This is a genomic window from Stappia sp., assembly GCF_040110915.1.
GTDB lineage: Bacteria > Pseudomonadota > Alphaproteobacteria > Rhizobiales > Stappiaceae > Stappia.
In genome coordinates this window covers 2,332,687-2,442,111 of record NZ_CP157793.1, presented here as the reverse complement: position 1 = coordinate 2,442,111, position 109,425 = coordinate 2,332,687, and the positions used below count along the sequence as shown (strand labels likewise).

Genomic DNA, 109,425 nt, shown 5'->3' with positions numbered 1-109,425 from the left:
GTCCCGGGCGATGGTCCACGCGGCGCTCAGGTCCGCCGATCCGGCTCACCGCCCAGGTCTGCCGATCTGGCCTGCCGCTCAGGGGAGCGGGGCAATCGCCTTCAGATAGGCCGCGACGGCCCGTCGATCCTCGTCTGGAACCTTCGCCCAGTTTTCCTGAACCGAGGCCATGCTGCCGCCGACCGAATCGAAGTCCGGCGTGAAGCCGCTTTCGAGGTAATAGGCGATGTCGGCCGCCGACCAGCCGCCGATGCCCGCCTGCGAGGGCGTGATGTTGGGGATCGCCCCGTCGCCGCCTTCCGGATCGGGACCGCCGGCGAGCCATCGCGCCGAGTCGAGCCCGCCAAAGGCGTCGCGCGGCGTGTGGCACTCCGCGCAATGACCGGCGCCCGTGACCAGATAGGCCCCGCGCGCCACCAGCGGATCGTCGCTGTCGGGAACGGGCGGCGCCGGCTGGCCGAGATAGAGCAGCTTCCACGCGCCCAGCCCGGCGCGGATGGAGTAGGGAAAGGCGAGATCGTGATCGCCGTTGCGCGCGTCCGACGGCGGCAGCGTGTCGAGAAACGCCTTCAGGTCGATGAGATCCTCAAGGCGCATGTGCCGGTAGGACGCATAGGGGAAGGACGGATAATAGTGCCGCCCGTCCGGCGAGGTGCCCTTGACCATGGCGGTGACGAAATCCGCGTCGCTCCAGCCGCCGATGCCGGCCTGCGGATCGCTCGACAGATTGGGGACCGTGAAGCTGCCGAAGGGCGTCTTCAACTCCAGCCCGCCGGCAAGCAGCAGCTTGTCCTCCCCCTTCGCGCCGGGGGCCGCATGGCAGGAGGCGCAGCCGCCGGCCCAGAACAGGCGCTCGCCGTTGGCGAGATCCGCCTCATGCGCGGGAAGCTGTGCCGCATCGATCCGCTCGGGCCAGGTGAGGTAGACGGCCGCGGCGACCGCGAGCAGAACGAGCGCGAGTGGCCAGACGAGCAGGCGCAGGGACATGCGTCTCTCCATGATGGGCGAGGGATCGGCGAAAGGCCGGTGTGCCCGGCCGGGGCGGGCCGGCGGACGGGGATGCCGGTGCAGGCGGGGTCGCCTCCGGCGACGTTCCGCCCGTGTGCCCCGCCCGCCTGTACCCCCCCGCCGGTGTACTGAAGGGCGCCGTCAGTTCTTCGAGACGCGGTAGTCCTCGTGGCAGGCCTTGCAGTTCTGCGCGACCGATCCGAAGGCGCCCTTCAGGGCGTCGAGGCTTTCGCCGGCGGCCGGGATCGCGGCGCCGGCCGCCATCTGCATGTCGGCCGCGACCTTCTCGAAGCCGGCCCGGTCCTCCCAGATGGCGGGCGCGGCCTCGGTGTCGCCGCCGGTCTGCGTGCCGTCCGGGAACATGGTCACGAAGCCGGCCGGCGCGGCGAAGAGCACGCGCATGGCCATGCTGGCGAGTGCCGCGTCATACTCCGTCTCGCCCTTGATCATCTTGCCGAGCGTGCCGGTTGCCGCGCCGACGGATTTCATCAGCTGCTGGCGGGTGTCGATGGGGTCCGCCGCAGCCGGACCGGCGGCCAGGGCAAGCGGCATGGCGACGGCGAGGCCGCGAATGCACATCTTCAGCATGTGTTGTCTCCCTTCAGGATCGGCGGGCGCTTCCGCCGCGATTATCCTCGGGGGCCGGGCCGTCGCTCTCAAGCGCCGCGCGATCACGAAACCGTGAGATGGCGGGCGCCGAAACGCCGTCGATCCCGGGAGCGGGATGCGCCGGATCAGACGGCAAATTCGGAGATCCCGCCGTGCGCGCCGGACCAGCCGAGCGGGTCGGCGAGGAAGGCTTCGACGGCGTCGAGCGTGGCTTGCGGAAAATGCGCCCCGGCGCGGGCCTCGGCGAGCACGTCGCGCCAGGTCGCCAGATAGTGCAGCGTCAGCCCCTCGCGGGCCATGGCGTCATGCGTTTCGGGGAAAATATCGTAGAAGAACAGCACGATGGTGTGATCGACCCGGGCCCCGGCGGCGCGCAGCGCCTTGGCGAATTTCACCTTGCTGCCGCCGTCGGTGGTGAGATCCTCGACCAGCAGCACCCGGTCGCCCTCGTTGAGCACGCCCTCGATCTGCGCGTCGCGGCCAAACCCCTTGGGCTTCTTGCGCACATACTGCATGGGCAGGCCCATGCGCTCGGCGATCCAGGCCGAGAAGGGGATGCCGGCGGTCTCGCCGCCCGCGACCGCGTCAAGCGATTCGAAGCCGACCTCGGCGAGAATGCGCGCGGTGGCGAAATCCATCAGCGTGGCCCGCAGGCGCGGGTAGGAAATCAGCTTGCGGCAGTCGATATAGACCGGGCTCGCGAGACCGGACGTCAGCTTGTAGGGCTCGTCGGCGCGAAAATGCACGGCCTGGACCTCGAGCAGCATCTTCGCGGTCTGGCGCGCGACAAGGGCGGGATCGGGGAAACCGGTCGGGAGCATGGGCTCTCTTTCCTCCAGTCGGGCGCGGGCCTCAAGTCGGGCGCGGGCCTCAGGTCGGGCGCGGGGGCGCGCCGGTCGGGTCGGGTGCCGCGCCCCTGTGTGCCGTTGTGAGGCACCGGTTTCGGGCGGTGTCCTTCCGGGCGGCGGGGGGCTCGGACGTCGGAACGCACGACTTGCGGGCAACACCGCGGTCCCATGGAAGGCGGGAAAGCCCGATGGAGCGGGGAATATGGTGCCGGCAGCAGGATTCGAACCCGCGACCCTCTGATTACAAATCAGATGCTCTACCAGCTGAGCTATACCGGCGACGCCTTGGGCTTTAGCACAGGTTTTCGGGCCGCGCATCCCCGTCCTGCGCGGTTTTCGACGGGTTGTTGGCGACCGGTTTCAGGACCCGGTCGCGGTGCCGCGGAAAAGCGCCTGGCGCACGATGTAGAGCGACAGGACGGCGGCGTTGGACACGTTGAGCGAGGCGATCTCGCCCGGCATGTCGAGGCGGGCCAGCGCGTCGCAGGCCTCGCGCACGCCTTGGCGCACGCCCTTGCCTTCCGAGCCGAGCACCAGAAGCACCCGGTCGCCGAGCTCCGTGTCCTCCAGACGCGCCGGTCCGGCGCTGTCGAGCGCCACCGCGCGAAAGCCGGCCGCGCGCATCTCGCCGACGAAACGGGCCATGTTCTTCACCCGCACGTGGCGGATCATGTCGAGCGCGCCGGAGGCGGATTTGGCGAGCACCGGGCCCTCCTCGGGCGCATGGCGCTCGGTGGTGACGACCGCATCGGCGCCGAGCGCCACGGCGGAGCGCAGGATCGCGCCGACATTGTGCGGATCGGTGACCTGATCGAGCGCCAGCACCATGCGCGCGCGGGACAGATCCTCCGCGCCGTAGGCGGGCAGGGGATCGGCTTCCAGCACCACGCCCTGATGCACCGCGTCGCGGCCGACCATCTGGTCGAGCTTGCGCGGCGGCAGGATTTCGACCGGCACGTCGGGCGCGATGTCGCGTTCGGTGAGCCGGCGCAGGGCGTTTTCCGTCGCATAGAGGCGATGGCGCCGGCGCGCGGGATTGCGGAAGGCGGCCTCCACCGTGTGCAGGCCGTAGAGCCGCAAGGGACCTGCGTCGGCCGGGTCGGCAAAGCGGCCCGCCGGCTTACGGCCCCTGTGGGGGCCGCGCGGCAGTCTGGCAGATGGCGGTTTGGCGGATCGGGTCATGCGGCATGCGCTTACTCTTCCTCGTCACGGCCGGCAAGCCAAAAGCCGGGCGGGGCTTCGGGACGGGTCGATGAAGCCCCCGGGCGAATTTGTGTCCACAGGCGGCGAAATGGGCGTTGACACCCTCAGGCGGTATCTGCATAACACCGGCCACGGGAGCGGCCTCGCGATTGTTTCGCGGGGCGTTTTCGTGAAGCCATCCAGGACGCTTCGGCGACGGGGACGGTGACTCGGAGGAGTGCCCGAGTGGTTAAAGGGGACGGACTGTAAATCCGTTGGCTTTGCCTACGTTGGTTCGAATCCAACCTCCTCCACCATCCCCCGGCCGGCGGCGGGTGTAGCTCAATGGTAGAGCAGCAGCCTTCCAAGCTGACGACGAGGGTTCGATTCCCTTCACCCGCTCCAATCATGAGCTTTGCACATCGTCCGGTCCGGAGGTGAAGCGGAAACGGCTTTCCGAGCCACCAGTATCCGCCGCCTCGAGGCGGTCGGGTCTTCATCGAGTTTGATAGACTTAACCGCAAGTTGGACAGAGAGCGACGCCGATGGCGAAAGCAAAGTTTGAGCGGACGAAGCCGCACGTGAACATTGGCACGATCGGCCACGTCGACCATGGCAAGACGACGCTGACGGCGGCGATCACGAAGTCGTTCGGCGACTTCAAGGCCTACGACGAGATCGACGGCGCGCCGGAAGAGCGGGCGCGCGGCATCACGATCTCGACGGCGCACGTGGAGTACGAGACGGAGAACCGTCACTACGCGCACGTCGACTGCCCGGGTCACGCCGACTACGTGAAGAACATGATCACCGGTGCGGCGCAGATGGACGGCGCGATCCTGGTGTGCTCGGCCGCTGACGGCCCGATGCCGCAGACGCGCGAGCACATCCTGCTCGCTCGCCAGGTCGGCGTTCCGGCGCTGGTGGTATTCCTGAACAAGGTCGACCAGGTGGACGACGAGGAGCTGCTGGAGCTCGTCGAGATGGAAGTGCGCGAGCTTCTGTCGTCCTACGAGTTCCCGGGCGACGACATTCCGATCGTGGCCGGCTCGGCGCTTGCCGCGCTCGAGGGCCGCGACGCCAACATCGGCGAAGAGAAGATCAAGGAGCTGATGGCGGCCGTGGATGACTACATCCCGACCCCGGAGCGTCCGAAGGATCTTCCGTTCCTGATGCCGATCGAGGACGTGTTCTCGATCTCCGGCCGTGGCACGGTGGTGACCGGCCGCGTGGAGCGCGGCGTCGTGAAGGTGGGCGAGGAAGTCGAGATCGTCGGCATCCGCGACACCAAGAAGACGACGGTGACGGGCGTTGAGATGTTCCGCAAGCTGCTCGATCAGGGCGAGGCGGGCGACAACATCGGCGCGCTGATCCGCGGCATCGGCCGCGAGGACGTGGAGCGCGGCCAGGTGCTGTGCAAGCCGGGTTCGGTGACGCCGCACACGAAGTTCAAGGCCGAGGCCTACATCCTGACGAAGGAAGAGGGCGGCCGTCATACGCCGTTCTTCACCAACTACCGTCCGCAGTTCTACTTCCGCACGACGGATGTGACGGGCGTGGTGACGCTTCCCGAGGGCACGGAAATGGTGATGCCGGGCGACAATGTGTCGGTCGACGTCGAGCTGATCGTGCCGATCGCGATGGAAGAAGGCCTGCGCTTCGCGATCCGCGAGGGCGGCCGCACCGTGGGTGCCGGCGTCGTCGCGAAAATCGTCGAGTAATCTGCGTGTCAACGCGCGGCGCCACACGGCGCCGGCGGCGACACAGGCATGTTTCACGGGGCGCGTCCTGAGAGGGGCGCGCCCCGTTGCATGTGCGGACCGACCGCGCCGGGCGACGGCGAGCGGGTCCCGGACCGGCGCAGGGCGGTAAGGTGCAAGTGGGGGCGACGCCCGGCCGCCGGTACCGTCTGGCGGGCCCAGGGAGCCTTCAGCGAGCCTTCAGCGGAGCGGTAAGGGAGCGCGCCGGGGCGTCGCGCGGCCGCCCGTGCGGCGGGGGCAGGTCCGGCCGGGGCGGGTCGGCCTCGGGCCGCGAGACGCGATTGCGTTGCCGTCCTCGTTTCGGGCTTGATCGCGGCGCGCGGCGCGGGGATTTCGCGACCCTTTCGTCGAGAGGACGGGTCGGCCGGACGAGAGGAAACGCGGCAAGCTTGTGAATTAATTCACGTCATGCGCATTTCTCGCTTGAAGCGACGGCAAAATTTATTTACCTCCTGCACTCGAAAGGTCTAGGGGTGTAGCTCAGCTGGTAGAGCATCGGTCTCCAAAACCGAGGGCCGGGGGTTCGAGTCCCTCCGCCCCTGCCACCTTTGCTCTTGATCGCAAGGCCGTTAGGTCTTAATTAGGGCTTTCGACCAAGGCGCGTGGATCGTTCCGCGCGCCTGCGTGTCGTGACAAGACCGGCAGTTGAATGGCGAAGACAAATCCTTTCACGTTCATCCAGCAGGTGCGTTCGGAAACGTCCAAGGTGACCTGGCCGACGCGTCGGGAAACCGCGGTGACCACCGTCATGGTGTTCGTCATGGTGTTTCTTGCCGCCATCTTCTTTCTGCTCGCCGACTGGCTGATGGGCCAGGGAATCGGCTTGCTTCTGGGTCTTGCCGGCTAGGTGCGGCCCTGCTCACAATCGGCTTGAGGGATTATGGCCAAGCGTTGGTACATCGTGCACGCCTACTCGAATTTCGAGAAGAAGGTGGCGGAAGCGATTCGGGAAAAAGCGGCGCAGCAGGGACTTGAGGAGCTCTTCGAGGAGATTCTCGTCCCGACCGAGAAGGTCGTCGAAGTGCGTCGTGGCCGTAAGGTCGATGCGGAGCGCAAGTTCTTCCCCGGCTACGTGCTGGTGAAGATGGAGATGACCAACGAGGCGTTTCATCTCATCAAGAACACGCCGAAGGTGACCGGCTTCCTCGGCTCCGACCAGAAGCCGATGCCGATCCCGGACGCCGAGGCGATGCGCATCCTGCACCAGGTGCAGGAGGGCGTGGAGCGCCCGAAGCCGTCCGTCAGCTTCGAGATCGGCGAACAGGTGCGCGTGTCCGACGGTCCGTTCGCCTCCTTCTCCGGCCATGTGGAAGAGGTCGACGACGTGCGGGCCCGTCTGAAGGTCGCGGTGTCGATCTTCGGCCGCGCGACGCCGGTCGAGCTGGAATACGGGCAGGTCGAGAAGCTCTGAGACTTCGAACATCCGGTGCCGTCTCTCGTCGAGGGCGGCGCCGTTGGCATGTCGGGCCCCGCGCCCGGCGGGTCGCTCCGGCGGCCGTCCCGGGAGACCTGACGGTTTCCCCTCCCTGGTGGGAGACAGGATGCGCAAGGTTCGCCAGGCGTATCGGTCGCACCACCTGATCTGAAGATGTCGCACATGCGGCAGCGCCAGTTGGAGACTACGAATGGCGAAGAAAATTGAAGGCTACATCAAGCTGCAGGTGCCGGCCGGCTCCGCGACTCCGTCGCCGCCGATCGGTCCGGCGCTTGGTCAGCGCGGCCTCAACATCATGGAGTTCTGCAAGGCGTTCAACGCGCAGACCCAGGATGTCGAGAAGGGCGCTCCGTGCCCGACCGTGATCACCTACTACTCGGACCGCTCCTTCACCTTCGTGGTGAAGACGGCCCCTGTCAGCTTCTTCCTGAAGAAGGCCTCCGGCCTGAAGTCGGGGCACAAGACGCCGGGCAAGGGCGGGTTCGTCGGCAAGGTCACCCGTGACCAGGTCCGCGAGATCGCGGAAGCCAAGATGAAGGACCTGAATGCCGTCGACGTCGACGCCGCGATGCGGATGGTCGAGGGTTCGGCGCGGTCCATGGGTCTCGAGGTCACGGAGTAAGACGATGGCGAAGGTTGGAAAGCGCATCCGCGCCGCGCGCGAGGGCATCGACCGCAACAAGCTCTATCCGCTCGACGAGGCGCTCGCGCTCGTCAAGGACCGGGCGACCACGAAGTTCGACGAGAGCGTCGAGATCGCGATCAATCTGGGCGTCGACCCGCGTCATGCCGACCAGATGGTCCGCGGCGTCTGCGTGCTGCCGAACGGGACGGGCAAGACCGTCCGCGTCGCGGTGTTCGCGCGTGGCGACAAGGCGGATGAGGCCAAGGCCGCCGGGGCCGACATCGTCGGCGCCGAGGAGCTGGTCGCCGAAGTGCAGTCGGGCAAGATCGACTTCGATCGCTGCATCGCGACGCCGGACATGATGCCGCTGGTCGGCCGTCTCGGCAAGGTGCTGGGCCCGCGCGGCCTGATGCCGAACCCGAAGGTCGGCACGGTGACGCCGGACGTCACCTCGGCGATCAACGACGCCAAGGGCGGCGCCGTCCAGTTCCGCGTCGAGAAGGCGGGCATCGTGCATGCCGGCGTCGGCAAGACGTCCTTCGAGGCGGACAAGCTGGGCGAGAACATCAAGGCGATCGTCGACGCCATCATCAAGGCGAAGCCGACGGGCGCCAAGGGCACCTACCTCAAGCGGGTGGCGATTTCCTCGACCATGGGCCCGGGCCTGAAGGTCGATCCGTCGTCGATCACCGCCTGAGGCGGCGTTGCCGGGCGCATGCCCGGCCCGGGATGTGCCTCGGCGCATCCCTTTCAAGAATTCCGGCCGGGGCGACCCGGTCGGATCGTTCGCCGGAAACGGCGGACGTCCTGTCCGAGACTGCAGGTGGGGTCGCGCTCGCGCGGCCGCTTAAGCCACACGGGCCTGCATAGACGGGTACGAACCGAATTCGCGGCTTAAGGTCGCCGGTTCGAACCGTTTGTCCTTGCCGCGCCGCTTCGGTGGCTCAAGCGAGGGGACAGGATCCTCGGTGTTGTCCGCCGGCGGTCCATTCCGGGCATGCCTGCGGGCGGCAGAGACAAACCGGCGGCCCTGGCCGCCAAACGGAGATGGCAAGTGGAAAGAGCGGAGAAGCGCGAGTTCGTGGCGTCGTTCAACGAGGTGTTGCAGAACACCGGCGTTGTCGTCGTTGCGCACTATGCCGGTCTTTCGGTTGCGGACATGACGGCCTATCGGGCCCAGGTTCGCGCAGCCGGCGGATCGGTCAAAGTCGCCAAGAACCGTCTTGTGAAGCTTGCCCTTCAAGGCACCGAGCTCGAGCATATGGCGGACCTGTTCCGCGGACCGACCGTGATCGCCTATTCGGACGATCCGATCGCCGCGGCCAAGGCCACCATGGCTTTCGCCAAGACCCAGGAAAAGCTGGTGGTTCTTGGCGGTGCGCTCGGCGCGACGCATCTGGACGCGAACGGGGTGAAGGCGCTTGCCGACATGCCGTCGCTGGATGAGCTGCGGGCGAAGCTGGTGGGCATGATCTCCACCCCCGCGACGCGCATCGCTCAGGTCGTCAACGCACCGGCCGGGCAGGTTGCCCGCGTGCTCGGCGCGTATGCCGCGAAGGACGAAGCCGCATAAGGCGGATTGCTTACACTGTCTGGACCGAAACGGTTCGAACCATAGGAACTTGAGAAAATGGCTGATCTCGAAAAGATCGTTGAAGAACTCTCCTCGCTCACCGTCATGGAAGCGGCCGAGCTGTCCAAGATGCTCGAGGAGAAGTGGGGCGTGTCCGCCGCCGCTCCGGTCGCCGTCGCGGCTGCCGCCGGTGGTGGTGACGCGGGTGCCGCCGCGGCCGAGGAAAAGGATGAGTTCGACGTCATCCTGGCCGATGCGGGCGCCAAGAAGATCAACGTCATCAAGGAAGTGCGTGCCATCACCGGTCTTGGCCTGAAGGAAGCCAAGGACCTGGTCGAGGGCGCGCCGAAGCCGGTGAAGGAAGGCGTGGCCAAGGACGAGGCGGAAGAGCTGAAGAAGAAGCTCGAGGAAGCCGGCGCCAAGGTCGAGCTGAAGTAATCAGGCCGCGTGCCTGTGCGGTCCCGGTTTCGGCCGGGACCGCGTTTTCGACCCCGGCGGGAGATCCTGACCGGGGCTTTGGTCCCTAAGACGGGACGGTTCTCCGAAGGGCCGCCACCACGGTCCGCGGTGCCGGGATGTGGTCCGGTACGGCTTTTCGGAGAGCCGTGTTAGATCGAAACGAGGAGCGACAATGGCGCACACGTTCAACGGTCGCAAGCGGATCCGGAAAATCTACGGATCGATCCGCGAAGTCGCCGCGATGCCCAATCTCATCGAGGTCCAGAAGGCGTCCTACGACCAGTTCCTGCAGGTGGACAAGCCTGAGGCGGGGCGTGCCGAGGACGGGCTTGAGGCGGTGTTCAGGTCCGTCTTTCCGATCTCGGATTTCGCCGGGACCGCGCTTCTCGAGTTCGTGTCCTACGAGTTCGAACAGCCGAAGTACGATGTCGAGGAGTGCCGCCAGCGCGGCATGACCTTCGCCGCGCCGCTCAAGGTGACGCTGCGCCTCATCGTGTTCGACGTCGACGAGGACACGGGCGCCAAGTCGGTCAAGGACATCAAGGAGCAGGACGTCTACATGGGCGACATGCCCTTCATGACGGACAATGGCACCTTCATCGTCAACGGCACCGAGCGCGTGATCGTGTCGCAGATGCACCGCTCGCCGGGCGTGTTCTTCGACCACGACAAGGGCAAGACCCATTCGTCGGGCAAGCTGCTGTTCGCCGCGCGCATCATCCCCTATCGCGGGTCGTGGCTCGACATCGAGTTCGACGCGAAGGACATCGTGCACGCGCGCATCGACCGCCGCCGCAAGATCCCGGTGACGTCGCTCCTCAAGGCGCTCGGTCTCGACGGCGAGGAAATCCTCAACACCTTCTACAAGCGCATCGACTACACCCGCGCCGGCGAGAACGCCTGGCGCGTGGCCTTCGACGGCAACCGTCTGAAGGGCACCAAGGCCGGCTTCGACCTGATCGACGCCGACAGCGGCGAAGTGGTCGTCGAGGCCGGCCGCAAGATCACCGCGCGGACGGTGCGTCAGCTCACCGAGAAGGGCGTGACCGCGCTCAAGGTGGTCGACGAGGACCTGCACGGGCAGTATCTCGCGGAAGACATGGTCGATCCGTCCACGGGCGAGATCTACGCCGAGGCCGGCGACGAATTGAACGAGAAGGTGCTCGGCGCGCTTCTCGAGCGCGGCTACGACGAGATCGCCGTGCTCGACATCGATCACGTGACGACGGGTGCCTACATTCGCAACACGCTGGCCGTCGACAAGAACGAGAGCCGCGAGGACGCGCTGTTCGACATCTACCGGGTGATGCGCCCGGGCGAGCCGCCCACGCTCGACACGGCGGAGGCGATGTTCGCGTCGCTGTTCTTCGACGCCGAGCGCTACGACCTGTCGGCGGTCGGCCGCGTGAAGATGAACATGCGTCTCGACCTGCAGTGCGAGGACACCGTGCGCACGCTGCGCAAGGAGGACATCCTTGCCGTGATCACGCTGCTGCTCGATCTGCGCGACGGGCGCGGCGAGATCGACGACATCGACAACCTGGGCAACCGCCGGGTGCGCTCGGTCGGCGAGCTGATGGAAAATCAGTACCGCGTCGGTCTGCTGCGCATGGAGCGCGCCATCAAGGAGCGCATGTCCTCGGTCGAGATCGACACGGTGATGCCGCAGGATCTGATCAACGCGAAGCCGGCGGCCGCCGCCGTGCGCGAGTTCTTCGGATCCTCGCAGCTGTCGCAGTTCATGGACCAGACCAACCCGCTGTCGGAAGTGACCCACAAGCGGCGCCTGTCGGCGCTTGGCCCGGGCGGCCTGACGCGCGAGCGCGCCGGCTTCGAGGTGCGCGACGTGCACCCGACGCACTACGGCCGCATCTGCCCGATCGAGACGCCGGAAGGCCCGAACATCGGTCTGATCAACTCGCTGGCGACCTTCGCGCGGATCAACAAGTACGGCTTCATCGAAAGCCCGTACCGCAAGGTGAAGAACGGTCAGGTGACGGCCGAGACCGTCTATCTGTCGGCGATGGAAGAGGCGAAGTATCACATCGCCCAGGCCAACGCGGAGATCGACGACGAGGGCCGTTTCGTCAACGAGCTGATCACCTGCCGCCACGCGGGCGAGAACATGCTGCTGCCGCCCGAGCGGGTGGAGTTCATGGACGTGTCGCCGAAGCAGCTGGTGTCGGTCGCCGCCTCGCTCATTCCGTTCCTGGAGAACGATGACGCGAACCGCGCGCTGATGGGCTCGAACATGATGCGTCAGGCCGTGCCGCTGGTGCGTGCCGAGGCGCCGTTCGTCGGCACCGGCATGGAGCCGGTGGTGGCGCGCGATTCCGGCGCGGCCATCGCGGCGCGGCGCACGGGTGTGGTCGACCAGGTGGACGCGACGCGTATCGTCATCCGCGCGACCGAGGAACTCGATCCGTCGAAGTCCGGCGTCGACATCTACCAGCTGATGAAGTTCCAGCGCTCCAACCAGAACACCTGCATCAACCAGCGTCCGCTGGTGCGGGTGGGCGACGAGGTGCGCAAGGGCGACATCATCGCCGACGGCCCGTCGACGGATCTCGGCGATCTGGCGCTCGGCCGCAATGTGCGCGTCGCCTTCATGCCGTGGAACGGCTACAACTTCGAGGACTCCATCCTGCTGTCGGAGCGCATCGTGCGCGACGACGTGTTCACCTCCATCCACATCGAGGAATTCGAGGTGATGGCGCGTGACACGAAGCTCGGGCCGGAGGAAATCACGCGCGACATTCCCAACGTGTCGGAAGAAGCGCTGAAGAACCTCGACGAGGCCGGCATCGTCTACATCGGTGCCGAGCTGAAGCCGGGCGACATTCTCGTCGGCAAGATCACGCCGAAGGGCGAGAGCCCGATGACGCCGGAGGAAAAGCTCCTGCGCGCGATCTTCGGCGAGAAGGCCTCCGACGTGCGCGACACGTCGCTGCGGCTGCCGCCGGGCGTGACCGGCACGGTCGTCGAGGTGCGCGTCTTCAACCGCCACGGCGTGGAGAAGGACGAGCGCGCGATGGCGATCGAGCGCGAGGAAATCGAGCGTCTCGCCAAGGACCGCGACGACGAACAGGCGATCCTCGACCGCAACGTCTACGGCCGTCTGGCCGAGATGCTGCTGGGCAAGGTCGCCGTGGCCGGACCGAAGCAGTTCAAGAAGAACACCGAGGTCACCGGCGACGTCCTCAACGAGTTCCCGCGCTCGCAGTGGTGGCAGATCGCCGTCGAGGACGAGAAGCTGATGAGCGAAGTGGAAGCGCTTCGCGGTCAGTACGACGAGAGCCGCAAGCGTCTGGAACAGCGCTTCATCGACAAGGTGGAGAAGCTGCAGCGCGGCGACGAGCTGCCGCCGGGCGTGATGAAGATGGTCAAGGTCTTCGTCGCGGTGAAGCGCAAGATCCAGCCGGGCGACAAGATGGCCGGCCGCCACGGCAACAAGGGCGTGGTGTCCAAGATCAAGCCGATCGAGGACATGCCGTTCCTGGAAGACGGCGAGCACGTCGACATCGTGCTGAACCCGCTTGGCGTGCCGAGCCGCATGAACGTGGGGCAGATTCTCGAGACGCATCTCGGCTGGGCCTGCGCCGGCATGGGGCAGCGCATCGGGGCGCTCTACGAGGAGTACAAGCGGTCGGGTCAGCTGGACGCGCTGCGGAAGGAAATCGTGGAGGTCTTCGCCGATACGACGAAGAGCGAGCCGGTGGCCGACTATGACGACGAGTCGCTGCTGCGCCTCGCCGATCAGCTCAAGACCGGTGTCCCGATCGCGACCCCGGTCTTCGACGGCGCGCGCGAGCCGGACATCGTCCGGATGCTGGAGCAGGGCGGCTACAAGGGCTCCGGCCAGTCGACGCTGTTCGACGGGCGGACCGGCGAGGAATTCGACCGCCAGGTCACCGTGGGCTATATTTACATGCTCAAGCTGCACCATCTGGTCGACGACAAGATCCACGCCCGTTCGATCGGCCCCTACTCGCTGGTCACCCAGCAGCCGCTCGGCGGCAAGGCGCAGTTCGGCGGCCAGCGCTTCGGCGAGATGGAGGTCTGGGCGCTGGAAGCTTACGGCGCCGCCTACACCTTGCAGGAGATGCTGACGGTGAAGTCGGACGACGTGGCCGGCCGGACCAAGGTCTATGAAGCGATCGTGCGTGGCGACGACACGTTCGAGGCGGGCATTCCCGAAAGCTTCAACGTGCTCGTGAAGGAAATGCGCTCCCTCGGTCTCAATGTCGAGCTGAAGGACGAACAAGTGCCCCTGACGGACGAGACGGGGGTCCCGGCGGTCGACGCGGCGGAGTGACCTTCGCCTGATGCCGACCGCCGCCACAAGATGCCGCATTGCCGGAGAGGGGAGCGGGGCCGCGAGCCCGCTCCCCGTCCGCGCATTCGAGGAGAGAGCCCATGAATCATGAGGTCATGAACCTGTTCAATCAACAGGCTCCCGTGCAGACCTTCGACCACATCAAGATCTCGATCGCCAGCCCCGAGAAGATCCTTTCGTGGTCCTACGGCGAGATCAAGAAGCCGGAGACGATCAACTACCGCACCTTCAAGCCGGAGCGGGACGGTCTGTTCTGCGCTCGGGTGTTCGGGCCGATCAAGGACTATGAGTGTCTTTGCGGCAAGTACAAGCGGATGAAGTACAAGGGCGTCATCTGCGAAAAGTGCTCCGTGGAGGTCACTCTGTCGCGCGTGCGCCGCGAGCGCATGGGCCATATCGAGCTCGCCGCGCCGGTCGCCCACATCTGGTTCCTGAAGTCGCTGCCGAGCCGCATCGGTCTGCTGCTCGACATGACGCTGAAGGATCTGGAGCGCGTTCTCTATTTCGAGAACTACGTGGTGCTCGAGCCGGGCCTGACGCCGCTGAAGCCGAACCAGCTTCTTTCGGAAGAAGACTACGTGCGCGCCCAGGACGAATACGGCGAGGACGCCTTCACCGCCATGATCGGCGCGGAAGCGATCCGCGAGATGCTGATGTCGCTCGACCTGGAGAAGGAGCGCGACCAGATCCGCAAGGAGATCGCCGAGGCGACGACGGAGCTGAAGCCGAAGAAGCTCGCCAAGCGGCTCAAGGTGGTCGAGGCCTTCATCGAGTCCGGCAACCGCCCGGAGTGGATGATCCTGACCGTCGTGCCGGTGATCCCGCCGGACCTGCGCCCGCTGGTGCCGCTCGATGGCGGCCGCTTCGCGACGTCGGACCTCAACGACCTATACCGCCGCGTGATCAACCGGAACAACCGTCTGCGCCGGCTGATGGAGCTGCGCGCGCCCGACATCATCATCCGCAACGAGAAGCGGATGCTGCAGGAGTCGGTCGACGCGCTGTTCGACAACGGCCGTCGCGGCCGGGTCATCACCGGCGCCAACAAGCGTCCGCTGAAGTCGCTGAGCGACATGCTCAAGGGCAAGCAGGGCCGCTTCCGCCAGAACCTGCTCGGCAAGCGTGTCGACTATTCCGGCCGTTCGGTGATCACCGTGGGTCCGGAGCTCAAGCTGCATCAGTGCGGCCTGCCGAAGAAGATGGCGCTGGAGCTGTTCAAGCCCTTCATCTACTCGCGGCTCGACGCCAAGGGCTATTCCTCGACCGTGAAGCAGGCGAAGAAGCTCGTCGAGAAGGAGCGTCCCGAGGTCTGGGACATCCTCGACGAGGTGATCCGCGAGCACCCGGTGCTGCTCAACCGCGCGCCGACGCTGCACCGTCTGGGCATCCAGGCCTTCGAGCCGACGCTCATCGAGGGCAAGGCGATCCAGCTGCATCCGCTCGTCTGCGCGGCGTTCAACGCCGACTTCGACGGCGACCAGATGGCCGTGCACGTTCCGCTGTCGCTGGAAGCGCAGCTTGAGGCGCGCACGCTGATGATGTCCACCAACAACATCCTGCATCCGGCGAACGGCTCGCCGATCATCGTGCCGTCGCAGGACATCGTTCTCGGTCTCTATTATCTGTCGATCATGGCGGAAGGCGAGCCGGGCGAGGGCATGGTGTTCGGCAACACCGGCGAGCTGCACCACGCGCTCGAGACCGGCGCCGTGACGCTGCACACGAAGATCAAGGGCCGGGTCCACTCGATGAACGCGGAGGGCAACCTCGTCAGCCAGATCGTGGAGACCACGCCGGGCCGCATGCTCATCGGCGAGCTGCTGCCCAAGCACCACGAAGTGCCCTTCGACGTGTGCAACAAGCTGATGACCAAGAAGGACATCAGCCGCATGATCGATTCCGTCTACCGTGCCTGCGGGCAGAAGGAGACGGTGATCTTCTGCGACCGGATCATGGGTCTCGGGTTCAACCACGCCTGCCGCGCCGGCATCTCCTTCGGCAAGGACGACATGGTGATCCCGGACACCAAGGCGGACCTGGTGGAGCAGACGGCCGAGCTCGTGAAGGAATACGAGCAGCAGTACAACGACGGCCTGATCACCCAGGGCGAGAAGTACAACAAGGTCGTCGATGCCTGGGCCAAGTGCACCGATCGCGTCGCCGACGAGATGATGAAGCGCATTCAGGCGGTCGAGTTCGACGAGGAAACCGGGCGGCAGAAGCAGATCAACTCGATCTACATGATGTCGCACTCCGGTGCCCGCGGCAGCCCCGCCCAGATGAAGCAGCTTGCCGGCATGCGCGGCCTGATGGCCAAGCCGTCGGGCGAGATCATCGAGGCGCCGATCATCTCGAACTTCAAGGAAGGCCTGTCCGTGCTGGAGTACTTCAACTCCACCCACGGCGCGCGTAAGGGTCTGGCCGACACGGCGCTCAAGACGGCGAACTCGGGGTATCTCACCCGCCGTCTGGTCGACGTCGCCCAGGACTCCATCATCCTGGAGGTGGACTGCGGCTCGGAGAACGGCATCACCGTTCAGGCGATCGTCGATGCCGGTCAGGTCATCGCCTCGCTCGGCCAGCGCGTGCTCGGCCGGACGGCGGCGGAGGACGTGATCAACTCGGCGACCGGCGAGGTCATCGTTCCGCGCGGCACCCTGATCGAGGAGAAGGACGTCGAGCAGATCGAGGCGGCCAACGTCCAGATGATCAAGATCCGCTCGGTGCTGACCTGCGAGACCAAGCGCGGCGTCTGCGCGACCTGCTACGGTCGCGACCTGGCCCGCGGCACGCCGGTCAACATGGGCGAGGCGGTCGGCGTCATCGCGGCGCAGTCGATCGGCGAGCCGGGCACCCAGCTCACCATGCGCACGTTCCACATCGGCGGCACGGCGCAGGTTGTGGATCAGTCGTTCATCGAGTCCAACTTCGAGGGCACGGTGACGATCCGCAACCGAAATGCGGTGCGCGATTCCGACGGCAACCTCGTCGCCATGGCGCGCAACATGGCCATTGTCATCACCGATGGCGATGGCAACGAGCGCGCGGTGCACCGCATCGCCTACGGGTCGAAGATGCATGTCGACGAGGGCGACACGGTCAAGCGCGGCCAGCGTCTGGCCGAGTGGGATCCCTACACCCGTCCGATCCTCACCGAGGTCGACGGTGTGGTCGATTCCGAGGATCTCGTGGAAGGCGTCTCCGTGCAGGAGACGGCGGACGAGGCGACCGGCATCACCAAGCGCGTGGTCACCGACTGGCGCACGTCGCAGCGCGGCAGCGACCTGAAGCCGGCGCTCGTCGTCAAGGACGCGGACGGCTCGATCAAGAAGCTGCCGCGTGGTGGCGACGCCCGTTCGCTGCTGTCGGTCGACGCGATCCTGTCGGTCCAGATCGGCGCCGAGGTCAAGGCGGGCGACGTGCTTGCGCGTATCCCGATGGAAAGCGCCAAGACCAAGGACATCACCGGCGGTCTGCCGCGGGTGGCGGAACTGTTCGAGGCGCGGCGTCCCAAGGATCACGCGATCATCGCGGAGATTGACGGCACGATCCGCTTCGGCCGCGACTACAAGAACAAGCGCCGGATCATCATCCAGCCGCATGAGGAAGACGCGGAGCCGGTCGAGTACCTGATCCCGAAGGGCAAGCACTTCCATCTCCAGGAAGGCGATGCCATTGAGAAGGGCGAATATCTGCTCGACGGCAACCCGGCGCCGCACGACATCCTCGCCATTCGCGGCGTGGAGGCGCTGGCCGCCTATCTCGTCAACGAGATCCAGGAGGTCTACCGGCTGCAGGGCGTGGTGATCAACGACAAGCACATCGAGGTGATCGTTCGCCAGATGCTGCAGAAGGTCGAGATCACCGACGCGGGCGACACCGACCTGCTCAGCGGCGAACAGATCGACCGGCTCGATCTCGACGAGATCAACGAGCGTGCCATCGACGATGCGCGCGCGCCGGCCTCCGGCGTTCCGGTTCTGCTCGGCATCACCAAGGCGAGCCTGCAGACCCGCTCGTTCATCTCGGCGGCGTCGTTCCAGGAGACCACCCGCGTGCTCACCGAAGCGGCGGTCAACGGCAAGCGGGACACGCTCGAGGGCCTCAAGGAGAACGTCATCGTCGGCCGCCTGATCCCGGCGGGCACCGGCGGCATGATGGCCCGCATCCGCCAGGTGGCGCAGCATCGCGACGATCTCATCCTGGAGGCGCGCAAGGCGGCCTCCACGGCGGAGGAGAGCGACCCGATGCTCGAGGACATGACCGGCCCGGCGGAGTAACCGCCGTCGCCATCGCGACCCGGTCGCGACCGATCGGGAAAGGGCCGCCATCGCGCGGCCCTTTTTCGTGGTCAACCCGCGACGGGGCACTTTCCCGCGCGCGGAGAGGGACGGAACGATTGACGAAGCGGGGCCGGGCGGCGACGGTTCCGGCCGCGGATCAAGGACGCCCGGAAAGGACAGGCGAGATGACACGGTTTTCCGACGATGACGGCGGTGCGAATGTCTTCATCATTCTTGGCACGGCGCGCGAACCGGGCGAGGGCGATGCGCTGGCGGACGTTCCGGTGAACATTCTGCTTCAGGCGCCGGACGAGGACAGCGCGGTGCGGGCCGCGCTCGAGGCGCTCGGCGGGCAGGGCTTCGTGGAGGTCGATCTGGACCAGATCGGCGTGATCCTGGAAGAGCCGGACGATCCGACGTTCGAGGCGGCCTATGAGGATGCGCTCGCCGGGGAAGTCGCCGTCATTACCTATCGCGAGTGAACTGCCGCGATTGCAGACGCGCGAATCCCGCGCCGGAATCGCAGGCCTCGGCCCGGGCGGACCCCGCCCGCCGGACCCGAATCCCGCCCCGCGGGAACCGGAAATGGTTTGGAATTCCTTTAAGAATCCCCATGGGCGACGCGCCGCCCGCCGGACGGTCTCTGAGGTGATGGGACGTTGCCGGCACGGCGCGAAAGAAAAATGCGCGAAAGGGGTCTTGAGAAACATTATCGGTCGCGCGACGCCGGTCGCGCGATGCAAGACGCAAGGGAAAGGTGTCGCAGGCCGTCGACGGCAGAATCTTGCGCGTTTCACTTGACGGGGGAGGGGGGTGTCTGTAGGTTCCGCCCATCCCGAAGGCAGGCGGTAAGCACTTGTTCGCTCCGATGCGACGCGCGTTGGACTAAGGAGCGCTTAGACGCTGCCGGGATTACGAGGCGAAAAACATCGTATGCATGACCGCTCGGCAACGGGTGGTCCTCTCGATTGGCGGCGCCTTTCCCGTGAGTTTCACGGGAAGTGGCGCGATTCCGCGTGCGTCGTGGAATCGACCGGTGGACGATCACCGCCGCAACGCCGCTCCGGTTCACGCCGGGGACTAGGAGTTTTGCGTCCCTTCGGGGCGCCCGTCACGTCTCGGGGGTCCTGGATGGGGTCGCCGGGCAGCGCAAAAAGGCCAGCCCCGGGTTGGTACTTTGAGAAGTCAAGGTCTGAGGATCTGCCATGTCACGCCGTCACAGGGCTGAAAAGCGCGAAATCATCCCCGATCCGAAGTTCGGGGACGTGGTCGTCACCAAGTTCATGAATTCCATCATGTACCATGGGAAGAAGTCGGCCGCGGAGCGTATCGTTTACGGTGCGTTCGACATCATCGAAGGCAAGCTGCGCGAGAACCCGGTCGAGGTGTTCCACGCCGCGCTGGACAACGTCATGCCGCAGGTCGAGGTTCGCTCCCGCCGTGTCGGTGGTGCCACCTATCAGGTGCCGGTCGAGGTCCGCACGGACCGTCGTCAGGCGCTGGCCATTCGCTGGCTGATCTCCGCCGCGCGCAACCGCAACGAGACCACGATGGTGGATCGTCTGTCGGGCGAGCTGCTGGATGCCGCGAACAACCGGGGCTCCGCCGTCAAGAAGCGTGAAGACACGCACCGGATGGCGGAAGCCAACCGCGCGTTCTCGCACTACCGCTGGTAATCGCACCGCAAGAGGCTGGCACCATGTCGCGCACGCATAAGATCGAAGACTATCGCAACTTCGGGATCATGGCCCACATCGACGCGGGCAAGACCACGACGACCGAGCGGATCCTGTTCTACACCGGCAAGAGCCACAAGATCGGTGAAGTCCACGATGGCGCCGCCACCATGGACTGGATGGAGCAGGAGCAGGAGCGTGGCATCACGATCACCTCTGCTGCGACCACGGCGTTCTGGAACGAGAAGCGCCTGAACATCATCGACACGCCGGGCCACGTCGACTTCACCATTGAAGTCGAGCGGTCGCTGCGCGTGCTCGACGGTGCCGTCGCCCTGCTGGACGCCAATGCCGGCGTCGAGCCGCAGACCGAGACGGTCTGGCGCCAGGCCGACAAGTATCATGTCCCGCGCATGATCTTCGTGAACAAGATGGACAAGCTCGGTGCGGACTTCTACCGCTGCGTCGAGATGATCAAGAAGCGTCTGGGCGCCACGCCGCTGGTTCTCCAGCTGCCGGTCGGTGCCGAAAACGAGTTCGCTGGTCTCGTCGATCTGATGAAGATGAAGGCCCTCATCTGGCGCGACGAGTCGCTCGGCGCGCAGTGGGATGAGGTCGATATTCCCGCCGATCTCGTCGAGAAGGCACAGGAATACCGCGAGGCCATGATCGAGACCGCCGTGGAGGCCGACGAGGCCGCCATGGAAGCCTATCTCGAAGGCAAGGAGCCGAGCATCGAAGAGCTCAAGGCGCTGGTCCGCAAGGGCACCATCGCCGGCGACTTCGTTCCGGTCCTGTGCGGCTCGGCCTTCAAGAACAAGGGCGTTCAGCCGCTCCTCGATGCCGTTGTCGACTTCCTGCCGAGCCCGGTGGATGTGGCCGACATCCGTGGCATCGACCCGAAGACCGAAGAAGAAATCACCCGCAAGTCCGGCGACGAGCAGCCGCTCGGCATGCTGGCCTTCAAGATCGCGAACGACCCCTTCGTCGGCTCGCTGACCTTCTGCCGGATCTACTCGGGCGTCCTGACCAAGGGCGTGTCGCTGCTGAACACGGTGAAGGGCAAGCGCGAGCGCATCGGCCGCATGATGCAGATGCACTCCAACTCGCGTGAGGACATCGAGGTGGCCTACGCGGGCGACATCGTGGCCGTCGCGGGTCTGAAGGAGACGACCACGGGCGACACGCTCTGCGATCCCAACAAGCCGGTGATCCTGGAGCGCATGGAGTTCCCGGATCCGGTCATCGAGATCGCGGTCGAGCCGAAGACCAAGAGCGACCAGGAGAAGATGGGCATCGCGCTCAACCGTCTGGCGGCCGAGGACCCCTCGTTCCGCGTGAAGACGGACGAGGAAAGCGGCCAGACCATCATCGCCGGCATGGGCGAGCTTCATCTCGACATCATCGTCGACCGCATGAAGCGCGAGTTCAAGGTCGAGGCCAACATCGGCGCGCCGCAGGTGGCCTATCGCGAGACGATCACCCGTCAGGCCGAGGTGGATTACACCCACAAGAAGCAGACCGGTGGTTCGGGTCAGTTCGCCCGCATCAAGATCGTGATCGAGCCGGCGGAAGCCGGTGAGGGCTTCTCCTTCGAGAGCACCATCGTCGGCGGCTCGGTGCCCAAGGAGTACATCCCGGGCGTCCAGAAGGGTATCGAGAGCGTCATGACCTCCGGTCCGCTGGCCGGCTTCCCGATGGTCGACATCAAGGCGAAGCTGATCGACGGTGCCTACCACGACGTCGACTCCAGCGTTCTCGCCTTCGAGATCGCCGCGCGCGCCGGCTTCCGCGAAGCCATCGCCAAGGGCGCTCCGAAGCTCCTCGAGCCGATCATGAAGGTCGAGGTGGTGACGCCGGAAGATTACATGGGCGATGTCATCGGCGACCTCAACTCGCGGCGCGGTCAGATCACCGGCACCGAGAACCGGGGAGTCGTCACCGTGGTGAATGCCATGGTGCCGCTGGCCAACATGTTCGGCTACGTCAACAACCTGCGCTCCATGTCGCAGGGACGTGCCCAGTACTCGATGGTGTTCGACCACTACGAACAGGTTCCGCAGGCCGTCGCGCAGGAAGTTCAGGCGAAGTTCGCCTGATTGCTGCCAACGCCACTTAGGTTAAAGAACGAAGGTACGGAGAAATCCGATGGCGAAAGCAAAGTTTGAGCGGACGAAGCCGCACGTGAACATTGGCACGATCGGCCACGTCGACCATGGCAAGACGACGCTGACGGCGGCGATCACGAAGTCGTTCGGCGACTTCAAGGCCTACGACGAGATCGACGGCGCGCCGGAAGAGCGGGCGCGCGGCATCACGATCTCGACGGCGCACGTGGAGTACGAGACGGAGAACCGTCACTACGCGCACGTCGACTGCCCGGGTCACGCCGACTACGTGAAGAACATGATCACCGGTGCGGCGCAGATGGACGGCGCGATCCTGGTGTGCTCGGCCGCTGACGGCCCGATGCCGCAGACGCGCGAGCACATCCTGCTCGCTCGCCAGGTCGGCGTTCCGGCGCTGGTGGTATTCCTGAACAAGGTCGACCAGGTGGACGACGAGGAGCTGCTGGAGCTCGTCGAGATGGAAGTGCGCGAGCTTCTGTCGTCCTACGAGTTCCCGGGCGACGACATTCCGATCGTGGCCGGCTCGGCGCTTGCCGCGCTCGAGGGCCGCGACGCCAACATCGGCGAAGAGAAGATCAAGGAGCTGATGGCGGCCGTGGATGACTACATCCCGACCCCGGAGCGTCCGAAGGATCTTCCGTTCCTGATGCCGATCGAGGACGTGTTCTCGATCTCCGGCCGTGGCACGGTGGTGACCGGCCGCGTGGAGCGCGGCGTCGTGAAGGTGGGCGAGGAAGTCGAGATCGTCGGCATCCGCGACACCAAGAAGACGACGGTGACGGGCGTTGAGATGTTCCGCAAGCTGCTCGATCAGGGCGAGGCGGGCGACAACATCGGCGCGCTGATCCGCGGCATCGGCCGCGAGGACGTGGAGCGCGGCCAGGTGCTGTGCAAGCCGGGTTCGGTGACGCCGCACACGAAGTTCAAGGCCGAGGCCTACATCCTGACGAAGGAAGAGGGCGGCCGTCATACGCCGTTCTTCACCAACTACCGTCCGCAGTTCTACTTCCGCACGACGGATGTGACGGGCGTGGTGACGCTTCCCGAGGGCACGGAAATGGTGATGCCGGGCGACAATGTGTCGGTCGACGTCGAGCTGATCGTGCCGATCGCGATGGAAGAAGGCCTGCGCTTCGCGATCCGCGAGGGCGGCCGCACCGTGGGTGCCGGCGTCGTCGCGAAAATCGTCGAGTAATCTGCGTTCGCCGCGCGGCGCCAAAAGGCGCCGGCGGCCCGCATGGGGATTGAGACATGAACGGTCAAAACATTCGGATCCGTCTCAAGGCGTTCGACCATCGGGTTCTCGATGCGTCGACCCGCGAGATCGTCAGCACGGCGAAGCGGACCGGTGCACAAGTGCGCGGCCCCGTGCCGCTGCCCACGCGGATCGAGAAGTACACCGTGCTTCGCGGCCCGCATATCGACAAGAAGAGCCGTGATCAGTTCGAGATGCGCACCCACAAGCGCCTCCTCGACATCGTTGATCCGACGCCGCAGACCGTGGACGCGCTGATGAAGCTCGACCTCGCCGCCGGTGTCGACGTCGAGATCAAGCTGTAAGGCGCTCACAAGGGGACACGCCATGCGTTCTGGAGTGATCGCACAGAAGGTGGGAATGACCCGCATCTACAACGATGCAGGCGAGCATGTGCCGGTGACGGTGCTGAAGCTCGAAAACTGTCAGGTCGTCGCCCACCGGACGGAAGAGAAGAACGGCTACACCGCGCTGCAGGTCGGCGCCGGTCTGGCCAAGGTCAAGAACACGCCGCGCGCCGCGCGCGGTCACTTCGCTGTCGCGAAGGTGGAGCCGAAGCGCAAGCTCGCCGAGTTCCGCGTCTCTCAGGACAACCTGATCGACGTGGGCGCGGAGATCACCGCCGACCACTTCGTCGAGGGCCAGTTCGTGGACGTCACGGGCACCTCGATCGGTAAGGGGTTCGCGGGTGCGATGAAGCGCCACAACTTCGGCGGGCTGCGGGCCTCGCACGGTGTGTCGATTTCGCACCGTTCGCACGGTTCCACCGGTCAGTGCCAGGACCCCGGCAAGGTGTTCAAGGGCAAGAAGATGGCCGGTCACATGGGCGCCGAACAGGTGACCACGCAGAACCTGAAGATCGTGCGCACGGATGTGGAGCGCGGCCTCATCATGATCCAGGGCGCGGTCCCGGGGTCGAAGGGCGGCTGGATCCTCATTCGCGACGCGGTGAAGAAGGCCCTTCCGGACGGTGTTCCGATGCCGGGTGCGTTCCGCACCGGCGACGCGCCGGCGGCTGTGGTCGAGAAGGAGAGTGAGTGATGGAACTTGAGGTGAAGACCCTCGACGGGGCCGCCGCCGGTTCGATCACGGTGTCGGATGAGATCTTCGGTCTCGAGCCGCGCACCGACCTGATCCATCGGGTCGTTCGCTGGCAGCTTGCCAAGCGGCAGGCGGGCACCCACAAGGCCAAGCAGCGGGCCGAGATCAACGGGTCGACGAAGAAGTTCGTGCGCCAGAAGGGCACGGGCGGCGCGCGTCACGGCAACAAGAAGGCTCCGCAGTTTCGCGGCGGCGGCAAGGCCCATGGGCCGGTCGTGCGCAGCCACGAGCACGATCTTCCCAAGAAGATCCGTGCCCTCGGCCTTCGCCACGCCCTGTCGGCCAAGATCAAGGCCGATGGCGTGATCGTGCTGGACGCGGCGAGCGTCGACGGGCCGAAAACCAAGGCGCTGAACGAGAAGCTGAAGCAACTCGGTCTGTCGAATGCGCTCGTGGTCGATGGCACCGAGGTCGATGTGAACTTCCGTCTGGCGTCGCGCAACATTCCGGCGATCGACGTGCTGCCGGTCGAGGGCATCAATGTCTACGACCTGCTGCGGCGCGAGAAGCTGGTTCTGACGAAGGCGGCCGTGTCGGCCCTGGAGGAGCGGTTCAAATGAGCACTCTGAAGCACTACGACACGATCGTCTCGCCGGTGATCACCGAGAAGTCGACCTACGCCTCCGAGCAGAACAAGGTCGTTTTCAACGTGTCTCCGACCGCGACCAAGCCCGAGATCAAGGCCGCCGTCGAGAAGCTCTTCGGCGTCAAGGTCACGGCCGTGAACACGCTGGTCCGCAAGGGCAAGCAGAAGCGGTTCCGCGGGCGCCTGGGTCAGCAGTCGGACGTCAAGAAGGCGGTCGTCACGCTGGCCGAGGGTCAGTCCATCGACGTGACTACGGGTCTGTAAGGGCGGAGAAGGAAAAATGGCACTCAAGACCTTTAATCCGACATCGCCCGGCCGCCGTCAGCTGGTTCAGGTCGACCGGTCCGCGCTCTACAAGGGCAAGCCGGTCAAGACGCTGACGGAAGGCCTGTCGAAGACGGGCGGGCGCAACAACCACGGCCGGACCACCGCGCCGAACCGCGGTGGCGGGCACAAGCGCCGCTACCGTCTGGTCGACTTCAAGCGCACCAAGGCCGACGTCCCGGCGACCGTCGAGCGGATCGAATACGATCCGAACCGCACGGCGTTCATCGCGCTGGTGAAGTATGCCGATGGCGAGCTGTCCTACATCCTGGCGCCGCAGCGCCTCGGCGTCGGTGACACCGTGGTGTCTGGCAAGTCGGTCGACGTGAAGCCGGGCAACGCGATGCCGCTGGCCTCCATTCCGGTCGGCACCATCGTCCACAATGTGGAGATGAAGCCGGGCAAGGGCGGTCAGATCGCGCGCTCCGCGGGCGCCTATGCCCAGGTGGTCGGTCGCGATCAGGGCTACACGACGATCCGCCTGCAGTCGGGCGAGCAGCGTCGCGTGCTCGGCACCTGCATGGCCTCGATCGGCGCGGTGTCGAACCCGGATCATTCGAACATCAACCACGGCAAGGCCGGTCGCAGCCGCTGGCTCGGGCGTCGTCCGAACGTGCGCGGTGTCGCGATGAACCCGATCGACCACCCGCATGGTGGCGGTGAGGGCCGGACCTCCGGCGGTCGTCATCCGGTGACCCCGTGGGGCAAGCCGACCAAGGGCAAGCGCACGCGTTCGAACAAGGCGACGGACAAGTACATCGTCCGCAGCCGGCATCAGCGCAAGAAGTAAAGGGGGCCGACCATGGCACGTTCAGTTTGGAAGGGCCCGTTCGTCGACGGCTTTCTGCTCAAGAAGGCAGATAAGGTGCGCGAATCCGGCCGCAACGAAGTCATCAAGATCTGGAGCCGGCGCTCGACCATCCTGCCTCAGTTCGTGGGGCTGACCTTCGGCGTCTACAACGGCCAGAAGCACGTTCCGGTGTTGGTGTCGGAAGACATGATCGGTCACAAGTTCGGCGAGTTCTCGCCGACCCGGACCTATTATGGCCACGGCGCCGACAAGAAGGCGAAGAGGAAGTAACCATGGGCAAGCCGAAGGGCGGGCGTGCGCTCGCCGATAACGAGGCGAAGGCGGTCGCCCGGATGCTGCGGGTTTCTCCGCGCAAGCTGAACATGGTCGCGGCCACGATCCGCGGCAAGAAGGTCGAGAGCGCCATTTCCGATCTCACCTTCTCGCGCAAGCGTATCGCCGGCGACGTCAAGAAGGCGCTCATGTCGGCCATCGCCAACGCGGAGAACAACCACGATCTCGACGTCGACAATCTGGTCGTCGCCGAGGCGCATGTGGGCAAGGCGTTCGTGATCAAGCGGTTCCAGGCCCGCGCCCGTGGCCGGGTGGGTCGGATCGAGAAGCCGTTCTCGAACCTCACCATCGTTGTCCGGGAAGTCGAGGAGACCGCCTGATGGGACAGAAAATCAATCCGATCGGCCTGCGGCTTGGCATCAATCGCACCTGGGATTCGCGCTGGTACGCGGACAAGGGTGAGTACGGCCAGCTGCTGCACGAGGATTTCCGCATCCGCGAGTACATCCTCAAGGCCCTGAAGCAGGCGGCCGTGTCCAAGGTCGTCGTCGAGCGTCCGCACCGCAAGTGCCGCGTCTCCATCCACTCGGGTCGTCCGGGCGTGGTGATCGGTAAGAAGGGCGCGGACATCGAGAAGCTGCGCAAGGCGCTGGCGAAGATCACGAACTCCGACGTGCACATCAACATCGTCGAGGTTCGCAAGCCGGAAGTCGACGCCCAGCTCGTCGCCGACAGCATCGCCCAGCAGCTGGAGCGCCGCGTCGCGTTCCGCCGCGCCATGAAGCGCTCGGTCCAGTCGGCCATGCGCATGGGCGCCCAGGGCATCCGGATCAACTGCGGCGGCCGTCTCGGCGGTGCCGAGATCGCCCGTACCGAGTGGTATCGCGAAGGCCGTGTGCCGCTGCACACGCTGCGCGCCGATATCGACTACGGCGTCGCCACGGCGCATACCGCCTATGGCACCTGCGGCGTGAAGGTCTGGATCTTCAAGGGTGAGATCCTCGAGCACGACCCGATGGCGTCTGAGCGCCGGGCCGTGGAGGGCGACGGTTCGAACCAGGGCGGCGGTCGCCGCGAGCGGGGCCGCGCCGCCTGAGAGCGGTGAGCGGGTCTCGGACAGACAAGAAGCGAGAGAGAGAAGATGCTGCAACCGAAGCGAACGAAGTTCCGCAAGCAGCACAAGGGCCGGATCCACGGCGCAGCCAAGGGGGGCACCGATCTCAACTTCGGCGCCTTCGGTCTGAAGGCTGTCGAGCCTGAGCGGGTGACCGCGCGCCAGATCGAGGCTGCCCGTCGTGCGATGACCCGTCACATGAAGCGTGCGGGCCGTGTGTGGATCCGGATCTTCCCGGACGTGCCGGTGTCCTCGAAGCCGACCGAAGTGCGTATGGGTAAGGGCAAGGGCTCGCCGGACTATTGGGCGTGCAAGGTCAAGCCCGGGCGGATCATGTTCGAGATCGACGGCGTGCCGGAGGATACGGCGCGTGAGGCGATGCGTCTTGCGGCGGCGAAGCTGCCGATCAAGTGCCGCTTCGTCCAGCGTATCGCGGACTAAGGCGGACCAGGAGAATTAGAGCCATGAAGGCGACAGACGTTCGGGCAAAGACCCTGGACGAGCTCGGCACGGAACTCGAAGGCCTGAAGAAGGAGCAGTTCAACCTGCGCTTCCAGAAGGCGACCGGCCAGCTCGAGAACACGGCGCGGGTGCGCCAGGTGCGGCGCGACATCGCGCGCATTCAGACGATCATGCGCGAAAAGCGCGTGGCCACCGGCGCGTAAGGAGACGATCATGCCGAAACGCGTGCTGCAGGGCGTCGTGGTGAGCGATGCCAACGAAAAGACGGTGACGGTCCGCGTTGAGCGCCGGTTCACCCATCCGCTGTTCAAGAAGACCGTGCGCCGGACCAAGAAGTACCGGGCGCACGACGAGGCCAACGCGTGCAAGGTGGGCGACACCGTCCTCATCCAGGAATGCGCGCCGATCTCGAAGAACAAAACCTGGACCGTCGTCGAAGGTTCGACGGCGGACTGACATGACTTCCGGGCTCGAAGCGCGGGCACGGTGATAGACAAACAAGGCGGCCAGTCATGATTCAGATGCAAACAAACCTCGACGTGGCGGATAATTCCGGCGCCCGTCGTGTCATGTGCATCAAGGTGCTCGGCGGCTCGAAGCGGAAGTATGCCAGCGTCGGCGACATCATCGTCGTCAGCGTCAAGGAGGCCAGTCCGCGCGGCCGTGTGAAAAAGGGCGACGTGATGAAAGCGGTCGTCGTGCGTACGGCGAAGGATATCCGCCGGCCCGACGGCTCGGTGATCCGGTTCGACCGCAATGCGGCCGTTCTGGTCAACAACAACAAGGAACCGGTGGGAACCCGTATTTTCGGCCCGGTTCCGCGTGAGCTGCGTGCGAAGAACCACATGAAGGTGATTTCGCTCGCTCCGGAGGTGCTGTAATGGCCGCCAAGATCAAGAAGGGCGACACGGTGGTCGTGCTGACCGGCCGTGACAAGGGCAAGACCGGCGAAGTGGTCGAGCTGCTGCCGAAGGACAATCGCGCGGTGGTGCGCGGCGTGAACGTGGTGCGGCGCCATCAGCGCCAGACCGCGCAGGCCGAGGGCGGCATCGTGTCCAAGGAGCTGCCGATCCACCTGTCCAATCTGGCAGTCGCCGATCCGAAGGACGGAAAGCCGACGCGTGTCGGTTTCCAGGTGAAGGACGACGGCACCAAGGTGCGCGTGGCCAAGCGCTCGGGGGATCTGATCGATGGCTGAAGCAAAGACCCTGCCGCGGCTGAAGACGCAGTATCTCGAGCAGATCCGTCCGCAGCTGCAGGAAAAGTTCAATTACAAGAACCCGATGCAGATCCCTGCGCTCGAGAAGATCGTTCTCAACATGGGCGTGGGCGAGGCGGTCGCCGACAGCAAGAAGGCGAAGATCGCCGCCGAGGACCTGGCCCAGATCGCCGGCCAGCGGCCGGTGATCACCAAGGCGCGCAAGTCGATCGCCACCTTCAAGGTGCGCGAGGGCATGCCGCTCGGTGCGAAGGTGACGCTGCGCGGCGAGCGCATGTATGAGTTTCTGGACCGGCTGATCACGATCGCGCTGCCGCGCGTTCGCGACTTCCGCGGACTGAACGCCAAGAGCTTCGACGGTCGCGGCAATTACGCGATGGGCATCAAGGAGCACATCGTGTTCCCGGAGATCAATTACGACAAGGTCGACCAGATTTGGGGCCTTGACGTGATCGTGTGCACGACCGCGGACAACGATGACGAGGCGCGCGAGCTTCTGCGCGCGTTCAACTTCCCGTTCCGCAAGTAAGCGGCGGGAAAGGAACGAGGACAGACGATGGCGAAGAAGAGCGCGATCGAAAAGAACAAGCGGCGCGAGCGGCTCGTTAAGAAGTATGCGGCCAAGCGCGAGGCGCTGAAGGCGGCGGCCAACGACGAGAGCCTCTCCCTGGAGGAGCGGTTCGCGGCGCGGCTGAAGCTTGCGGAGCTCCCGCGCAACTCCGCCGCGGTGCGTCTGCGCAACCGCTGCGAGGTCACGGGGCGTCCGCGCGGGTATTACCGCAAGCTGAAGATGTCGCGTGTCGCGTTGCGTGAACTTGGCTCGAAGGGCTTGGTCCCGGGCCTGGTCAAGTCGAGCTGGTAAGGAGAGTCCGATGGCGATGTCAGATCCCTTGGGCGACATGCTCACCCGCATCCGCAATGCGCAGATGCGGCGCAAGAACAAGGTTTCCTCTCCCGCGTCCAAGCTGCGCGAGCATGTGCTCGACGTGCTGGCCGCGGAGGGGTATATCCGGGGCTATTCGACGGTGGAATACGACGGCGGCAAGTCGGAGCTCGAGATCGAGCTCAAGTATTTCGACGGCGAGCCGGCGATCCGCTCCATCGAGCGGGTGTCCAAGCCGGGACGGCGGGTGTATTCCTCCGTCAAGAACATCCCGCGGGTCGCCAACGGCCTGGGCGTGTCGATCCTGTCGACGCCGCGTGGCGTCATGGCGGACCACGATGCGCGGGAACACAATGTGGGTGGCGAGGTTCTCTGCCGCATCTTCTGATGCGGCGGCGGTCTCGCCGTGAATGAACTGGACAGGTTGGTCATATGTCTCGAATTGGCAAGAAGCCAGTCCCCGTGCCGAGCGGGGTAACGGCAACGATCAACGGCCAGACGGTTGAGGTGAAGGGGCCGAAGGGACAGATGTCCTTCGTGCTCAACAGCCTCGTTCTGGCCGAAATGACGGAAGACGGGATCAAGGTGGATCCGCGGGTCGACAGCAAGCCGGCGCGCGCGATGTGGGGCATGTCCCGCACCATGATCGAAAATCTCGTCACCGGCGTGAGCAAGGGCTTCGAGAAGAAGCTGGAGATCACCGGTGTCGGCTATCGCGCGCAGGTGCAGGGCCGCAATCTGCAGCTGGCGCTCGGACTGTCGCACGACGTGGTGCATGTGATGCCGGACGACATCACCGTCGCCTGCCCCAAGCCGACCGAGATCGTGATCTCCGGCATGGACAAGCAGCGCGTCGGGCAGGTGGCGGCCGAGATCCGCGCCTACCGTCCGCCCGAGCCCTACAAGGGCAAGGGCATTCGATACGCGGGCGAATACATCGTTCGCAAGGAAGGCAAGAAGAAGTAACGGACGCAATCATGGCGAAGACCCAATCCGGCTTCGAACGCCGTCGCGACCGCGTCCGTCGTTCGATCAAGAAGGTGCTCAACGGGCGTCCCCGCCTGTCGGTGTACCGTTCTTCCAACCAGATCTATGCCCAGGTCATCGACGATGCGAAGGGTCACACGCTGGCCGCCGCCTCGACGGTCGAGAAGGACCTGCGCGGCACGCTGAAGAGCGGCGGCAACGCCGAGGCGGCTGCGATCGTCGGCAAGGCGATCGCCGAGCGCGCGAAGGCGGCCGGCGTCACCAAGGTCGTGTTCGATCGCGGTGGCTACATGTACCACGGGCGCGTCAAGGCTCTGGCCGAGGCAGCGCGCGAGGGCGGTCTGGAATTCTGATCGTCGTTGGAAGACGCTCACAGACAAACGGAAGCGAAAATTATGGCGAGACAGGATACACGGGACCGCGGAGGCGAGCGCGACAGCGAGTTTGTCGACAAGCTCGTGCACATCAACCGCGTCGCCAAGGTCGTGAAGGGCGGCCGTCGGTTCGGCTTTGCCGCGCTGGTGGTGGTCGGCGACCAGAAGGGCCGCGTGGGCTTCGGTCACGGCAAGGCGCGTGAGGTGCCGGAGGCGATCCGCAAGGCGACGGAAGCGGCCAAGCGGTCGATGATCCGGGTGCCGCTGCGCGAGGGCCGGACGCTGCATCACGACGTCAACGGCCGTCATGGCGCGGGCAAGGTTCTGCTGCGGGCTGCTCCGGCCGGTACCGGCATCATCGCCGGCGGTCCGATGCGTGCGGTGTTCGAGACGCTCGGCGTCCAGGACGTCGTGGCCAAGTCGCTCGGCTCGGCGAACCCCTACAACATGGTGCGGGCGACCTTCGAGGCGTTGAAGCAGGAAGACAGCCCGCGTTCGGTCGCGGCGCGTCGCGGCCTCAAGGTGTCGCAGATCCAGGCCCGGCGCCGGGACATCGACGACAGCGTCCAGGCCGCCGAGGCTTGACCTCGGCGCCTTCCGTTCCCAGCTTGAATGAGGCTTGGTTCCATGGCGAACAGCGAAAAGACCATTACGGTCGAGCAGGTGGGTAGCCCGCTTCGGCGTCCGAAGGATCAGCGTGCCACGCTGGTCGGCCTCGGCCTGAACAAGATGCACCGCCGTTCGACGCTCAAGGATACCCCGGAAGTGCGCGGCATGATCCGGAAGGTTCAGCACCTCGTTCGCGTCGTCGACGGCGCGTAAGAGGGGCGAGGAGAGACAGATGAAACTCAACGATCTCCGGGACAACCCGGGTGCGGTCAAGGAGCGGACGCGCGTTGGTCGCGGCATCGGCTCCGGCAAGGGCAAGACTGGCGGACGTGGCGTCAAGGGCCAGAAGTCGCGCTCGGGCGTGGCCATTAAAGGCTTCGAGGGCGGCCAGATGCCGCTGCATCGCCGCCTGCCGAAGCGCGGCTTCACCAACATCTTCGCCAAGTCCTTCAGCGTCGTGTCGCTCGGTCGCGTCCAGACGGCCATCGATGCGGGCAAGCTGGACGCCGGTCAGACGGTGACGGCCGAGGCGCTCAAGGCGGCCGGCGTGATCCGCCGGGTCAAGGACGGCGTGCGCCTCCTGTCCGACGGCGAACTCAAGACCGCCGTGTCGTTCGAACTCGCCGGGGCCTCCAAAGCCGCCGTCGAGGCGGTCGAGAAGGCCGGCGGCAAGGTGACGATTATCGGAGCCCAGGCTGAATAAGCCTGGGTTTCCCAGTTCCTGCATTCGAATTTGACCGGAGCCTGGAATGGCATCTGCTGCCGAACAGCTAGCGGCTAACCTGAATTTTTCAGCCTTCGCCAAAGCCGAGGAATTGAAGAAGCGTATCTGGTTCACACTGGGTGCGCTTCTTGTGTATCGGTTCGGCACCTACGTGCCGCTGCCGGGGATCAACCCCGAAGCCTTCGCCCAGGCCTTTGGCCAGGCGCAGCAGGGGATCGTCGGCCTGTTCAACATGTTCACCGGCGGTGCCGTGGAACGCATGGCGATCCTGGCGCTCGGGATCATGCCCTACATCTCGGCCTCCATCATCATTCAGCTGCTGACCTCCGTCGTGCCGACGCTGGAGCAGCTGAAGAAGGAGGGCGAGCAGGGCCGCAAGGTCATCAACCAGTACACCCGCTACGGCACGGTGGTGCTGGCGACGTTCCAGGCCTACGGGATCGCGGTGGGGCTGGAAAGCGCCACCAATGTGGTGACCGATCCGGGCTGGTTCTTCCGCATCTCGGCGGTGATCACGCTGGTCGGCGGCACGATGTTCCTGATGTGGCTCGGCGAGCAGATCACGTCGCGCGGTATCGGCAACGGTATTTCGCTGATCATCTTCGCGGGCATCGTGGCGGGTCTTCCCTCGGCCATCGCGGCGACGCTGGAACTCGGGCGTCAGGGCGCGCTGGCGACGCCGATCATCATCGGCGTGATCCTGCTGTCGATCGTCGTGATCGCGCTGATCGTGTTCATGGAGCGCGCGCAGCGCCGGCTGCTGATCCAGTATCCGAAGCGGCAGATGGGCAACCGGATGTTCGAGGGCAACACCTCGTTCCTGCCGCTGAAGCTCAACACCGCGGGCGTCATTCCGCCGATCTTCGCCTCCTCGCTGCTCCTGGTGCCGGCGACAATCTCGGGTCTCGGCGCGACGGGCGGAGAGGACGGCTGGCTGACCACGATCACGGCGCTGCTCGGCCACGGGCAACCCCTTTACATGCTGCTCTACGCGGTTCTGATCGTGTTCTTCTGCTTCTTCTACACCGCGATCGTGTTCAATCCGTCGGACACGGCCGACAATCTGAAGAAGCACGGCGGCTTCATCCCCGGCATCCGGCCGGGCGAGCGGACGGCGCAATATATCGACTATGTGCTGACACGCGTGACGGTTGTGGGTGCGATCTACATCGTTCTGGTCTGTCTATTACCCGAATTCCTCATTTCCGCGACCGGCGTTCCGTTCTACTTCGGTGGCACGTCCCTGCTGATCGTCGTCAGCGTGACCATGGATACGGTGTCCCAGATCCAGGGCCATTTGCTCGCGCATCAGTACGAGGGACTTGTGAAGAAGTCGAAACTGAGGGGGAAGCGTCGATGAGGTTGATTTTTCTCGGTCCGCCGGGGGCCGGCAAGGGGACGCAGGCCGCGCGCCTCGTCCAGAAGCACGGCATCCCGCAGCTTTCGACCGGCGACATGCTGCGCGCCGCGGTTGCGGCCGGAACGCCGGTCGGGCTGAAGGCGAAGGCGGTGATGGATGCCGGCGGGCTCGTGTCCGACGACATCGTCATCGGGATCGTGGCCGACCGGATCGAGGAAGACGACGCGAAGACGGGCTTCATTCTCGACGGCTTTCCGCGCACCGTCGCGCAGGCCGAGGCGCTCGACGCGATGCTGGCCGACAAGGGGCTGAAGCTCGACGTCGTGCTCGAGCTCGACGTCGACCAGTCGAAGCTGGTCGACCGCATCGTGAAACGGGCGGAAGAGGCCAAGGCCAACGGCCAGCCGGTGCGCAAGGACGACGACCCGGAGGTCTTCAAGCAGCGGCTCGAGGCCTACAACCGCGATACTGCGGTCGTGGCGCCGTTTTACCGCGAGCGCGGTCAGTTGAAGGTGGTCGACGGCATGAAATCCATCGACGAGGTCTCGGCCGACATCGATTCCGCTCTTGACGCCATCGAGGTTGCGGGCTAAGGCTCGCCCCCTGCCGCAAAGTCGATGCATGATCCCGCGCGAGGAGCGCGGGATTTGTGCGTCTTGGCGGCGCATAGAGATCTCCCCGCAGGGGCCGGCCTCCACCGGACGCGGGGCAACCCGCGCGCCTTGTGGCGCGCCTTAACATGGAGACGGCAGTGGCCCGTATCGCAGGTGTAAACATCCCGACGAACAAGCGCGTCGTCATCGCGCTTCAGTACATTCACGGCATCGGCCCGAAGTTCGCGCAGGAAATCATCGAGAAGGTGAATATCGCGCCGGAGCGTCGGGTGAACGAGCTGTCGGACGCCGAGGTTCTGGCGATGCGCGAGACCATCGACCGCGACTATCTGGTCGAGGGCGATCTGCGCCGCGAGACGGCGATGAACATCAAGCGTCTGATGGACCTTGGCTGCTACCGCGGCCTGCGTCATCGTCGCGGTCTGCCCGTGCGCGGTCAGCGCACGCACACGAATGCCCGCACCCGCAAGGGTCCGGCCAAGCCGATCGCCGGCAAGAAGAAGTAGTCTTTCGGCGATACGGCCCGGTGGAGCCGCCGGTTGTGACGGCGGTGACGAGATCGATCAAAGGAAACAGAAATGGCAAAAGACACCACGCGCGTGCGTCGCCGCGAACGGAAGAACATTTCTTCCGGCGTTGCGCATGTGAATTCGACCTTCAACAACACGATGATCACGATCACGGATGCCCAAGGCAACGCGATCTCCTGGTCGTCCGCCGGCGCGATGGGCTTCAAGGGCTCGCGCAAGTCGACGCCCTACGCCGCCCAGGTCGCGGCCGAGGACGCCGGCAAGAAGGCGGCCGAGCACGGCATGCGCACCCTCGAGGTCGAGGTTCGCGGCCCCGGTTCGGGTCGTGAGTCCGCCCTGCGCGCGCTCCAGGCCGCCGGCTTCGTGGTGACCTCGATCCGCGACGTGACGCCGATCCCGCACAACGGGTGTCGTCCGCGCAAGCGCCGCCGCGTCTGATCCCAGACGTTCCCTCCCGACTCATGGCACAGCATGGCCGTTCCGGAACCGGGGCGGCGGGACAGCCGGAGGAAAGAGATTTGAGCATTCACAAGAACTGGCAGGACCTCATCAAGCCGAACAAGCTCGAGGTGAAGCCGGGATACGATGCGCGGCTGACGGGCTCGGTGGTCGCCGAGCCGCTGGAGCGGGGCTTCGGCCTGACGCTCGGCAACGCGCTGCGTCGCGTGCTGCTGTCGTCGCTTCAGGGCGCGGCCGTGACCGCGGTGCAGATCGACGGCGTGCTGCATGAGTTTTCGTCGATCCCCGGTGTGCGGGAAGATGTCACCGACATCGTTCTGAACATCAAGGAGATCGCGCTGCGCATGCAGGGCGAGGGTCCCAAGCGCATGGTCGTGCGCAAGCAGGGTCCGGGCATTGTGACGGCCGGCGATATCCAGACGGTGGGCGATGTCGAGGTTCTCAACCCCGATCTCGTGCTCTGCACCCTCGACGAGGGCGCGGAGATCCGCATGGAGTTCACGGTCAACACCGGCAAGGGCTATGTTCCGGCCGAGCGCAACCGTCCCGAGGACGCGCCGATCGGTCTCATTCCGGTCGACAGCCTCTACTCGCCGGTCAAGAAGGTCTCCTATAAGGTCGAGAACACCCGTGAGGGCCAGGTTCTGGACTACGACAAGCTCACGCTGACGGTTGAGACGGACGGATCGGTGTCGCCGGAAGACGCGGTCGCTTTCGCGGCGCGCATTCTTCAGGACCAGCTCTCGATCTTCGTCAACTTCGAGGAGCCGCGTCGCGAGGTCCAGGAAGAGTCCGTTCCGGAGCTGGCGTTCAACCCGGCGCTTCTCAAGAAGGTGGACGAGCTCGAGCTGTCGGTGCGCTCGGCCAACTGTCTGAAGAACGACAATATCGTGTATATTGGCGATCTCATTCAGAAGACCGAGGCGGAGATGCTGCGCACGCCGAATTTCGGCCGCAAGTCGCTCAACGAGATCAAGGAAGTTCTCGCGCAGATGGGTCTGCATCTGGGCATGGAAGTGGCCAACTGGCCGCCGGAGAACATCGACGAGCTCGCCAAGCGCTACGAAGACCATCAGTACTGATCGCGCCCCCAGGCGCGGTCAAGGGATACGGGCATCAGGCGGCCGGGCCGCCGTGACAGGTACAGCAGGCGGCCGGGCCGCCGTTACAGGAAAAGGAGAGAGCCATGCGCCACGGCAATCGCGGCCGCAAGCTCAACCGCACTTCGAGCCATCGCAAGGCGATGTTCGCGAACATGGCGGCATCTTTGATTGAGCATGAGCAGATCGTGACGACGCTTCCCAAGGCCAAGGAACTGCGGCCGGTGGTGGAGAAGCTCATCACCCTTGGCAAGCGCGGCGACCTGCATGCGCGCCGTCAGGCGATTTCGCAGATCCGCGACGTCGCCATGGTGCGCAAGCTGTTCGACACGCTCGCCGATCGCTACAAGGAGCGCAACGGCGGCTACACCCGCGTGCTCAAGGCGGGCTTCCGCTATGGCGACAACGCGCCGATGGCCGTGATCGAGTTCGTCGATCGCGACGTCGAGGCGCGCGGCGCGGCCGACCGGGCGCGTGCCGAGGCCGAGGAAGCGGCGGAAGCCGCGGCCTGATCCGTCTCCACGGATCGAGAGAAACAGGAAGGCGGCCTTCGGGTCGCCTTTTTTGTTACCTTGGCTGGGCCGAACCATCGGCCAACCTGAGTCGCGCCGCCCGAGGGCGGGTGCGCATCGTTCTGTCCGGGATGTTTTGCCATGACCGTATTCGCAAGCGGCGCCGTTCGGGGTGCCGCCCTCGTCGGGATCGCGACGCTCGCGCTGGCGCTCGGCGCGCCGACCTCCGGCGGCGAGGCGATGGCGCAGGAGCGCGTGGTGCCGCGCTCGGCCGCCGAATTGCGCCTGTCCTTCGCGCCGATCGTGCGCGAGGCGACGCCTGCGGTGGTCAATGTCTATGCCAGTCGCACGGTGCGCCAGCGGCAGGTGTCGCCCTTCTTCGACGATCCCTTCTTCCGCCGCTTCTTCGGCGGTCCGGGCCCGGGGGCCGGACGGCAGCGGGAGCGGGTGGAATCGTCGCTCGGCTCGGGCGTGATCATTTCCGCCGACGGGGTGATCGTGACCAACCATCACGTGATCAAGGGGGCGGACGAGGTGCGGGTCGCGCTCTCCGACCGGCGCGAATTCGACGCCGAGATCATCGTGCGCGACGAAAAGACGGATCTCGCGATCCTCAAGGCGCGTGGTTTCGACGGGGAGCTTCCGCATCTGGAGTTCGCCGATTCCGACGGGCTCGAGGTCGGCGACGTGGTGCTGGCGATCGGCAACCCCTTCGGCGTCGGGCAGACGGTGACGCAGGGCATCGTCTCGGCGCTCGCCCGCACGCGGGTGGGCGTCACCGACTATCAGTTCTTCATCCAGACGGATGCGGCGATCAACCCGGGCAACTCCGGCGGCGCGCTGGTCGACATGCAGGGCCGACTGGTCGGCATCAACACGGCGATCTTCTCCCGCTCCGGCGGCTCGAACGGCATCGGCTTCGCCATTCCCTCCAACATGGTCCGCTTCGTGGCGAGTGCCGCGCAGGGCGACGGCACGGTCCGCCGGCCCTGGCTCGGGGCCGCGCTGCAGACGGTGAATGCCGAGATCGCGGAGGCCATGGGTCTTGACCGGCCGCGCGGCGTGCTGGTCACGGCCATCGCGCCGGAGAGCCCGGCGGCGCGGGCCGGCCTGCGGGTCGGCGATCTGATCACGCAGGTGGCCGGCGCCGATGTCACCGATCCCAACAGCTTCGGCTATCGCTTCGCGACGCAGGAGATCGGCTCGCGCACGCGGTTCAGCGTGATGCGCGGGGGCGAGGCGCGGGAGCTGACGGTGGCGCTCGAGGCCGCCCCGGAAACCGTGCCGCGCGATCCGCGCCGCATCGGCGGCTATTCGCCGTTTGCTGGCGCGACCGTGCTCAATCTTTCGCCGGCGGTGGCGGAAGAACTGCGCCTCGACACCTTCGAGGAAGGTGTTGTCGTGTCCGACATCGAGCCCGGCTCGACGGCCAACCGGGTGGGGCTGCAGGTTGGCGACATCATCCTGGCCGTGAACGGCGCCGAGGTCGCTTCGACGCGCGGGCTCGACCGCATCGCGCGGGGCGATCCCGGCATCTGGCGGCTGGAGATCAAGCGCGGCGAGCGCGTGATGCGCATCGCGCTGCGCGGCTGAGCGAAGCCCGGTCCGACGGATGACAGCGCGATGAGCGATCTCTTCGAAAGCGCGGGCCTGGAGCGGGCGGCGACGCGTCCGCTGGCCGACCGGCTGCGCCCGACCGCCCTGTCGGAGGTGGTCGGTCAGGATCACCTGATCGGCCCCGACGGCGTGCTGGCGCGCATGCTGGAGACGCGCACGCTCGGCTCGCTCATCCTCTGGGGGCCGCCGGGCACCGGAAAGACCACGGTCGCGCGGCTCCTGGCCGATGCGACCGATCTCCGGTTCGAACAGATCTCGGCGATCTTTTCCGGCGTGGCGGAGCTGAAGAAGGTCTTCGAGGCGGCCCGTGCCGCGCGCCGGATGGGGCAGGGGACGCTGCTCTTCGTCGACGAGATCCACCGCTTCAACCGCGCCCAGCAGGACAGCTTCCTGCCCGTGATGGAGGACGGCACGGTCACGCTGGTCGGCGCGACCACCGAGAACCCCAGTTTCGAACTCAACGCCGCGCTTCTGTCGCGGGCGCATGTGCTCACCTTCAAGACGCTGGACGCGGCGGCCATCGAGCAGCTTCTGGCACGCGCGGAAGCCGAGGAAGGGCGCGCCCTGCCGCTCGACGCGGACGCGCGGGCGGCACTCGTACGCATGGCCGATGGCGACGGGCGCTCCGCGCTGACGCTGGCCGAGGACGTGTGGCGGGCCGCGCGCGCCGACGAGATCTTCGACGCGGAGCGGCTGCAGGCGCTCGTCCAGCGGCGCGCGCCGGTCTACGACAAGTCGCGCGACGGCCATTACAATCTCATCTCGGCGCTGCACAAGTCGGTGCGCGGCTCGGATCCCGACGCCGCGCTCTACTGGTTCTGCCGCATGCTCGACGGCGGCGAGGATCCAATGTTTCTCGCCCGCCGGCTCATCCGCATGGCGGTGGAGGATATCGGGCTCGCCGATCCGCAGGCACTGGCGCAGGCCAATGCCGCGCGCGATGCCTATCAGATGCTGGGCTCGCCCGAAGGCGAACTGGCGCTCGCGCAGTCGGTCGTCTATCTCGCCACCGCGCCGAAGTCGAACGGCGTCTATACCGCCTACAAGGCGGCGATGCGGCTTGCCAGGCAGAACGGCTCGCTGGCGCCGCCCAAGCACATTCTCAACGCGCCGACGAAGCTGATGAAGGCGGAAGGCTACGGCGCCGGCTACGCCTACGACCACGATGCGCCCGACGCCTTTTCCGGGCAGGACTACTTTCCCGAAACGCTCGGCCGGCACACGCTCTACGATCCGCCCGAGCGCGGTTTCGAGCGCGAGATCCGCAAGCGGCTCGACTATTGGGCGCGGCTGCGGCGCGAGCGCGGCGGCGGTTGAGCGCCGCACCGGGACGACCGGCGCGGATGGTCGCTTGCGCAAGGGCGCGAACGGGTCGAGCATGGGTCAAGTGACTCGGATCGGGCCGTCATGAAGCACATCGAACTGCGCCTTGCCCTGGTGCTCTACGGCGGCGTGTCGCTGGCCGTCTACATGCACGGGATCACCCGCGAGTTTCTCAACCTCGTGCGCGCGTCGCGGCGGCGGGAGGCGCGGGGGCTCGGCGGGGCGGGCCTGCGCGCGGAAGACAGCGTCGTCGCCTATGAGGAGTTTCTCGAGCTCTTCGCCCCGACGCTCGATCTGCGCGTCGTCGTCGACGTGATTTCGGGCGCGTCGGCCGGCGGGGTCAACGGGGTGATGCTGGCCCGCGCGCTGGCGCATAATCTGCCGCTCGACAGCCATCGCGACCTGTGGCTGGAAAACGCCGACGTCACCCGGCTCGCCAACGATCCGGTCGGCCTGACGCGCTACCTGAAGGGCTCCATCGCGCCGGTGCTCGACCGGCTCGTTTCCATCGCGCTCAAGGCGGAGCTGGACGACGGCGAGGCGCGGACAAAGCTGCGGCAGTTCATGCAGTCGCGTTGGTTCACGCCGCCCTTTTCCGGCGAGCGTTATGTCGGCTGGATGCTGGACGCCTGCCGGTCGATGACGCGGGCCGGCGCGCGGGAAAGCGAGCCGGCGAGCCTCGTGCCCCAGGGGCAGGCGCTCGATCTCTTCGTCACCATGACCGATTTTTTCGGCGCGCGGCGGCGCTTCGCGATCAGCGCGCCGGGCGAGGTGGAGGAGACCGAGCATCGCCTGATCCTGCGCTACCGCGCCCAGGCGCCCGGCGACGGCACGCTGCGCTCCGACCTCGATGCGGAGCGCATTCCCGACCTCGTCTTCGCCGCCCGCGCGACCTCCGCCTTTCCCGGCGCCTTTCCGCCGATGACGGTCGGCGAGATGGACCGCGTGCTGGCGATGCGCGGGGAGACATGGACGCATCGCGACACCTTCTGCCGGCGCGCCTTCGGCTCCGTGGAGGCGGGCGAGGCCCGCGTTCTGGTGGACGGCAGCGTGGTGATGAACAAGCCGTTCCAGCCGCTGCTCGACGCGATTGCCGGACGCGCGGCGGGGCGCGAGGTGGTGCGCCGCATCGTCTATGTCGACCCGACGCCCGAGGAGGCGGCCCGGGCCGGCCGCGCCCCGGATACAGCACGTGACGGCGTGCCGCCGTCCGCTCACCTCCCGTCCGTCCGGTCCCCCGCCGCTCAACCGGCGCAAGCCGCGCTGCCCGGGTTCTTCCGCGTCATCCTGTCCTCGCTCGCGCATATTCCGCGCAACGAACCGATCGGCGACGCGCTGGAACAGGTCGCCGAGTACAATCGCGAAATCCGGCGCATCGCCGATGTGATCGGCGGGGCCGAGCCCATCGTCGAGCGCGAGGTGCGCGCGATCCTGCGCCCCGACGACGCGCGGCCGATGACCGTGCAGGAGCTGACGCGCTGCCGGGCGATGGCCAACGAGCGGGCGCATGTCTCCGCCGGCTATGCGGCGCGCGGCTATCAGAGCCTGAAACTGTCCGGTCTGGTGGAGCGGCTGGGGCAATTGTGCGCCGCGATTTCGCAACGCGGGTCGACGCCCGCGAGCGCGCAAGCCTTCGCCGCGCGCTTCGAGGCCTGGATCGCCGAGGCCCGGGACGACGCGGGGGCCGCGAGCGGTACGAGCGAACCGCTCCTGCGCCTGCTGCGCGGCCTCGACGTCGATTACCGGGTGCGGCGGTTGCGATTCGTGATCCGCCGTCTCAACCGGCTCTACCGGGCCTCGCCGGAACAGGTCGCGGTGCGTGCCGCCGACATGGACGACCTCAAGTCGACGCTCTACGAGCAGATCGACCGGCTGCTCACCCGCTGGACGCCGGAGGCCTATGGCGCGGAGATCGACCAAGCGCTCGCGGCCCTCCTGTCGTCTCCGCCCGACGACACGCGGGCGACAGGGCGCCTCATCGACGCGTTGTCGCAGGCCATGGGGCTTGCCGAGCTCGACCGGCTCGCCGACGACGTCTTCTCGGTGATGGTGCTCAACTATCTGCCCGAGCCGCTGCGGCTCGCGCTCGTCGGCGGCTACGTCGGCTTCGCCTTCTACGATCTGGTGACGCTGCCCGTCCTGCGCGGTACGGTGATCGCCGAATACAACGAGATCAAGGTGGACCGCATCAGCCCGGCGGACGCCAACACGCTGCGCCCCGGGGGCGTGCGGCTGAAGGGGGCGAGCCTCAACGCCTTCGGCGCCTTCTTCAACCGGCGCTGGCGCGAGCACGACTACCTGTGGGGTCGGCTCACCGCCGCCGACCGGCTGATGAGTCTGTCGCTGGCGGCCGCCGGCGAGGTGGTGCGCCCGGATCGCGCGGCGGTGCGCGCCGCGCGGCGCCGGGTCTTCGAGGCGATCCTGGACGAGGAGCGCGGGCGCCTCGCCGCCGATCCGGAGCTGGTGCCGGCGCTTGCGGCGGAGGTCGAGCGGGTGCTCGGCGCGCAGGCCGAGACTGGTGTCGGGGAGGCTGGCGCGGCGGCTACGCCGCCGCCGGATCGGGCCCGCGCGTCCGGGTGAGTTCGATGCTGACCCGTCCGCTGGCGATCGGCAGCGGCGCGCCGGGCTTGTGCACCCGCACGCGCACCCTGGCGATGCGGGCGTCGACGTCCAGCACGGCCTCGGCGATGGCCCCGCCGAGCCGCTCGATCAGCTGGAAGCGGGCCGTCGTGACCGCTTTCTCGACCGTTTCCACCAGCGTGCCGTAACACACCGTGTCCTGATAGCGATCCGACCGGGACACGGCGGTGAGATCGATCCAGCACGTTAGATCGACATGAAAGCGCTGCCCGAGGCGGGCTTCCTCGGCGTGGACGCCGTGATAGGCGTAGAACGCGAGGTCTTCGAGATGGATGGCATCCATGCGTCGTCGGGTCCGCCGTTGGGGAAGGGGAGAATGAGCCTTGCAGGGCGGTGCTCTAGCAGGCCGCCGGGGGCGTCCGCAACACAATTGCTTTTTTCGCGACCGTGTGCCGAGCCGGTCGCTGTTTAAGCCTGGCCGCGTGCGGAGCCCGCCGGCTTTGATGCCTTGCCGCGTGCACAGCCCGTCGGCTTTGATGCCTTGCCGCGTGCGGAGCCCGTCGGCTTTGATGCTTGCCGCGTGCGGAGCCCGTCGGCTTTGATGCTTGCCGCGTGCGGAGCCCGTCGGCGTTTTTGCGTGGCCGCGTGCATAGCCCCGCCGGCTTTGATGCTTGCCGCGTGCACAGCCCGCCGGCTTTGATGCTTGCCGCGTGCACAGCCCGCCGGTGTTTAAGCCTGGCCGCGTGCACAGCCCGCCGGCTGTGGTGGGAGCGGCTGGCGAGCTCAGCGGCGGGTGCAGACCTGCGTGCCGGAGATGTCGCGCAGGCCCGTCAGGCGGAAGCCGGCATAGCGACCGTCGTCGAACAGCACCTGCATGAAGCGGCCGAAGCGCATCTTCTCCCAGAGCCAGACCGCCTGATCGGCGCAGGTGAGGCAATTCGTGCGGATGAACCCATGCGCGTCGGCGCGCAGCTTGATCATCGACCTGTCGATCACGATGCGCACGAGCTGATCGGCCGGGGCCGGCTTCGCGTCGATGTCGATGTCGATCACGGCTCTGGGCCCGCGCCCCCGATCCTGACACCAGACCGCGAAGGACGCGCCGCGCTTGCTCTCGATCCAGAAGCGCGGCACGCCCGCGCGTTCCTCGTAGCGCCACTCGCTCGCCACGAAGTCGCTTTCGGCGCGCGCGGGAGATGGAGCGACCGGAAAGAGGGAAAGCCCCGCGAAAAGGATCCCCGCGAATAGGAATGTGAGGACGATGGGGGAAAGCCTCCGCGCCGCGCGTGGCATGTTCCGCGGTTTCGCCGCGCATCGCAGACGCATGCCGTCGAGGCCGACCGAATCGCGCACACCGTTTCCTCGATAGATTCCCTTGCGGAAAGATAGCCGCTGGCCGCGCGCCCGTGCAAGGCTGCGCCGGTGGCTGCGTCGGGCCGGGGGCGGGGGACGCCGGGCGGGCCTCAGGTCAGGCTCGGGGCCGCGACCGGAGTGGTCGCGCCGAAGCGCGCCTCGAAAGTGCGCTTGAGCACCAGATCGACGTCGGGAAGCGTCACCGGCAGCCCCAGATCGACAAGGCTTGTCACGCCGTGCTGCGTCACGCCGCAGGGGACGATGCCGGTGAAATGCTCCAGATCCGGGTCGACGTTGAGCGCCAGCCCGTGAAAACTCACCCACTTGCGCATGCGGATGCCGATGGCGGCGATCTTGTCCTCGACCTCCGCCCCCTTGTCCGGCCGGCGTACCCAGACCCCGACGCGATCCTCGCGCCGCTCGCCGCGCACGTGATGCTCCCACAGGGCGGCGATCAGCCAGTCCTCCAGCGCGGCCACGAAGGCGCGCACGTCCGGCGTCCGGCGCTTCAGATCAAGCATGACGTACACCACGCGCTGACCCGGGCCGTGATAGGTGTATTGCCCGCCGCGCCCGGTGCGGTGGACGGGAAAGCGGTCCGGCGCGATCAGGTCGGCGGGGTCGGCGCTGGTGCCGGCGGTGTAGAGCGGCGGATGCTCCAGCAGCCAGACGCGCTCGGCCATGGTGCCGTCGGCGATTCCGGCGACGCGGCGGTCCATTTCGGCCAGCGCCACCTCATAGGGGACGGGCGCGTCGCTCACCGCCCATTCGACCGGCGGGCTGTCGGGCGCGGGCAGGAAGTCGCGGGCGATGTCGGCGCGCTGTGTCATTTTGCAAGTCCGTTAGGGCTTTGTTAACCACAGCCCGGCGATGGTCGTCCTGTCAGCGGGCGCGGATCGCGCCTTGCGGCCGGCGCCGGGTGTCGCGCCGGTATAGACGAAAACGCGCCGGGATTGCCATCCTCGATCGGGACCGTGCACGCAATGGGTATCTTCGACAATATCTCCATCGACATCTCCGTGGTTCTGGGCACGGCGGAAATGCCGATTCACCAGCTGCTGCGCATGGGCCGCGGCGCGGTGATCGAGCTGATGGCGCGCGAGGAGGACGACGTGAAGATCCTCGCCAACAACATCCCCATCGCGCGCGGCCAGGTCGTCCTGCAGGGCGAACGCATCGGCGTGTCGGTGACCGAGGTGCTGGTGCGCCCGCCGGAAATGCGCCCCATGCGCACCGACGGTCCGGTCTAAAGCCGCGCCGGTCGCGTCCTCGCGCGCCCGATGCACAAGCATGTGAATATCCCGCCGCAATTCGCTTGCACCGCAGAATCCGATTTGCTAGACGAAGGCTCCGCAGCGCGCTGGCGCTGTCACCCACGAGCGGTCGTGGCGGAATTGGTAGACGCGCAGCGTTGAGGTCGCTGTGGGGTAAAACCCGTGGAAGTTCGAGTCTTCTCGACCGCACCAAAAACCCGGCCTTCGAGCCGGGTTTTTTGTTGTTTGTCAGATATTCGGGTTTCGAAGAGTGCTGCGCGCGGGGCGGGGTGCGCCCCGCGCGCTGCCTCACAATGCGGCCTGGGGATAGACCGGGCCCTGCGCCACGATAAAACCGCCGTCGACGACCAGGGTTTCGCCGCTGACGAAACTCGCTTCGTCGCTCGCGAGGAAGAGCGCCGCGGCCGCGACCTCCTCCGGCTTGCCGAAGCGGGCGAGCGGTGTGGCGCGCGTCACGCCCTCGACATAGGTCCGGGAAGACATCAGCGGCTGCGTCATGGCGGTCTCGATGGAGCCCGGCAGGACGGCGTTGCAGCGGATGTTGCGGTGCCCGTACTCATAGGCGATCGCGCGCGTCAGGCCGACCACGGCGGCCTTGGCGGCGGTATAGCCGGCGACGGGGCCCGCGCCCGGAGGTCCGCCGCCCATGAGAGCGGCGATGGACGCCTGGGTCACGATGGCGCCGCCGCTCTCCGGCATCAGGGCGACCGCTTCGCGGCAGCACAGCCACGTGCCATCGACATTCACGCGGAACACCCGCTCCCAGTCCTCGCGCGTCTGCGCGGCGATGCCGCCGATTGCGCCCGAGATGCCGGCATTCGTATAGAGAATGTCCAGCCGGCCCTCGCGCTCGCGGATGTCGCGAAACAGGGCCGCGACCTGCGCCTCCTGCGCGACATCGCAGGGAATGGCGCGCACGGCGCCGCCGGCCGCCTCGATCTCCCGACACACGGGCGCAAGGGCCGATGCGTCGAGGTCGGAGGCGATGACATGCGCGCCTTCCCGGGCGAAAAGCCCGGCGCTGGCGCGACCGATCCCGTTCGCCGCGCCGGTGATCAGCGCGACCTTTCCTGTCAGTCTCATGATGGATCCCGTCGTTGGTGGAGAGGGGCGTGTCAGGTGCGCGGCACGTCTTCCAGATGCGCGAAGGCATTGTTTTCGCGCACCTGGTCGATCATCCAGTCGACGTCCACCAGACCGGCGATGGAATCGTCCTCGTTGAGCCCCACGACGGCGCCATACATGAAGCCGAGCAGCGTGCAGCCGTCGGGATGAATCTGCGGCGTATGGGACACGCCGCCCGCCTCGACCATGAACTGCCCGGCGCGGATCGTGCCGTGTTCGTAGGAAAAGCCGCCTTCGAGAATGAAGGCGTTCGCCGCGCCCATGTGCTTGTGCCGCACCGCCGGTGCGTCGGGCGAGATGCGCAGCAGGATGACGCTGTAGGAGCGGTTGCGGTCATAATCGAGCAGCTTGAACTCGGTGCCCGGCAGAGCCCATTCGGTCCAGGGAATGTGCTCCGCCCGCACCAGCGTCGAGCCGTCCTCGAAATATTGATGCTGTGTCGGCGCGGCCGGGATTTCCGTCATTTTCTGCGGCACATAGCTGTTCATGATTTCCTCCGCTTTATTCAAGTCGTTGATGGAGCGTGTTTTTTCATCGCTCACAGCAAAGGCTATTGTCGGACAAAGCGGGACGGAAATACCCTTTGGGTATATCGCCATACCGGGGAGGGGACTGAGCGATGCGTCCGACTGTCGAGCAACTGCGCCAGCTCGTCGCGCTTGACGACTTGCGCAACTTCACCCGTGCGGCGGCGTTCTGCGGCATTTCGCAGCCGCCGTTCTCGCGCAGCATCCGCCGGTTGGAGGAGGTCGCGGGCATCGCTCTGGTGGCCCGCGAACAGGGGCGGGTGGAACTCACCCCGGCCGGGGCGGAACTCGCGGGGCGGGCGCGACATATCCTGGCCGACCTCGATGCCGCGCTGCAGTCCGTGCGCGAGCTGACGAGCGGTCGGCGGCGCATCCGGATCGGCATCCTGGAATATGTCTATGCGTTGATCGAGCCCCTCGGTCTCGACACCTGCGCGCATCTTTTTGCCGGGCGCCTGCTCGAGCCGGTCGACCTGGGCGGCATGCGTCCCGATCGGGCGGTACTGTCCGGCGATCTGGATCTGGCATTTGCCGCCGGGTGCGATGGCGAGGGCCAATGGGCGCATGGCGTGGCCGCGACACCCCTGCACACCGAGCCCATGGCGGCGATGGTGCGGTGCGATCATCCGGTCGCCCGGCTGGACAGCGTCGGGCTCGGTGAGCTGGCGGACAACTCCCTCGTGGCGTTCGACCGCGGACATGCGCCGTTTCTGCATGACCGGCTGGCGGACGCGCTGGCGCGGGCCGGCGGGCGGGCGCAGCTCGATCACCACGTCGCCACGCTGGAAAGCATGGTCAATGCGATCCGGGCAAACGGCGCGGTGGGGCTCGTGCCCGCGTCCGTGCGCAATCGTCCGCTGCGCGACATCGCCGTCGTGCCTTTCGCGGATGCCGGCAGTCCGCGCATCACCCTGATGCTGCTGTGGCGCCAATGTGAAACCCAGGCCTCCTACCGCGCGTTCGGCGCCTGGATGCGCAAGGCGATCGAAGGCCGGCAGGCAAGCCCGTCCGGGACCTTCGAGCCGGCGTGAGCGTGTTCGGCGCCGGAGAGGCTACGGCGTCGACCCGGACCGGTCGCGCGGGTGGCTTGAAAAAGGCGCACCTGGTGCGTATTTTGTGACATCTGCGCCGGTTCGGGGGGTAAGCGCGCGGCCATGCGCGCAGGGATGCGCTGCGCCGGGCCGTGGCATGTCCGGTGCGTGTCCAGCGGCGTGTTTCTCACCGCGCGCCCACAGGAAACCGCCATGAGAGCGTTGGTGGCGTTCCGACTTTGCCCTAAGACTGTCGGAGTGAGCTGTCACCCGTTTCGCAACGTAACCCGACAGGCGCGGGGCGCGTCGCGCAGACCTCGACGTATCGCAGCGCGCACGCCGACGCTGCCCGCAAGGACGCACCGCAGCACGGGAGGGGATCGTGGCCCAGGCCGACCACATCGAGACGTCTGATCCTGTCCTGGAGATGCCGCCGGTGCGCGACGAGGAGGGCCGCATTTCCGGCGACTTCCGCGCGCTGGTCGAGGCGGGCGTGGATGCCGGCGACACGGCGGCGCTGATCGGGCTCGTCGGCGATCTGCACGAGGCTGATGTCGCCGATCTGATCGAATCGCTTGACGCCGACCGGCGCGGACCCTTCGTCGCGCTGCTCGGCGAGGAATTCGACTTCGCCACGCTCACCGAGCTCGACGAGGCGGTGCGCCTCAAGATCCTCGAGGCCCTGCCCGCCGACACGCTGGCGGAGGGCATCGGCGAACTCGATTCCGACGACGCCGTCTATATTCTGGAGGATCTGGACGAGCGCGAGCAGGCGGCGATCCTGGAGCAGCTGTCCCATTCCGACCGGGTCCAGCTGCAGCGCTCGCTCGATTATCCGGAGGAATCCGCCGGCCGTCTGATGCAGACGGATTTCATCGCGGTGCCGCCCTTCTGGAGCGTCGGCCAGACCATCGACTACATGCGCGAGGCGGAGGATCTGCCCGACACCTTCCACGAGATCTTCGTGGTCGATCCCGGGTTTCGCCTGATCGGCACCATTCCGCTCGACAAGCTGTTGCGCACCAAGCGCGGCACCAAGATTTCCGCGATCATGCAGGAGGACGTCTACCCCTTCACCGCGACGGAGGATCGGGAGGAGGTGGCGCGCAGCTTCGAGCGCTACAATCTGGTCTCCGCCGGCGTGGTGGACGACGCCGGCCGGCTGGTCGGCATGATCATGGTCGACGACATCGTCGACGTCATCCAGGAAGAGGCGGAAGAGGATCTGCGCGCGCTGGCCGGTGTCGGCGACGAGGAGATCTCCGACGCCGTGCTCGCCGTGGCGCGCCCGCGCTTCGTCTGGCTCGTCGTCAATCTGGCGACCGCGATCCTCGCCTCGGTGGTCATCTCGCTGTTCGAAAACACCATCGAGGCGATGGTGGCGCTCGCCGTCCTGATGCCCATCGTCGCCTCCATGGGCGGCAACGCCGGCACCCAGACCATGACGGTCGCGGTGCGCGCGCTGGCCACGCAGGAGTTGGACGCGCGCAACATCTGGCGGGTGCTGCGCCGCGAGGTGCTGGTCAGCCTGCTGAACGGCATCGCACTCGCCATCCTCATCGGCATCGCCGCGACGCTGTGGTTTTCCAGCGCGGGGCTCGGGATCGTCATCGCGCTCGCCATCGTCGTCAACATGATCTTCGCCGGCCTGTCCGGCCTGCTCATTCCGGTGGTGCTGGAGAAACTCGACGTCGATCCGGCGATCGCCTCCAGCGTCTTCGTCACCACCGTCACCGACGTGGTCGGCTTCTTCGCGTTCCTGTGGATCGCGGCGCTCTGGTTCGGCCTCCCGCTCTAGAGCAATTTCAGCAAGAGTTGGAGACTATTGCGCTCGCGAAATTGCGTGAAAACAAAGACATGGAGCATTCCGAGTGAGCCTGCACACAGGAGAAATGCTCCAGGAAGCCGCGCCGCGACGGGCGTCAGACACGAAAGGACACGCCATGTCCCCCGCACCGCCGCTGGCCGGTATTCTGGAAACCGCCGTCTATGTCGACGATCTGGCGCGGGCGCATGCCTTCTATCACGGGATCGTCGGGCTTGAGCGCATGGTCGCCGGCGACCGGCTCTTCGCCTATGACGCCGCCCCCGGCGAGACGCTGCTGGTCTTCCTGAGAGGCGCGACGCGCGACGACGTGCCGACCGGGGGCGGCGTGGTGCCGGGCCACCACAGCGAGGGGCCGAGCCATTTTTCCTTCAAGATCGCGCCGGAGCACCTTGAGGCCTGGCGGGCCCATCTCGGCGCGTGCGGCGTGGCGATCACCAGCGAGGTCACCTGGCCCGCCGGGGGGACGAGCCTTTATGTGGAGGACCCGGACGGCAATGTGGTGGAATTCGCCGCCCCGCCGCTCTGGCCCAACTTCCCGGGAGAGGCCGGGGCATGATGCATCTGCTTCTCGTCGCGGCCGGGGGCGCGCTGGGCGCCGCCGCCCGCCATCTGGTCAATCTCGCGGCCCTGCGTGTGGTGGGACCGGGCTTTCCCGCCGGGACGCTCCTCGTCAACATTGCCGGCTCGCTGCTGATGGGCCTCTTGATCGGCTGGCTGGTGGCGCGCACGGCGGATGCCGGCAGCGGGCAGGGGCTGCGGCTGTTCCTCGCCACCGGCGTGCTCGGCGGGTTCACCACCTTCTCCGCCTTCTCGCTCGATGCGGTGCTTCTGTGGGAACGCGGCGCGGCGGCCGTCGCGCTCTTCTATGTGGCGCTCTCCGTGCTGGGGGCGCTGGCCGCGCTCGGCGCCGGGCTTTGGCTGGCGCGCAGCCTCTTTGCCTGAGCGGAGAGCGCGCGGGGATGGCGGCAATGCTTGCTCTTGCGCGTGACGCGGATTACTGAGGGCGCGAATGGTCCGTGCGGCGGGCCGGCCGCGCAGATGGTCGCGTCGATGCGCCCGCGGGGAGCATTTCAGGACACCCTCATTCCAGGATACCCAATGGCCGGGATCGAACACGTCACCGTCACCGCGGACGAGGCCGGCATGCGCCTCGACCGCTGGTTCAAGAGCCGCTATCCGGGCCTCGGCTTCGGCCATCTGCAGAAGCTGCTGCGCACCGGCCAGGTGCGGCTCGACGGCAAGCGCGCCGACACGGCCACGCGCGTCGCCACGGGCCAGGTGGTCCGCGTGCCCCCGATGCAGGTCGATGCGAAGGTGCCGGCGAAGGATGCGGCCAACGCCAAGCCGAAGTCCCGCAAGCTCGTCGACGGGGATCGCGAGGCGGTCGAGGCCATGGTGCTCTACGAGGACCGCGAGGTCATGGTGCTCAACAAGCCGGCGGGGCTCGCGGTGCAGGGCGGCTCCGGCCTGACGCGCCATCTCGACGGCATGCTGGAGGCGTTTCGCGACGCCAAGGGCAACAAGCCGCGCCTGGTGCACCGGCTGGACCGGGAAACCTCCGGCATCCTGCTGCTCGCCAAGACGCGCAAGGCCGCGCAGGAGATGTCCAAGTCGTTCCGCGCCCGCCAGACCCGCAAGATCTACTGGGCGCTGCTTGCCGGCGTGCCGAAGCCCCGGCAGGGCCGCATCTCGACCTATCTCGTCCGCGACGAGGGGCAGGAGCGCATGCGCATCGCCCGCCACGGCGAGGACGAGGCGCAGCATTCCGTCTCGCTCTATTCCGTCGTGGACACGGCGGCCACGAAGGTCTCCTGGGTCTCGCTGCGCCCGATCACCGGGCGCACGCACCAGCTGCGCGCGCATGGCGCCCACATCGGCCATCCGATCGTCGGCGATCCGAAATACTTCAACGTCGAAAACTGGGAACTGCCCGGCGGCGTGCAAAACAAGCTGCATCTCCACGCCCGGCGGATCGTGATCCCGCATCCCTCCGGCAAGGGCCGGATCGACGTCTCCGCGCCGCTGCCGCCGCACATGCAGCAGAGCTGGAACCTGCTCGGCTTCGACGCCGCCCAATACGATCCCGAGACCGACGAACCGGAGGATTGAGCCCTGTATCTGGTCATTTTCGATTGCGACGGGACGCTGGTCGACAGTCAGGACACGATCCTGCACGGCCTTCAGGTGGGGTTCGAGGCGGTCGGGCTGCCGCTCCCCGACCGCAAGACGGCGCTCTCCATCGTCGGGCTGTCGCTCGACATCGCCTTCCAGCGTCTGGTGGCGCCGGTGCATCACGCGCTGGTGCCGCAGATGGCCGACGCCTATCGCCGCTCCAAGGTGGCGCGGCGCGAGGCGGGGCTCGACCACGATCCCCTCTATCCCGGCGCGCGCGCGGCGCTCGATGCGCTGTCGGCGCGCGAGGACGTGCTTCTGGGCGTGGCGACGGGCAAGGCGCTGCGCGGCGTGCGCCATCTGCAGGAGGTGCACGGGCTTCAGGACCGCTTCGTGACGATCCAGACGGCGGACAATGCGCCGTCGAAGCCGCATCCGGGCATGATCCTGCAGGCCATGGCGGAGACCGGCGCGGAGCCTGCGCGCACCGTGATGATCGGCGACACGAGTTTCGACATGGAGATGGCGCGGGCCGCCGGCGTTGCCGCGCTCGGCGTGACCTGGGGCTATCACGACCGCGACCGGCTTCTGGCCGGCGGCGCGCAGCGGCTGATCGACGGCTTCGGCGAGCTTGAGCCCGCGCTGGCCGACATGCTGCACTGGGATGGCGGACGGACGAGGGAGAGTGCGTGATGCGGGATCTGCTGAGCGATCTGGAGGCCGGCGGGCCGCTCGACCCGGTGGAGCGGGCGAAGGTGCTGTCGCGCCGCGAGCTGCCGAAGCGCTTCTACACGCAAGTGACGCAGGCACCGGGCGAGGGCGGGCACGTCGTCCTGCTCGACGGTCGGCCGGTGAAGACGGCGCGCCGCGCGCCGCTGGTGCTGCCGACCCCGACGCTTGGCGAAAAGGTCGCCGCCGAATGGGCGGCGCAAGAGAGCGAGATCGACCCGCTCACCATGCCGCTCACGCGGATCGCCAATGTGGCCATCGACGCGGTGGCGGACAAGCGCGACGAGGTCGCCGACGATGTGGCGGCCTTCGCCGGCAACGACCTGCTCGTCTATCGCGCGGACGGGCCCGAGACCCTTGTCGCCCGCCAGACCGCGCTGTGGGACCCGGTGATCGGCTGGGCGGAAACGCGCTTTCAGGGCCGCTTCCGGCTGGCGGAAGGCATCATGCCGGTGACCCAGGATGCCGGGGTGATCGCAAGGGTTCGCGCCGCGCTCGACGGTCTGCCGGCGTTGCGGCTGGCGGCGCTGCATGTGACGACCACGCTCACCGGTTCCGCGCTGCTGGCGCTGGCGCTGATGGAGGGCGCGCGCGACGCCGATGCCGTGTGGGCGGCCGCGCATGTGGACGAGGACTGGAACATCGAGCAATGGGGTCTCGATGCGGAGGCCGAACGCGTGCGCACCCTGCGCCGGCGGGATCTGGACGCTGCGGCGGTGATCCTCGCCGAGGCGTGAGCCTCGGCGCCGCGTGAGTGCGGCGCAGTCTCTATTGTCGTAATTGTTGTGAGCATCCAGTCCTCGACATATGATTGCATCGCAGTCTGGAGGGGGGCATGGAATGGCAGGTCTTGACGAGGTCGAACGCCGCATTCTTGCGGGGGACGAGATTTCCTACGAAGACTATCAGGTCGTCCGCGCGGAACGGGAGCGGCTGAACGATCTGGAGGAAGTTCTGATCGGGGCGCGAGCCGGCCTCGACGCGGAAAAGGAGATCGTGGCGCGCGCGACGGGCCCGGCGGTGGCCATCGTCGTCGGGCACACGAAAAACAGTCCGGGTGCCTCCGCGGGGGCGCCGATCCACGGCAGCGAGTACCCCTGGAACAAGGACCTGGCCACGATGGTCCATCGGGCCTGCATGGCGCGTGGGGTGCAGAGCAAGATCTTCTATCGCGACGGTATCGGCATCAGCGGCGCCTACAGACAGGTTGCGAAGTGGGGTGCGAGCTGCGTCATGGAGTTGCATTTCAATTCCTTCAACGGCGCCGCGCATGGCACGGAAACGCTCTATGACGCCGACCGCAATGCGGGGTCGAAGGCGTGGGCCCAACGCCTGCAGGATGCGATGCTTGGTGCGCTCAGGCTTCACGATCGCGGACTGAAGGAGCGGGACCGGGGGGATCGCGGCTATGCCAGCGTCTCGGCGCTCGACATTCCCTCCGCTCTCACCGAGCCGTTCTTCGGCGACAATCCCAGCGATGCCCATGTCGGCGAGGCCAACAAGCAGGAACTGGCCGAGGCGCTTGCGGAGGCCGCGGCCGCGCAGGTACGCGGGACGTCCTGAGCGCAGGGTCGGATCGCACGCCGGGCTCAGATCTCGAAGTCGGGGATGTCGGCCACGGCGTCGCGCAGCTTCTCCGACCACATCCGCGACAGGTCCGCGAAATAGCTGTCGTCCTCGGCGATGCGGGCCTGGCGCTTCGCGGTGAAACTGTCGGTGTTGTAGAGCAGCAGGTCGATGGGCATGCCGACCGACAGGTTCGAGCGCAGCGTGGAGTTGAACGACAGCAGCACCAGCTTCGCCGCCTGACCGAGGCGCATGTCGTGCTGGAGCACGCGGTCGAGGATCGGCTTGCCGTATTTGTGCTCGCCGATCTGCAGGAACGGCGTGTCGTCGGAGGCCTCGATGAAGTTGCCGGCGGCGTAGATCTGGAAGAGGCGCGGCGGTTCGCCCTTGATCTGCCCGCCGAGCAGGAAGGTGACGCTGAAGTTCTCCGAATTGGCGGCCAGCGCATCGCCGTCGATGCCGCGCACCTCGCGCACCGCGCCGCCGACCACGCGGGCGGCCTGAAACATCGTCTCGGCGGTGTGCAGGGTCGGCGCCGCGTCAGTGGCCGCATTACCGGCGGCGTCCGCATAGGCGGCGCGCTCGGTGAGCAGGCTCACAACCGACTGCGTGACCGCCAGATTGCCGGCGCTCAACAGGCACAGCACGCGCTCGCCCGGCTTTTCCCAGACATGCAGCTTCTTGAAGGTGGCGATGTTGTCGAGCCCCGCGTTGGTTCGGGTGTCGGCGGCCATCACGAGGCCGCGGTCGAGCTTCAGACCGACGCAATAGGTCATGGGGCACCATCATACGGTAGAGGCATACAGCCGAGGCACAAGGTTGGGCGCACAGCGAAACGCGAAGTGAGACGCACAGTGGGGCACGGGACGGGCACGCCGGCATGTCCGCGCCGCCGCGACTCAGCGACGCTGCGGCCGGACATGGCGTGAGTTTGACCGGGACCGGGTGCGTCGCGCAATCCCGTCGTCGCGCGATCCGGTCATTGCTGGACCTGCTGTGCGTCCTGAAGCACGGACACGTCCACGCGCATTGTCTCGTCCGGGCCGCCGCCGCCACGCACGCCCCGGATCGGCGCGGCGGAGCGCGCGTCGAGCCCTGTGGTCAGGCGAATATAGCGATCGGTCGGGCACATGCCGTTCGACACGTCGAAGCCGACCCAGCCGAGCCCCGGCAGTTTCACCTCCGCCCAGGCGTGATGGGCCTCGGAGTCCTGCGCGTCGGCGAGCAGCATGTAGCCCGACACGTACCGCGCCGGCACGCCGATCGACCGCGCCGCGCCGATGAAGATATGCGCATGGTCCTGACACACGCCCATGCCGGCGGCGAGCGCTTCGGTCGCCGAGGTGTGCACCTCGGTGACGCCGGTCTGGTAGCCGACCTTGTCGCGGATGGCGTGCATCAACTCGTGAAAGCCGGCAATCGGATCGTCCTGCGCGGCGAGCGTTCCAAGGCGACGGATGGCGGCATTCGCCCGGGTGAGCGGCGTCTGGCGCAGGAACACGAGATCCGGAGCCGGGCAGGGCGGATCGCCGAAGATGCCGGAGCGCTCCTCGGTTTCCACGATGCCCTCGACCGCGATCTCGATTGCGTCCAGCGCCTGACGATGGCTGACCAGATCGACCACATTGCCGTAGGCGTCGACGTAATGCGCGGCCGAGCCGTAGCCATCGGCCGCGATCTTCCAGGAGACGACGGTCTGGCCCGGGCCGGACTGCGGCGTCAGGCGCAATTGCTGGACCATATGCGCAATCGGATGCGCATAGGCGTAGCGGGTGACGTGCTTGACGACGAGGCGCATGGCTTCACGATCTCCGGGACGGGCGCGCGCGGCACGGCGGGCGGGGCCCGCGGTCGCTCGCGCGTCAGGCGAAGTGATAGTCGGCCGCGAGCTGAGTCGACAATGCGTTGTTGCGCGCGATCATGTCGGTGAGAAACTCGTGCAGGCCGCCCTTGAAAATGGCGTCCATGGTGCCCTCGGCCACCAGTTGCCGCGTCTTGACGGCCATGTCGCAGCTGAGCGGTCGCTCGCCGTAGCGCTGGGCGAGCGCCTCGGCGCTGTCGGCGATCCAGTCGTAGCAATAGGCCAGCGAGCGGGGCATCTCCTTGCGCAGGATCAGGAACTCGGCGACGTTGAAGGGACGGACCTGCGCGTCGCGATAGGCGTGGCGGTAGCTGCGGTGGGCTGAGACGGAGCGCAGGATCGTGGTCCATTGATAGCGGTCGAGATCGCCGCCGATCGTCTCGTTGTCGGGCAGCAGGATCCAGTATTTCACATCGAGGATGCGGGCGGTGTTGTCGGAGCGCTCGATGAAGGTCCCGAACTGGCTGAAGTGGTAGCCCTCGTCGCGCATCAAGGTGCCCAGCGTCGCGCCGCGAAACAGCATGGAGCGCTGCTTGATCCAGTTGAGGAAGTCCGGCAGGCGGTTGTCGGTCATCGCCTGCGGGCGCACGTCCATGAATTCCAGATAGGTGGTGTTGATGCTCTCCCACATCTCGCCGGTGATGGCGGTGCGCACCGAGCGGGCGTTGTTGCGCGCCGCCTCCAGGCAGGCGCGCACCGACGAGGGATTGTCCTTGTCGAACAGCATGTGGTGGACGACCGCGCGCTGCGAGACCTGCTCGTGGCGGGAGAAGAAGGCGCCGTCGCAGCCGGCGCTGGCCAGCGTCGAGTGCCAGTCGTCGGCGCTGTCCTGGCCGAGGCGCGGTGTCATGGCGATGCGATAGCCGACCTCGAGCAGGCGTGCCATGTTTTCCGCGCGTTCGTTGTAGCGCGACGTCCAGTAGAGCGAGGCGGCGGTACGGCCGAGCATGATGCGGTCAGTCCTCCAGTACCCAGGTGTCCTTGGTGCCGCCGCCCTGGCTGGAGTTGACGACGAGCGAGCCCTTCTTGAGGGCGACCCGCGTCAGCCCGCCCGGCGTGATGCGCACCTTGTCGCCCACCAGCACATAGGGGCGCAGGTCGACATGGCGCGGCGCCAGACCCGAGGCGACATGCGTCGGGCAGGCCGACAGCGACAGGGTCGGCTGGGCGATGTAGTTGCCGGGATTGGCCTTCAGCCGCCGTTTGAAATCCGCCAGTTCGCGTTTGGAGGCGGTCGGGCCGATCAGCATGCCGTAGCCGCCCGAGCCGTGCACCTCCTTGACGACCAGCTCGTCCAGCCGGTCGAGCACATGGGCGAGATCCTCGGCGCGCGCGCAATTCCAGGTCGGCACGTTCTTCAGGATCGGTTTCTGGCCCGTGTAGAACTCGATGATATCGGGCACATAGGCGTAGATCGCCTTGTCGTCGGCAATCCCGGTGCCCGGCGCGTTGCAGATGGTGACGTGTCCCGCGCGATAGGCGTCGAAGAGGCCGGGCACGCCGAGCATGCTGTCGGGCCGGAAGGAAAGCGGATCGAGAAAGGCGTCGTCGATCCGCCGGTAGATGACGTGAACCCGCTCCGGCGCCGTGGTCGTGCGCATCCACACCTTGCCGTCCTCGACGAAGAGATCGCGCGCCTCGCACAATTCCACGCCCATGCTGTCGGCCAGGAAGGCGTGTTCGAAATAGGCGGAGTTGAAGATCCCCGGCGTCAGCACGCAGACGGTGGGCTTCGACGCCTCGCAGCTTTCCGGCGCGACGCTCTCCAGCGTCTCGCGCAGCAGATCGGGATAATGCTCGATCGGCGCGACCCGGTTCGCCTGGAAGAGCTCGGGGAACATGCGCATCATCGTTTCCCGGTTCTCCAGCATGTAGGAGACGCCGGACGGCGTGCGGGTGTTGTCCTCCAGGACGTAGAACTCGTCCTCGCCGACGCGCACCAGATCGGTGCCGATGATATGGGCATAGACCCGCCGGGGCGGGGTGAAGCCGATCATCTCCGGCAGGAAGGCATCGTTCTGCAGGATCAGCTCCGCCGGAATGCGGCCGGCGCGCACGATCTCCTGACGGTGATAGATGTCGTGCAAAAAGGCGTTGAGCGCGCGCACGCGCTGGTCGATGCCGGCCGACAGGCGGCGCCATTCGCTCGCCGAAAGCACGCGCGGCACCATGTCGAAGGGGATCAGCCGCTCGGTCGCCGCGTCGGTGCCATAGACGGCGAAGGTGATGCCGAGGCGGCGGAACAGCATTTCCGCGTCGCGCGACTTGCGCCGCATCTCCGCCGGCGTCATGCGCTCGAGCCACGCGCTCAGCCCGCGATAGGGCGCGCGGGTCGATCCGTCGGGGGCGAGCATCTCGTTGAACGGCTCGATCTCGGACATTGCTCCTCCCTCTCCGCCTCGCCCGTACTCCGGTTGCGCCATCACCGCATGGTGGCAAGGCGACCGTCCGCACCCAAGTCCGAAAAAACGTCAGGGGCTGACCGGTTTTTCGGCAGGCCGGCCCCGGACGACGGCCGGAAAGCGTCGCCTCTCAGCTTAGCGTCTGGAGCAAGGCGGTCAAATCGCGAGCAGGTTCATGGGACGGGCAGGGGCAGGGGCAGGGGCAGTGCTGGCGTCTCGCGTCGCGCCGCCGGGGGCTTTCGGACCCCGCGTCTCAATCCCGTTCGAAGGGGCGAAACAGCGGCACCTCGCAGATGTAGCCGACCACGCAGCGGTCCGTGTCGCGGGTGCGCGCCACCTCCGGGCGCACGACTTCCCAGCGGTCGCACCAGCGCGGGCCGGCGACAAAGCGCTGATAGGTGTATTGCCCGGTGGTCATCACCACCGCGCCGCGTTGCAGCACCAGCGCCTGCGCCTGCGCGCAGCTCATGCGCCGCAGGTCCGGCCGGGCGGCGTCGGCGGGGGCGGAGGCCAGGAGCACCGCGCCCGCGAGACACCCGGCGGCCGTGGCGCGAAGGAGGGAAAGACGGTGATGTGCGGACGACATGAGGGCTCTCCCTTTCAGCGGACGTTTCAACGCGCCGGGTTAACGCGCCAGATCGACGCGCCAAGTCAACGGGCCGAGCCCCGGCGTTTCATCCCTCCGCGTTTCATCGCGCCGGCCCGGATGGGCGCCGGGGGCGCAGGCGCTTCCGGCAGGAATTTCCGGCGGTGTGCGGGCGCGGCCGAAGGCTGACATCTGCCATGATATCGCGGCGGGTTGATGGCGCCAGCCGGGCGATTGCGGACCCCGTGCGTCGCCGTTTCTTCGAGATCGCGCCATCCTTCGATTCTTGAAGGTATGTAATCTATTGAATAATTGACTGAATAACAGACTGATTGACTGGAACGTAAGGGTAAGGCAGCCTTTGCGGTGGAGGCACCATGCAACCCTACTACACGATCACCCAGCTCACCCAGGAATTCGGCGTGACGACCCGCACGCTGCGCTTCTACGAGGCCGAAGGGTTCCTCAAGCCGCAGCGGCGCGGGCGTCAGCGCCTCTATCGCCCGGGCGATCGCACGCGGCTCAAGCTGATCCTGCGCGGCAAGCGGCTCGGTTTCTCGCTCGCCGAGATCCGCGACATCATCACCATGTACGACAAGCCCAGGGGGGAGGCGGGACAGTTGCAGCTTCTCCTCCAGCGCATCGAGAGCCGGCGCGACGAGTTGCTCGCCAAGCGCCAGGACATCGACCTGACGCTGTCGGAGCTGAACGAGGTGGAAAGCGGGTGCCGGGCGCGTCTGTCCGAACTCGGGCCCCAGCAGGACCTGTTCTCGGACGGCGAGGCCGACGCATCGGGTGCCGGCGGCGCAAGGGGCGCGCGATGACCGCGCCCGCGCCCCGCGATTCCAAGTGGCGGGCCCGCGTCGAGGCGAGTTTCGCCCGTCAGGCCTTCATGAGGCACCTGGGCGCCGAGATGAGCCATGTCGCGCCGGGCGCGGTGGACATCACGCTGCGCATGACGCCGGACCTGACCCAGCAGCACGGGTTCTTCCATGCCGGCGCCACGTCCTCCATCGCGGATTCGGCCGCCGGATATGCGGCCATGACACTCTTTCCGGCCGAGACCGGGGTTTTGACGAGCGAATACAAGATCAATCTCCTGAACCCGGCCCGACAGGCGACGCTGGTCGCGCGCGGCCGGGTCATCAAGCCGGGCCGCACGCTGACGATCTGTCAAAGCGACGTTTATGGCATCGACGAGACCGGCGAGGTGCATGTGGCGACCGGGCTCTTCACCCTGATCTGCCTGCCCGGAATGAAGGACTGACATGATGAACGAGATTGCCGTTCGTGCCCTTGAGGCCGCCGACCGGGACGCCTGGGCGGAGCTCTGGCGGGCCTATCTGGCCTTCCACGAGACCGAGCGACCGCAGGAGGTCTATGACAGCACCTGGTCGCGGCTGATGACCCCGGGCGAGGATCCCCATGGCTTTTGCACCGTGGACGAGACGGGGCGGCCGGTCGGTCTGGTGCATTACATCTTTCACAGATCCTGCTGGACCATCGCTCCGGTCTGCTACCTGCAGGACCTCTATGCGGCCCCGCAGGTGCGCGGCCGGGGCGTGGGCCGCAAGCTGATCGAAGCGGTCTATCGCGCTGCCGATGAGGCCGACGCGGCCGGGGTCTACTGGATGACCCAGCATTTCAACACGACCGCGCGCACGCTCTACGACCGCATCGGAACACTGACCCCTTTCATCAAGTACACCCGCTGATCGCGGGATCCGTCCGGGAGGAAGAACTCCATGATCGCCAACGACTTTCCGTCCTTCAACTTCAACCTCGGCGAAACGGCCGACATGCTGCGCGACAGCGTGCGCTCCTTCTCGCAGGACAAGATCGCGCCGCTGGCCGATCGCATCGACCGCGAGGACTGGTTCCCGCGCGCCGAGCTCTGGCCGGCCATGGGCGACCTCGGCTTGCACGGCATCACCGTGGAGGAAGACTGGGGCGGCACGGGCCTCGGCTATCTGGAACACTGCATCGCCATGGAGGAGGTCTCCCGTGCCTCCGCCTCGATCGGCCTGTCCTATGGCGCCCACTCCAACCTCTGCGTCAACCAGCTGCGCCGCTGGGGAAACGACGCGCAGAAGGAGCGCTATCTCGGCAAGCTGATCACCGGCGAGCATCTGGGCGCGCTGGCCATGTCGGAGCCCGGCGCCGGATCCGACGTGGTGTCGATGAAGCTCAGGGCCGAGAAGAAAGGCGACCGCTACATCCTCAACGGCTCGAAGATGTGGATCACCAACGGTCCCGACGCGGATACGCTCATCGTCTACGCCAAGACCGACCCGCAAGCCGGGCCGAAGGGCATCACGGCCTTCCTGATCGAGAAGGGGTTCAAGGGCTTTTCCGTCGCCCAGAAGCTCGACAAGCTCGGCATGCGCGGCTCGGAAACCGGTGAACTGGTCTTCCAGGATTGCGAGGTGCCGGAGGAAAACGTGCTCGGCACCGTCGGCAAGGGCGTGAACGTGCTGATGTCGGGGCTCGACTACGAGCGCGCGGTGCTAGCCGCCGGCGCGGTCGGCATCATGCAGGCGGCGATGGACGTGGTTCTTCCCTATGTCCACGAGCGTGAGCAGTTCGGCCAGCCGATCGGCACCTTCCAGCTCGTGCAGGGCAAGGTCGCGGACATGTATGTGACGATGAACGCCACCAAGGCCTATGTCTACGCCGTCGCGCAGGCCTGCGACCGGGGCGAGACGACCCGCGAGGACGCCGCCGGCGCGATCCTCTATGCCGCCGAGAACGCAACGAAAATCGCGCTCGACGCAATCCAGCTTCTTGGCGGCAACGGCTACATCAACGAGTACCCGACCGGGCGGCTCTTGCGCGACGCCAAGCTCTACGAGATCGGCGCGGGCACCTCGGAGATCCGCCGCATGCTGATCGGCCGCGAGATCTTCAACAAGACCGCGTGAGGGGCGCGGGCGAAATGAAAGACCTAAAAACCGAGACCCGCACACTCGACAGATGTGGGGAAAGCCGCGCGCGGTAGTGCAAACTTAACGAAAATCGCCTCTGGGTAGGGAATTGCTACCTAGAGGCGATTTTATCATGCGTTTTCTCGCTTCCGTCGTGGGGCTGTCCGTCTGGATCGCGATCCTGTTCGCGGGCCTCCTGATCATCGGTTTTGCAGCCGCCGATTTCCTGCCGCTCGTTCGACCGGCGTCTCCCTTCGATACATCGGACCTGGCGCAGCGGGGTGTGGATCTGTCCGCACTCCCCGGCGCGCCGAGAATGCCGGACGCGCAAGTGGAGGCGCTTCTCCTGCGGGCCGGATCGATCAAGCTGCTCGTCGGGCTGGCGGTGTTTCTGGTCGGTCTTTTCGGACTGGTGGCGCGCTTGCGCCGGGGGGTGGCGGGCCGCGAGCAGGCGCCTGCGACCTCGCCGCTGCGGCGTGGGGCGGCGATCTGCGTCTTTGCCTTCGGCATCGGGGTCGCCCTTTACGGGGTACCCCGATATCTGGCGGATCTGGCGGGGTCGGGGGCGCATGTGTTTGCCGGGCTTCGCGTCGAGGGAACCGTCGAGGCCCGACGCGAGATCGTCGATCCGCGGACGGGCGATGTCCGCTACGCGCTTCTCGAGGTCTCCTTCTCGCCGTCGCAGCGTCGCTTGTGGAAGAAGACCCTCAAGCTGGCGCCGGGCGCGGCCGGCGATCCCGGGCCCGGCACCGAGGTCGCGCTGGTGTATCCGATCCATGACGCGCAGGACGTGCGCCTTGCGGAGACGCTGGCGAGCCCGCTCGCCCTGCTTTGGCCCTTCGTCTGGCGTGCGGTCTTCATCTTCGTCGGCATTCGGGGCATCCGGCGCAACTGGCCGGCGCGCGGGCCGTCCGCTCCTGACACGGGCCGGCAAGTCGCCGCCAGTCCGTCTCCTGCGCTGGTGCGCCGTGGCGGCTTCGGGCGGCGCGGCGCGGGGGGCTGAGCGCTGATCGCGCCGGGCCTTGCGTCGCTCGGCGTCGACGGGAGGGTCGTCCGCCTTGATCTCCTGCGTCGCCTCGGTCATTCAGGGTGGCGAACGCATGAGGATGTGTCGATGAGCCACGCGAAACGCCGACTTGCCGCCATTTTGTGCGCCGATGCGGTCGGGTACTCCCGGCTGATGGAGGAGGACGAGGACGGAACGCTCGACCGGCTGCGCGCCTGTCGCGGGGCCATCGGGGATCTCGTGGCCGCGCGCGACGGGCGCATTGTCAACACGTGGGGCGATGCTGTGATCGTGGAGTTCGCGTCCGTCGTCGAGGCGGTGCGTTGCGCGGTCGACATCCAGACGGATCTCGCCGCCCGCAATGCCGGGCTGCCGGCGGACGCGCGCATGGCCTTTCGCATCGGTATCAATCTCGGCGACGTGATGGTCGAGGGCGACGACATCTACGGCGACGGGGTGAACATCGCCGCGCGCCTGCAGCAGGCCGCCGAACCCGGCGGGATCGTGATTTCCGGGCCGGTCTATGACCAGGTGCATGCCAAGCTCGCCATGGGCTTCGACCCGCTCGGCGTGAAAGCCGTCAAGAACCTGTCCGAACCGGTCGAGACCTATCGGGTGCGGGTGGGGGGCGCCAATGCGCCGGCCGGCGTATCGCACGGGCGGCGCTCGCGCGAGAACCGCCCGCGGCGCGCGCGCGACGAGCGTCATGTGTCGGCGGAGGAAATGGCCGACGATGCCGCCATGCGTCCCGCCGGTCGGGGCGTGCGCGCGCTCTGGTCCTGGTATGGGCGCCAGTCCGCCCGTATCCGGACCGCGGTTGCGGGCATTGGCTTCTTTTTCATGCTGAATCTGTTCACCGGGCTCGACAGCCTGTGGTTTTACTGGCCGTCGATCCCCTTCTTTCTGATGCTTCTCTCCCCCGGTCGCGACCGCCGCAGGCACTGAGGTTCGCGTTGAGGCGCGCGAAGGTCCGGGGCGGCGAGTGTGGACGGGACGGGCGGGATGGAAACCTTCTTGCGAGAACCCCTTTGCCGCACGGGCGCGCATCGCCTAAGTATGGGGCGAGACAGCGCGCCCTTGCGGGCGAATCCGTCTTCATCAAGGAGCAGATCTTGCGCATGACCAACAAGACGACCGATGTGCCGAGCCGCCTCGACGACGAGGAGGACGAGAAGACCAAGACGCCGAGCTCGATCCAGGTCGACAAGCACCTGTTCGACGCGCGCACGGTTCTGATCACCGGGCCGATCACCCAGGAGCTGGCCCGCGACGTCTGCGCGCGGCTGATGGCGCTGGCGCAGGTGTCGAACGATCCGGTGACCGTGATCGTGTCCTCGCCGGGCGGCCACGTGGAATCGGGCGACATGATCCACGACACGATCAAGTTCATCGCCCCGGAAGTGCGCATTCTCGGCATGGGCTGGGTCGCGAGCGCCGGCGCGCTGATCTACGTGTCGGTGCCCAAGGAACGGCGCTACTGCACGCCCAACACCCGCTTCCTGCTGCACCAGCCGTCCGGTGGCGCCGGCGGCCAGGCCTCCGACATCGAGATCCAGGCGCGCGAGATCATCAAGATGCGCGACCGCCTCAACAAGATCTTCGCCGAGGCGACCGGCCAGCCGATGGAGCGGATCGAGAAGGACACCGACCGCGACTACTGGATGGGTCCGGACGAGGCCATGGAGTACGGCCTGGTCGGCAAGGTGGCCGCCTCGGTCTCCGATCTCGACTGATCCGCGCAAGGCGGCAGACATCCTGACATCGGCGGCCGGGCACGGCGTCCGGCCGCCCGAACATGCAGATCGTTTTCGCGGGAGACGGCGATGAAGACCCTGTCGCTCAACGGGATCGAGATGCCGGCGCTGGGCCTCGGGACCTGGCAGCTCGCCGGCCAGCCCTGCCGCGACATCGTGCGCGCGGCGCTGGAAAGCGGCTGGCGGCATGTGGACACGGCGACGATCTACGACAACGAGCGCGACGTGGGCGCGGGGATTCGCGCCGCCAGCGTGTCGCGCGACGCGGTCTTCGTCACCACCAAGGTCTGGCACGACCGGCTCGACCCGGAAGACATGCTGCGCTCCTGCGAGGAAAGCCTTGACCGGTTGGGGCTGGAGCAGGTCGATCTCTTCCTGATCCACTGGCCGAACGGCCATGTGCCGCTCAAGGAACAGATCGAGGGGCTGCTGGAAGCGCGGGCGCGCGGCTGGACACGCGCCATCGGCGTGTCGAATTTCACCGCCGCGCTGGTGCGCGAGGCGCAGGATCTCGCCGGCGGGCAGCTGATCGCCAATCAGGTGGAGTATCACCCGTTCCTGAGCCAGCGCACGCTCAAGTCCGCGCTCGACGCGGCCGGCATGGCGCTCACCGCCTATGCGCCGATCCGCAAGGGCGCGGTCGCCGGGCAGCAGGCGATCCGAGACATCGCCAAGCGGCATGGCAAGAGCGAGGTGCAGGTCACCCTGCGCTGGCACATGCAGCAGGACAATGTCGCCGCAATCCCGAAGACCGGAAATCCGGCGCGGCTCGCGGAAAACGCCGACATCTTCGATTTCGAGCTGAGCGAGGCCGAAATGGCCGAGATCTCGGGCCTGGGATCGGGGGAAGGGCGGTCCGTCGATCCGTCCTGGGCCCCCGATTGGGACGCGGACTGAGAGCAAGACGCCGCGGCAATCGTGCGCCGTGACGCTCACGACATCGCGACCGGCTCTTTTTTCGGCTAAGCTTTCTCCCTAAATGGACAACAGAAGCGCCGGCCGTGGAAACGGGCGTGGCGTACCGACCACCCCAATCGGTCACCCCCGACCGGTCGGACCCGACGGCCGGCCGTGACGATTTGTGGCGGGACGGCGAGCGGTGCGGTTTCGCCGGCGCGTGCCGCCTTGCAAGGACGTATCATGACCATCAACGCATCCGTGCTGGCCGCCGACGTCATGGAGTGGCTTTACGGCGAGGCCGTGCGGATCGGCGACAGCCTGGAGCTGATCGCCGCGCTGGCGGAGCGGCTCAATGCGCGCGGCGTGCGCGTCGACCGGATCACCACCGGCATCGCCATCCTGCACCCCAATGTGCGCGCGGAAAGCGCCCTGTGGACGAGCGACGGGGATCGCGAGATCCGCCGCTACATCCAGACCGCCGAGACCGACCGTGCCTATGAAAACAGCCCCCTCAAGGTCGTCTACACGGAAAACCGCAGCGTGCGCATCCGGCTGATCGGCGGGGCGAAGGTGCCGGACTTCGGCATCGTGGAGGATCTGGTCGCGGGCGGCTACACCGATTACATCGCGCTGCCGATGCCCTTCTCGGACGGCTCCATCAAGGGACTGACCTTCGCGACCAAGGCGCCGAGCGGGTTTTCCGGCGCTGAAGTATCGCTGTTCGAGACCATCATCCGGCCGCTGGCGCTGATCTGCGAGATGCAGACGCTGAAGCGCACGGCGCATACGCTGCTCGAGACCTACGTGGGGCAGCGCGCCGGCGCCCAGGTGCTCGACGGCACCGTGCATCGCGGCGACGGCGAGACGATTTCGGCGGTCGTGGGGTTCTTCGATCTGCGCGGCTTCACCGAATTGTCCAACGAATTGCCCGGCGACAAGCTGATCGCGCTTCTCAACAGCTATTTCGATGCGGTGACCAGGGCCGTCGAGGCGCATGGCGGCGAGGTGCTGAAGTTCATCGGCGACGAGGTGATGGCCGTCTTTCCCTTCTCCTGCGAGGTGTCGGCGCAGCAGGCCGCGCGGCAGGCGCTGCTCGCCGCGCGCGACGCGGTGGAAACCATCGCCGAGATCAACCGGACCTGCTGCGAGAAGAACGCGGAACTCAAGGTCGGCATCGCGCTGCATGCCGGCAACGTGTTCTTCGGCAATGTGGGGGCGGAAACGAGGCTCGATTTCACCGTGGTCGGACCGGTGGTCAATCTCGCGTCGCGCATCGCCGGGCTGACGCGCGACCTGCAGCAGGACGTTCTCGTCTCCGAGGCGATCGCCGACATCATGGGCTGTCGCGCCGGGCTGATGGGCGCGTTTCAGGTCAAGGGCTTCGAGGAGCCGGTGTCGGTGTTCATGCCGCCCTTGTCGGCCATCGGCTCGGACGGCAACTGGTGCAGCGAGGCGGCGAGCGCGCGCGCCCTGGACGCGAACTGACGGCGGATCAGCACGATCAGCACGAAGAGCGTCGTCGCGGCGAAGACCTGCGCGCCCGCGAACCAGCCGAGATATCCGATGGAGAAGAAGAACGCCCGCTGGCCGCGGTTGAAATGCTTGCCGGCGAGCACCATTACGCCGCCGGCGCGTTCGGCCACGTAGCGCGCCTGCGGCGGCGGGGGATCGCCGTCGGGCATCGCTCCCATCAGGATGGTGGCGTAGTTGAACAGGCGGTAGGCCCAGCCGAACTTGAAGAAGGCATAGGCGTAGATCATCGCCAGCCCGATGATCTTCATTTCCCACAGCGCCCGGTTGGTGGCCTCGTCGAGGCCGATGTCGGCGAGGATCTGGAGAATGGATTCGGTCGAGGTGAGCAGCGCGAAGCAGCCGCCGATGGCCAGCAGCGAGGTGGAGGCGAAAAACGCCGTGCCCTGCTGCAGGCCGCCGGCGATGCCCACGTCCATGATCTTCACCGGCCGCCGGCTCATCGTCAGCATCCAGTTGCGCCGCTGCTGGTCCATGAGATGCGACAGCGTGCGCCGGCGCAGGGGCGTGATCTCGACCACCACGTTGAAGGTGAGCCAGGCCCCGAGAAAAAGGGCGAGACTGGCGAGATCCGGCAGGGGCGGAAGCGTCATCGGTTTTCCTGGCTGATGGCACGAAACGCGGGGGCGCGCGGGTGCAAATCGCCGCGCAGGGTGCCGCCCCTTGGCGCCGCGATCAAGGGCGGGTTTTCAGGTCTTGCAAGCCATGCGTCGCGCGCAATACGGAGCGCCTGTTTTTTGCGCTTGCGAAGGTCTTTCCAAATCGTTAAACCCGCGGCCGTCCAGGTGCGGTGCCACGCATAAAAATGCGGGCACCGGGATCACACGGCGAAACGGCCGGTCCCACCGGTCGAACAAGGGGCATTCATGGAAGATCAGGTTCAGAAAAGCTGCTGGGGCGTCACCGCATGGGCGATCGTTCTGGCAGGCGGCGTGCTCGCCCTGATGTATGTTTTCGGCGGCGCCGACGTCGGGCCCGCGACCATCGTCGCGGCTCAGTAAGATCTGACCGGATATCCGGCCGGCCCCGAAACCGGGGCGGCCGACAGATCCATCCGGACCGGCACGCAGGGCACGGTTTCCGGATTTGGCACAAAAGGCGCGGGGGGCCCGCGCCTTTTTTCATGCGCTCTTTCATGTGCTCTTTTTGGCGGGGTCTTCGGGTCGAGGTCATCGCGGACGCCCTGGCCGGCGCGCGAGGGGTTGCACTCCGGCGTCCCGACGGGAACACTCCGCGCAATCACGCGCCCGCCGGAACGCAAGGCGGCGCGGCACGGAGATCCGGGCGCGGGCGGCCCCGGCGCAGGCAAGCCAGAGGGAGAGACACGTGACGGCGAAACTGACCAGAGGCTACAAGGCGCTGCTTGACGAGGCCAATGCCGAGATCGAGACGCTGGGCGTGGAGCAGGCGATCGCCCTGCATGCGAAGGGCGATGCCGACACGGTGTTCGTCGACATCCGCGACATTCGCGAATTGAAGCGCGAGGGGCGCATTCCCGGCGCCGTCCATGCGCCGCGTGGCATGCTGGAATTCTGGGTCGATCCCGAGAGCCCGTATTTCAAGCCGGTGTTTGGCGAGGCGAAGCGCTTCGTCTTCTTCTGCGCCGCCGGCTGGCGCTCGGCGCTCGCCACCAAGGCGGTTCAGGACATGGGGCTCACGCCGGTCGCCCATGTCGAGGGCGGCTTCGGCGCCTGGAAGACGGCCGGCGGCCCCGTGGACGCGCCGGAGGCGTCAGCCGGGGCCTCGGCAGACGCGTCGCCAAAGACCGCGCAAGACGGTCGCTAGGTCCGGCAGGCAGGTTCGCTCCGTGCCCCGATCAGCATTCGGGACAGAGCGGCACCGGGGACGGCCGTCCCGTGCGCGGACGGGGGCGGATCGAGGCGCTCTGGAACATCATCTGCCGCAGTGTCTTGACGCCCGACGGCTTGCTCGAGAGCAGACCGCCGTAGCGGCTCGGGCCCATCCGGAACAGAATCAGCGTGACCGGTCCGAGATCCGGCCAGTCCACTTCCGCGCCCCAGGTCATGACCTCGCCCGGGTCGTCGACCTCGGCCAGCGCGACCACATCGGCGCGCGTCAGCGACACGCCGTCGCCGGCCGGCCACTCGATGCGGGCAAGGCCGCTGTCGATCCGCCACAGCCGAAGGGTCGTTCCGACATCGAGAATGAGTTCGCGTCCGTCCGCCGTCACGCCGATATGCGCGAGCCGCTGCTCGAAGCCGCCCGGCACCACGGCGATGGCGGCGCCGTCGCGCTGCAGTGTCGCGGTGTTGGCCAGATGGTAGGCCCGCATCGGCACCTCGCCGGCCTGCACCGGATGACCGGTCATCCCGATCACCCCGATCAACACCGCCACGACCGCCAGCGCGAGGCTGCGCAAGGCGTGCCGCAGGAAGCGGTCGTGGAGGACCTTCGGCGAGGACTGGTGCGGGCGCGGAGAGCGCTGGGTCGGCCTGCTTGAAACGCGATGCATGACAGTGTCGCACTCTTCAGAGTTCCGGCACACTGAAGTCCACCGAGGTCGCGTGTGCCAATCCAATCTTACGACCGGGAGCGTTGATACAGCATGACGATGACCTTGGTAATCGGCAACAAGACCTATTCGAGCTGGTCGTTGCGCGCCTGGCTGGCGATGGAGGCGGCCGGCGCGGCCTATGACGAGCGGCTCGTGCCGCTCGACACGCCGGAGTTCGCGCAGGACATCCGCGCGATCACCCCGGCCGCCCGGGTGCCTGTGCTGATCGACGGCGAGATCACGGTGTGGGATTCGCTGGCGATCGTCGAATATCTCGCCGAACGCTTTCCCGACGCCGGTCTCTGGCCGCGGGACCGCCGGGCCCGGGCGCAGGCGCGGGCGATCTGCGCGGAGTTCCATTCGGGCTTTGCAAACCTTCGGAGCCACTTCCCGATGAACCTGCGCCGCACGCCGTCGCCGCATCCCCGGGCGGAGGAGGTCTTGCGTGCGGGCTCGGACGATATCGCCCGGGTGTGCGAGATCTGGCGAACCTGCCGCGCGAGCTTCGGTCAGGGCGGGCCGTTCCTGTTCGGCGGCTTCGGCGCTGCGGACGCTTTCTTCGCGCCGGTGGTCACGCGGTTTCTCACCTATCTGCTGCCGATGGGGGAGGTGGAACGGGCCTATGCCGATGCGATCATGGCGCATCCGGCGATGCAGCGCTGGCGGGCGGCGGCGGCCGACGAGCCCTGGATCATCAACGCTGAGGAAGTTGATTGATTAAACATCAGAAAATAAAGGGATAAAAACACTATATTGACTGGAACGTAAACGTCATTCACTGTGCCTGACCTGGGAGGCGGCGGCCTGTGTCGCCGGGCAGTTGCGGCCTTGTGTCGCCGGAAAGCGTCGGCCGCGTGTCGCGAAACGAAGAGGGAGCAGCCCTTGGCAATCCTGCGCAGCAATTCCACGACCCATGGGGCCGAGGTCGAGGCCAACCGGGCCGCCTGGGCCGATCTGGCCGCCGATCTGACGGACAAGCGCGCCACGGCCGCACGCGGGGGCAACGAGCGCGCGCGCCAGCGTCACCTCGGCCGCGGCAAGCTTCTGCCGCGCGAGCGCGTCACGCGGCTGCTCGATCCGGGCACGCCGTTCCTCGAAGTCGGCGGGCTCGCGGCCCTCGGCCTCTATGACGATGCGATCCACGGCGCCGGTGTGATCACGGGGATCGGCCGCGTGTCGGGGCGCGAGTGCATGATCGTGTGCAACGACGCCACCATCAAGGGCGGCACCTATTATCCGATGACCGTGAAGAAGCACCTCCGCGCGCAGGAAATCGCGATGGAGAACCGGCTTCCCTGCATCTATCTGGTCGATTCCGGCGGCGCCAATCTGCCGAATCAGACCGAGGTCTTTCCCGACCGCGAGCATTTCGGCCGCATCTTCTACAATCAGGCGACCATGTCCTCCATGGGCATTCCGCAGATCGCCGTCGTCATGGGGTCCTGCACGGCCGGCGGCGCCTATGTGCCGGCCATGTCCGACGAGACGATCATCGTGCGCCGGCAGGGCACGATCTTTCTGGCCGGCCCGCCGCTGGTGAAGGCGGCGACCGGCGAGGAGGTCTCGGCGGAGGATCTCGGCGGTGCCGACGTGCACGCCAAGGTCTCCGGCGTCGCCGACCATTATGCGGTCGACGACGATCAGGCGCTCGCCCAGGCCCGTCGGATCGTCGCCAATCTCAACAAGGCCAAGACGCCCGACATTCCGCTCGTGCCCGCGCGCGATCCGCTGCTCGATCCGGCGGAGCTTTCCTCGGTCGTGCCGGTCGACCTGAAGAAGCAGTACGACATCCGCGAGGTCATCGCCCGGATCGTCGACGGCTCGGAGTTCGACGAATTCAAGGCGACTTACGGGACGACCCTGGTCACCGGCTTCGCCCGCATCATGGGCATTCCCGTGGGCATCGTCGCCAACAACGGCATCCTGTTCTCCGAATCCGCGCTCAAGGGCGCGCATTTCGTGGAACTGTGCTGCCAGCGGCGCATTCCGCTGCTCTTCCTGCAGAACATCACCGGCTTCATGGTCGGGCGCGAGTATGAGGCCGGCGGCATCGCCAAGGACGGGGCGAAGCTCGTCACGGCGGTTGCCTGCGCCAGGGTGCCGAAGATCACGGTGATCGTCGGTGGCTCCTACGGGGCCGGCAACTACGGCATGTGCGGGCGCGCCTACCAGCCGCGCTTCCTGTTCATGTGGCCGAACGCGCGCATTTCCGTCATGGGCGGGGAACAGGCGGCGAGCGTGCTCGCCACCGTCAAGCGCGACAACATCGAGGCCGACGGCGGCAGCTGGAGCGCGGAGGAGGAAACCGCCTTCAAGACGCCGATCCGCGAGAAATACGAGGCGGAGGGGCATCCCTATTATGCCACCGCGCGGCTGTGGGACGACGGCATCATCCTGCCCGAGGAAACCCGCCGCGTGCTGGGGCTCGCCTTTTCCGCGACGCTCAACGCCCCGGTGCCGGAGACCCGCTTCGGCGTCTTCCGCATGTAATCCGCTTTCATCCTTCGGGCCGCCGCGCGGCCGACCGACGACCTCCCGGCCGCCTCGCGGCCGACCGACGACGAGGACATCCCATGCTGGAGTCTGTGCTGATCGCCAATCGCGGGGAAATCGCCTGCCGCGTCATCAAGACCGCGCGCCGTCTCGGCCTGCGCACCATCGCGGTCCATTCCGACGCCGATCGCGACGCGCTGCATGTGCGTCTCGCCGACGAGGCGGTGGCCATCGGTCCCGCGCCGAGCGCGGAGAGCTATCTGGTCGCCGACCGAATTCTGGAGGCCGCCCGACAGACCGGCGCGGCGGCGATCCATCCGGGCTACGGGTTCCTGTCGGAAAACGCCGATTTCGCGCAGAAGTGCGGCGCGGCGGGCATCGTATTCATCGGTCCCTCGGCCGATGCGATCCGCGCCATGGGGCTGAAGGACGGCGCCAAGGCGCTGATGGAAAAGGCCGGCGTGCCGGTCGTGCCCGGCTACCATGGCGACAAGCAGGATCCGGAGTTCCTCAAGCGCAAGGCCTATGAGATCGGCTACCCGGTGCTGATCAAGGCGGTGGCCGGCGGCGGCGGCAAGGGCATGCGCCGCGTCGACAAGGCCATCGACTTCGAGGCGGCGCTGGAGTCGGCGAAACGCGAGGCGCGCTCCGCCTTCGGCGACGACCGGGTGCTGATCGAGAAATTCATTCTCAACCCCCGCCATGTCGAGATCCAGGTCTTCGGCGACGGCAAGGGGAATGCGGTTCATCTGTTCGAGCGCGACTGCTCGGCGCAGCGCCGCCACCAGAAGGTGCTCGAGGAAGCGCCGGCGCCCGGCATGAGCGAGGAAACGCGCGCCGCCATGGGCGCGGCCGCCGTCGCGGCGGCGCGGGCGGTGAATTACGCGGGCGCCGGCACGGTGGAGTTCATCGCCGACGGGTCCGGCGGCACGCTGCGTCCGGACGGCTTCTGGTTCATGGAGATGAACACCCGTTTGCAGGTCGAGCACCCGGTGACGGAACTGGTGACCGGCGAGGATCTGGTCGAGTGGCAGTTCCGTGTGGCCTCCGGCGAGGGGCTGCCGAAGCGGCAGGACGAGATCGCGCTTTGCGGCCATGCCGTCGAGGTGCGGCTTTATGCCGAGGATCCGGATCAGGGCTTCCTGCCCTCCACCGGCCGCCTCGATCTGCTGATGTTGCCCGAGGGCGAGGGCATCCGCATCGACACCGGCGTGGAGGCGGGGGCGGAGATCTCGGCCTTCTACGATCCGATGATCGCCAAGATCATCGCCCATGGCGCCACCCGCGAGGACGCGCTCGACCGGCTGGCGCATCAGCTCGGCGTCAGCTGGATCGCGGGGCCGAAGAGCAATCTCGCCTTCCTGTCGGCGCTGGTCGCGCATCCGGACGTGCGCGCCGGCGGCTTCGACACCGGGTTGATCGACCGGGATCTGGCCGCGCTGACCGCGGGCGCGGTCGGCGAGGCGACGATTTCGGCCGCCGTGGCCGCGCTCATCGGGGCGCAGGAGCCGGGCGCGGGGGAACCTGGCGCGTGGGTCGATCCCTTCGCGGTGCGCGATGCCTTCCAGCTCTCCGGCACGCGGTCGCTTTCGGTGAAGGTCGAGGTCGACGGCGAGATCCGCGATGTCGCCATCGACTGGCGGGACGGCCGGGCCGTCGCGCAAGGCGCGGATGCCGCCGAGCCGGCCGGCGTGGTGAGCTGGGCGGGCGATGTCGTCTATGCGCTGGAGGGCGGGCGCGCGGTCAAGGTCGCGCTGGTCGACCATCTCGCCCGCGTCGCGGAGGACGCGGAGGGCGCGGGCGCGATCAAGGCGCCGATGCACGGCAAGGTGATCGCCGTCGATGTCGCCGCCGGCGACGCGGTGGAAAAGGGCGACCGGCTGGCCGTCGTCGAGGCGATGAAGATGGAGCACGCCATCACCGCCCCGCGCGACGGCGTCGTGGGGACCGTCTTCGTGGCACAGGGCGATCAGGTCGATCAGGGGGCGCCCATCGTCGCGCTGGCCGACGATCCGGACTAAGGCCCGCGCGCACGCCGACGACGCGGCGTGTTGCCGTCGCGGGCGTCTGCCGCGCCGGCGGGCCCTCGCGCTTGCAACTGACAGAAGCTGACAGCCGTTACCCTCGGGAGGTCACACGCGGCATCGCCCCGTGACTTTGCCCCGTGACTTTGCCCCGTGACTTTACCCTGTGACTGGCAGCAGCGCCTCGACGAGGGCTTCGGGGCTGCGCAGGCGCGGGCGCCAGCCCAGCAGTTTCTCGGCCTGTGCGGAGGACACGCGCTGCGACAGCGCGTAGCCGGCCTCCGCGTCCATATCCGCCGCGGCGGCATCCGGCATCGCGTGGGCGAGATCGAGACGCAGGCCCAGGTGATCCGACACCAGCCGCAGCAGCGTCGACACCGGAACGGCCTCGATCCCGCAACCGAAGGCGCTCAGCCGGAAGCGCCGGGCTTCCACCGCGCGCACGTAGAGATCGGCGAGATCGTCCGCGTCGACCAGCGGCCACAGCGTGTCGAGGCCGGCGCGCGTGACGAAGGGCGTGCCCGTTTCCGCCGCTTCCCGCATGTCGGCGATCGGCCCGCCGTCGGCGGCGCAGACCAGTGTCGGATGGATCACCGACAGGGCGATGTGGCGCAGCGACAGGAGCGAGTGGATCGCGTTCGCCACATGGGCGAAGGCGGGCAGCGGGGCGAAGGGAACGCTCTCGCGCAAGGGGGCCGGCCGCCCGGCCGGATAGAGCCAGACGCCGCCGGTGTAAACGAGATGAAAGGGGCGGGCCGTATCGGCGGGCAGGTCCTTCAGCGCGGCGACGAGCCGGCGTTCGGCCTGCACAGCATCGGCATCGAAGCTTGCCGCCATATGCACCAGCGTGCCGGCGGCCCGGGCCTCCTCGATCCACGCGCGGGGCTCGCGGATGTCGCCGGAGACGGCCCGGGCGCCGGCCGCGCGCACGCGGGCGCCGCTCTCGGGCGAGCGCACCAGGGCCGTGACGCCGTGGCCGCGTTCGAGAAGCCGGGCGAGGACCGCGCGACCCACGGTTCCCGTCGCGCCTGTGAGGAAGATCTGCATGGCTCTACCTAAGCGCGCCGCGCTCGATTCGCGCAAGCGCGCTTGCTCCGCGTGGCGCGCATGGCGGCTGTGCATAGCGGGGTCCGCGCGCGTTCGCGCCATTCCGATGCGGGCCGAAACGCCCTATAACGCGAGCATGGCGCTCCATCTGGTCAAATTGTGTGTCGGCGTGGATTCGGTCGAGGATCTGCAGGCGTGGATCGACTTCCGCCAGGCGGAGCGCCGCGAGCGGGGCGAGCCGGCGGAGCAGGTGCACACCACCCGCATGGTGCCCACGCGCCGCGACGAGATCCTCGACGGCGGATCGCTCTATTGGGTGATCAAGGGCGCGATCGTGGCCCGCCAGCGGCTGATCGACATTCGCCCCTTCACCGATGCCGGCGGCATCAAGCGCTGTCATCTGGTGCTCGATCCGACGCTGCAACCGACGCGTCCGCAGCCGCGCCGTCCGTTCCAGGGCTGGCGTTACCTGAAGGCCGACGACGCGCCGGCCGACATCCGCCGCGACGCGGGCGCGGCGGATATTCCCGAGGCCATGCGGCGGGAACTCGCCGAGCTTTGCCTGATCTGATGTCTTATCCGCCGGTCGCCGGCGGCCAGGCGACGGCCATGTTGTCGATGAGGCGCGTCGTGCCGAGCTTCGCGGCGACGAGCAGCCGCGCCGCCGTCGTCCCGGTGCCCACCGGCGCCAGCGTGTTCGCGTCGCGCAATTCCAGATAATCCACCACGAAGCCGGCGGCGATGAGCGTTTCGGTTGCCTCGGCCCGCACTGCCTGCGGGTCGCGTCCGGCCTCGAGTGCTGCGACCGCCGCGCGCAGGGCGGCGGGCAGGGCGGCGGCGCGGGCGCGGTCGTTCTGTGTCAGGTAGCGGTTGCGCGAGGACATGGCGAGACCGTCCGCCTCGCGCACGGTCGCCCCGCCGCGAATCTCGACGGGAATGTCGAGGTCGCGCACGAATTGCCGGATCACGCAGAGCTGCTGGTAGTCCTTCTCGCCGAAGATCGCGATGTCGGGGAGGGCGGCGAGCAGCAGCTTGGTGACGACCAGCGCCACGCCGTTGAAGAAATGCGGGCGCGTTTCGCTCTCCAGCCCGGCCGAGGGGCCGCCCACCGACACCGAGGTGGCGAAGCCGGCCGGATAGACCTCCTCGATGCGCGGCAGGAAGACGGCATTCACGCCCAGCTCGGCGAGCTGACGCAGATCGGCCTCGGTATCGCGCGGATAGGCGTCGAAATCCTCGTTCGGCGCGAACTGGGTCGGATTGACGAAGATCGACACGACGACATGTTCAGCCTCGGCCTGGGCGGCGCGCACCAGCGACAGGTGCCCCTCGTGCAGCGCACCCATGGTCGGCACGAGGGCGATGCGCGCGCCCTTCGCGCGGGCGGCGGCGATATCGGCCCGCAGGGCGGCGACGGTTTCATGCACCATCGGCGAGGAGGTCACTGGCGGCATGGATTTTCGGCTCCGGTCGGGGCGCCGGCGCGGCAATCCGCGCGCCGGCATTGGCAATCGGGACGATCGACGCCATATCGAACGGCATCGGGCGCAGCACAGGCGGTGCTGCCCTGGAGTGTCGGACCGAGAGGGGAATGTCGCCTCGGCCGTTGGTGCGATGCTCCATCATGAAATCGGATCGGCTCTTGTGCGTCCGCACGGACGCACGGCGCTCCAGGAGGGGAGGCGCGCGTGACGAATAAGCGCGAGATCGACACGCAACGCAAGAGCGGGGATGCGCTGCGGCGGCAGGATGGGGGCACGACCCCGGCGACACGCCCGTCCTCGGGCTCGGAAATCGCGGCTTTTCTCAACGAGGCGAAGGCGACGCGCGATGTGGCGCAGGCCGGGCGGCTGGTGATCGCGCTCGACGCCACCATGAGCCGGCAGCCGACGTGGGACCGGGCCTGCGCGATCCAGGCGGAGATGTTCACCGCCGCCGGCGCGGTCGGGCACCTGGCCATGCAGCTCGTGTATTTTCGCGGCTTCGGCGAATGCGCGGCCTCGAAATGGGTGCAGAACGCGGAAGGGCTCGCCCGGCTGATGACGCGCATCGACTGCCGCGGCGGGCAGACCCAGATCCGCAAGGTGCTCAAGCACACCATCGAGGAGACCCGGCGCAAGAAGGTGCAGGCGCTCGTCTACATCGGCGACTGCGTGGAGGAGGATGTCGACGCCCTGTGCGCCCGCGCCGGCGAACTGGGCCTGCTCGGCGTTCCGGCCTTCGTCTTTCAGGAGGGGCGCGACGCGCATGCCGAAACGGCGTTTCGCGAGATCGCCCGGCTCACCGGCGGCGCCCATTTCCGGCTCGATTCGTCCGCCGCGCGCGAGCTTGCCGACCTGCTCAAGGCAACGGCGGTCTTCGCCGCCGGCGGCCGGCCGGAACTGGAACGCCTGACCAAGCGCGGCGACGCCGGCGCCACCCGCCTGCTGGCGCATTTGCGCTGAATCCCGGAAGCGCTACCGCTCGTCCGGCGGGGTGACGACCGCATAGTCGCGGGTGCTCTTGCCCGTCGCGGGATCCTTGAACTCTCCGGTATGCAGGCCGCGGCTGATCAGTTCTCGGATCGCCGCCGCGCGCGAGGGCATGCGATGCTCGAAGCGCCAGTCGTCAATGGCCGCCAGTTCCTCGTCGGACAACAGAAGCTGAAGCTTCTCGGTGCGTTTCGATGGCTCGTCCGTCACGGGCTCTCCTTTGCGCGTCGCCTTCACGATGTCACGTTGCCTTCGCGTCGCCGCGAGGATCACGCCATAACATACGTATGTTCCAGCCCTGATGGATCATGCATGGCAAGCGCCGCCTGCGCCAGCGGTATGCCTGATGCATAATCCACATCATGTAATTCATTCTCATAATACTTGATATGCTTCGAATATATTTTGTGCGTATACGAAAGAATTTGAAAAATCCGAATTGGAAACTACATCCTCTCATGTGCGCGGAGGGTGAAATGACTGCCTTGCTTCAGATCCTGACCGAAGACGACGTGCGCCGCGCCGCGACGGGCGACGCAGACCGGCAGGAGCAGGACGCGGTCCGGTCCTTGATCGCCGAGGACGATGCCGCGCGTGCGCTCTTCGAGGCGCATGCAAGCGGTCGTGACCGCGATCCCTCTCGCGACCGACCGTCAACCGGGAAAGGAGATCCCATGCCTATCGAGAAAACGCCGACGGAAGCACGTCAGGCCACGCGGGATGGCGTGCGGTGGATTCTCTTCGCCTCGCTTGCGATCATCGCCGTTCTGTTGCTGGTCGGCTTCTTCATCGGCGCCGAGACGCTCGGCACCATGGCCTCCGGCCTTATGGGCTGATCCGTCCCGGCCCCCGGCCTCCTCCGGTTTGGCCGGCGAAGCCTCTTCGTCTCACCTGACTTCACTGCGACGCGGATGACCGGCCTGCCGGGCAGTCGGGCGCGCGGATCGTATCCGCGCCCCTGGATTTTGCCCGTGTGCCGTCGCCGTGTCGGCCACTGCCTGTTTTTCAAGGAGATATCATGACCAACACCGTTCTCGACATGAAAGCCGACGTCGAAGCGCTCGACACGGGGATCGACGGGCGGAGCGAACTCGCCGGCCAGCTGGCGGACTGTCTGGCCGACACGATGATGCTGATGATCAAGACGCAAGGGTACCACTGGAACGTGGTCGGTCCGATGTTCCATGCCCTTCACAAGATGACGGAGGAGCAGTATCGGGACCTGTTCACGGCTGCCGACGATCTGGCGGAACGGGTGCGGGCCCTCGGCCATCCCGCGCCGACGGGCGTCGGCGAGCTTCAGCGCCTCAGCGCGGTCGACGACGAAACCGAGGTGCCGACCGCCGAGCGCATGCTGGAGCGGCTGATCGCCGATCACGAGCGGATCGCCCGGCGATTCCGGGAGGTGGCCGAGAACGCCGAGGCCGCCCGCGACATCGCCACGGCGGATCTGCTCACCGCACGCATCACCACGCATGAAAAGACCGTGTGGATGCTCAAGGCGATGGCCAACGGATAAGGCATCATCCGATGAGACGGCGGACGGCCTGTTCCCCGGGTCCCGGACCAGACCCCGCGCCGGCATCGGCGCGGGGTTTTTCGTCTCACCGCGGGGTCTCGCCCGCGCGTCCCGCTTTCCTTATATGGGGGAGGGCGCGCGAACGGGCCGACTCGCACGAGCCGTGTCGGCCTTGCATGACGCGCGATGAGGAGACGACATGGGATTTCTGCTGCTCGGCGTCGCGGCGCTGGCACTGCTTGTGGTGTTTGCCAATTCGGCGTCGAAGGCCGATCCGGCGCGGCTTGCGCGCCAGCTCAAGACCGCCGGCGGGATCGTGCTTCTGCTGGTCGCGGCCGGCATGCTGGTCGCCCGGCGGATCGATCTCGCCTTTCTCGCCGGCATGGCGGGGCTGACGTTGCTGGGCCTGCGCCGCGCGCCCGGCTTCCGGCAGACGGGGACGGGCGGCACGGCGCCGGGGCAGGTGTCGGTGGTGCGCTCGGCCTTCTTCGAAATGCGCCTCGACCATGAGACCGGCGACATGAGCGGCGACGTGCTGGCGGGCAGCTTCGAGGGGCGCGGACTCGACGACCTCGCGCCCTCCGAACTCAGGGCGCTCTACCGGGAGGCGGCGTCGGACCCCGACAGCCGCGCCCTACTTGAGGCTTATCTCGACCGCCGGGAGCCCGGATGGCGCGTAGACTTCGAGGCGGATGCCGCAGCGGGGCATGGACCCTCGCCGAGCGCGGGCGCCATGACCGAGGAGGAGGCCTACGAGATTCTTGGGCTTGCGCCCGGCGCCGGCGAGGCGGAAATCCGGGCGGCGCATCGCCGGCTGATGAAACGTGTCCACCCCGACCAGGGCGGAAGCGGCTTTCTCGCCGCGAAACTCAACGAGGCTAAGGACCTGCTTCTCGATCGTCATTGAACTCACCAATACGCGTGACTTTTGGATTTGGTGGGTGGGGCAACGTTACTCATAGACCGCGTAGCAGCTGAACCGCTCGCGCTTGAGGGCGCCGCAGGCCTTCCAGGCGGCCGTTTTGGTTTCGAAGCCCACGAAGCGGGCGCGGTAGAGCGTCGTGCCGTTGGCCTCGACCGGCTCGGTGTAGGGATCGTAGCCGCGCAGCGCCGGGCCGAGGCGGCCCTTGGCCGTCTTCAGCATGGAAATGGCGCCGTCCTCGGTCTCCGCCGCCGCGATCTGGATCTGCCAGCCCGGCTCCGGATCGGCGGTGTTGTTGGCCGCGACGGTGACCGAAGCGTTGGCGGGGGCGTCGGGCAGTTCGGCGGCCGCGACCGGCGGGGCGGACGGCTCGGTGATGCGGATCGTCTGCGTCTGCACGGAGCGCACCTCGGGCGCGCTGGCGGTACGGATCGGCGCCGGCGGCACGGGCACTTCGCCATAGGCCAGACGCATGGACTTGCGTTCCAGCGCCGCCTTCAGGTCCGGCTTCTGGGGGACCGGAATGATCGAGCCCGTCACGATGTTCCCCGATGCGGAACCCGCCCCGGTCGACCCCACCGGAATGTCGGCGCGGGGAACCGGCACAACGGCCGCGGCCGAGGCGGTTTGCACGGGTGCCGCGCGCAGCTCCGGCTTGCGCTCCGGGCGGTCGCTGACGAGCACCACCGGCTTGCGGTCGGGCACTTCATCGACCTTGGCCACGAGCATCGGCGCCTGCCCGGGCTTGTGGCCCGGCTTGGGGATATTCCGCAGTTCCGCGAAGCGCGGGAACCGCGAGCCGGTGCGCGCCACGAGCATCGGCGCGGTGCGCTCGCCACGCGACGCTTTCGGCAGGTAGCGGCCGATCAGCTTCTTCATCTGGGCGTTGCGCGAGGCGCCGGTGCGTCCGCCCATCACCACGGCCACGACATGCCGGCGGTCGCGCTTGACGTTGGTCACGAGGTTGAAGCCCGAGGCGCGAATGTAGCCGGTCTTGATCCCGTCGACGCCCTTCACGGTGCCGAGCAGGCGGTTGTGATTGCCGTAGCGCCGGCCCTTGTATTTGAACATGCGCGTGCTGAAGTATTTGTAGTACTTTGGGAAACGGTCCTGCACGGCGCGCCCGAGCAGCGCCATGTCGCGGGCGGTCGTGACCTGGGCGCGGTTCGGCAGACCCGACGGGTTCTTGAAGGTGGTGCTCTTCATGCCGATGGCGCGCGCGGTGCGGGTCATCCGCCGGGCGAAGGCGGGCACCGACCCGGACACGTTCTCGGCGATGACCACGGCCACGTCGTTGGCCGACTTGGTCACCAGCGCGCGGATCGCGTCCTTGACGCGGATGGTGCTGCCGGCCTTCACGTAGATCTTCGACGGTGGCCGGCTGGCGGCGTATTTCGACACCTTGAGCGGGGTGTTCAGCGACATGCGCCCCGCTTCCAGTTCCTCGAACAGGACGTAGAGCGTCATGATCTTGGTGAGCGACGCCGGATACCGCTTCACGTCGGCCTTGTAGTCGTACAGCGTCCGCCCGGTCTTGGCGTCGACCACGATGCCGGAATACTTCGGATTGGCCGCGGCATCGCCGGCGGCCAGCCCCGTGGTCGCGAATGCGGCCGCCGCGATCAGCATCGCGCGCGAACCGGTCGACAGAACGCGCAGCACGCGTCGAACACCTTTACTCAGCACAATGTCACCCCGTTCGGGTCAGGTGTTGCAAACTCGCCCTGAGCGACGGTGACGACCGGCGGTCAGGGGCTTTCTCGGGCTTCTCGGACACGGCGGCGATTACGGTTACGAAACTCGAAACGCGATCGCTCGACATTGCCGGGATACCAGTGATCCGGCCGGCTTGTCCGATTTGTGTCGTGGCGTCAGAATCGCAAAAGGCAGTTAATGCGCGGTTACCTCGATCGGCGTCGCAAACGCGTCGACATCGACCCGCGCGTCTTCATCCACATGCGGGTGGGGACTGGCAGGTGGGGATGGCCGGATGACGCGGCGCGTGCGGGGTGCCTGACACCCCCGTGTCGCGTGCGGCGTGCCGCGAGCACGTGAAAAGCCTTAGGTCGAAGGATTATATTGCAGCGCAAAATGGCACGTTGACAAATTTGTGCACTGCATATATTCCGGAAGGGTATCGAGAAACGCCGGCGCCGACTTCGGTCGTTCAGGACCAGGACCCGCGGACCCCCGGCATCGACGGTGCGACAACAGAGCGCAGCGCTACATCGGGACAGGCCTGCGGGCCACATCAATTCATAGAGGCTGACCATGATTAACAATCTCGAAGACATGCAGAAGCTCGGCAAGGACAACATGGACGTCATGATGGAGAGCATCGGCGCCATGACCAAGGGCATGCAGGCGATCGCTTCGGAAGTCGCCGACTACCAGAAGAAGTCCTTCGAAGACGGCACGGCCGCCATGGAGAAGCTCGTCGCGGCCAAGTCGCTCGACAAGGCGTTCGAGGCGCAGAGCGACTACATGAAGACGGCCTACGAAGGCTTCGTCGGTGAAGTCACGAAGATCGGCGAAATGTACAGCGAACTCGCCAAGGACGCCTACAAGCCCTACGAGGGCGTGATGGCGAAGGCAGCGAAGTAAGACGCGCGCCCCGGCGCGTTCGCACAGGCGTTGCCGCCTGCGGCGACACGTGCCGATTAAGTTTCCGAAAGGCCCGGCGATCCGCCGGGCCTTTTGCGTTTGCCGCACCGTCTGGCGGCTGCCTGCTGTCGCTCCTGTTTTGGGCGCCTCTATTTTTGCGCCCCTGTCTTGGGCGCCTCTATTTTTGCGCCCCTGTCTTGGGCGCCTGTGGTTTTGGCGCCCGTGGTTCTGGTCGGCTCGTCGGGCCGCACTGACGAGAGCGCTCGTCCGTGCTCGAGCGGTCGTGATGCCGCGCCCCGTTGCAGTGCGCGCCAACTGCCATACATACAATGTCATGGAACATGCGGGACGGACCACGCGGCGCGCTCGATACACTGCCCGATCCGGTGCCGGCTCCGCGCGGGGACTTGCGGGGACTCGCGCGCAATGATGGAATTGTACGCGGAATTCGCCCGCTGCCCGGTTGATCTCGGCGCATGCCTATGGCGTCCTACCATGTGGGAGGCGACCGACGATGCGGTCGCTTGCAGGGCACGCAATGGCGTGACGGACGCGGTGTGGATGGCGCGAAGGAACGCGGGGAGCGACCTTGCGCGTCGCGCATGCCCGGTCTCCGGCCCGGTTTCCGAAACGCGCCGCGATGCGGACGGCGCGGGTCGGACGTGCTCGGGCAGGGCAGGTTCGGGCACGGAAAACGCCGATGACGGCGGGATGCCTTCGCGGTCGGGATGATAGGGTCGCTGTCGGGATTCGGCGTCACGCTGGAGGGATGGCGTGGAGGTGCGCGGAAGCAATGGAGCGGAAATGACGCAGGGACCTCGCAGAGGCAATGGCGACGATGCCGACGGCTTGGTTGTCACCAAGACGCGCACGGTTGCAAAGAGGCCCAACCTCTACCGCGTCCTGTTGCTCAACGACGACTACACGCCGATGGAATTCGTCGTGCATGTTCTGGAACGGTTTTTTCAGAAGAACCGCGAGGAAGCCACGCGGATCATGTTGCATGTCCATCATCACGGCGTAGGGGAATGTGGTGTCTTCACTTATGAAGTCGCGGAAACGAAGGTGACACAGGTCATGGACTTTGCGCGCAAACACCAGCATCCTCTCCAATGCGTGATGGAAAAGAAATAGGGGTCGCCCGTGCCGTCATTCTCTCGAAGCCTTGAAAAGGCGCTGCATCAGGCGCTTTCGTTCGCCAACGAACGCCAGCAGGAATACGCGACTCTCGAACATCTGCTGCTCGCTCTGATCGACGATCAGGACGCGGCCGCCGTGATGCGCGCCTGCAATGTCGATCTGGACATCCTCAAGCGGAACCTGGTCGACTATATCGACACCGAGCTGGAAAACCTCGTCATCGACGGGGATGACGACTCCAAGCCGACCGCCGGCTTCCAGCGCGTCATCCAGCGCGCCGTCATTCACGTGCAGTCGTCCGGGCGCGAGGAAGTGACCGGCGCGAATGTGCTGGTCGCGATCTTCGCCGAACGCGAAAGCCACGCGGCCTACTTCCTGCAGGAGCAGGACATGACCCGCTACGACGCGGTCAATTACATCTCGCACGGCATCGCCAAGCGCGCCGGCATGTCGGACGCCCGCCCCGTGCGCGGCGCCGAGGAAGAGGCGGCGACGGAAGAGGTCGGCGAGAAGCCGAAGCAGAAGACCGACGCGCTCGAGGCCTATTGCGTCAACCTCAACGAAAAGGCCGCCTCGGGCCGGATCGACCCGCTGATCGGGCGCGATTCCGAGATTTCCCGCACGATCCAGATCCTCTGCCGCCGGTCGAAGAACAATCCGCTGTTCGTCGGCGACCCCGGCGTCGGCAAGACGGCGATCGCGGAAGGGCTCGCCAAGCGCATCGTCGACAAGGAAGTGCCCGACGTGCTGCTCGACGCCACGATCTTCTCGCTCGACATGGGCGCCCTGCTCGCCGGCACGCGCTATCGCGGCGATTTCGAGGAGCGGCTGAAGCAGGTCGTGAAGGAGATCGAGGAGTATCCCGGCGCGGTGATGTTCATCGACGAGATCCACACGGTGATCGGCGCCGGCGCCACCTCGGGCGGGGCGATGGACGCCTCGAACCTTTTGAAGCCGGCGCTGGCCTCTGGCACGATCCGCTGCGTCGGCTCGACCACCTACAAGGAGTATCGCCAGTTCTTCGAGAAGGACCGGGCGCTGCTGCGGCGCTTCCAGAAGATCGACGTCAACGAACCGACGGTCGAGGACGCGGTGGAGATCCTCAAGGGCCTCAAGCCCTACTTCGAGACCTTCCACAAGGTCCGCTACACCAATGAGGCCATCAAGACGGCGGTCGAGCTGTCGGCGCGCTACATCAACGATCGCAAGCTGCCGGACAAGGCCATCGACGTGATCGACGAATCCGGCGCCTCGCTCAAGCTCGTGCCCGAGGGGCGGCGACGCAAGACCATCGGCGTCAAGGAGATCGAGACGACGGTCGCCTCGATGGCGCGGATCCCGCCGAAGTCCGTCTCCAAGTCGGACGAGGAGGTGCTGTCCAACCTGAACGAAACGCTCAAGCGTGTCGTCTACGGTCAGGATGCGGCGATCGAGACGCTGGCCTCGGCGATCAAGCTGGCCCGCGCCGGTCTGCGCGAGCCGAACAAGCCGATCGGCAACTACCTGTTCTCCGGCCCGACCGGCGTCGGCAAGACGGAGGTCGCCCGCCAGCTCGCCGAGTCGCTCGGCGTCGAGCTGCTGCGCTTCGACATGTCGGAATACATGGAGCGGCACACTGTCTCGCGGCTGATCGGCGCGCCTCCGGGCTACGTCGGCTTCGACCAGGGCGGTCTGCTGACCGACGGCGTCGACCAGCATCCCCATTGCGTGCTGTTGCTCGACGAGATCGAGAAGGCGCATCCGGATCTGTTCAACATCCTGCTGCAGGTGATGGACCACGGAAAGCTGACCGACCACAACGGCAAGCAGGTCGATTTCCGCAACGTGATCCTGATCATGACGACCAATGCCGGGGCGGCCGACATGGCGAAGGCGCCCATCGGCTTCGCCCGGGCCAGGCGCGAGGGCGAGGACACGGAGGCGATCAACCGCCTGTTCACGCCGGAGTTCCGCAACCGGCTCGACGCGATCATCGCCTTCGGCAATCTGCCGACCGAGGTGGTGCACCGCATCGTCGAGAAGTTCGTCATGCAGCTCGAGGCGCAGCTCGCCGACCGGGGCGTGACCTTCGAGCTGACCGAGGACGCGATCGCCTGGCTCGCCACGGAAGGCTATGACGACAAGATGGGCGCGCGTCCGCTCGCCCGCGTCATCCAGGAGCACATCAAGCGTCCGCTCGCCGACGAGGTGCTGTTCGGCAAGCTCAAGAAGGGCGGCATGGTCAAGGTGTCGGTCTCCGAGGACGGCGGCGGTCTGTTGCTGGAGAGCATCGAGGAGGCGCCGGTCAAGCCGAAGGCGCCGAAGTCCGACAAGCCCAAGGCGGCCCGGCCGAAGCGCCGGCGCAAGCCGGCGGCGAAGAAGGGCGAGACCGGCTCCGGCGGCGGCGCCGCCGCGGGCGGGCCGGGCAAGGCCGGCGGGTCCGGCAAGAAAAGCCTGGTCCCCAAGGTGCCGCTCGCCGACTGAGCCGGCGCGCTCCGCGATACGAGGATCCAGCAGGGCGCGCCGATGGCGCGCCCTCAGACTGCCGGCACGGCGCCGCAAGGTCAAAGCCCCGCAAGGACGTCATCCCGGACACCGCGACGCGGAGATCCGGGATCGGCGAGGCGGAGCGCGGGCGTGGGGTGCTCTCAGGAAGAAGCGAAGCTTTCGGCTCCCCGATACCGGGTCGCGCTGACGCTTGCCCGGTATGACGCTCCGATTTGGTGTCCCGATTTGGTGTCCCGGTTTGACGCCTCGGTATGGCGCCCCGGGATGGATGGCGCAAAGAGAGCTCCGACCCTTTGGCATGAGGCTCAGGGCGCGCCAATGGCGCGGCTCCTTTCTTGTGACTTGCGCCTTGTGACAGGCGCATTTTGACAGGCGCATTTTGACGGGCGCTTTGCGTGAGCCGCGTTGGACAAGCGCGATCCGGGAGAGCTGTGCTCCGCCCGTAGCGGCGACGCCGGCGCCCGACGGGGGATGCCCGTCTGCGCGACGACGGCGATCCGTCCTGGCGCGGGCGCCGTTTGACATGCCCCGTCCCGCGCACTTAGTAAGGGAGCCTTGCTTTTTCCTGAGGCGGTTTCCAGCATGGTAGAGTCTCCCGAGCCGGACCCCGATCCGGCCTCCCAGCAGCGTGCCAGACATCGGGCCGCGCACCGTGCCGGTCAGACCTCCGCCGACGCGGCGTCGGTCGATGCGGCGCTGCCGGCCCGCGTATGGGCCTTTCGCGGCATGCGCGCGGCCGTGTCGATCCCGGCGCTGATCCTCACCGCCGCCTTCGTGGGCTATGCGGGTCTGGCGCGCGAAAGCGGGTTGACCCTCGACCAGACGCTCCTGATGACGGGGCTGGTCTGGGCGCTGCCGAGCATCGTGGTGCTGACCGGCGCGCTGACCGCCGGCATGGGGCTGGTGCCGGCCGCGCTTGCCGTGGCGCTGGCCTCCGTCCGTCTCATGCCGATGACCATGGCGCTGATGCCGCTGGTGCGCGAGGAGGGCAAGACGCCGCGCTGGCTGTTGCTGGTGGCCTCGCATTTCGTCGCGGTGACGGCCTGGGTCTTTGCCATGCGCAATGTGCCGGACCTGCCGCGGCCCGCGCGCCTGCCGTTCTTTCTCGGCTTCGGCGGCAGCCTGACCACCTTCGTCTTCTGCGTGACGGGGCTGGCCTATCTGGTGGTGGAGCGCATGCCGCCGATGGTGGCCGGTGCCCTGTTCATGCTCACACCGGTCTATTTCCTGTGTTCGCTGTGGGGGGCTGCGCGGGTCTCCGCGGACAAGGCGGCGATGCTCGCGGGCCTCGTGCTGGGGCCGGTGTTTTTCGTCGTCGCGCCGGGGCTCGATCTTCTGTGGACGGGTCTCGTCGGCGGGACGCTGGCCTATGGCGCGACGCGCTTCGCCCGGCGCGGAGGCATCGCATGACGCTCGCCGATCCCTGGTGGTGGCCCTATGTGATGATCGTCGTCGCCGGCTGGCTGGCGACCGACGTCTGGCGCTGGCTCGGCGTTCTGGCGAGCGGGCGTCTGCGCGAGGACAGCGAGGCGCTGATCTTCGTGCGCGCGGTCGCCACGGCGCTGGTCGCCGGCGTGATCGCCAAGCTGATCCTGTTCCCGACCGGCGCGCTGGAAACCGCGCCGGTCGCGTTGCGTCTCGCCGCCGCCGCCTCGGGCTTCGGAGCCTTTCTGCTGGCGGGTCAGCGGGTGGTGGTCGGCGTCCTCGTCGCCGAAGTCGTGCTGATCGGCGGTTGGCTCGCGGTGTCCTGACCGGGCCGCTCGCTCACTCCGCAAGCACGGCGCGGATCTTCTCCGCGTGGGCGGCGAGCACCTCGTTGTCGGCCATCTCGCCGGTGTGCGGGCGCAGGGGCACGCCCTCGAAGCGCGGGATCACATGGACATGGGTGTGAAACACCACCTGTCCCCCGGCGGGTTCCGAAAACTGCTGGATCGTCGTGCCGTCTGCCGCGAAGGCGTCGATCACCGCGCGGGCCATCGTCTTCACCGTCGCCATCACCGCGTTGAGATCCTCTTGCGCGATGTCGAGGATGTTGCGCGACGGCGCCTTGGGGATCACCAGCACGTGCCCGTCGCCGCGCGGCATGATGTCCATGATGACGCGGGTCTTGTCGTCCTCGTAGACGGTGTGGCTCGGCAGCTCGCCGCGCAGGATTTTCGCGAAGACGTTCTGGTCGTCATAGGCGGGGGTGGGGCCGAGCGGCATGGGCGTCTCCGGGTGTCGGGGTGGTCGGATGGTCGGATGCGGGAACGGGGACGGGTGTCCGCGTCTTCACGTTCCGAGTCAGGTTGAAGGTCACACTGCGATTCAAGGCGTTGAGAAACCGATTCAGGACCGCTCCTGAGACTTTGAGTCAAGAGGCGCGAAAGCGTGAGTCATTTGAATCGCTTGAGGGCGCGGGTTCAACCGCGCTTGAAGGGGGTGTGGTGCGCGCGGATCGCGGCGTTTTCCATCTCCACCGCCTCGCGTTCGCGCTCCAGGTAATCGGCGACCGCCTCGCGCAGGCCCGGATGGGCGATGAAATGGGCGGAATAGGTGGTCTGCGGAAGATAGCCGCGCGCCAGCTTGTGCGCTCCTTGCGCGCCCGCCTCGACCCGGGCGAGACCGCGCGCGATGGCGAACTCCATGGCCTGATAGTAGCAGACCTCGAAATGCAGGAAGGGGTGGTCTTCCAGACAGCCCCAGTTGCGCCCGAAGAGCACATGCGAGCCGATCAGGTTGAGCGCGCCGGCGATCATCCGGCCCTCGCGCCGCGCCATCACCAGCAGCACCCGCTCGCCGAGCCGCTCGCCGAGCAGCGAGAAGAAGCGGCGGTTGAGATAGGGGCGCCCCCATTTGCGGGCGCCGGTGTCCTCGTAGAAGGCGTGAAACGCATCCCAATGGGCTTCCGTGAGATCGGTGCCCGACACCCATTCGATGGAAATGCCGGCCGACAGCGCCTCGCGGCGCTCCTTGCGGATCTGCTTGCGCTTGCGCGAGGCGAGATCGGCGAGAAAGGCGTCGAAATCCGCGTAGCCGGGATTGTCCCAGTGGAACTGCTGGTCGGTGCGGGCGAGGAACCCGCGCTCGGCCACGCGGTCCCACTCGGACCGCGTCAGGAAGGTGATGTGCGCCGAGGAGGCGCGGCGCAGCCGGCACAGCTCCTTGAGCCCGTCGGCGAGCGCGGCGGTGGCGGCCGCGCGGTCGACGCCGGGGCCGGTCAGAAAGCGGCGTCCGGTCGCCGGCGTGAAGGGAACGCTCGCCTGCAGCTTGGGATAATAGGAGCCGCCGGCGCGGTGGAAGGCATCGGCCCAGGCATGGTCGAAAACATATTCGCCCATGGAGTGGGACTTGAGATAGCAGGGCAGGGCGGCGACCGGCGTGCCGCCGCCGTCTTCCAGAACGAGGTGCTGGGGCAGCCAGCCGGTGCGCTCGCCGACGCAGCCGCTTTCCTCCAGGATGGCGAGAAAGTCGTGCGTGATGAAGGGGTTGAAGTCGGTGTTCTCAGGTAGAGAGTCACCGGCTTGAGAGATTGAATCCGCGTCTTCACACGTCGATTCCGCACCTGTAATCGCATCCGGGCGCGGGGCGAGGCATCCGCCGGACCCCAACGTCCAACGCGGATTGGCCAGCGCGTCCCAGGCGGCGCGGTCGATGTCGCGGATGTCGGTGATCGCCGTCAGGCGGAAGTCCTGGATGTCGTCGTCGCGGATCGTCACGAGCAGGCTCTCGGATGGCAATTGCGTCGCGGGGCCGGTGCGGGACCGAACCGGTCACACCCGCTCGACGATAGCTAGGGTGCGCGGACCAAAAGACACCCCCCCTGACTTTACGGGCCCTGCGCGATCCGTGCCGCGTGCGACGTCAGCGCGCCGCGTCCGGGTCGAAGCCTTCGAACACCATCTGGTCGGCGAAGGCCTCGGCGCGGGTGCGGTCGTCCGGCGTGCGCACCGTCCAGGCGATCAGCGGCAGGCCGAAGACCTTGCGCAGCACGGCCGGGGCGAAGGCCGGAAGCCCCTTCACCGCGTAGGAGACGAAGCTCGGGCGCACGCGCGGCGCATAGAGCATGTGGCGCAGGGCGAAGCGCTCGACCCGGCTCGCCCGGCCCCATTCGGCGAGATCGCGCGCGCCGTCTCCCAGCACCCCGCGCGGGATCGCGGGCGCGGCCCGGCGCATCATCTCCATCTGGTCGGGATCGAAGGATTTGACCGCGACCGGCCCGTCGTAGCGGGCGAGGCTTCGCGCGATGCCTTCGATGAAGGCGGGGCTCGGGCGGCGCTCGAAGCGGGACTTGATCTCGATGCACAGGCCGACGCGGCCGGCGACCAGATCGAGCAGCGCATCCAGCGTCCACAGCCGGTCGTCGGTGCCGCGCATCGGGATCCGTGCGAGCTGCGCGGCCGTCCTGGCGCGCACCGGTCCGCTGTCGAAGGTGAGCCGGTCGAGCGTGTCGTCATGGAAGACGATGGCCACGTCGTCCGCGCTTTGCTGCAGATCGACCTCGATCGCGAAATTGTGCGCGATCGCGGCCTCGACCGCCGAGGGGGTGTTTTCGATGCAGCCGCGCGCGGCCGCGTGGTAGCCGCGATGCGCGATGGGGCGCGCCGTCAGCCAGGCGATGTCGGACATGAGACGGGACCGGTCGGGGAGGGGGTCAGGCGACTTCGAAGATCGCCTCGACCTCCACGGCGACGCCGAAGGGGAGGTTGGCGACACCGACGGCGGAGCGGGCGTGACGGCCCTTGTCGCCGAGCGCCTCGACCATGAAGTCGGAGGCGCCGTTGACGACCTTGGGCTGGTCGGTGAAGTCGGCGGTGGAATTGACGAAGCCGACGATCTTGACGAGGCGGACGATCCGGTCGAGATCGCCGAGCGCGGCCTTGGCCTGGGCGATCAGATTGATCGCGCAGAGCTTCGCCGCCGCCTGGCCCTGCTCGACCGTGTAATCGGCGCCGAGGCGGCCCTGATGCTCGAGGCCGTCCGGGCCCATCGGGATCTGGCCGGAGATGAAGAGCTGGTTGCCGCTTTGCACGAAGGGCACATAGTTGGCGGCCGGGGCGGCGGCCTGCGGCAGCGTGATCCCGAGCCGTTCGATCCGTGCCTCAATTTCACCCGACATTGTCCGTCCTCTCCTGTTGCGGGCGCGGCGACCGTCGTCCCCCGCGCCCCTTGCGGCGGAGAGTGGCGCAAATGCCGGGCGGCATCAAGCGGTCCGGCGGCCCGTGCGGGGATATCCTGTCGCAGGGCGCGCGAAGGGGCTGGTTCCCGCGTCGCGGATCGGCAAGACTGGGATGCGAAGAGCGAGGAGGCAAACATGGGTGTGACGCAAAGCAGGGCCGTCGCGGCGGGAGGGATCGCGGGGCTTGTCGGGATCGCGGGCCTCGCCCCGCTCGATCCGGCCGCCGCTGCCGGGCTTTTGACGCATCGCGCCGTCTACGACCTGTCGCTCGCCGAGACCTCCCAGGCCGCGGGCCTCAGCGGCGTCGAGGGGCGGATGGTCTATGAGTTCACCGGCGGGGCCTGCGAGGGCTACAGCGTCGCCTTCCGCTTCGTGATCCGCGTGCTCGACGCCAGCGGCGGCGGGCGGGTGACCGATCTGCAGACCACCTCCTTCGAGACGCCCGACGCCTCGGCCTTCCAGTTCCTGTCCAAGACCTTCGTCAATCGCAAGCTGACGGAGGAAACGCGCGGGCGCGCCGAGCGCGAAGCGGACGACGGGATCCGTCTCGCCCTGCAGAAACCGACGGAACGCGAGGAGACCCTGCCGGGCGAGGCGCTGTTTCCGACCCAGCACATGCGCGCGATCCTGAACAGCGCGGAAGCCGGCGAGACGATCCTCATCGCCGACGTCTTCGACGGCTCGGAATCGGGCGACAAGATCTATGAGACCACATCGGTGATCGGCCCGCGGCGGGAGGGCGCCGGCGAGCCGGGCGACGAAGCGGATGACGCGGTCGCCAAGATCGGCTCCGACGCGCATTGGCCGGTGACCATCGCCTATTTCGATCCGCAGAGCGACACCGAGGGCGAGCGCACGCCCGCCTATCAGCTCGGCTTCCTGCTCTATGAAAATGGCGTCAGCCGCCGCCTGCTGCTCGACTACGGCGACTTCGAACTGCGCGGCCGCCTGTCGGAGCTGACCCCGATCGATCCCGTGCCCTGTCCGGAGTGACCGGGCGGAACAACCGGCCCTCTTGAGGGGCCTCAGCGGTCGCGCTGCTTGCGCGGATCGCCGGCCTTGGTGAGCCCCAGTTCCACCGCCGCGCGGCCGAACCTCGAGCGCAGCGCGTCGACGGCGCGTTCGGCGCGGGCGCGCTGGCCGGCGGCCGGATCCACCAGATCGTCCGGATCGGCGTGGACGGGATCGGCGAAGTCGCTCACCCCGATGCCGATGAGCCGGAAGCGGCGGCCGTCCGCCTCGCCGCGCAGCAGATCCTCGCCGGCGCGGAAGATGCGGTCGGCGAGCTGGGTCGGCGCGGAGAGGCTGCGGGCGCGGGTGAGAATTCGGAAATCCGCCGTCTTGAGCTTCAGGGTCACGGTCCGCCCGGCGAGATCGGCATGCTTGAGCCGTTCGGAGACCTCCTCGCTCAGCCGCCGCAGCAGGGCGCGCAGCCGGTCGAAGTCGGCGATGTCGGTGTCGAAGGTGGTTTCATTCGACACGCTCTTCACGTCGCGTGTCGGCGAAACGCGGCGGTCGTCGCGCCCATGCGCAAGGGTCGCGAGCCGCAGGCCCATGGCGCCGTAGCGCCGTGCCAGATCCGTGGCGTCGAGCGCCTGCAACTGGCCGATGGTGCGCAGACCGTCGTCGGCGAGCTTCTTCTGGAACACCTTGCCTACGCCCCAGATGAGACCGATCGGCTTGTCGGCCAGAAAGGCCGCGGCCTCGCCCGCGCCGATGACCGCGAAGCCGCGCGGCTTGTCGAGATCGGAGGCGATCTTGGCGAGGAACTTGTTGGCGGCGAGCCCCACCGACACGCTGACGCCGACCTCCGCCTCGACCTCGCGCGCGAAGCGGGCGAGGGTCTCGGCCGGCGAGGCGTGGTGCAGCCGCTCGGTGCCGGTGAGATCGAGAAAGGCCTCGTCGATGGACAGTGGCTCTACCAGCGGTGTCAGCGCGCGCATGCGCTCGCGAATCTCCCGCCCGACGCGGGCGTATTTCGCCATGTCCGGGCGGATGATCACCGCGTCGGGGCAGGCCTGACGGGCCTTGAACATCGGCATGGCGGAGCGCACGCCGTGGATGCGGGCGATGTAGCAGCAGGTGGACACCACGCCGCGCTGGCCGCCGCCGACGATCACCGGCTTGTCGGCGAGCTCCGGGTTGTCGCGTTTTTCCACCGAGGCATAGAAGGCGTCGCAGTCGATATGGGCGATGGCGAGCGCGTCGAGCTCGGCATGGGCGATGAGGCGGGGACTGCCGCAGGATGGACAGCGCCGGGCGGTCTCGGGCGGCCGCGCGCCGCAATCGCGGCACAGCGCCCGGCCCGCCCCGGGTGCCGGGGGAGCGGTGGACGGATCATCGGACGGGCCGTCGACGGGGGCTTTGGGCGGTGTGGGCATCTTGCGCGGCGGTCCGGGTGTGCGGCAAGGCGGCCGCCGCCGGTGGCGCCGCGCGCGCGGGCCGGTCAGGCGGACAGCACCTTCGAAATATAGGTCTCCGCCTGCGCCCAGTCATGGGTTTTCAGATGCACGCCCTCGATCGCGTCGGCGGCGGCGAAGAAGCGCCGGTCGGCGATGAACTGGACGAGCACGCAAGCGTCGAGCGCGGAACGCGCGGAGGTGATGTTGGTCGGGCTGTCGTCGATGAAGACGACCGGCCCGGGGCGCCGGGCGGCAAGGGCCGCGACCGCGCCGCCCTTGGGACCCGTGTTCGTCACCATGGGGAAGGGCATGCCGTGCCGGTCGAGCACGGCGCGCCGGGCATCGCGGTTCCAGCTTCCGGGCAGATTGGTGAGAAAGACGATGTCGGCGTGCCGCGACAGGCGGTCGAGCGCGTCGGCGGCTCCCGGGACTGCGTCCTGTCGGTGGACCCAGCCGTCGAAGAAGGTCTGCAGCAGGCAGCGCACCGCGTCGCCGGCAAGCGGGGCGTCGTCGTCGCGCGGGGCGATGTTGCCGGTGAGCTTGTAGGCGTGGCTCAGGAACCTGAGGCCTTGCGTCTCCAGATGCGCCTCGAGATGGGCGATGAACTGCAGCACCACCTCGTCGACGTCGCAGATGAGAAGCGGGCGGTCGCCCGGCGGCAGGGCGCGGATCTGGGCGAGCGTTTCCGGCAGGACGGGCGCCGGATCACTCATCGAGGCCGGCCTCCGCGCGGCCCTGGTCGTCGAGCTGGTGGCGGGCGATGGCGATGGCGGTGGGGCGCAGGCCGCGCGCCTCGCAAAAGGCGAGCAGAAGCGCCTCGTGGCCCATGTAGAATTCCAGCACGCCGAGCAGGAACCCAGGCTCGCCGGCCGCGTCGCGCAACTCCCCCGGGCCGATGCCGGCCAGCGCCAGGAAACGGCCGAGATGCTCCATGTCGCCGGCCAGATAGGCCAGCGCATCGGCCGCCAGCGCCTCCGCCTCTTGCGATGAAACCGGGGATCTCTCTCCAGGGCGCATTTGCGTTTGCCTTTCCGAAACGAATTCTCTCTACGATATATGGTACCTATCGTGGGACAGGGGCCAAGGCCACAAGGGTCTGCTCAGGATTGCCCGGGTCTGCGAAGGATGTGCCGCCCGAACGGGGAAACGCGCGCCAAAGTGTGGCGCGGCGCGGGGACGAAGGCGACTGATATGGCAAAGACGGTGCTGATTGTTGAGGACAACGAACTCAACATGAAGCTTTTTCACGATCTGCTGGAAGCGCACGGCTACCAGACGCTCCAGACCCGCACGGGCATGGAGGCGCTGGAACTCGCCCGCGACCATCGGCCCGACCTGATTCTCATGGACATCCAGTTGCCGGAGGTTTCCGGCCTCGAGGTGACCAAGTGGATCAAGGAGGACGACGATCTCAAGACGATTCCGGTGATCGCCGTGACCGCCTTCGCCATGAAGGGCGACGAGGAGCGTATCCGCCAGGGCGGCTGCGAGGCCTATATCTCCAAGCCGATCTCCGTCGCGAAGTTCCTTGAGACCGTTCGCTCCTATCTGGGCGACTGACGCCGGACATTGGCCGCATGACGGGACGGATCCTTGTCGTTGACGACGTGAAGGCGAACGTCCGCCTGCTCGAAGCGCGCCTGAGCGCGGAATACTTCGACGTGCGCGCGGCCGAGAGCGGGCCCGACGCGCTCGACACCATCGCCCGCTGGCCCTGCGACATCGTCCTGCTCGACGTGATGATGCCCGGCATGGACGGCTTCGAGGTCTGCCGGCGCATCAAGGCCGATCCGCGCACCGCCCATATCCCGGTGGTGATGATCACCGCGCTTGATCACGCCGACGACCGCATCAAGGGCCTGCGCGCCGGGGCGGACGAATTTCTCACCAAGCCGGTCAACGACATTGCGCTGGTCGCGCGAGTGAAGAACCTCGTGTCGCTGAAGCGGGTCACCGACGAATTGCGGCTCAGGGCGCAGACGGGCTCCCAGTTCGGGCTTGCGCCGGCGGTCGAGGCGGATCGCACCGCGCCGGGCCGGGTGTTGCTCGTCGACGACCGGCCGTCGTCTTACGCGCGGCTCGCGGAGATCCTGCGCGAGGAAACCCGTGTCGACGTGGAGACCGACCCGGCCGAGGCGCTGATCGATGCCGCCGAGACCCCTTATGACGTGGTGCTGCTCAACCTCGGGCTTGCCGGGCACGATCCGCTGCGGCTGGTGTCGCAATTGCGCGCGCTGGAGCGCACCCGGCTCGTGCCCATCGTGCTCTTGTGCGATGCCGACGACCGCACCCGCGTCATGCGGGCGCTGGACCTGGGCGTCAACGACACCATCATGCGTCCCGTGGAGCGGACCGAGCTGCTGCTGCGGGTGCGCGCGCAGATCGCGCGTAAGCGGGCGACCGACCGGCTGGCCAGCGATGTCGAACAGACCATCGCCATGGCGATCACCGATCCGCTGACCGGACTGCGCAATCGCCACTACCTCGAATCGCATCTGGATCGCCTCGTGCGCCAGGCGCAGGAGGGCGACCTGCCGCTGTCGGTGCTGGTGATCGACATCGACCGTTTCAAGCAGGTAAACGACAGATACGGCCACGACGCCGGCGACGCGGTCATCGCCGAGGTCGCCGCCCGGCTCAAGGCGCATACGCGGGGCCTCGATCTCGCCTGCCGTCTCGGCGGCGAGGAATTCGTCATCCTGATGCCGGAGACCCCGGCCGAGGCGGCGGAAAAGGTCGGCGAACGGCTGCGGGCGGTGATCGAGGGCGCGCCCTTCGCCCTGCCGGAGGAGGCGGGGCATCTGCCGGTAACGGTCAGCGTCGGCGTGGCGGGGTTGCTTGGCGGCAAGGACAGCGGCGCGCGGCTGATCAAGCGGGCGGACATCGCGCTCTATCAGGCGAAGACGGCGGGGCGGAACCGGGTGGTGCGCCATTGGGGCGCGGGCGAGGGCCCCGATGCCGCGCCGGACGCGCCGGGCCACGAGCGCCGGGCCGGTCGCGCCGGGCCCCTGGGCGGGCGTCACACGGGCACCGGCTGAGACCGGGCGGGCGCAGGCCTTGCCCGGCGGGCGCTCTTACCCACCGACATTTCTATAAACGCATGACCCGGCCGGCCGGGACCCGCGCCCGGCTTCCCACTGGCCCCACCGCCGGCCTGGCGGGCGTCGAGGGCGGCCCGCCCTCAGGGCGAGGGGCGAGAGGTTTCGCCGGGGAAGCGGCGTTCGACCGCGCGCATCGTGTCGGCGAGCGTGGCCTCGTAGACGCGGCGTTTTTCGCGGATGTCGTAGCGCAGCGAGTCGAGCCCGAATCGTGCGGTTTTCAGGTCCTCGCGCAGCCTGTCGCGTTTGGCGCGGCAGAACAGGCGCTCGTCCTCCGAGCCCTGGCTGCAATCGAGCCGGTCGAGCTCGTCGTTGTACTGATCGATGCGGCTTTCGCGCCATTCCAGACTGCGTTCGGCCGAGCGCAAGGGTTCTTCGACGCGCCGGATCCGCGTGCCCAGGCCGTAGGCATCGCGATAGTCGTCCGCGAGATCCTCCGGGCATCCGAAGCCGGGCCTGGATCCCCGCTGCCCGTCCCGGAACCCGGTCTGCGGCGAGCAATAGGTGCGCCGTCCGCCTTCCCAGCCCTTCACGAAGAGGATTTCGTCAGCCGCGATCCCGTGGCGGCCGCAATCCTCCTGGATCTTGTAGAAACGGTCCGGCCCCTTACCCGCAAGAGCGGTGTTGATCCCCATCACTTCCCACTGACCGGCCTCGCATTGGGCCTTCGAGACGGTGGCGCAGCCCGACAGGAACACGGCAAGACCAAGGGCCGCGCCGGCGGCAATCACTGTTTTCATGGGTCAAATCCTGAAATGCGAGACGGGCGGAAACGCCGCGCCAACGGAGGCGCGCTGCCTGGTCGCCACGTCGGTTGAAACCCCGCGCCGGTCGAGAAAAGGCGGGTCCCGATCGGAAACCGCCGTGCCAGCCCGATTGAAAACGCTCCTCCAGCAATAGCCCTCGACATTGTCCGCCCGCTCGGCAGGACTGCGGATCGCACCCCGGGAAAAGCAGGCTGGCCGCGTCGGAACTGCACCTTGATTGCTATCTATGGTCGTATATCCTGCGCATTTCTGGCAGGGATGCAACCATAGAGTGGCGGGTCGCGAGTGGAGCGGGCATGTGCTGTCGCCGCGGCCTGCGCGGGCGCATGCGCGGGACAGGGAGAGGCGGGGAGGGGCAGCGTTTACCGTCCCTGTTTACATAAAATGTAAATAAAGGCTTAAGGAGTTGGCGATTCGGATTGATTCGGCCCGATGTTCGGCTAGTCTGCCAATGCGTTCGTCGAACGGATCCGCTGGCCGCATCGCGGACGTCTTCGACGGACCTGCGCCACCGGGGCGCTTGCGGTCCGGTTCGCGTTGCAACCCACGGGAGGTTAGGTCCGCCGCATCTCCTGACACCGTGGGAGACCGGTGTCCCGGCAGGTTGGAGTGGCCTCCTCAAGTGGCCTGCCGGGACGCCGGTCGCCTTGCGGCGACGCAGGCGCGCCCGTTTCGCCCCCGGCGCAGGCTGCGAAGCTCTCCCATCATCCCCGCCGGCGGGTTGCCGTTCTTTCCTCATCGATGTTAAGCGCGAAATCGTGTCGCCGGACCCTGCGCTGCCGAAGCGCCGCACGGTCGCTCGCCCGCGAGATGGTCCTGCGCGGGGCGAAATGACTCCGAAACGCAAAAAGGCCCCGCGTGGGGGCCTTTCTGGAGGGGCCTTCAAGGGAGGCCCTTGCGCAATCGTCCGTTGGACGCGGCGAAGATTACTTGATCTTCGCTTCGCGGAACTCGACGTGCTTCTTGGCGACCGGGTCGTACTTCCGCTTGACCATCTTCTCGGTCATGGTGCGGGAGTTCTTCTTCGTCACGTAGAAAAAGCCGGTATCGGCCGTCGACTGCAGCTTGATCTTGATGGTGGTCGCCTTGGCCATCGTCTTTGTCCTTGCACTGGGTGTCCGGCCGTACGTCGCGGGCTCCGCCTAATCGGAGAAGACGCTCCACCGGGATATCTTGGGAAACTGAGCGCGCACCATACGTTTCGCGCGGTCAAAGTCAAGCGCCAAGCGCCGTCGGGCTGTGCCTCACACCTCCTCGCGCACGAAGCCCTTGCCGCGCCAGTAGTAGTAGGGCGTGGGCGTCGCCGGATCGAGATCGGGATCCTCGGCGAGGCGGGCCTGCAGCTCCTCGATGATCGTCAGCGTGATGGTCGGCAGCTCGAGTTGCTTGGCGGCGTCGAGCGGCAGCCACTGCACCTCGCTGAGCTCGCCCGAAGGGCCGGTGCCTTCCGGCAGGCTGTCGGCGATCGCATCGGCGAAGACGGCGAGGAACCGCGTGTCGAATCGGCGCGGCCGGCGGGGCGGGGTGATCGCGCGCGCGATCAGGCGCACCGGCGCAAGATCCGGCATCAGATGGCGCTGCGAGAAGGCGGCCATGTCGCCCTTGCCCTCCCAGGGCGTGTCGCTCTTCGCGCCGATCAGGACGCCGGCTTCCTCGTAGGTCTCGCGCACGGCGGCCACGGTGAAGGCGCGGGCGCGCGCGGCCGTCTTCGGACCCTTCATCGCGTGCTGCAGCTTGCGCGCGACCTCGGGATGATAGTCTCCGGTCACCGGAACGTGGCTGTCGGCCGGATCGACGCGCCCGCCGGGAAAGACGAACATGTTCGGCATGAACCTGTGACGCTCGTGCCGGCGGCCCATCAGCACGCGCGGTTCGCCGGCGCCGCTGCGGTCGAGCACCAGCAGCGTCGCGGCATCCTTTGGCCGCAGGTTGGGCAGGTCCATGTGCCGCTCGGCCGCCGAGAGGCGGCGCACGAGATTCTCGCTCATCGTTGCTGCCGGGTCTCGCCGCCGAACTCGTAGGCCGGCTCGTCGTCGCCGATGGCGTTGGGGTCGAAGCCGTGCATGTAGTTGGCCCACTGAAGGCCGATCAGCGCGCCCTTGATGGGCGGCAGCGACAGCAGCGTCGAGCCGACGATCAGCGGCAGCCAGAGGGCGACGTGGATCCACATGGACGGCATGAACGCCAGCTCGACCGCCAGCGCGATCGGCAGGATCACATGCCCGACGATGAAGATGGTGAAATAGGGCGGGGCGTCGTCGGCGCGATGGTGGTGCAGCTCCTCGCCGCAGCTGGCGCACACCGGTTCCACCTTGAGATACTTGCCGTAGAGCGCGCCCTCGCCGCAGCTGGGGCACTTGCCCCGGGCGCCCAGCCACATGGCCCGGGGCACGTCGCGCCGGGGCTTTTCGGCGGGAACGGCGGGCGTCTCGCCCGCGCCGGCAAGGGTCCCGGCATAGGTCACTGTCATGTGCGTCGCCTCTTCGATTGCCGGCTCTTGTGCCGGTCCGGGCCGCCGGACCTTTGCGTGGTGCGTGCGCGGTCCTTGTGCTGGCGCGCCGCCGTTCGATCGCGGGCGCTCTTTCTCTTGTGATAGTGGCCTTCGCTCAAAAGTTCAAACCGCAGCGATCCGGCATAGGGTGCGGCCTCGACCAGGCGCACCTCGACGCGATCGCCCAAAGAAAAGGTTTCTCCGGTGGTTCGCCCGGACATCGAATGCGACGATTCGTCATAGTGGTAGTAATCGTCGCCGATGGTGGAGGCCGGCACGAAGCCGTCCGCGCCGGTGTCGTCGAGGCGCACGAAGAGCCCCGACTTGACGACGCCGGAGATGCGACCCGCGAAGCGCGCCCCGACCTGATCGGCCAGCCACAGCGCGATCAGCCGGTCGACGGTTTCCCGCTCGGCGAGCATCGCCCGGCGCTCGGCCGCCGAGACATCCGCGCCGATCACCTCGAGCTTCGTTTCCATGCCGTCCGGCAGCCCGTCGTCACCGAGCTTCAGCGCGCGGATCAGCCCGCGATGGACGATGAGATCGGCATAGCGGCGGATCGGCGAGGTGAAATGCGCGTAGCGGCGCAGGTTGAGACCGAAGTGGCCGATGTTGTCCGGCGAATATTCCGCCTGCGCCTGGCTGCGCAGGATCACCTGGTTGACCAGTTCCGCATCCGGCTCGCCCGCCACCTTCTTCAGGATGGTGTTGAAGGCCGCCGGTCGCAGGCCGCCCGAAGCGGCGAGGCGAATGCCGAGCGTGGAGAGGAACTCCTTAAGCGCCTCGAGTTTTTCCGGGCTCGAGGCATCGTGGATGCGGTAGAGCAGGGGAACGCCGGCCTTCTCCAGCGTTTCGGCCGCCGCCACATTCGCCTGGATCATGAACTCCTCGATCAGCTTGTGCGCGTCGAGGCGTTCGGGCACATGCACGCTGTCGACCGTGCCGTCCTCCTTCAGCCGGATCTTGCGTTCCGGCAGGTCGAGATCGAGCGGCTCGCGGGCGTCGCGGCCTTTCTTCAGGCTGGCGTAGGCGGCCCACAGCGGCTTGAGGATGTCGTCGCGCACCGCGTCGGCGACGAGGTCCGGCGTGCCGTCGATCGCGCCTTGCGCCTGCTGGTAGGAGAGCTTGACGGCCGAGCGCATCATGATCCGGTGGAAGCTGTGGCGCGTCTTGGTGCCCCTGGCGTCGAACACCATGCGCACGGCCATCGCCGGGCGGTCCTCGCCTTCCTTCAGCGAGCACAGGCCGTTCGACAGGTCCTCCGGCAGCATGGGGATCACCCGGTCGGGGAAATAGACCGAATTGCCCCTGAGATGCGCCTCGCGGTCGAGCGCGCTGCCCGGGCGGACGTAATAGGCCACATCCGCGATCGCCACGGTCACCACATGGCCGCCGGGATTGTCCGGGTCGGTGTCGGCTTCGGCATGCACCGCGTCGTCGTGGTCCTTGGCATCGGCCGGGTCGATGGTGATCAGCGGCAGCCTGCGCCAGTCCTCGCGGTTGTCCATCGTCGCCGGCTCGGCCGCCGCCGCCTCGGCGATCACGCGCTCGGGAAAGCGATGCGGAATGCCGTGGGTGTGCAGCGCGATCTCCGAGATCGCCATCTCCGAATGCATCGCGCCGATGCGCTTGACGATCTTGCCACGGCCCGTGCCATAGCGACCCCGGCGTGGGAGAAGGGCGACGGAGACGAGATCGCCGTCCTCGGCCTCCTTCAGATCGCTCGGGTCGATGTCGAGTTCGTGCTGGCGCCGGTCGATGGGCTCGAGATACGTGCGTCCGCGCGCCTGGCGCAGGATGCCGAGCACGCTCGAGACCTGACGTTCCAGCAGCTTGATGATCCGCCCGGCATGGGTGGCCTCGGCGCCCGGCGTGTCCTCGGTGAGGCGCAGCAGCAGCCGGTCGCCCAGCCCCGGCGCGCGCGTCTGGCCGCGCCCCCGGTCGGGGATCACGAGGATCTTCGGGGCCGCGCCCTGCTCGTCCGCGTCCCAGTTGGCGGGTTCGGCGAGCAGTTCGCCGTCGCCGTCGCGCGCCGTTACATGGGCAACGAGAACGGGCGGCAGCGCGCCGGCCCTGATCAGCTTCTTCTGGCGCTTTTCCAGCAGACCGTCGTCGGCCATCTCGCGCAGCAGGCGCTTGAGATAGATGCGCGCGCCGCCGGTGATGCCGAAATGGCGGGCGATCTCGCGCTTGCCGGCCTTGCCCGGATTGGCCGCGACAAAGGCCATGATCTCGTCGCGGCCCGGCAGTTCGGCCGCGCCGGCACTCTTGCGCCCGGCCTTGGCGCGTTTCGGCTTCTTCGGCGATTTGGCGGTCAAGCGTCACCGTCCGCGGCGGCCGCCGCCGGCGCGCTCTTGCCCGCCGTCTTCTTCGCGGCGGTCTTGCCGCTCGCGGTCTTCTTCGTCGCCGTCTTCCTGGCCGCAGCCGTTTTCGCCGGGGTCTTCTTCGCCGGTGCCTTCTTGGCCGTCGTCTTCTTCGCCGTGCTCTTGCCCTTGCCGGACTTTTCCAGCTTGGCCTCGATCAGCTTCAGCGCCTCCTCGAGCGTCACGGCCTGCGGGTCGCTGCCCTTCGGCAGGGTGGCGTTGACCTTGGCCCATTTGACGTAAGGGCCGTAGCGGCCGTCCTGCACGGTGACGGGCCCGCCGTCGGGATGATCGCCGAGCTCCTTGAGTGGCTTGGCGGCGGCGCGTCCGCGCCCGCCCTTGGCCCGCTTCTGGGCCAGCGCGTCGACCGCGCGGTTGATGCCGACGGAAAACACCTCTTCCGGGCTTTCCAGATTGGCGTAGGTGCCGTCATGCAGCACGAAGGGGCCGTAGCGGCCAAGCCCGGCGGAGATCATCTTGCCGTCTTCCGGGTGCGGACCGACCTCGCGCGGCAGCGAGAGCAATTGCAGCGCCTTCTCCAGATCCATCTCGCTCGCCTGCCAGCCGCGCGGCAGCGACGAGCGCTTGGGCTTGGCTTCCTCGCCGAGCTGCACATAGGGGCCGAAGCGCCCGGTCCGCAGGCTGACGTCGAGGCCGGTCTCGGGATCCTGGCCGAGGATCTTCGGCCCGTCCGCCATCTCCGCCTCGCCGTTCTGTCCGTTGGAGGACAGCTGGCGGGTATAGCCGCAATGGGGCGGGTCCTCGTTGGGCGCCTTCCCCTCCTGCTTTTCCTTGCTGTAGTTCGAGCAACCGACGAAGGCGCCGAAGCGGCTGACCTTGAGCGACAGGCGGCCGGTCTCGCAGGCCGGGCACTTGCGCGGATCGCTGCCGTCGCCCTTGTCGGGGAAGACGTGGGCGGCGAGGATCTCGTTCAGCGCCTCCAGCACCTCGGAGACGCGCAGGTCCTTGATCTCGCCCACCGCGTTGGAGAAGTCGCGCCAGAAGTCGCGCAGCACGTCCTTCCAGGACAGTTCGCCGGCCGAGATGCGGTCGAGCTTTTCCTCCAGCGCGGCGGTGAAGTCATACTCCACGTAGCGGTTGAAGAAGCTTTCCAGGAAGGCGATGACCAGACGGCCCTTGTCCTGCGGCACCAGCCGCTTGCCGTCGATGGTGACGTAATCGCGGTCGCGCAGGGTCTGCAGCGTCGAGGCATAGGTGGAGGGGCGGCCGATGCCGAGCTCCTCCATCTTCTTCACCAGCGTCGCCTCGGTGTAGCGGGCGGGCGGCTCGGTGAAATGCTGGTTGGACTCCACCGAAACGCGCGTCAGGGCCTCGCCCTCGCTCATCGCCGGCAGGCGCCTGGCGTCCTCGTCCTCCTCGTCGTCCTTGCCCTCCTGATAGAGGGCGAAGAAGCCGTCGAAGCGCACGACGGAGCCGGTGGCGCGCAGGGTAGCCGCGCCGGAGGGGGCCGTGGCGTCGATGTCGACGGTCGTGCGCTCCAGCACGGCCGACTCCATCTGCGAGGCGATGGTGCGCTTCCACACCAGATCGTAGAGGCGGGCGGCGTCGGCATCGAGGTAGCGGGCGACGTCGCGCGGATGGCGCGTCAGGTCGGTCGGGCGGATGGCCTCGTGCGCCTCCTGGGCGTTCTTCGCCTTGGAGGAATAATGCCGGGGCTTTTCCGGCACATACTCCGCGCCATACTGCGCGCCGATCACGTCGCGGGCGGAGGCGATGGCCTCGCCGGCGATCTGCACGCCGTCGGTTCGCATATAGGTGATGAGACCGACGGTCTCGCCGCCGATATCCGCGCCCTCGTAGAGCTTCTGCGCCACCTGCATGGTGCGCGCGGCGGCAAAGCCGTATTTGCGCGAGGCCTCCTGCTGCAGCGTGGAGGTGGTGAAGGGCGCGGCGGGATGGCGGCGCTGGGGCTTCGATTCCACGCTGCGCACGGCAAAGGCGGCCGCGTTGAGCAGCGCCGCGATCTCGTCCGCCTGATCCTTGGAGGCGATGTCGAGGCGGCCGAGCTTCTTGCCGTTATGGGCGGCGATGCGGGCCTGGAAGGGCGCGCCGCCGGAGGTGGTCAGATTGGCGAGGATCGACCAGTATTCCTGGCTGACGAAGCGCTCGATCTCCGCTTCCCGGTCGCAGACGAGGCGGAGCGCGACCGACTGCACGCGGCCGGCCGAGCGCGCGCCCGGCAGCTTGCGCCACAGCACGGGGGAAAGCGTGAAACCGACGAGATAGTCGAGCGCCCGGCGTGCCAGATAGGCGTCCACCAGCGGCGCGTCGATGTCGCGCGGATTGTCCATCGCCTCCAGGATCGCCTTCTTGGTGATGGCGTTGAAGACGACGCGCTGCACCGGCTTGTCCTTGAGCACGCGCTTCTTGCGCAGCACTTCCAGCACATGCCACGAGATCGCCTCGCCCTCGCGATCCGGGTCGGTTGCGAGGATGAGGCAGTCGGCATCCTTCACCGCACGGGCGATGTCGTTGAGCCGCTTCTGCGACTTGGCATCCACGTCCCAGGTCATGGCGAAGTCGTCGTCGGGCTGCACCGATCCGTCCTTCGCCGGCAGGTCGCGCACGTGCCCGTAGGACGCGAGAACCTGGTAGTCGGACCCAAGGTACTTGTTGATTGTCTTGGCCTTGGCCGGCGATTCCACGATGACGATATTCATGAGACCCCAAGATGGATGCGAGGTGCGCCGCGCACACGGGCGGCGCGCGATCCTTCGGTTTCGGCGGAGGCGAACGGCGCCGGACGATCCCCCAAATGCATGTCCGCTGTCAAATGACCTTTCCCCGTCAGTCGGTCAAGAGGGGCGGTTGCGCAAGGCGGGTGCGCGAGGCCGGCCGCCCGACACCACGCAGACGTGTGCCGCGACGATCTTGCATGCAATCGTTTAAAGCGTGTAGTATGGGGAATGAAAACCAAAGGTTGTATAAGCCGAATTGCAACGCCGTTCGGCCAACTATCGGGTCACGACATGCCACCGAACCCCCATGATGATGCCGCCGAGACCGCGCGATACTGTGCCCAGATCTGTCGCGAATTGCGCGATCTGGCTTCGAACAACGAATTGAATTTTCTTGCTTATTTGTTGGAAATGGCGCGAGAGGAAGCCTTTGACCGACATGCCGAGCTGGAGCGCCGGGCGCGGGTCGAGGAGCCTTGACGTCAATGCAACCAAAGGGCGAGTAAACCCGTCCAGCCGGACTTGTTGCCCCTCCAAAGCAGCGTCAGGATCAGTAAAGTTGTATTAAAGTTTTATGCAATCGCATCCCGGGTTGCGGACCGCGGCAGGCGCCGCTGGGCGTGGCCGTCAGCGGCCGTCGATCAGTGTCACCTTCTGGCCCTGGTGGCGGTCGAGCCGGCCGGCCAGCTCCAGTTCCAGCAGCACGACATGCACGATGCGCGCGTCGATGCCGGTGAAGCGGATCAGTTCGTCGATCTCCACCGGGGCGCCGCTCAGCGCCGACACCACCCGGCCGCGGTCGCTGTTGTCGATCTCGCGGGGCAGGGTGCGCCCCTCGCGGCCCGGCTCCTCGATCTCGGCCGGCGGCGCGCCGAGGTCGGGCCCGTCCCGGGGGCCGAGGCTTTCGACGATGTCGCGCGCGCTCGTCACCAGCGTCGCGCCGTCGCGGATGAGACGGTTGCCGCCCTCCGAGCGCGGGTCGAGCGGCGATCCGGGCACGGCGAAGACCTCGCGGCCCTGATCCGCGGCGAAGCGGGCGGTGTGCAGCGAGCCCGAGGCGCGCGCCGCCTCGATCAGCACGGTGGCGCGCGAGACGCCGGAGATCAGCCGGTTGCGGCGCGGGAAGTCGCGGGCGCGGGGTTTCCAGCCGAGCGGCATCTCGCTGACGATGGCCCCCTCGGCGGCGATGATGTCGCGGTAGAGCCCCCGGTTCTCGCTCGGATAGATGACGTCGAGACCGCCGGCCAGCACGGCCACCGTGCCGGTGGCGAGCGCCGCCTTGTGCGCCGCCGCATCGATCCCGCGCGCCAGCCCCGAGACCACGCAATAGCCCTCCCGGCCGAGATCGCGGGCGATCTCGCCGGCGAGCTTGAGCCCGGCGAGCGAGGCGTTGCGCGCCCCGACCAGCGCGATGGTCTGCGGATCGGCGAGGCGTTCGTTGCTGCCGGTCACCGAGATCAGCGGCGGCGCTCCGTCGACATGGCGCAGCAGCGGCGGGTAGCCGTGCTCGCCGAGCGCGCGCAGGCGCCCGCCCATCCGCTGGAGCGCGGCAAGTTCGGCTTCCGCGTCCTCGCGCGAGCAGATGCGGATGCGGCGCTTGCCGCCCCGGCGCGACAACTCGGGCAGCATCTCGAGCGCCGCCTCGGCGGAGCCGGCATGGTTGATCAGGTCGCGGAAGGTAACGGGTCCGACGTTTTCCGAGCGGATCAGGCGCAGCCAGGCGAGGCGCTGGGGATCGCTCAGCGCGCGTCCCTTGCGCGGGTCCCGGCCGTCCCCGCTCATCCGTCGGTCTCGGGGGGGCGTGGGGCGTCGGCGTCCGGCGCGGCGGGCCTGGCCGTCTGGCCGATGCGTCCCTCGGTGCCCTTGATCAGGCGGGCGATGTTCTCATGGTGCTTGGCCCAGAGCATCAGGGTCAGCAGCGCCATCATTTCCGCCATCTGCACCCGGCCGAAGACGGCATAGAGCAGAACCGGCGTGGCGAGGCTGGCGACCAGGGCGGAGAGGGAGGAGAAGCGGAAGGCGACCGCCAGCGCGATCCAGACGCCCGCGAAGGCAAGCGCCGCCGGCCAGTAGAGCCCAAGCAGGATGCCGAGATAGGTGGCGACGCCCTTGCCGCCGCGAAACCTCAGCCACACGGGAAAGAGATGTCCGAGGAAGGCGCCCAGACCGGCGATCACCGCCGTGTCGGGGCCGCCGAGGCGCGCGGCAATGAGCACCGCCACCGTGCCCTTCAGCATGTCGCCGAGAAGCGTCAGCGCGGCGAGATGCTTCTTGCCGGTTCTCAGCACATTGGTGGTGCCGATGTTGCCCGAGCCGATCTTGCGGATGTCGCCCTGGCCGGCGAGCCGCGTGATGACGAGGCCGAAGGGAATCGAGCCCAGCAGATAGCCGAAGACGAGCGCGGCCAGGAAATACGGCAAGCTATGGGTCCAGCTGATCGGATCCGGCACGCGCAGCCTCCGGTTGTGTCTTGCGTGGAAAGACTATGTCGCCAGACGGCGCCCCGCAACAATCGTATGCAGAACGCGGCCGGTGAAGCGGGCGTCCTCGAAGGGTGTGTTCTTGGCGCGCGAGCGGATCGCCTGCTTGTCGACGATCCAGGGCCGGTCGGGGTCGAAGACCACCACGTCGCCCGGCGCGCCCGGCGCCAGGGTGCCGACGTCGAGCCCGAGCCGGCGGGCCGGGTTGCAGGTCATCGCGGCGAGCAGGCGGGAGAGCGCGATGTCGCCGGAATGGACCAGCCGCAGGCCGGCGGCGAGCAGGGTTTCCAGCCCGATGGCCCCGTCGGCGGCCTCGGCGAAGGGCAGGCGCTTGGTCTCGACGTCCTGCGGATCGTGGTTGGAGACGATCACGTCGAGCGTGCCGTCGGCCAAGGCCGCGACCATCGCCTGACGTTCGTCCTCGGTCCGCAGCGGCGGCGCCATCTTGAAGAAGGTGCGATAGGGGCCGATGTCGTTTTCGTTGAGCGTCAGATGGTTGATGGAGATGGCGGCGGTCACGTCGCGGCCCGCGCGCTTGGCGGCGCGGATCGCCTCGGCGCTGTCGGCGCAGGACAGGGCGGCCGCGTGATAGCGCGCCCCCGTCAGCGCCACGAGGCGCAGGTCGCGCTCCAGCATGATGATCTCGGCCTCGCGCGGGGCGGCCGGCAGGCCCTTCCAGCTGGCGTTGAGTCCTTCGTTGAGCACGCCCGCGCCGGTGAGATCCGGGTCTTCCGTGTGGTGCACCACCAGCGCGTCGAAGTCGCGCGCGTATGTCATCAGCCGGCGCATGATGCCGGCGTGGGTGATCGAGCGGCTGCCGTTGGAAAAGGCGACGGCGCCGGCTTCCTTCAGGAGGCCGATCTCGCTCATCTCCGTGCCCTGCAGCCCCTTGGTCAGCGCGGCCATGGGGTGGACGCGCACGCAGGCCGTGTCGCGGGCGCGGCGCAGCACGAAATCCACCAGCGCGGGATCGTCGATCGCGGGGTCCGTCCCGGGGGCGGTCACGATGGTGGTGACGCCGCCGGCGGCCGCGGCGAGGCTGGCGCTCGCCAGCGTCTCGCGGTGTTCCGCGCCGGGCTCTCCGACGGTGACGCCCATGTCGACCAGACCCGGCGCGACGACGGCGCCCTCGACGTCGAGGATCTCGGTCCCTTCCGGCGCGCCCTGGTTGAGCGCCTCCGGCCCGGCCGCGGCGATGCGCCCGTCCACGAGCAGCACCGCACCCGGCGCATCGAGGTCGCGCGCGGGATCGATCACGCGGGCGTTGGCGAGAAGAAGCGGGGTGGCGGTCATGGTCAGGCGTCTCCCCGGGTCGGCAGATGGGCGGCGAGCGCCTCCAGAACGGCCATGCGCACGGCGACCCCCATTTCCACCTGCTCGCGGATCAGGCTTTGCGGCCCGTCGGCGATTTCGGGATCGATCTCGACGCCCCGGTTCATCGGACCCGGATGCATGACGAGCGCGTCCGGTTTCGCGGCGGCGAGCTTGTCGGCGTCC

At 67.3% G+C, this 109,425-nt stretch carries 118 protein-coding genes and 5 tRNA genes (1 of these 123 only partly in view); 84 read left to right on the top strand and 39 right to left on the bottom strand.

Annotated features, from left to right (window positions below; all coding sequences use genetic code 11):
• Nucleotides 1–78 precede the first annotated feature (78 nt).
• From ABL312_RS10925 to ABL312_RS10905, 5 genes are all read right to left on the bottom strand, one after another.
• Nucleotides 79–987, bottom strand: coding sequence for a cytochrome c (locus ABL312_RS10925; protein ID WP_374730118.1), 909 nt, complete (start codon nucleotides 985–987; stop codon nucleotides 79–81).
• 162 nt (nucleotides 988–1,149) lie between these two features.
• Nucleotides 1,150–1,596: a cytochrome c gene (locus ABL312_RS10920; RefSeq protein WP_349357401.1), complete on the bottom strand. Its 447-nt coding sequence runs from the start codon at nucleotides 1,594–1,596 to the stop codon at nucleotides 1,150–1,152.
• A 146-nt stretch (nucleotides 1,597–1,742) separates the two neighbouring features.
• Nucleotides 1,743–2,438, bottom strand: coding sequence for an orotate phosphoribosyltransferase (locus ABL312_RS10915; RefSeq protein ID WP_349357400.1), 696 nt, complete (start codon nucleotides 2,436–2,438; stop codon nucleotides 1,743–1,745).
• A 230-nt stretch (nucleotides 2,439–2,668) separates the two neighbouring features.
• Nucleotides 2,669–2,744, bottom strand: a tRNA-Thr gene (locus ABL312_RS10910).
• An 81-nt stretch (nucleotides 2,745–2,825) separates the two neighbouring features.
• Nucleotides 2,826–3,647, bottom strand: coding sequence for an RNA methyltransferase (locus ABL312_RS10905; protein ID WP_349357399.1), 822 nt, complete (start codon nucleotides 3,645–3,647; stop codon nucleotides 2,826–2,828).
• 232 nt (nucleotides 3,648–3,879) lie between these two features.
• Between ABL312_RS10905 and ABL312_RS10900 the strand changes: the two genes are divergently transcribed.
• The 46 genes from ABL312_RS10900 (at nucleotide 3,880) to ABL312_RS10675 (ending at nucleotide 42,740) form a co-directional block, all read left to right on the top strand.
• Nucleotides 3,880–3,964: transfer RNA gene (locus ABL312_RS10900), tRNA-Tyr, on the top strand.
• Nucleotides 3,965–3,978: 14 nt separating this feature from the next.
• Nucleotides 3,979–4,052 (top strand) — tRNA-Gly (locus ABL312_RS10895).
• Nucleotides 4,053–4,192: 140 nt separating this feature from the next.
• On the top strand, nucleotides 4,193–5,368 hold the full coding sequence (tuf, locus tag ABL312_RS10890) for an elongation factor Tu (protein WP_349357387.1): 1,176 nt from the start codon (nucleotides 4,193–4,195) through the stop codon (nucleotides 5,366–5,368).
• 508 nt (nucleotides 5,369–5,876) lie between these two features.
• Nucleotides 5,877–5,952 (top strand) — tRNA-Trp (locus tag ABL312_RS10885).
• Between the two features lie 104 nt (nucleotides 5,953–6,056).
• On the top strand, nucleotides 6,057–6,254 hold the full coding sequence (gene secE / locus ABL312_RS10880) for a preprotein translocase subunit SecE (protein WP_349357398.1): 198 nt from the start codon (nucleotides 6,057–6,059) through the stop codon (nucleotides 6,252–6,254).
• Nucleotides 6,255–6,287: 33 nt separating this feature from the next.
• Nucleotides 6,288–6,818, top strand: coding sequence for a transcription termination/antitermination protein NusG (gene nusG / locus ABL312_RS10875; RefSeq protein WP_349357397.1), 531 nt, complete (start codon nucleotides 6,288–6,290; stop codon nucleotides 6,816–6,818).
• A gap of 214 nt (nucleotides 6,819–7,032) precedes the next feature.
• On the top strand, nucleotides 7,033–7,464 hold the full coding sequence (rplK, locus tag ABL312_RS10870; protein ID WP_349357396.1) for a 50S ribosomal protein L11: 432 nt from the start codon (nucleotides 7,033–7,035) through the stop codon (nucleotides 7,462–7,464).
• A 4-nt stretch (nucleotides 7,465–7,468) separates the two neighbouring features.
• Nucleotides 7,469–8,164: a 50S ribosomal protein L1 gene (rplA, locus tag ABL312_RS10865; protein WP_349357395.1), complete on the top strand. Its 696-nt coding sequence runs from the start codon at nucleotides 7,469–7,471 to the stop codon at nucleotides 8,162–8,164.
• Between the two features lie 300 nt (nucleotides 8,165–8,464).
• Nucleotides 8,465–9,040, top strand: a complete 576-nt coding sequence (gene rplJ, locus ABL312_RS10860; RefSeq protein WP_349357394.1) for a 50S ribosomal protein L10 — start codon at nucleotides 8,465–8,467, stop codon at nucleotides 9,038–9,040.
• A gap of 57 nt (nucleotides 9,041–9,097) precedes the next feature.
• Nucleotides 9,098–9,478, top strand: coding sequence for a 50S ribosomal protein L7/L12 (gene rplL / locus ABL312_RS10855; protein WP_349357393.1), 381 nt, complete (start codon nucleotides 9,098–9,100; stop codon nucleotides 9,476–9,478).
• A gap of 193 nt (nucleotides 9,479–9,671) precedes the next feature.
• Entirely contained in the window at nucleotides 9,672–13,814 is a 4,143-nt protein-coding gene (gene rpoB / locus ABL312_RS10850; protein ID WP_349357392.1) for a DNA-directed RNA polymerase subunit beta, read from the top strand.
• Nucleotides 13,815–13,915: 101 nt separating this feature from the next.
• Nucleotides 13,916–18,115 carry a DNA-directed RNA polymerase subunit beta' gene (gene rpoC, locus ABL312_RS10845; protein WP_349357391.1) on the top strand — a complete coding sequence of 1,400 codons (4,200 nt, stop codon included), beginning with the start codon at nucleotides 13,916–13,918 and terminating at the stop codon, nucleotides 18,113–18,115.
• A gap of 188 nt (nucleotides 18,116–18,303) precedes the next feature.
• Nucleotides 18,304–18,600, top strand: a complete 297-nt coding sequence (locus ABL312_RS10840) for a regulator (protein ID WP_349357390.1) — start codon at nucleotides 18,304–18,306, stop codon at nucleotides 18,598–18,600.
• Between the two features lie 723 nt (nucleotides 18,601–19,323).
• A complete protein-coding gene (rpsG, locus tag ABL312_RS10835) occupies nucleotides 19,324–19,794 on the top strand; it encodes a 30S ribosomal protein S7 (RefSeq protein ID WP_349357389.1) in 471 nt (156 codons plus the stop codon).
• 23 nt (nucleotides 19,795–19,817) lie between these two features.
• On the top strand, nucleotides 19,818–21,893 hold the full coding sequence (fusA, locus tag ABL312_RS10830; RefSeq protein WP_349357388.1) for an elongation factor G: 2,076 nt from the start codon (nucleotides 19,818–19,820) through the stop codon (nucleotides 21,891–21,893).
• A 49-nt stretch (nucleotides 21,894–21,942) separates the two neighbouring features.
• Nucleotides 21,943–23,118: an elongation factor Tu gene (gene tuf / locus ABL312_RS10825; RefSeq protein WP_349357387.1), complete on the top strand. Its 1,176-nt coding sequence runs from the start codon at nucleotides 21,943–21,945 to the stop codon at nucleotides 23,116–23,118.
• Between the two features lie 56 nt (nucleotides 23,119–23,174).
• Entirely contained in the window at nucleotides 23,175–23,483 is a 309-nt protein-coding gene (gene rpsJ / locus ABL312_RS10820; protein WP_029057583.1) for a 30S ribosomal protein S10, read from the top strand.
• A 22-nt stretch (nucleotides 23,484–23,505) separates the two neighbouring features.
• Nucleotides 23,506–24,219 (top strand): 50S ribosomal protein L3, encoded by a 714-nt coding sequence (rplC, locus tag ABL312_RS10815; protein WP_349357386.1) that lies wholly within the window; start codon nucleotides 23,506–23,508, stop codon nucleotides 24,217–24,219.
• Nucleotides 24,219–24,839, top strand: a complete 621-nt coding sequence (rplD, locus tag ABL312_RS10810; protein WP_349357385.1) for a 50S ribosomal protein L4 — start codon at nucleotides 24,219–24,221, stop codon at nucleotides 24,837–24,839. The genes rplC and rplD overlap by 1 nt, the downstream gene beginning before the upstream one ends.
• A complete protein-coding gene (locus tag ABL312_RS10805; protein WP_349357384.1) occupies nucleotides 24,836–25,129 on the top strand; it encodes a 50S ribosomal protein L23 in 294 nt (97 codons plus the stop codon). Before rplD ends, ABL312_RS10805 begins: the two co-directional genes overlap by 4 nt.
• Before the next feature lie 16 nt (nucleotides 25,130–25,145).
• The gene (gene rplB / locus ABL312_RS10800; protein ID WP_349357383.1) at nucleotides 25,146–25,979 is read left to right on the top strand and encodes a 50S ribosomal protein L2; all 834 of its coding nucleotides are present in this window, start codon (nucleotides 25,146–25,148) and stop codon (nucleotides 25,977–25,979) included.
• A 12-nt stretch (nucleotides 25,980–25,991) separates the two neighbouring features.
• Nucleotides 25,992–26,270, top strand: a complete 279-nt coding sequence (rpsS, locus tag ABL312_RS10795) for a 30S ribosomal protein S19 (RefSeq protein WP_349357382.1) — start codon at nucleotides 25,992–25,994, stop codon at nucleotides 26,268–26,270.
• A gap of 2 nt (nucleotides 26,271–26,272) precedes the next feature.
• Entirely contained in the window at nucleotides 26,273–26,653 is a 381-nt protein-coding gene (gene rplV / locus ABL312_RS10790; protein ID WP_349357381.1) for a 50S ribosomal protein L22, read from the top strand.
• Nucleotides 26,653–27,369, top strand: a complete 717-nt coding sequence (gene rpsC / locus ABL312_RS10785) for a 30S ribosomal protein S3 (protein WP_349357380.1) — start codon at nucleotides 26,653–26,655, stop codon at nucleotides 27,367–27,369. Before rplV ends, rpsC begins: the two co-directional genes overlap by 1 nt.
• A 45-nt stretch (nucleotides 27,370–27,414) precedes the next feature.
• Entirely contained in the window at nucleotides 27,415–27,828 is a 414-nt protein-coding gene (gene rplP, locus ABL312_RS10780; RefSeq protein ID WP_349357379.1) for a 50S ribosomal protein L16, read from the top strand.
• 23 nt (nucleotides 27,829–27,851) lie between these two features.
• Complete coding sequence (rpmC, locus tag ABL312_RS10775) at nucleotides 27,852–28,052, top strand: 50S ribosomal protein L29 (RefSeq protein ID WP_349357378.1); 201 nt, start codon at nucleotides 27,852–27,854, stop codon at nucleotides 28,050–28,052.
• A gap of 10 nt (nucleotides 28,053–28,062) precedes the next feature.
• Complete coding sequence (gene rpsQ, locus ABL312_RS10770) at nucleotides 28,063–28,305, top strand: 30S ribosomal protein S17 (protein WP_349357377.1); 243 nt, start codon at nucleotides 28,063–28,065, stop codon at nucleotides 28,303–28,305.
• Nucleotides 28,306–28,361: 56 nt separating this feature from the next.
• Nucleotides 28,362–28,730: a 50S ribosomal protein L14 gene (rplN, locus tag ABL312_RS10765; RefSeq protein WP_349357376.1), complete on the top strand. Its 369-nt coding sequence runs from the start codon at nucleotides 28,362–28,364 to the stop codon at nucleotides 28,728–28,730.
• A complete protein-coding gene (gene rplX, locus ABL312_RS10760; RefSeq protein WP_349357375.1) occupies nucleotides 28,730–29,047 on the top strand; it encodes a 50S ribosomal protein L24 in 318 nt (105 codons plus the stop codon). Before rplN ends, rplX begins: the two co-directional genes overlap by 1 nt.
• The gene (gene rplE / locus ABL312_RS10755; protein WP_349357374.1) at nucleotides 29,040–29,597 is read left to right on the top strand and encodes a 50S ribosomal protein L5; all 558 of its coding nucleotides are present in this window, start codon (nucleotides 29,040–29,042) and stop codon (nucleotides 29,595–29,597) included. Before rplX ends, rplE begins: the two co-directional genes overlap by 8 nt.
• Before the next feature lie 27 nt (nucleotides 29,598–29,624).
• Complete coding sequence (rpsN, locus tag ABL312_RS10750) at nucleotides 29,625–29,930, top strand: 30S ribosomal protein S14 (protein ID WP_349357373.1); 306 nt, start codon at nucleotides 29,625–29,627, stop codon at nucleotides 29,928–29,930.
• Nucleotides 29,931–29,940: 10 nt separating this feature from the next.
• On the top strand, nucleotides 29,941–30,339 hold the full coding sequence (gene rpsH / locus ABL312_RS10745) for a 30S ribosomal protein S8 (RefSeq protein WP_349357372.1): 399 nt from the start codon (nucleotides 29,941–29,943) through the stop codon (nucleotides 30,337–30,339).
• Between the two features lie 44 nt (nucleotides 30,340–30,383).
• A complete protein-coding gene (gene rplF, locus ABL312_RS10740; protein ID WP_349357371.1) occupies nucleotides 30,384–30,917 on the top strand; it encodes a 50S ribosomal protein L6 in 534 nt (177 codons plus the stop codon).
• A gap of 11 nt (nucleotides 30,918–30,928) precedes the next feature.
• Nucleotides 30,929–31,291, top strand: a complete 363-nt coding sequence (rplR, locus tag ABL312_RS10735; protein ID WP_349357369.1) for a 50S ribosomal protein L18 — start codon at nucleotides 30,929–30,931, stop codon at nucleotides 31,289–31,291.
• 42 nt (nucleotides 31,292–31,333) lie between these two features.
• A complete protein-coding gene (gene rpsE / locus ABL312_RS10730) occupies nucleotides 31,334–31,897 on the top strand; it encodes a 30S ribosomal protein S5 (RefSeq protein WP_349357368.1) in 564 nt (187 codons plus the stop codon).
• A 42-nt stretch (nucleotides 31,898–31,939) separates the two neighbouring features.
• On the top strand, nucleotides 31,940–32,134 hold the full coding sequence (rpmD, locus tag ABL312_RS10725) for a 50S ribosomal protein L30 (RefSeq protein ID WP_349357367.1): 195 nt from the start codon (nucleotides 31,940–31,942) through the stop codon (nucleotides 32,132–32,134).
• A 19-nt stretch (nucleotides 32,135–32,153) separates the two neighbouring features.
• A complete protein-coding gene (rplO, locus tag ABL312_RS10720; protein WP_349357366.1) occupies nucleotides 32,154–32,624 on the top strand; it encodes a 50S ribosomal protein L15 in 471 nt (156 codons plus the stop codon).
• 46 nt (nucleotides 32,625–32,670) lie between these two features.
• Entirely contained in the window at nucleotides 32,671–34,005 is a 1,335-nt protein-coding gene (secY, locus tag ABL312_RS10715; protein ID WP_349357364.1) for a preprotein translocase subunit SecY, read from the top strand.
• A complete protein-coding gene (locus tag ABL312_RS10710; RefSeq protein WP_349357363.1) occupies nucleotides 34,002–34,598 on the top strand; it encodes an adenylate kinase in 597 nt (198 codons plus the stop codon). Before secY ends, ABL312_RS10710 begins: the two co-directional genes overlap by 4 nt.
• A gap of 158 nt (nucleotides 34,599–34,756) precedes the next feature.
• Complete coding sequence (gene rpsM / locus ABL312_RS10705; protein ID WP_349357362.1) at nucleotides 34,757–35,125, top strand: 30S ribosomal protein S13; 369 nt, start codon at nucleotides 34,757–34,759, stop codon at nucleotides 35,123–35,125.
• Between the two features lie 72 nt (nucleotides 35,126–35,197).
• The gene (gene rpsK, locus ABL312_RS10700; RefSeq protein WP_349357361.1) at nucleotides 35,198–35,587 is read left to right on the top strand and encodes a 30S ribosomal protein S11; all 390 of its coding nucleotides are present in this window, start codon (nucleotides 35,198–35,200) and stop codon (nucleotides 35,585–35,587) included.
• A gap of 23 nt (nucleotides 35,588–35,610) precedes the next feature.
• A complete protein-coding gene (locus ABL312_RS10695; RefSeq protein ID WP_349357360.1) occupies nucleotides 35,611–36,690 on the top strand; it encodes a DNA-directed RNA polymerase subunit alpha in 1,080 nt (359 codons plus the stop codon).
• A gap of 104 nt (nucleotides 36,691–36,794) precedes the next feature.
• The gene (gene rplQ, locus ABL312_RS10690) at nucleotides 36,795–37,220 is read left to right on the top strand and encodes a 50S ribosomal protein L17 (RefSeq protein WP_349357359.1); all 426 of its coding nucleotides are present in this window, start codon (nucleotides 36,795–36,797) and stop codon (nucleotides 37,218–37,220) included.
• Nucleotides 37,221–37,361: 141 nt separating this feature from the next.
• Nucleotides 37,362–38,813: a DegQ family serine endoprotease gene (locus tag ABL312_RS10685; protein ID WP_374730117.1), complete on the top strand. Its 1,452-nt coding sequence runs from the start codon at nucleotides 37,362–37,364 to the stop codon at nucleotides 38,811–38,813.
• A gap of 30 nt (nucleotides 38,814–38,843) precedes the next feature.
• Nucleotides 38,844–40,154 (top strand): replication-associated recombination protein A, encoded by a 1,311-nt coding sequence (locus ABL312_RS10680; RefSeq protein WP_349357358.1) that lies wholly within the window; start codon nucleotides 38,844–38,846, stop codon nucleotides 40,152–40,154.
• Between the two features lie 90 nt (nucleotides 40,155–40,244).
• Complete coding sequence (locus tag ABL312_RS10675) at nucleotides 40,245–42,740, top strand: patatin-like protein (RefSeq protein WP_349357357.1); 2,496 nt, start codon at nucleotides 40,245–40,247, stop codon at nucleotides 42,738–42,740.
• On the opposite strand, the gene folB is transcribed toward ABL312_RS10675, so the two are convergent.
• The 3 genes from folB to lipB form a co-directional block, all read right to left on the bottom strand.
• Complete coding sequence (folB, locus tag ABL312_RS10670) at nucleotides 42,703–43,083, bottom strand: dihydroneopterin aldolase (protein WP_349357356.1); 381 nt, start codon at nucleotides 43,081–43,083, stop codon at nucleotides 42,703–42,705. The genes ABL312_RS10675 and folB overlap by 38 nt on opposite strands.
• Nucleotides 43,084–43,523: 440 nt before the next feature.
• A complete protein-coding gene (locus ABL312_RS10665) occupies nucleotides 43,524–43,910 on the bottom strand; it encodes a hypothetical protein (protein ID WP_349357355.1) in 387 nt (128 codons plus the stop codon).
• A 293-nt stretch (nucleotides 43,911–44,203) separates the two neighbouring features.
• Nucleotides 44,204–44,923: a lipoyl(octanoyl) transferase LipB gene (gene lipB, locus ABL312_RS10660; RefSeq protein WP_349357354.1), complete on the bottom strand. Its 720-nt coding sequence runs from the start codon at nucleotides 44,921–44,923 to the stop codon at nucleotides 44,204–44,206.
• A 153-nt stretch (nucleotides 44,924–45,076) separates the two neighbouring features.
• Between lipB and ABL312_RS10655 the strand changes: the two genes are divergently transcribed.
• Nucleotides 45,077–45,343: a FliM/FliN family flagellar motor switch protein gene (locus ABL312_RS10655; RefSeq protein WP_349357353.1), complete on the top strand. Its 267-nt coding sequence runs from the start codon at nucleotides 45,077–45,079 to the stop codon at nucleotides 45,341–45,343.
• A gap of 129 nt (nucleotides 45,344–45,472) precedes the next feature.
• Nucleotides 45,473–45,559 (top strand) — tRNA-Leu (locus tag ABL312_RS10650).
• A 96-nt stretch (nucleotides 45,560–45,655) separates the two neighbouring features.
• Here ABL312_RS10650 and ABL312_RS10645 read toward each other — a convergent pair.
• Both ABL312_RS10645 and ABL312_RS10640 read right to left on the bottom strand, forming a co-directional pair.
• Nucleotides 45,656–46,450 carry an SDR family NAD(P)-dependent oxidoreductase gene (locus ABL312_RS10645; protein ID WP_349357352.1) on the bottom strand — a complete coding sequence of 265 codons (795 nt, stop codon included), beginning with the start codon at nucleotides 46,448–46,450 and terminating at the stop codon, nucleotides 45,656–45,658.
• A gap of 32 nt (nucleotides 46,451–46,482) precedes the next feature.
• Nucleotides 46,483–46,980: a cupin domain-containing protein gene (locus ABL312_RS10640; protein ID WP_349357351.1), complete on the bottom strand. Its 498-nt coding sequence runs from the start codon at nucleotides 46,978–46,980 to the stop codon at nucleotides 46,483–46,485.
• 131 nt (nucleotides 46,981–47,111) lie between these two features.
• On the opposite strand from ABL312_RS10640, the gene ABL312_RS10635 reads away from it, so the two are divergent.
• The 8 genes from ABL312_RS10635 (at nucleotide 47,112) to ABL312_RS10600 (ending at nucleotide 54,282) form a co-directional block, all read left to right on the top strand.
• Nucleotides 47,112–48,050, top strand: a complete 939-nt coding sequence (locus tag ABL312_RS10635) for a LysR family transcriptional regulator (RefSeq protein ID WP_349357350.1) — start codon at nucleotides 47,112–47,114, stop codon at nucleotides 48,048–48,050.
• A gap of 427 nt (nucleotides 48,051–48,477) precedes the next feature.
• Complete coding sequence (gene mgtE, locus ABL312_RS10630; protein ID WP_374730207.1) at nucleotides 48,478–49,848, top strand: magnesium transporter; 1,371 nt, start codon at nucleotides 48,478–48,480, stop codon at nucleotides 49,846–49,848.
• A gap of 145 nt (nucleotides 49,849–49,993) precedes the next feature.
• The gene (locus ABL312_RS10625) at nucleotides 49,994–50,434 is read left to right on the top strand and encodes a VOC family protein (RefSeq protein WP_349357348.1); all 441 of its coding nucleotides are present in this window, start codon (nucleotides 49,994–49,996) and stop codon (nucleotides 50,432–50,434) included.
• Nucleotides 50,431–50,820, top strand: coding sequence for a fluoride efflux transporter CrcB (crcB, locus tag ABL312_RS10620; RefSeq protein ID WP_349357347.1), 390 nt, complete (start codon nucleotides 50,431–50,433; stop codon nucleotides 50,818–50,820). Before ABL312_RS10625 ends, crcB begins: the two co-directional genes overlap by 4 nt.
• Nucleotides 50,821–50,976: 156 nt before the next feature.
• Nucleotides 50,977–51,987 carry an RluA family pseudouridine synthase gene (locus ABL312_RS10615; protein WP_349357346.1) on the top strand — a complete coding sequence of 337 codons (1,011 nt, stop codon included), beginning with the start codon at nucleotides 50,977–50,979 and terminating at the stop codon, nucleotides 51,985–51,987.
• A gap of 3 nt (nucleotides 51,988–51,990) precedes the next feature.
• Nucleotides 51,991–52,683, top strand: a complete 693-nt coding sequence (locus ABL312_RS10610) for an HAD-IA family hydrolase (RefSeq protein ID WP_349361389.1) — start codon at nucleotides 51,991–51,993, stop codon at nucleotides 52,681–52,683.
• Entirely contained in the window at nucleotides 52,683–53,456 is a 774-nt protein-coding gene (locus ABL312_RS10605) for an ATP12 family protein (protein ID WP_349357345.1), read from the top strand. Before ABL312_RS10610 ends, ABL312_RS10605 begins: the two co-directional genes overlap by 1 nt.
• Before the next feature lie 103 nt (nucleotides 53,457–53,559).
• Complete coding sequence (locus ABL312_RS10600; RefSeq protein WP_349357343.1) at nucleotides 53,560–54,282, top strand: N-acetylmuramoyl-L-alanine amidase; 723 nt, start codon at nucleotides 53,560–53,562, stop codon at nucleotides 54,280–54,282.
• A gap of 26 nt (nucleotides 54,283–54,308) precedes the next feature.
• Here ABL312_RS10600 and ABL312_RS10595 read toward each other — a convergent pair whose 3' ends face one another.
• The 5 genes from ABL312_RS10595 to ABL312_RS10575 all read right to left on the bottom strand — a co-directional run bounded on the left by ABL312_RS10595 (nucleotide 54,309) and on the right by ABL312_RS10575 (nucleotide 59,134).
• On the bottom strand, nucleotides 54,309–55,061 hold the full coding sequence (locus ABL312_RS10595) for a proteasome-type protease (RefSeq protein ID WP_349357342.1): 753 nt from the start codon (nucleotides 55,059–55,061) through the stop codon (nucleotides 54,309–54,311).
• Nucleotides 55,062–55,264: 203 nt separating this feature from the next.
• Nucleotides 55,265–56,083 (bottom strand): transglutaminase family protein, encoded by an 819-nt coding sequence (locus ABL312_RS10590; protein ID WP_349357341.1) that lies wholly within the window; start codon nucleotides 56,081–56,083, stop codon nucleotides 55,265–55,267.
• Nucleotides 56,084–56,147: 64 nt separating this feature from the next.
• A complete protein-coding gene (locus ABL312_RS10585; RefSeq protein ID WP_349357340.1) occupies nucleotides 56,148–57,095 on the bottom strand; it encodes an alpha-E domain-containing protein in 948 nt (315 codons plus the stop codon).
• 7 nt (nucleotides 57,096–57,102) lie between these two features.
• Nucleotides 57,103–58,527 carry a circularly permuted type 2 ATP-grasp protein gene (locus ABL312_RS10580; RefSeq protein ID WP_349357339.1) on the bottom strand — a complete coding sequence of 475 codons (1,425 nt, stop codon included), beginning with the start codon at nucleotides 58,525–58,527 and terminating at the stop codon, nucleotides 57,103–57,105.
• Nucleotides 58,528–58,801: 274 nt separating this feature from the next.
• Nucleotides 58,802–59,134, bottom strand: a complete 333-nt coding sequence (locus ABL312_RS10575; protein ID WP_349357338.1) for a hypothetical protein — start codon at nucleotides 59,132–59,134, stop codon at nucleotides 58,802–58,804.
• Nucleotides 59,135–59,511: 377 nt separating this feature from the next.
• Between ABL312_RS10575 and ABL312_RS10570 the strand changes: the two genes are divergently transcribed.
• The 9 genes from ABL312_RS10570 to ABL312_RS10530 all read left to right on the top strand — a co-directional run bounded on the left by ABL312_RS10570 (nucleotide 59,512) and on the right by ABL312_RS10530 (nucleotide 67,203).
• On the top strand, nucleotides 59,512–59,958 hold the full coding sequence (locus ABL312_RS10570) for a MerR family DNA-binding transcriptional regulator (protein WP_349357337.1): 447 nt from the start codon (nucleotides 59,512–59,514) through the stop codon (nucleotides 59,956–59,958).
• Nucleotides 59,955–60,401: a PaaI family thioesterase gene (locus ABL312_RS10565; protein ID WP_349357336.1), complete on the top strand. Its 447-nt coding sequence runs from the start codon at nucleotides 59,955–59,957 to the stop codon at nucleotides 60,399–60,401. The genes ABL312_RS10570 and ABL312_RS10565 overlap by 4 nt, the downstream gene beginning before the upstream one ends.
• A gap of 1 nt (nucleotide 60,402) precedes the next feature.
• Nucleotides 60,403–60,849 (top strand): GNAT family N-acetyltransferase, encoded by a 447-nt coding sequence (locus ABL312_RS10560; protein WP_349357335.1) that lies wholly within the window; start codon nucleotides 60,403–60,405, stop codon nucleotides 60,847–60,849.
• A gap of 30 nt (nucleotides 60,850–60,879) precedes the next feature.
• A complete protein-coding gene (locus ABL312_RS10555; RefSeq protein WP_349357334.1) occupies nucleotides 60,880–62,055 on the top strand; it encodes an isovaleryl-CoA dehydrogenase in 1,176 nt (391 codons plus the stop codon).
• A gap of 136 nt (nucleotides 62,056–62,191) precedes the next feature.
• Complete coding sequence (locus ABL312_RS10550; RefSeq protein ID WP_349357333.1) at nucleotides 62,192–63,061, top strand: hypothetical protein; 870 nt, start codon at nucleotides 62,192–62,194, stop codon at nucleotides 63,059–63,061.
• A gap of 111 nt (nucleotides 63,062–63,172) precedes the next feature.
• A complete protein-coding gene (locus tag ABL312_RS10545) occupies nucleotides 63,173–64,009 on the top strand; it encodes an adenylate/guanylate cyclase domain-containing protein (protein ID WP_349357332.1) in 837 nt (278 codons plus the stop codon).
• Nucleotides 64,010–64,182: 173 nt separating this feature from the next.
• A complete protein-coding gene (locus tag ABL312_RS10540) occupies nucleotides 64,183–64,797 on the top strand; it encodes an ATP-dependent Clp protease proteolytic subunit (RefSeq protein ID WP_349357331.1) in 615 nt (204 codons plus the stop codon).
• A 90-nt stretch (nucleotides 64,798–64,887) separates the two neighbouring features.
• Nucleotides 64,888–65,715, top strand: a complete 828-nt coding sequence (locus tag ABL312_RS10535) for an aldo/keto reductase (protein WP_349357330.1) — start codon at nucleotides 64,888–64,890, stop codon at nucleotides 65,713–65,715.
• Between the two features lie 243 nt (nucleotides 65,716–65,958).
• Complete coding sequence (locus ABL312_RS10530; protein WP_349357329.1) at nucleotides 65,959–67,203, top strand: adenylate/guanylate cyclase domain-containing protein; 1,245 nt, start codon at nucleotides 65,959–65,961, stop codon at nucleotides 67,201–67,203.
• Here ABL312_RS10530 and ABL312_RS10525 read toward each other — a convergent pair.
• On the bottom strand, nucleotides 67,086–67,841 hold the full coding sequence (locus ABL312_RS10525) for a DUF599 family protein (protein WP_349357328.1): 756 nt from the start codon (nucleotides 67,839–67,841) through the stop codon (nucleotides 67,086–67,088). The two genes, ABL312_RS10530 and ABL312_RS10525, sit on opposite strands and share 118 nt — an antisense overlap.
• A 273-nt stretch (nucleotides 67,842–68,114) precedes the next feature.
• On the opposite strand from ABL312_RS10525, the gene ABL312_RS10520 reads away from it, so the two are divergent.
• Both ABL312_RS10520 and ABL312_RS10515 read left to right on the top strand, forming a co-directional pair.
• Nucleotides 68,115–68,249 (top strand): hypothetical protein, encoded by a 135-nt coding sequence (locus tag ABL312_RS10520; RefSeq protein ID WP_349357327.1) that lies wholly within the window; start codon nucleotides 68,115–68,117, stop codon nucleotides 68,247–68,249.
• A 325-nt stretch (nucleotides 68,250–68,574) separates the two neighbouring features.
• A complete protein-coding gene (locus tag ABL312_RS10515) occupies nucleotides 68,575–69,033 on the top strand; it encodes a rhodanese-like domain-containing protein (protein WP_349357325.1) in 459 nt (152 codons plus the stop codon).
• A 31-nt stretch (nucleotides 69,034–69,064) separates the two neighbouring features.
• On the opposite strand, the gene ABL312_RS10510 is transcribed toward ABL312_RS10515, so the two are convergent.
• Complete coding sequence (locus ABL312_RS10510; RefSeq protein WP_349357324.1) at nucleotides 69,065–69,721, bottom strand: hypothetical protein; 657 nt, start codon at nucleotides 69,719–69,721, stop codon at nucleotides 69,065–69,067.
• A 93-nt stretch (nucleotides 69,722–69,814) separates the two neighbouring features.
• Between ABL312_RS10510 and ABL312_RS10505 the strand changes: the two genes are divergently transcribed.
• The 3 genes from ABL312_RS10505 to ABL312_RS10495 all read left to right on the top strand — a co-directional run bounded on the left by ABL312_RS10505 (nucleotide 69,815) and on the right by ABL312_RS10495 (nucleotide 74,277).
• Nucleotides 69,815–70,480 (top strand): glutathione S-transferase, encoded by a 666-nt coding sequence (locus ABL312_RS10505; protein WP_349357323.1) that lies wholly within the window; start codon nucleotides 69,815–69,817, stop codon nucleotides 70,478–70,480.
• A 165-nt stretch (nucleotides 70,481–70,645) separates the two neighbouring features.
• Nucleotides 70,646–72,253, top strand: a complete 1,608-nt coding sequence (locus ABL312_RS10500) for a carboxyl transferase domain-containing protein (protein WP_349357322.1) — start codon at nucleotides 70,646–70,648, stop codon at nucleotides 72,251–72,253.
• A gap of 83 nt (nucleotides 72,254–72,336) precedes the next feature.
• Nucleotides 72,337–74,277, top strand: coding sequence for an acetyl/propionyl/methylcrotonyl-CoA carboxylase subunit alpha (locus tag ABL312_RS10495; protein ID WP_349357321.1), 1,941 nt, complete (start codon nucleotides 72,337–72,339; stop codon nucleotides 74,275–74,277).
• Nucleotides 74,278–74,439: 162 nt separating this feature from the next.
• Here the strand turns inward: ABL312_RS10495 and ABL312_RS10490 are convergent, their stop codons facing one another.
• Entirely contained in the window at nucleotides 74,440–75,327 is an 888-nt protein-coding gene (locus ABL312_RS10490; RefSeq protein WP_349357320.1) for an NAD-dependent epimerase/dehydratase family protein, read from the bottom strand.
• A 136-nt stretch (nucleotides 75,328–75,463) separates the two neighbouring features.
• On the opposite strand from ABL312_RS10490, the gene ABL312_RS10485 reads away from it, so the two are divergent.
• Nucleotides 75,464–75,898, top strand: a complete 435-nt coding sequence (locus tag ABL312_RS10485; protein ID WP_349357319.1) for a DUF1489 family protein — start codon at nucleotides 75,464–75,466, stop codon at nucleotides 75,896–75,898.
• A gap of 4 nt (nucleotides 75,899–75,902) precedes the next feature.
• On the opposite strand, the gene panC is transcribed toward ABL312_RS10485, so the two are convergent.
• Both panC and ABL312_RS10475 read right to left on the bottom strand, forming a co-directional pair.
• Nucleotides 75,903–76,781, bottom strand: a complete 879-nt coding sequence (panC, locus tag ABL312_RS10480) for a pantoate--beta-alanine ligase (RefSeq protein ID WP_349357318.1) — start codon at nucleotides 76,779–76,781, stop codon at nucleotides 75,903–75,905.
• Nucleotides 76,747–76,953, bottom strand: a complete 207-nt coding sequence (locus tag ABL312_RS10475) for a hypothetical protein (protein ID WP_349357317.1) — start codon at nucleotides 76,951–76,953, stop codon at nucleotides 76,747–76,749. The genes panC and ABL312_RS10475 overlap by 35 nt, the downstream gene beginning before the upstream one ends.
• Before the next feature lie 110 nt (nucleotides 76,954–77,063).
• Between ABL312_RS10475 and ABL312_RS10470 the strand changes: the two genes are divergently transcribed.
• A complete protein-coding gene (locus ABL312_RS10470) occupies nucleotides 77,064–77,771 on the top strand; it encodes a VWA domain-containing protein (protein ID WP_349361388.1) in 708 nt (235 codons plus the stop codon).
• Between the two features lie 12 nt (nucleotides 77,772–77,783).
• Here ABL312_RS10470 and ABL312_RS10465 read toward each other — a convergent pair whose 3' ends face one another.
• Nucleotides 77,784–78,008, bottom strand: coding sequence for a hypothetical protein (locus tag ABL312_RS10465; protein ID WP_349357316.1), 225 nt, complete (start codon nucleotides 78,006–78,008; stop codon nucleotides 77,784–77,786).
• Nucleotides 78,009–78,283: 275 nt separating this feature from the next.
• Between ABL312_RS10465 and ABL312_RS10460 the strand changes: the two genes are divergently transcribed.
• The 3 genes from ABL312_RS10460 to ABL312_RS10450 all read left to right on the top strand — a co-directional run bounded on the left by ABL312_RS10460 (nucleotide 78,284) and on the right by ABL312_RS10450 (nucleotide 80,224).
• A complete protein-coding gene (locus tag ABL312_RS10460) occupies nucleotides 78,284–78,634 on the top strand; it encodes a hypothetical protein (protein ID WP_349357315.1) in 351 nt (116 codons plus the stop codon).
• A gap of 182 nt (nucleotides 78,635–78,816) precedes the next feature.
• A complete protein-coding gene (locus ABL312_RS10455) occupies nucleotides 78,817–79,317 on the top strand; it encodes a DNA starvation/stationary phase protection protein (RefSeq protein WP_349357314.1) in 501 nt (166 codons plus the stop codon).
• 199 nt (nucleotides 79,318–79,516) lie between these two features.
• Nucleotides 79,517–80,224 (top strand): DnaJ domain-containing protein, encoded by a 708-nt coding sequence (locus tag ABL312_RS10450; RefSeq protein ID WP_349357313.1) that lies wholly within the window; start codon nucleotides 79,517–79,519, stop codon nucleotides 80,222–80,224.
• A gap of 45 nt (nucleotides 80,225–80,269) precedes the next feature.
• On the opposite strand, the gene ABL312_RS10445 is transcribed toward ABL312_RS10450, so the two are convergent.
• The gene (locus ABL312_RS10445; protein WP_349357311.1) at nucleotides 80,270–81,901 is read right to left on the bottom strand and encodes a serine hydrolase; all 1,632 of its coding nucleotides are present in this window, start codon (nucleotides 81,899–81,901) and stop codon (nucleotides 80,270–80,272) included.
• Nucleotides 81,902–82,531: 630 nt separating this feature from the next.
• Between ABL312_RS10445 and ABL312_RS10440 the strand changes: the two genes are divergently transcribed.
• The 5 genes from ABL312_RS10440 to ABL312_RS10420 all read left to right on the top strand — a co-directional run bounded on the left by ABL312_RS10440 (nucleotide 82,532) and on the right by ABL312_RS10420 (nucleotide 88,221).
• The gene (locus ABL312_RS10440; protein ID WP_374730206.1) at nucleotides 82,532–82,843 is read left to right on the top strand and encodes a phasin family protein; all 312 of its coding nucleotides are present in this window, start codon (nucleotides 82,532–82,534) and stop codon (nucleotides 82,841–82,843) included.
• A gap of 804 nt (nucleotides 82,844–83,647) precedes the next feature.
• Nucleotides 83,648–83,977 carry an ATP-dependent Clp protease adapter ClpS gene (gene clpS / locus ABL312_RS10435; protein ID WP_349361387.1) on the top strand — a complete coding sequence of 110 codons (330 nt, stop codon included), beginning with the start codon at nucleotides 83,648–83,650 and terminating at the stop codon, nucleotides 83,975–83,977.
• Between the two features lie 9 nt (nucleotides 83,978–83,986).
• Nucleotides 83,987–86,446, top strand: coding sequence for an ATP-dependent Clp protease ATP-binding subunit ClpA (gene clpA / locus ABL312_RS10430; protein WP_349357309.1), 2,460 nt, complete (start codon nucleotides 83,987–83,989; stop codon nucleotides 86,444–86,446).
• A 606-nt stretch (nucleotides 86,447–87,052) separates the two neighbouring features.
• Entirely contained in the window at nucleotides 87,053–87,880 is an 828-nt protein-coding gene (locus ABL312_RS10425) for an AzlC family ABC transporter permease (protein WP_349357308.1), read from the top strand.
• A complete protein-coding gene (locus ABL312_RS10420; protein ID WP_349357307.1) occupies nucleotides 87,877–88,221 on the top strand; it encodes an AzlD domain-containing protein in 345 nt (114 codons plus the stop codon). Before ABL312_RS10425 ends, ABL312_RS10420 begins: the two co-directional genes overlap by 4 nt.
• 13 nt (nucleotides 88,222–88,234) lie before the next feature.
• Here ABL312_RS10420 and ABL312_RS10415 read toward each other — a convergent pair whose 3' ends face one another.
• The 4 genes from ABL312_RS10415 to ABL312_RS10400 all read right to left on the bottom strand — a co-directional run bounded on the left by ABL312_RS10415 (nucleotide 88,235) and on the right by ABL312_RS10400 (nucleotide 91,568).
• On the bottom strand, nucleotides 88,235–88,675 hold the full coding sequence (locus ABL312_RS10415) for an HIT family protein (protein WP_349357306.1): 441 nt from the start codon (nucleotides 88,673–88,675) through the stop codon (nucleotides 88,235–88,237).
• Between the two features lie 197 nt (nucleotides 88,676–88,872).
• Nucleotides 88,873–90,168, bottom strand: a complete 1,296-nt coding sequence (locus tag ABL312_RS10410; RefSeq protein ID WP_349357305.1) for a GNAT family N-acetyltransferase — start codon at nucleotides 90,166–90,168, stop codon at nucleotides 88,873–88,875.
• Between the two features lie 145 nt (nucleotides 90,169–90,313).
• Entirely contained in the window at nucleotides 90,314–91,078 is a 765-nt protein-coding gene (locus ABL312_RS10405) for a glycerophosphodiester phosphodiesterase family protein (RefSeq protein ID WP_349357304.1), read from the bottom strand.
• 25 nt (nucleotides 91,079–91,103) lie between these two features.
• Nucleotides 91,104–91,568: a RidA family protein gene (locus ABL312_RS10400; protein ID WP_349357303.1), complete on the bottom strand. Its 465-nt coding sequence runs from the start codon at nucleotides 91,566–91,568 to the stop codon at nucleotides 91,104–91,106.
• 195 nt (nucleotides 91,569–91,763) lie between these two features.
• Between ABL312_RS10400 and ABL312_RS10395 the strand changes: the two genes are divergently transcribed.
• Nucleotides 91,764–92,621 carry a cell envelope integrity EipB family protein gene (locus ABL312_RS10395; protein WP_349357302.1) on the top strand — a complete coding sequence of 286 codons (858 nt, stop codon included), beginning with the start codon at nucleotides 91,764–91,766 and terminating at the stop codon, nucleotides 92,619–92,621.
• Between the two features lie 32 nt (nucleotides 92,622–92,653).
• On the opposite strand, the gene ABL312_RS10390 is transcribed toward ABL312_RS10395, so the two are convergent.
• The 3 genes from ABL312_RS10390 to ABL312_RS10380 all read right to left on the bottom strand — a co-directional run bounded on the left by ABL312_RS10390 (nucleotide 92,654) and on the right by ABL312_RS10380 (nucleotide 95,047).
• The gene (locus ABL312_RS10390; RefSeq protein WP_349357301.1) at nucleotides 92,654–94,009 is read right to left on the bottom strand and encodes a DNA polymerase IV; all 1,356 of its coding nucleotides are present in this window, start codon (nucleotides 94,007–94,009) and stop codon (nucleotides 92,654–92,656) included.
• A gap of 65 nt (nucleotides 94,010–94,074) precedes the next feature.
• Nucleotides 94,075–94,743: a hypothetical protein gene (locus ABL312_RS10385; protein ID WP_349357300.1), complete on the bottom strand. Its 669-nt coding sequence runs from the start codon at nucleotides 94,741–94,743 to the stop codon at nucleotides 94,075–94,077.
• Entirely contained in the window at nucleotides 94,736–95,047 is a 312-nt protein-coding gene (locus tag ABL312_RS10380) for a DUF3572 domain-containing protein (RefSeq protein ID WP_349357299.1), read from the bottom strand. The genes ABL312_RS10385 and ABL312_RS10380 overlap by 8 nt, the downstream gene beginning before the upstream one ends.
• Nucleotides 95,048–95,221: 174 nt before the next feature.
• Between ABL312_RS10380 and ABL312_RS10375 the strand changes: the two genes are divergently transcribed.
• Nucleotides 95,222–95,590, top strand: a complete 369-nt coding sequence (locus ABL312_RS10375) for a response regulator (RefSeq protein WP_349357298.1) — start codon at nucleotides 95,222–95,224, stop codon at nucleotides 95,588–95,590.
• A gap of 17 nt (nucleotides 95,591–95,607) precedes the next feature.
• On the top strand, nucleotides 95,608–97,068 hold the full coding sequence (locus ABL312_RS10370; RefSeq protein ID WP_349357297.1) for a PleD family two-component system response regulator: 1,461 nt from the start codon (nucleotides 95,608–95,610) through the stop codon (nucleotides 97,066–97,068).
• Between the two features lie 143 nt (nucleotides 97,069–97,211).
• On the opposite strand, the gene ABL312_RS10365 is transcribed toward ABL312_RS10370, so the two are convergent.
• From ABL312_RS10365 to topA, 6 genes are all read right to left on the bottom strand, one after another.
• A complete protein-coding gene (locus tag ABL312_RS10365) occupies nucleotides 97,212–97,868 on the bottom strand; it encodes a DUF2799 domain-containing protein (protein WP_349357296.1) in 657 nt (218 codons plus the stop codon).
• A 953-nt stretch (nucleotides 97,869–98,821) separates the two neighbouring features.
• Complete coding sequence (rpmG, locus tag ABL312_RS10360; protein ID WP_181758869.1) at nucleotides 98,822–98,989, bottom strand: 50S ribosomal protein L33; 168 nt, start codon at nucleotides 98,987–98,989, stop codon at nucleotides 98,822–98,824.
• A 150-nt stretch (nucleotides 98,990–99,139) separates the two neighbouring features.
• Nucleotides 99,140–99,883 (bottom strand): NUDIX hydrolase, encoded by a 744-nt coding sequence (locus ABL312_RS10355; protein ID WP_349357295.1) that lies wholly within the window; start codon nucleotides 99,881–99,883, stop codon nucleotides 99,140–99,142.
• Nucleotides 99,880–100,365 (bottom strand): DUF983 domain-containing protein, encoded by a 486-nt coding sequence (locus ABL312_RS10350; protein WP_349357294.1) that lies wholly within the window; start codon nucleotides 100,363–100,365, stop codon nucleotides 99,880–99,882. The genes ABL312_RS10355 and ABL312_RS10350 overlap by 4 nt, the downstream gene beginning before the upstream one ends.
• Nucleotides 100,362–102,614, bottom strand: a complete 2,253-nt coding sequence (gene rnr, locus ABL312_RS10345) for a ribonuclease R (RefSeq protein WP_349361386.1) — start codon at nucleotides 102,612–102,614, stop codon at nucleotides 100,362–100,364. Before rnr ends, ABL312_RS10350 begins: the two co-directional genes overlap by 4 nt.
• A gap of 86 nt (nucleotides 102,615–102,700) precedes the next feature.
• Complete coding sequence (gene topA / locus ABL312_RS10340) at nucleotides 102,701–105,430, bottom strand: type I DNA topoisomerase (protein WP_349357293.1); 2,730 nt, start codon at nucleotides 105,428–105,430, stop codon at nucleotides 102,701–102,703.
• Nucleotides 105,431–105,676: 246 nt separating this feature from the next.
• Here topA and ABL312_RS10335 point away from each other — a divergent pair, with 246 nt between their 5' ends.
• The gene (locus ABL312_RS10335) at nucleotides 105,677–105,928 is read left to right on the top strand and encodes a hypothetical protein (RefSeq protein ID WP_349357292.1); all 252 of its coding nucleotides are present in this window, start codon (nucleotides 105,677–105,679) and stop codon (nucleotides 105,926–105,928) included.
• A gap of 147 nt (nucleotides 105,929–106,075) precedes the next feature.
• Here the strand turns inward: ABL312_RS10335 and dprA are convergent, their stop codons facing one another.
• The 4 genes in view from dprA to ABL312_RS10315 are tightly spaced (at most 33 nt apart) and all read right to left on the bottom strand, a layout consistent with a single transcriptional unit that may run on beyond the window.
• On the bottom strand, nucleotides 106,076–107,230 hold the full coding sequence (dprA, locus tag ABL312_RS10330; RefSeq protein ID WP_349361308.1) for a DNA-processing protein DprA: 1,155 nt from the start codon (nucleotides 107,228–107,230) through the stop codon (nucleotides 106,076–106,078).
• A complete protein-coding gene (gene plsY / locus ABL312_RS10325) occupies nucleotides 107,227–107,898 on the bottom strand; it encodes a glycerol-3-phosphate 1-O-acyltransferase PlsY (RefSeq protein ID WP_349361306.1) in 672 nt (223 codons plus the stop codon). The genes dprA and plsY overlap by 4 nt, the downstream gene beginning before the upstream one ends.
• 33 nt (nucleotides 107,899–107,931) lie before the next feature.
• Nucleotides 107,932–109,221, bottom strand: coding sequence for a dihydroorotase (locus ABL312_RS10320; protein WP_349361305.1), 1,290 nt, complete (start codon nucleotides 109,219–109,221; stop codon nucleotides 107,932–107,934).
• A gap of 2 nt (nucleotides 109,222–109,223) precedes the next feature.
• Nucleotides 109,224–109,425, bottom strand: partial view of an aspartate carbamoyltransferase catalytic subunit gene (locus tag ABL312_RS10315; RefSeq protein ID WP_349361304.1) — the end only. 764 nt of this gene lie beyond the right edge of the window; only the last 202 of its 966 coding nucleotides appear in the window; its start codon lies off the right edge, out of view; it ends in the stop codon at nucleotides 109,224–109,226.

Bases quoted from the DNA above. Each gene is read 5' to 3' on its own strand.
- ABL312_RS10925 (WP_374730118.1), bottom strand. From the start codon at position 987: ATGTCCCTGCGCCTGCTCGTCTGGCCACTCGCGCTCGTTCTGCTCGCG.
- ABL312_RS10920 (WP_349357401.1), bottom strand. From the start codon at position 1,596: ATGCTGAAGATGTGCATTCGCGGCCTCGCCGTCGCCATGCCGCTTGCC.
- ABL312_RS10915 (WP_349357400.1), bottom strand. From the start codon at position 2,438: ATGCTCCCGACCGGTTTCCCCGATCCCGCCCTTGTCGCGCGCCAGACC.
- ABL312_RS10905 (WP_349357399.1), bottom strand. From the start codon at position 3,647: ATGACCCGATCCGCCAAACCGCCATCTGCCAGACTGCCGCGCGGCCCC.
- tuf (WP_349357387.1), top strand. From the start codon at position 4,193: ATGGCGAAAGCAAAGTTTGAGCGGACGAAGCCGCACGTGAACATTGGC.
- secE (WP_349357398.1), top strand. From the start codon at position 6,057: ATGGCGAAGACAAATCCTTTCACGTTCATCCAGCAGGTGCGTTCGGAA.
- nusG (WP_349357397.1), top strand. From the start codon at position 6,288: ATGGCCAAGCGTTGGTACATCGTGCACGCCTACTCGAATTTCGAGAAG.
- rplK (WP_349357396.1), top strand. From the start codon at position 7,033: ATGGCGAAGAAAATTGAAGGCTACATCAAGCTGCAGGTGCCGGCCGGC.
- rplA (WP_349357395.1), top strand. From the start codon at position 7,469: ATGGCGAAGGTTGGAAAGCGCATCCGCGCCGCGCGCGAGGGCATCGAC.
- rplJ (WP_349357394.1), top strand. From the start codon at position 8,465: ATGCCTGCGGGCGGCAGAGACAAACCGGCGGCCCTGGCCGCCAAACGG.
- rplL (WP_349357393.1), top strand. From the start codon at position 9,098: ATGGCTGATCTCGAAAAGATCGTTGAAGAACTCTCCTCGCTCACCGTC.
- rpoB (WP_349357392.1), top strand. From the start codon at position 9,672: ATGGCGCACACGTTCAACGGTCGCAAGCGGATCCGGAAAATCTACGGA.
- rpoC (WP_349357391.1), top strand. From the start codon at position 13,916: ATGAATCATGAGGTCATGAACCTGTTCAATCAACAGGCTCCCGTGCAG.
- ABL312_RS10840 (WP_349357390.1), top strand. From the start codon at position 18,304: ATGACACGGTTTTCCGACGATGACGGCGGTGCGAATGTCTTCATCATT.
- rpsG (WP_349357389.1), top strand. From the start codon at position 19,324: ATGTCACGCCGTCACAGGGCTGAAAAGCGCGAAATCATCCCCGATCCG.
- fusA (WP_349357388.1), top strand. From the start codon at position 19,818: ATGTCGCGCACGCATAAGATCGAAGACTATCGCAACTTCGGGATCATG.
- tuf (WP_349357387.1), top strand. From the start codon at position 21,943: ATGGCGAAAGCAAAGTTTGAGCGGACGAAGCCGCACGTGAACATTGGC.
- rpsJ (WP_029057583.1), top strand. From the start codon at position 23,175: ATGAACGGTCAAAACATTCGGATCCGTCTCAAGGCGTTCGACCATCGG.
- rplC (WP_349357386.1), top strand. From the start codon at position 23,506: ATGCGTTCTGGAGTGATCGCACAGAAGGTGGGAATGACCCGCATCTAC.
- rplD (WP_349357385.1), top strand. From the start codon at position 24,219: ATGGAACTTGAGGTGAAGACCCTCGACGGGGCCGCCGCCGGTTCGATC.
- ABL312_RS10805 (WP_349357384.1), top strand. From the start codon at position 24,836: ATGAGCACTCTGAAGCACTACGACACGATCGTCTCGCCGGTGATCACC.
- rplB (WP_349357383.1), top strand. From the start codon at position 25,146: ATGGCACTCAAGACCTTTAATCCGACATCGCCCGGCCGCCGTCAGCTG.
- rpsS (WP_349357382.1), top strand. From the start codon at position 25,992: ATGGCACGTTCAGTTTGGAAGGGCCCGTTCGTCGACGGCTTTCTGCTC.
- rplV (WP_349357381.1), top strand. From the start codon at position 26,273: ATGGGCAAGCCGAAGGGCGGGCGTGCGCTCGCCGATAACGAGGCGAAG.
- rpsC (WP_349357380.1), top strand. From the start codon at position 26,653: ATGGGACAGAAAATCAATCCGATCGGCCTGCGGCTTGGCATCAATCGC.
- rplP (WP_349357379.1), top strand. From the start codon at position 27,415: ATGCTGCAACCGAAGCGAACGAAGTTCCGCAAGCAGCACAAGGGCCGG.
- rpmC (WP_349357378.1), top strand. From the start codon at position 27,852: ATGAAGGCGACAGACGTTCGGGCAAAGACCCTGGACGAGCTCGGCACG.
- rpsQ (WP_349357377.1), top strand. From the start codon at position 28,063: ATGCCGAAACGCGTGCTGCAGGGCGTCGTGGTGAGCGATGCCAACGAA.
- rplN (WP_349357376.1), top strand. From the start codon at position 28,362: ATGATTCAGATGCAAACAAACCTCGACGTGGCGGATAATTCCGGCGCC.
- rplX (WP_349357375.1), top strand. From the start codon at position 28,730: ATGGCCGCCAAGATCAAGAAGGGCGACACGGTGGTCGTGCTGACCGGC.
- rplE (WP_349357374.1), top strand. From the start codon at position 29,040: ATGGCTGAAGCAAAGACCCTGCCGCGGCTGAAGACGCAGTATCTCGAG.
- rpsN (WP_349357373.1), top strand. From the start codon at position 29,625: ATGGCGAAGAAGAGCGCGATCGAAAAGAACAAGCGGCGCGAGCGGCTC.
- rpsH (WP_349357372.1), top strand. From the start codon at position 29,941: ATGGCGATGTCAGATCCCTTGGGCGACATGCTCACCCGCATCCGCAAT.
- rplF (WP_349357371.1), top strand. From the start codon at position 30,384: ATGTCTCGAATTGGCAAGAAGCCAGTCCCCGTGCCGAGCGGGGTAACG.
- rplR (WP_349357369.1), top strand. From the start codon at position 30,929: ATGGCGAAGACCCAATCCGGCTTCGAACGCCGTCGCGACCGCGTCCGT.
- rpsE (WP_349357368.1), top strand. From the start codon at position 31,334: ATGGCGAGACAGGATACACGGGACCGCGGAGGCGAGCGCGACAGCGAG.
- rpmD (WP_349357367.1), top strand. From the start codon at position 31,940: ATGGCGAACAGCGAAAAGACCATTACGGTCGAGCAGGTGGGTAGCCCG.
- rplO (WP_349357366.1), top strand. From the start codon at position 32,154: ATGAAACTCAACGATCTCCGGGACAACCCGGGTGCGGTCAAGGAGCGG.
- secY (WP_349357364.1), top strand. From the start codon at position 32,671: ATGGCATCTGCTGCCGAACAGCTAGCGGCTAACCTGAATTTTTCAGCC.
- ABL312_RS10710 (WP_349357363.1), top strand. From the start codon at position 34,002: ATGAGGTTGATTTTTCTCGGTCCGCCGGGGGCCGGCAAGGGGACGCAG.
- rpsK (WP_349357361.1), top strand. From the start codon at position 35,198: ATGGCAAAAGACACCACGCGCGTGCGTCGCCGCGAACGGAAGAACATT.
- ABL312_RS10695 (WP_349357360.1), top strand. From the start codon at position 35,611: ATGGCACAGCATGGCCGTTCCGGAACCGGGGCGGCGGGACAGCCGGAG.
- rplQ (WP_349357359.1), top strand. From the start codon at position 36,795: ATGCGCCACGGCAATCGCGGCCGCAAGCTCAACCGCACTTCGAGCCAT.
- ABL312_RS10685 (WP_374730117.1), top strand. From the start codon at position 37,362: ATGACCGTATTCGCAAGCGGCGCCGTTCGGGGTGCCGCCCTCGTCGGG.
- ABL312_RS10680 (WP_349357358.1), top strand. From the start codon at position 38,844: ATGAGCGATCTCTTCGAAAGCGCGGGCCTGGAGCGGGCGGCGACGCGT.
- ABL312_RS10675 (WP_349357357.1), top strand. From the start codon at position 40,245: ATGAAGCACATCGAACTGCGCCTTGCCCTGGTGCTCTACGGCGGCGTG.
- folB (WP_349357356.1), bottom strand. From the start codon at position 43,083: ATGGATGCCATCCATCTCGAAGACCTCGCGTTCTACGCCTATCACGGC.
- lipB (WP_349357354.1), bottom strand. From the start codon at position 44,923: ATGACACAGCGCGCCGACATCGCCCGCGACTTCCTGCCCGCGCCCGAC.
- ABL312_RS10655 (WP_349357353.1), top strand. From the start codon at position 45,077: ATGGGTATCTTCGACAATATCTCCATCGACATCTCCGTGGTTCTGGGC.
- ABL312_RS10645 (WP_349357352.1), bottom strand. From the start codon at position 46,450: ATGAGACTGACAGGAAAGGTCGCGCTGATCACCGGCGCGGCGAACGGG.
- ABL312_RS10640 (WP_349357351.1), bottom strand. From the start codon at position 46,980: ATGAACAGCTATGTGCCGCAGAAAATGACGGAAATCCCGGCCGCGCCG.
- ABL312_RS10635 (WP_349357350.1), top strand. From the start codon at position 47,112: ATGCGTCCGACTGTCGAGCAACTGCGCCAGCTCGTCGCGCTTGACGAC.
- mgtE (WP_374730207.1), top strand. From the start codon at position 48,478: ATGCCGCCGGTGCGCGACGAGGAGGGCCGCATTTCCGGCGACTTCCGC.
- ABL312_RS10625 (WP_349357348.1), top strand. From the start codon at position 49,994: ATGTCCCCCGCACCGCCGCTGGCCGGTATTCTGGAAACCGCCGTCTAT.
- crcB (WP_349357347.1), top strand. From the start codon at position 50,431: ATGATGCATCTGCTTCTCGTCGCGGCCGGGGGCGCGCTGGGCGCCGCC.
- ABL312_RS10615 (WP_349357346.1), top strand. From the start codon at position 50,977: ATGGCCGGGATCGAACACGTCACCGTCACCGCGGACGAGGCCGGCATG.
- ABL312_RS10605 (WP_349357345.1), top strand. From the start codon at position 52,683: ATGCGGGATCTGCTGAGCGATCTGGAGGCCGGCGGGCCGCTCGACCCG.
- ABL312_RS10600 (WP_349357343.1), top strand. From the start codon at position 53,560: ATGGCAGGTCTTGACGAGGTCGAACGCCGCATTCTTGCGGGGGACGAG.
- ABL312_RS10595 (WP_349357342.1), bottom strand. From the start codon at position 55,061: ATGACCTATTGCGTCGGTCTGAAGCTCGACCGCGGCCTCGTGATGGCC.
- ABL312_RS10590 (WP_349357341.1), bottom strand. From the start codon at position 56,083: ATGCGCCTCGTCGTCAAGCACGTCACCCGCTACGCCTATGCGCATCCG.
- ABL312_RS10585 (WP_349357340.1), bottom strand. From the start codon at position 57,095: ATGCTCGGCCGTACCGCCGCCTCGCTCTACTGGACGTCGCGCTACAAC.
- ABL312_RS10580 (WP_349357339.1), bottom strand. From the start codon at position 58,527: ATGTCCGAGATCGAGCCGTTCAACGAGATGCTCGCCCCCGACGGATCG.
- ABL312_RS10575 (WP_349357338.1), bottom strand. From the start codon at position 59,134: ATGTCGTCCGCACATCACCGTCTTTCCCTCCTTCGCGCCACGGCCGCC.
- ABL312_RS10570 (WP_349357337.1), top strand. From the start codon at position 59,512: ATGCAACCCTACTACACGATCACCCAGCTCACCCAGGAATTCGGCGTG.
- ABL312_RS10565 (WP_349357336.1), top strand. From the start codon at position 59,955: ATGACCGCGCCCGCGCCCCGCGATTCCAAGTGGCGGGCCCGCGTCGAG.
- ABL312_RS10560 (WP_349357335.1), top strand. From the start codon at position 60,403: ATGATGAACGAGATTGCCGTTCGTGCCCTTGAGGCCGCCGACCGGGAC.
- ABL312_RS10555 (WP_349357334.1), top strand. From the start codon at position 60,880: ATGATCGCCAACGACTTTCCGTCCTTCAACTTCAACCTCGGCGAAACG.
- ABL312_RS10550 (WP_349357333.1), top strand. From the start codon at position 62,192: ATGCGTTTTCTCGCTTCCGTCGTGGGGCTGTCCGTCTGGATCGCGATC.
- ABL312_RS10545 (WP_349357332.1), top strand. From the start codon at position 63,173: ATGAGCCACGCGAAACGCCGACTTGCCGCCATTTTGTGCGCCGATGCG.
- ABL312_RS10540 (WP_349357331.1), top strand. From the start codon at position 64,183: ATGACCAACAAGACGACCGATGTGCCGAGCCGCCTCGACGACGAGGAG.
- ABL312_RS10535 (WP_349357330.1), top strand. From the start codon at position 64,888: ATGAAGACCCTGTCGCTCAACGGGATCGAGATGCCGGCGCTGGGCCTC.
- ABL312_RS10530 (WP_349357329.1), top strand. From the start codon at position 65,959: ATGACCATCAACGCATCCGTGCTGGCCGCCGACGTCATGGAGTGGCTT.
- ABL312_RS10525 (WP_349357328.1), bottom strand. From the start codon at position 67,841: ATGACGCTTCCGCCCCTGCCGGATCTCGCCAGTCTCGCCCTTTTTCTC.
- ABL312_RS10520 (WP_349357327.1), top strand. From the start codon at position 68,115: ATGGAAGATCAGGTTCAGAAAAGCTGCTGGGGCGTCACCGCATGGGCG.
- ABL312_RS10510 (WP_349357324.1), bottom strand. From the start codon at position 69,721: ATGCATCGCGTTTCAAGCAGGCCGACCCAGCGCTCTCCGCGCCCGCAC.
- ABL312_RS10505 (WP_349357323.1), top strand. From the start codon at position 69,815: ATGACGATGACCTTGGTAATCGGCAACAAGACCTATTCGAGCTGGTCG.
- ABL312_RS10495 (WP_349357321.1), top strand. From the start codon at position 72,337: ATGCTGGAGTCTGTGCTGATCGCCAATCGCGGGGAAATCGCCTGCCGC.
- ABL312_RS10490 (WP_349357320.1), bottom strand. From the start codon at position 75,327: ATGCAGATCTTCCTCACAGGCGCGACGGGAACCGTGGGTCGCGCGGTC.
- ABL312_RS10485 (WP_349357319.1), top strand. From the start codon at position 75,464: ATGGCGCTCCATCTGGTCAAATTGTGTGTCGGCGTGGATTCGGTCGAG.
- panC (WP_349357318.1), bottom strand. From the start codon at position 76,781: ATGCCGCCAGTGACCTCCTCGCCGATGGTGCATGAAACCGTCGCCGCC.
- ABL312_RS10475 (WP_349357317.1), bottom strand. From the start codon at position 76,953: ATGATGGAGCATCGCACCAACGGCCGAGGCGACATTCCCCTCTCGGTC.
- ABL312_RS10455 (WP_349357314.1), top strand. From the start codon at position 78,817: ATGACCAACACCGTTCTCGACATGAAAGCCGACGTCGAAGCGCTCGAC.
- ABL312_RS10450 (WP_349357313.1), top strand. From the start codon at position 79,517: ATGGGATTTCTGCTGCTCGGCGTCGCGGCGCTGGCACTGCTTGTGGTG.
- ABL312_RS10440 (WP_374730206.1), top strand. From the start codon at position 82,532: ATGCAGAAGCTCGGCAAGGACAACATGGACGTCATGATGGAGAGCATC.
- clpS (WP_349361387.1), top strand. From the start codon at position 83,648: ATGACGCAGGGACCTCGCAGAGGCAATGGCGACGATGCCGACGGCTTG.
- ABL312_RS10425 (WP_349357308.1), top strand. From the start codon at position 87,053: ATGGTAGAGTCTCCCGAGCCGGACCCCGATCCGGCCTCCCAGCAGCGT.
- ABL312_RS10420 (WP_349357307.1), top strand. From the start codon at position 87,877: ATGACGCTCGCCGATCCCTGGTGGTGGCCCTATGTGATGATCGTCGTC.
- ABL312_RS10415 (WP_349357306.1), bottom strand. From the start codon at position 88,675: ATGCCGCTCGGCCCCACCCCCGCCTATGACGACCAGAACGTCTTCGCG.
- ABL312_RS10405 (WP_349357304.1), bottom strand. From the start codon at position 91,078: ATGTCCGACATCGCCTGGCTGACGGCGCGCCCCATCGCGCATCGCGGC.
- ABL312_RS10400 (WP_349357303.1), bottom strand. From the start codon at position 91,568: ATGTCGGGTGAAATTGAGGCACGGATCGAACGGCTCGGGATCACGCTG.
- ABL312_RS10395 (WP_349357302.1), top strand. From the start codon at position 91,764: ATGGGTGTGACGCAAAGCAGGGCCGTCGCGGCGGGAGGGATCGCGGGG.
- ABL312_RS10390 (WP_349357301.1), bottom strand. From the start codon at position 94,009: ATGCCCACACCGCCCAAAGCCCCCGTCGACGGCCCGTCCGATGATCCG.
- ABL312_RS10385 (WP_349357300.1), bottom strand. From the start codon at position 94,743: ATGAGTGATCCGGCGCCCGTCCTGCCGGAAACGCTCGCCCAGATCCGC.
- ABL312_RS10380 (WP_349357299.1), bottom strand. From the start codon at position 95,047: ATGCGCCCTGGAGAGAGATCCCCGGTTTCATCGCAAGAGGCGGAGGCG.
- ABL312_RS10375 (WP_349357298.1), top strand. From the start codon at position 95,222: ATGGCAAAGACGGTGCTGATTGTTGAGGACAACGAACTCAACATGAAG.
- ABL312_RS10370 (WP_349357297.1), top strand. From the start codon at position 95,608: ATGACGGGACGGATCCTTGTCGTTGACGACGTGAAGGCGAACGTCCGC.
- ABL312_RS10365 (WP_349357296.1), bottom strand. From the start codon at position 97,868: ATGAAAACAGTGATTGCCGCCGGCGCGGCCCTTGGTCTTGCCGTGTTC.
- rpmG (WP_181758869.1), bottom strand. From the start codon at position 98,989: ATGGCCAAGGCGACCACCATCAAGATCAAGCTGCAGTCGACGGCCGAT.
- ABL312_RS10355 (WP_349357295.1), bottom strand. From the start codon at position 99,883: ATGAGCGAGAATCTCGTGCGCCGCCTCTCGGCGGCCGAGCGGCACATG.
- ABL312_RS10350 (WP_349357294.1), bottom strand. From the start codon at position 100,365: ATGACAGTGACCTATGCCGGGACCCTTGCCGGCGCGGGCGAGACGCCC.
- rnr (WP_349361386.1), bottom strand. From the start codon at position 102,614: ATGGCCTTTGTCGCGGCCAATCCGGGCAAGGCCGGCAAGCGCGAGATC.
- topA (WP_349357293.1), bottom strand. From the start codon at position 105,430: ATGAATATCGTCATCGTGGAATCGCCGGCCAAGGCCAAGACAATCAAC.
- ABL312_RS10335 (WP_349357292.1), top strand. From the start codon at position 105,677: ATGAAAACCAAAGGTTGTATAAGCCGAATTGCAACGCCGTTCGGCCAA.
- dprA (WP_349361308.1), bottom strand. From the start codon at position 107,230: ATGAGCGGGGACGGCCGGGACCCGCGCAAGGGACGCGCGCTGAGCGAT.
- ABL312_RS10320 (WP_349361305.1), bottom strand. From the start codon at position 109,221: ATGACCGCCACCCCGCTTCTTCTCGCCAACGCCCGCGTGATCGATCCC.